The sequence below is a fragment of the Parahaliea mediterranea genome (genome assembly GCF_017255185.1).
GTDB lineage: Bacteria > Pseudomonadota > Gammaproteobacteria > Pseudomonadales > Halieaceae > JAFKCZ01.
This window is the reverse complement of record NZ_JAFKCZ010000002.1, coordinates 171,421-266,927: the sequence shown is the minus strand read 5'-3', so window position 1 is coordinate 266,927 and position 95,507 is coordinate 171,421. Positions and strand designations below refer to the sequence as shown.

General features: G+C 65.5%; 80 protein-coding genes and 2 rRNA genes (1 of these 82 running past the window's edge). 37 read left to right on the top strand and 45 right to left on the bottom strand.

Annotated elements, in window-relative coordinates; genetic code table 11:
* Nucleotides 1-375: 375 nt before the first annotated feature.
* From JYP50_RS03615 to JYP50_RS03605, 3 genes are all read left to right on the top strand, one after another.
* A 23S ribosomal RNA gene (locus tag JYP50_RS03615) occupies nt 376-3,278 on the top strand.
* Between the two features lie 241 nt (nt 3,279-3,519).
* Nucleotides 3,520-3,635: ribosomal RNA gene (gene rrf, locus JYP50_RS03610) — 5S ribosomal RNA — on the top strand.
* A 696-nt stretch (nt 3,636-4,331) separates the two neighbouring features.
* Nucleotides 4,332-4,484, top strand: a complete 153-nt coding sequence (locus JYP50_RS03605; RefSeq protein ID WP_206559099.1) for a hypothetical protein — start codon at nt 4,332-4,334, stop codon at nt 4,482-4,484.
* A gap of 95 nt (nt 4,485-4,579) precedes the next feature.
* Here JYP50_RS03605 and JYP50_RS03600 read toward each other — a convergent pair whose 3' ends face one another.
* Complete coding sequence (locus JYP50_RS03600) at nt 4,580-6,061, bottom strand: sulfatase (protein WP_206559098.1); 1,482 nt, start codon at nt 6,059-6,061, stop codon at nt 4,580-4,582.
* Nucleotides 6,062-6,543: 482 nt separating this feature from the next.
* Between JYP50_RS03600 and JYP50_RS03595 the strand changes: the two genes are divergently transcribed.
* The 5 genes from JYP50_RS03595 (at nt 6,544) to JYP50_RS03575 (ending at nt 14,519) form a co-directional block, all read left to right on the top strand.
* A complete protein-coding gene (locus tag JYP50_RS03595; RefSeq protein ID WP_206559097.1) occupies nt 6,544-8,733 on the top strand; it encodes an LTA synthase family protein in 2,190 nt (729 codons plus the stop codon).
* Nucleotides 8,734-8,908: 175 nt separating this feature from the next.
* On the top strand, nt 8,909-9,844 hold the full coding sequence (locus JYP50_RS03590; RefSeq protein ID WP_206559096.1) for a hypothetical protein: 936 nt from the start codon (nt 8,909-8,911) through the stop codon (nt 9,842-9,844).
* Nucleotides 9,845-10,052: 208 nt separating this feature from the next.
* Nucleotides 10,053-11,906, top strand: coding sequence for a hypothetical protein (locus tag JYP50_RS03585; RefSeq protein ID WP_206559095.1), 1,854 nt, complete (start codon nt 10,053-10,055; stop codon nt 11,904-11,906).
* Between the two features lie 118 nt (nt 11,907-12,024).
* Nucleotides 12,025-13,254, top strand: a complete 1,230-nt coding sequence (locus JYP50_RS03580; protein WP_206559094.1) for an HD-GYP domain-containing protein — start codon at nt 12,025-12,027, stop codon at nt 13,252-13,254.
* A complete protein-coding gene (locus tag JYP50_RS03575) occupies nt 13,254-14,519 on the top strand; it encodes an EAL domain-containing protein (RefSeq protein ID WP_206559093.1) in 1,266 nt (421 codons plus the stop codon). The genes JYP50_RS03580 and JYP50_RS03575 overlap by 1 nt, the downstream gene beginning before the upstream one ends.
* A 4-nt stretch (nt 14,520-14,523) precedes the next feature.
* Here JYP50_RS03575 and JYP50_RS03570 read toward each other — a convergent pair whose 3' ends face one another.
* The 15 genes from JYP50_RS03570 to JYP50_RS03500 form a co-directional block, all read right to left on the bottom strand.
* Nucleotides 14,524-16,845, bottom strand: a complete 2,322-nt coding sequence (locus JYP50_RS03570) for a Tex family protein (protein ID WP_206559092.1) — start codon at nt 16,843-16,845, stop codon at nt 14,524-14,526.
* Nucleotides 16,846-17,012: 167 nt separating this feature from the next.
* Complete coding sequence (locus JYP50_RS03565; protein WP_241262780.1) at nt 17,013-17,414, bottom strand: CBS domain-containing protein; 402 nt, start codon at nt 17,412-17,414, stop codon at nt 17,013-17,015.
* Nucleotides 17,415-17,470: 56 nt separating this feature from the next.
* Entirely contained in the window at nt 17,471-18,910 is a 1,440-nt protein-coding gene (locus JYP50_RS03560; protein ID WP_206559091.1) for an NADH-quinone oxidoreductase subunit NuoN, read from the bottom strand.
* Nucleotides 18,907-20,379: a complex I subunit 4 family protein gene (locus JYP50_RS03555; RefSeq protein WP_241262805.1), complete on the bottom strand. Its 1,473-nt coding sequence runs from the start codon at nt 20,377-20,379 to the stop codon at nt 18,907-18,909. The genes JYP50_RS03560 and JYP50_RS03555 overlap by 4 nt, the downstream gene beginning before the upstream one ends.
* Nucleotides 20,380-20,381: 2 nt before the next feature.
* Entirely contained in the window at nt 20,382-22,208 is a 1,827-nt protein-coding gene (nuoL, locus tag JYP50_RS03550; RefSeq protein WP_206559089.1) for an NADH-quinone oxidoreductase subunit L, read from the bottom strand.
* Nucleotides 22,209-22,216: 8 nt separating this feature from the next.
* Complete coding sequence (gene nuoK, locus JYP50_RS03545; RefSeq protein WP_206559088.1) at nt 22,217-22,531, bottom strand: NADH-quinone oxidoreductase subunit NuoK; 315 nt, start codon at nt 22,529-22,531, stop codon at nt 22,217-22,219.
* Nucleotides 22,531-23,052, bottom strand: a complete 522-nt coding sequence (gene nuoJ, locus JYP50_RS03540) for an NADH-quinone oxidoreductase subunit J (protein WP_206559087.1) — start codon at nt 23,050-23,052, stop codon at nt 22,531-22,533. Before nuoJ ends, nuoK begins: the two co-directional genes overlap by 1 nt.
* Nucleotides 23,049-23,576, bottom strand: coding sequence for an NADH-quinone oxidoreductase subunit NuoI (gene nuoI, locus JYP50_RS03535; protein WP_206559086.1), 528 nt, complete (start codon nt 23,574-23,576; stop codon nt 23,049-23,051). The genes nuoJ and nuoI overlap by 4 nt, the downstream gene beginning before the upstream one ends.
* 2 nt (nt 23,577-23,578) lie before the next feature.
* Nucleotides 23,579-24,547 carry an NADH-quinone oxidoreductase subunit NuoH gene (nuoH, locus tag JYP50_RS03530; RefSeq protein ID WP_206559085.1) on the bottom strand — a complete coding sequence of 323 codons (969 nt, stop codon included), beginning with the start codon at nt 24,545-24,547 and terminating at the stop codon, nt 23,579-23,581.
* Nucleotides 24,540-27,338 (bottom strand): NADH-quinone oxidoreductase subunit NuoG, encoded by a 2,799-nt coding sequence (nuoG, locus tag JYP50_RS03525; RefSeq protein ID WP_206559084.1) that lies wholly within the window; start codon nt 27,336-27,338, stop codon nt 24,540-24,542. Before nuoG ends, nuoH begins: the two co-directional genes overlap by 8 nt.
* Nucleotides 27,335-28,651, bottom strand: coding sequence for an NADH-quinone oxidoreductase subunit NuoF (gene nuoF / locus JYP50_RS03520; RefSeq protein ID WP_206559083.1), 1,317 nt, complete (start codon nt 28,649-28,651; stop codon nt 27,335-27,337). Before nuoF ends, nuoG begins: the two co-directional genes overlap by 4 nt.
* Nucleotides 28,648-29,142 carry an NADH-quinone oxidoreductase subunit NuoE gene (gene nuoE, locus JYP50_RS03515; protein ID WP_206559082.1) on the bottom strand — a complete coding sequence of 165 codons (495 nt, stop codon included), beginning with the start codon at nt 29,140-29,142 and terminating at the stop codon, nt 28,648-28,650. The genes nuoF and nuoE overlap by 4 nt, the downstream gene beginning before the upstream one ends.
* A complete protein-coding gene (gene nuoC / locus JYP50_RS03510; protein ID WP_206559081.1) occupies nt 29,139-30,887 on the bottom strand; it encodes an NADH-quinone oxidoreductase subunit C/D in 1,749 nt (582 codons plus the stop codon). The genes nuoE and nuoC overlap by 4 nt, the downstream gene beginning before the upstream one ends.
* Before the next feature lie 7 nt (nt 30,888-30,894).
* Complete coding sequence (locus tag JYP50_RS03505) at nt 30,895-31,536, bottom strand: NuoB/complex I 20 kDa subunit family protein (protein ID WP_206559080.1); 642 nt, start codon at nt 31,534-31,536, stop codon at nt 30,895-30,897.
* On the bottom strand, nt 31,536-31,967 hold the full coding sequence (locus JYP50_RS03500; RefSeq protein ID WP_241262779.1) for an NADH-quinone oxidoreductase subunit A: 432 nt from the start codon (nt 31,965-31,967) through the stop codon (nt 31,536-31,538). Before JYP50_RS03500 ends, JYP50_RS03505 begins: the two co-directional genes overlap by 1 nt.
* Before the next feature lie 400 nt (nt 31,968-32,367).
* Here JYP50_RS03500 and JYP50_RS03495 point away from each other — a divergent pair, with 400 nt between their 5' ends.
* Nucleotides 32,368-32,886 carry a SixA phosphatase family protein gene (locus tag JYP50_RS03495; protein WP_347136716.1) on the top strand — a complete coding sequence of 173 codons (519 nt, stop codon included), beginning with the start codon at nt 32,368-32,370 and terminating at the stop codon, nt 32,884-32,886.
* Here the strand turns inward: JYP50_RS03495 and JYP50_RS03490 are convergent.
* The 3 genes from JYP50_RS03490 to JYP50_RS03480 all read right to left on the bottom strand — a co-directional run bounded on the left by JYP50_RS03490 (nt 32,883) and on the right by JYP50_RS03480 (nt 35,361).
* Entirely contained in the window at nt 32,883-33,854 is a 972-nt protein-coding gene (locus tag JYP50_RS03490) for a glutathione S-transferase family protein (protein WP_206559079.1), read from the bottom strand. The two genes, JYP50_RS03495 and JYP50_RS03490, sit on opposite strands and share 4 nt — an antisense overlap.
* 2 nt (nt 33,855-33,856) lie before the next feature.
* Entirely contained in the window at nt 33,857-34,312 is a 456-nt protein-coding gene (locus tag JYP50_RS03485) for a DoxX family protein (protein ID WP_206559078.1), read from the bottom strand.
* 155 nt (nt 34,313-34,467) lie between these two features.
* Nucleotides 34,468-35,361 (bottom strand): LysR family transcriptional regulator, encoded by an 894-nt coding sequence (locus tag JYP50_RS03480; RefSeq protein ID WP_206559077.1) that lies wholly within the window; start codon nt 35,359-35,361, stop codon nt 34,468-34,470.
* A gap of 100 nt (nt 35,362-35,461) precedes the next feature.
* Here JYP50_RS03480 and JYP50_RS03475 point away from each other — a divergent pair, with 100 nt between their 5' ends.
* The 7 genes from JYP50_RS03475 to JYP50_RS03445 all read left to right on the top strand — a co-directional run bounded on the left by JYP50_RS03475 (nt 35,462) and on the right by JYP50_RS03445 (nt 42,711).
* On the top strand, nt 35,462-36,301 hold the full coding sequence (locus JYP50_RS03475; RefSeq protein ID WP_206559076.1) for a pirin family protein: 840 nt from the start codon (nt 35,462-35,464) through the stop codon (nt 36,299-36,301).
* 150 nt (nt 36,302-36,451) lie between these two features.
* Entirely contained in the window at nt 36,452-36,712 is a 261-nt protein-coding gene (locus JYP50_RS03470) for a hypothetical protein (protein WP_241262778.1), read from the top strand.
* Between the two features lie 54 nt (nt 36,713-36,766).
* A complete protein-coding gene (locus JYP50_RS03465) occupies nt 36,767-38,086 on the top strand; it encodes a dicarboxylate/amino acid:cation symporter (protein ID WP_206559075.1) in 1,320 nt (439 codons plus the stop codon).
* Between the two features lie 43 nt (nt 38,087-38,129).
* Nucleotides 38,130-38,780, top strand: coding sequence for an MBL fold metallo-hydrolase (locus JYP50_RS03460; RefSeq protein WP_241262777.1), 651 nt, complete (start codon nt 38,130-38,132; stop codon nt 38,778-38,780).
* Entirely contained in the window at nt 38,773-39,111 is a 339-nt protein-coding gene (locus JYP50_RS03455; RefSeq protein ID WP_206559074.1) for a DUF2288 domain-containing protein, read from the top strand. Before JYP50_RS03460 ends, JYP50_RS03455 begins: the two co-directional genes overlap by 8 nt.
* A gap of 221 nt (nt 39,112-39,332) precedes the next feature.
* A complete protein-coding gene (locus tag JYP50_RS03450; RefSeq protein ID WP_347136715.1) occupies nt 39,333-41,609 on the top strand; it encodes an ATPase, T2SS/T4P/T4SS family in 2,277 nt (758 codons plus the stop codon).
* A 1-nt stretch (nt 41,610) separates the two neighbouring features.
* Entirely contained in the window at nt 41,611-42,711 is a 1,101-nt protein-coding gene (locus JYP50_RS03445; RefSeq protein ID WP_206559073.1) for an AAA family ATPase, read from the top strand.
* Nucleotides 42,712-42,766: 55 nt separating this feature from the next.
* On the opposite strand, the gene JYP50_RS03440 is transcribed toward JYP50_RS03445, so the two are convergent.
* The 13 genes from JYP50_RS03440 to JYP50_RS03380 form a co-directional block, all read right to left on the bottom strand.
* Nucleotides 42,767-44,221, bottom strand: coding sequence for a M48 family metalloprotease (locus tag JYP50_RS03440; RefSeq protein ID WP_206559072.1), 1,455 nt, complete (start codon nt 44,219-44,221; stop codon nt 42,767-42,769).
* A 10-nt stretch (nt 44,222-44,231) separates the two neighbouring features.
* On the bottom strand, nt 44,232-44,894 hold the full coding sequence (locus tag JYP50_RS03435) for a hypothetical protein (RefSeq protein ID WP_431311286.1): 663 nt from the start codon (nt 44,892-44,894) through the stop codon (nt 44,232-44,234).
* Entirely contained in the window at nt 44,891-45,550 is a 660-nt protein-coding gene (locus tag JYP50_RS03430; protein WP_206559071.1) for a hypothetical protein, read from the bottom strand. Before JYP50_RS03430 ends, JYP50_RS03435 begins: the two co-directional genes overlap by 4 nt.
* The gene (locus tag JYP50_RS03425; RefSeq protein ID WP_206559070.1) at nt 45,534-46,532 is read right to left on the bottom strand and encodes a VWA domain-containing protein; all 999 of its coding nucleotides are present in this window, start codon (nt 46,530-46,532) and stop codon (nt 45,534-45,536) included. The genes JYP50_RS03430 and JYP50_RS03425 overlap by 17 nt, the downstream gene beginning before the upstream one ends.
* Before the next feature lie 15 nt (nt 46,533-46,547).
* Nucleotides 46,548-47,639: a vWA domain-containing protein gene (locus JYP50_RS03420; RefSeq protein ID WP_206559069.1), complete on the bottom strand. Its 1,092-nt coding sequence runs from the start codon at nt 47,637-47,639 to the stop codon at nt 46,548-46,550.
* Between the two features lie 271 nt (nt 47,640-47,910).
* The gene (locus tag JYP50_RS03415) at nt 47,911-49,206 is read right to left on the bottom strand and encodes a hypothetical protein (protein WP_206559068.1); all 1,296 of its coding nucleotides are present in this window, start codon (nt 49,204-49,206) and stop codon (nt 47,911-47,913) included.
* 1 nt (nt 49,207) lies between these two features.
* Nucleotides 49,208-50,005 carry a MotA/TolQ/ExbB proton channel family protein gene (locus tag JYP50_RS03410; protein WP_206559067.1) on the bottom strand — a complete coding sequence of 266 codons (798 nt, stop codon included), beginning with the start codon at nt 50,003-50,005 and terminating at the stop codon, nt 49,208-49,210.
* An 8-nt stretch (nt 50,006-50,013) separates the two neighbouring features.
* Nucleotides 50,014-50,232: a hypothetical protein gene (locus JYP50_RS03405; RefSeq protein WP_206559066.1), complete on the bottom strand. Its 219-nt coding sequence runs from the start codon at nt 50,230-50,232 to the stop codon at nt 50,014-50,016.
* A 4-nt stretch (nt 50,233-50,236) separates the two neighbouring features.
* Nucleotides 50,237-52,303, bottom strand: a complete 2,067-nt coding sequence (locus JYP50_RS03400) for a PEGA domain-containing protein (RefSeq protein ID WP_206559065.1) — start codon at nt 52,301-52,303, stop codon at nt 50,237-50,239.
* Complete coding sequence (locus tag JYP50_RS03395) at nt 52,303-53,820, bottom strand: hypothetical protein (protein ID WP_206559064.1); 1,518 nt, start codon at nt 53,818-53,820, stop codon at nt 52,303-52,305. The genes JYP50_RS03400 and JYP50_RS03395 overlap by 1 nt, the downstream gene beginning before the upstream one ends.
* A gap of 44 nt (nt 53,821-53,864) precedes the next feature.
* Entirely contained in the window at nt 53,865-55,082 is a 1,218-nt protein-coding gene (locus JYP50_RS03390) for a hypothetical protein (RefSeq protein WP_206559063.1), read from the bottom strand.
* Nucleotides 55,079-56,272, bottom strand: coding sequence for a hypothetical protein (locus JYP50_RS03385; RefSeq protein WP_206559062.1), 1,194 nt, complete (start codon nt 56,270-56,272; stop codon nt 55,079-55,081). The genes JYP50_RS03390 and JYP50_RS03385 overlap by 4 nt, the downstream gene beginning before the upstream one ends.
* Complete coding sequence (locus JYP50_RS03380) at nt 56,253-57,608, bottom strand: hypothetical protein (protein WP_206559061.1); 1,356 nt, start codon at nt 57,606-57,608, stop codon at nt 56,253-56,255. The genes JYP50_RS03385 and JYP50_RS03380 overlap by 20 nt, the downstream gene beginning before the upstream one ends.
* A 137-nt stretch (nt 57,609-57,745) precedes the next feature.
* On the opposite strand from JYP50_RS03380, the gene JYP50_RS03375 reads away from it, so the two are divergent.
* Complete coding sequence (locus JYP50_RS03375) at nt 57,746-58,531, top strand: thioesterase family protein (protein WP_206559060.1); 786 nt, start codon at nt 57,746-57,748, stop codon at nt 58,529-58,531.
* A 35-nt stretch (nt 58,532-58,566) separates the two neighbouring features.
* On the opposite strand, the gene ggt is transcribed toward JYP50_RS03375, so the two are convergent.
* Nucleotides 58,567-60,315: a gamma-glutamyltransferase gene (gene ggt / locus JYP50_RS03370; protein WP_347136714.1), complete on the bottom strand. Its 1,749-nt coding sequence runs from the start codon at nt 60,313-60,315 to the stop codon at nt 58,567-58,569.
* Between the two features lie 94 nt (nt 60,316-60,409).
* Between ggt and JYP50_RS03365 the strand changes: the two genes are divergently transcribed.
* Both JYP50_RS03365 and JYP50_RS03360 read left to right on the top strand, forming a co-directional pair.
* Nucleotides 60,410-60,709, top strand: coding sequence for a hypothetical protein (locus tag JYP50_RS03365; RefSeq protein ID WP_206559058.1), 300 nt, complete (start codon nt 60,410-60,412; stop codon nt 60,707-60,709).
* Nucleotides 60,710-60,744: 35 nt separating this feature from the next.
* A complete protein-coding gene (locus JYP50_RS03360; protein WP_206559057.1) occupies nt 60,745-61,296 on the top strand; it encodes a DUF4136 domain-containing protein in 552 nt (183 codons plus the stop codon).
* Here the strand turns inward: JYP50_RS03360 and JYP50_RS22070 are convergent.
* Nucleotides 61,293-61,937, bottom strand: coding sequence for a GNAT family N-acetyltransferase (locus JYP50_RS22070; protein ID WP_206559056.1), 645 nt, complete (start codon nt 61,935-61,937; stop codon nt 61,293-61,295). The two genes, JYP50_RS03360 and JYP50_RS22070, sit on opposite strands and share 4 nt — an antisense overlap.
* Nucleotides 61,938-61,985: 48 nt before the next feature.
* Here JYP50_RS22070 and pdxH point away from each other — a divergent pair, with 48 nt between their 5' ends.
* The gene (gene pdxH / locus JYP50_RS03350; RefSeq protein WP_206559055.1) at nt 61,986-62,624 is read left to right on the top strand and encodes a pyridoxamine 5'-phosphate oxidase; all 639 of its coding nucleotides are present in this window, start codon (nt 61,986-61,988) and stop codon (nt 62,622-62,624) included.
* Between the two features lie 37 nt (nt 62,625-62,661).
* The gene (locus JYP50_RS03345; protein ID WP_206559054.1) at nt 62,662-63,120 is read left to right on the top strand and encodes a lipocalin-like domain-containing protein; all 459 of its coding nucleotides are present in this window, start codon (nt 62,662-62,664) and stop codon (nt 63,118-63,120) included.
* A gap of 9 nt (nt 63,121-63,129) precedes the next feature.
* Here JYP50_RS03345 and JYP50_RS03340 read toward each other — a convergent pair whose 3' ends face one another.
* Nucleotides 63,130-64,422, bottom strand: a complete 1,293-nt coding sequence (locus JYP50_RS03340) for a CinA family nicotinamide mononucleotide deamidase-related protein (protein WP_206559053.1) — start codon at nt 64,420-64,422, stop codon at nt 63,130-63,132.
* A gap of 117 nt (nt 64,423-64,539) precedes the next feature.
* Between JYP50_RS03340 and JYP50_RS03335 the strand changes: the two genes are divergently transcribed.
* Complete coding sequence (locus tag JYP50_RS03335) at nt 64,540-65,130, top strand: NUDIX domain-containing protein (protein WP_241262797.1); 591 nt, start codon at nt 64,540-64,542, stop codon at nt 65,128-65,130.
* Here the strand turns inward: JYP50_RS03335 and JYP50_RS03330 are convergent.
* Nucleotides 65,107-65,655 carry a hypothetical protein gene (locus tag JYP50_RS03330; RefSeq protein ID WP_206559051.1) on the bottom strand — a complete coding sequence of 183 codons (549 nt, stop codon included), beginning with the start codon at nt 65,653-65,655 and terminating at the stop codon, nt 65,107-65,109. The genes JYP50_RS03335 and JYP50_RS03330 overlap by 24 nt on opposite strands.
* Nucleotides 65,655-66,245, bottom strand: coding sequence for a DUF924 family protein (locus JYP50_RS03325; RefSeq protein ID WP_206559050.1), 591 nt, complete (start codon nt 66,243-66,245; stop codon nt 65,655-65,657). The genes JYP50_RS03330 and JYP50_RS03325 overlap by 1 nt, the downstream gene beginning before the upstream one ends.
* A 153-nt stretch (nt 66,246-66,398) precedes the next feature.
* Here JYP50_RS03325 and JYP50_RS03320 point away from each other — a divergent pair, with 153 nt between their 5' ends.
* From JYP50_RS03320 to JYP50_RS03305, 4 genes are all read left to right on the top strand, one after another.
* Entirely contained in the window at nt 66,399-67,031 is a 633-nt protein-coding gene (locus tag JYP50_RS03320) for an FKBP-type peptidyl-prolyl cis-trans isomerase (protein ID WP_206559049.1), read from the top strand.
* Nucleotides 67,032-67,045: 14 nt separating this feature from the next.
* The gene (locus JYP50_RS03315) at nt 67,046-68,209 is read left to right on the top strand and encodes an iron-containing alcohol dehydrogenase (RefSeq protein WP_206559048.1); all 1,164 of its coding nucleotides are present in this window, start codon (nt 67,046-67,048) and stop codon (nt 68,207-68,209) included.
* A gap of 348 nt (nt 68,210-68,557) precedes the next feature.
* Entirely contained in the window at nt 68,558-69,355 is a 798-nt protein-coding gene (locus JYP50_RS03310) for a ParA family protein (RefSeq protein WP_206559047.1), read from the top strand.
* 425 nt (nt 69,356-69,780) lie between these two features.
* Complete coding sequence (locus JYP50_RS03305; protein WP_206559046.1) at nt 69,781-70,233, top strand: nuclear transport factor 2 family protein; 453 nt, start codon at nt 69,781-69,783, stop codon at nt 70,231-70,233.
* A 28-nt stretch (nt 70,234-70,261) separates the two neighbouring features.
* On the opposite strand, the gene JYP50_RS03300 is transcribed toward JYP50_RS03305, so the two are convergent.
* Nucleotides 70,262-70,729, bottom strand: coding sequence for an Lrp/AsnC family transcriptional regulator (locus JYP50_RS03300; protein WP_206559045.1), 468 nt, complete (start codon nt 70,727-70,729; stop codon nt 70,262-70,264).
* A gap of 100 nt (nt 70,730-70,829) precedes the next feature.
* Nucleotides 70,830-72,017 (bottom strand): amidohydrolase family protein, encoded by a 1,188-nt coding sequence (locus tag JYP50_RS03295; protein ID WP_206559044.1) that lies wholly within the window; start codon nt 72,015-72,017, stop codon nt 70,830-70,832.
* A gap of 162 nt (nt 72,018-72,179) precedes the next feature.
* Here JYP50_RS03295 and JYP50_RS03290 point away from each other — a divergent pair, with 162 nt between their 5' ends.
* From JYP50_RS03290 to JYP50_RS03270, 5 genes are all read left to right on the top strand, one after another.
* Complete coding sequence (locus JYP50_RS03290) at nt 72,180-74,177, top strand: TonB-dependent receptor (protein ID WP_206559043.1); 1,998 nt, start codon at nt 72,180-72,182, stop codon at nt 74,175-74,177.
* A gap of 87 nt (nt 74,178-74,264) precedes the next feature.
* Complete coding sequence (locus tag JYP50_RS03285) at nt 74,265-74,561, top strand: hypothetical protein (RefSeq protein ID WP_206559042.1); 297 nt, start codon at nt 74,265-74,267, stop codon at nt 74,559-74,561.
* A 28-nt stretch (nt 74,562-74,589) separates the two neighbouring features.
* Nucleotides 74,590-75,036: a nuclear transport factor 2 family protein gene (locus JYP50_RS03280; protein ID WP_206559041.1), complete on the top strand. Its 447-nt coding sequence runs from the start codon at nt 74,590-74,592 to the stop codon at nt 75,034-75,036.
* 92 nt (nt 75,037-75,128) lie between these two features.
* A complete protein-coding gene (locus JYP50_RS03275) occupies nt 75,129-76,673 on the top strand; it encodes a cryptochrome/photolyase family protein (RefSeq protein ID WP_206559040.1) in 1,545 nt (514 codons plus the stop codon).
* A 192-nt stretch (nt 76,674-76,865) separates the two neighbouring features.
* On the top strand, nt 76,866-79,127 hold the full coding sequence (locus JYP50_RS03270; RefSeq protein ID WP_241262776.1) for a TonB-dependent receptor domain-containing protein: 2,262 nt from the start codon (nt 76,866-76,868) through the stop codon (nt 79,125-79,127).
* Between the two features lie 99 nt (nt 79,128-79,226).
* Here the strand turns inward: JYP50_RS03270 and JYP50_RS03265 are convergent, their stop codons facing one another.
* The 5 genes from JYP50_RS03265 to JYP50_RS03245 form a co-directional block, all read right to left on the bottom strand.
* Nucleotides 79,227-80,354: an NAD(P)H-dependent flavin oxidoreductase gene (locus JYP50_RS03265; protein WP_206559038.1), complete on the bottom strand. Its 1,128-nt coding sequence runs from the start codon at nt 80,352-80,354 to the stop codon at nt 79,227-79,229.
* Nucleotides 80,355-80,508: 154 nt separating this feature from the next.
* Nucleotides 80,509-81,930, bottom strand: a complete 1,422-nt coding sequence (locus JYP50_RS03260) for an NAD(P)/FAD-dependent oxidoreductase (RefSeq protein WP_206559037.1) — start codon at nt 81,928-81,930, stop codon at nt 80,509-80,511.
* Nucleotides 81,917-82,231: a (2Fe-2S)-binding protein gene (locus tag JYP50_RS03255; RefSeq protein WP_206559036.1), complete on the bottom strand. Its 315-nt coding sequence runs from the start codon at nt 82,229-82,231 to the stop codon at nt 81,917-81,919. The genes JYP50_RS03260 and JYP50_RS03255 overlap by 14 nt, the downstream gene beginning before the upstream one ends.
* Before the next feature lie 3 nt (nt 82,232-82,234).
* A complete protein-coding gene (locus JYP50_RS03250) occupies nt 82,235-83,419 on the bottom strand; it encodes an NAD(P)/FAD-dependent oxidoreductase (protein ID WP_206559035.1) in 1,185 nt (394 codons plus the stop codon).
* Nucleotides 83,419-84,342, bottom strand: a complete 924-nt coding sequence (locus JYP50_RS03245) for a dihydrodipicolinate synthase family protein (protein ID WP_206559034.1) — start codon at nt 84,340-84,342, stop codon at nt 83,419-83,421. Before JYP50_RS03245 ends, JYP50_RS03250 begins: the two co-directional genes overlap by 1 nt.
* 324 nt (nt 84,343-84,666) lie before the next feature.
* On the opposite strand from JYP50_RS03245, the gene JYP50_RS03240 reads away from it, so the two are divergent.
* From JYP50_RS03240 to JYP50_RS03215, 6 genes are all read left to right on the top strand, one after another.
* Nucleotides 84,667-85,581: a LysR family transcriptional regulator gene (locus JYP50_RS03240; RefSeq protein WP_206559033.1), complete on the top strand. Its 915-nt coding sequence runs from the start codon at nt 84,667-84,669 to the stop codon at nt 85,579-85,581.
* A gap of 468 nt (nt 85,582-86,049) precedes the next feature.
* Complete coding sequence (locus JYP50_RS03235; protein WP_241262775.1) at nt 86,050-88,311, top strand: TonB-dependent receptor; 2,262 nt, start codon at nt 86,050-86,052, stop codon at nt 88,309-88,311.
* Between the two features lie 89 nt (nt 88,312-88,400).
* Nucleotides 88,401-90,167 (top strand): DUF885 family protein, encoded by a 1,767-nt coding sequence (locus JYP50_RS03230; protein WP_206559032.1) that lies wholly within the window; start codon nt 88,401-88,403, stop codon nt 90,165-90,167.
* A gap of 17 nt (nt 90,168-90,184) precedes the next feature.
* Nucleotides 90,185-91,996 (top strand): DUF885 family protein, encoded by a 1,812-nt coding sequence (locus JYP50_RS03225; RefSeq protein WP_206559031.1) that lies wholly within the window; start codon nt 90,185-90,187, stop codon nt 91,994-91,996.
* A gap of 20 nt (nt 91,997-92,016) precedes the next feature.
* A complete protein-coding gene (locus JYP50_RS03220; RefSeq protein ID WP_206559030.1) occupies nt 92,017-93,300 on the top strand; it encodes an amidohydrolase family protein in 1,284 nt (427 codons plus the stop codon).
* Between the two features lie 60 nt (nt 93,301-93,360).
* Nucleotides 93,361-94,071, top strand: a complete 711-nt coding sequence (locus JYP50_RS03215; protein WP_206559029.1) for a hypothetical protein — start codon at nt 93,361-93,363, stop codon at nt 94,069-94,071.
* A gap of 143 nt (nt 94,072-94,214) precedes the next feature.
* On the opposite strand, the gene JYP50_RS03210 is transcribed toward JYP50_RS03215, so the two are convergent.
* Nucleotides 94,215-95,507, bottom strand: partial view of a carboxylesterase/lipase family protein gene (locus JYP50_RS03210; protein ID WP_206559028.1) — the 3' portion only. 261 nt of this gene lie beyond the right edge of the window; 1,293 of the gene's 1,554 nt are visible here — the last part of the coding sequence; the start codon falls outside the window, past its right edge; the stop codon is at nt 94,215-94,217.

Here is a 95,507-nt window from a genome sequence, read left to right as displayed (position 1 = left end):
TCCCCGTCGCATCACTGGAATTCAGAAAGAAATGCATTGTCACAGTTGTCAGTGTGTTTGTTTCTGGTTTTCACAACCGGACAGTTCTTTAACAAGGTAAATCAAGCTGAGTCTCTGAATTGTAACCTGAGACTGTGATCGAAAGATGACGGTTGAGGGAGCAGTTCAAAGATATGAAGTTCCGATGGCGGGTTTCAATTCCCCGCTATCGAACGAGTTGTAATACAACACTGTGACTTAAGCGTCACAACATCCGGCGGGCAGATACTTTGATCGGTATCTGTCTCCAGTACCCGACCTATGCTTAAGGGGGTCGGGGAACAGTCTGCTTGATAGCTCTTGCGGTTTGAGAGCGTCAGATAACTTCGGTTATATGGTCAAGTGACTAAGCGCATACGGTGGATGCCTTGGCAGTCAGAGGCGATGAAGGACGTTGGAGCCTGCGAAAAGTCTCGGGGAGGTGGCAACCAACCTTTGATCCGGGAATGTCCGAATGGGGAAACCCACCCAATGTAAATTGGGTATCGCTAAGTGAATACATAGCTTAGCGAAGCGAACGCGGGGAACTGAAACATCTAAGTACCCGTAGGAAGAGAAATCAATTGAGATTCCCTCAGTAGCGGCGAGCGAACGGGGATTAGCCTGCAAGTGATAGCAGTGGAGTTAGTGGAACGGTCTGGAAAGTCCGGCGATAGAGGGTGATAGCCCCGTACACGAAAACTCCGTTGTGGTACTGAGCTTGCGACAAGTAGGTCGGGACACGTGATATCTTGACTGAAGATGGGGGGACCATCCTCCAAGGCTAAATACTACTGACTGACCGATAGTGAACCAGTACCGTGAGGGAAAGGCGAAAAGAACCCCGGAGAGGGGAGTGAAATAGATCCTGAAACCGTGTGCGTACAAGCAGTGGGAGCCCCTTCGTGGGGTGACTGCGTACCTTTTGTATAATGGGTCAGCGACTTATTGTCTGTAGCAAGCTTAACCGAGTAGGGGAGGCGTAGGGAAACCGAGTCTTAATAGGGCGTACAGTTGCAGGCAATAGACCCGAAACCGGGCGATCTATCCATGGCCAGGCTGAAGGTTGGGTAACACTAACTGGAGGGCCGAACCCACTAATGTTGAAAAATTAGGGGATGAGCTGTGGATCGGAGTGAAAGGCTAATCAAGCCCGGAGATAGCTGGTTCTCCTCGAAATCTATTTAGGTAGAGCGTCGTGTCTTACCCTGGGGGGTAGAGCACTGTTTGGGCTAGGGGGTCATCCCGACTTACCAACCCCATGCAAACTCCGAATACCCAGGAGTACAATCACGGCAGACAGACGGCGGGTGCTAACGTCCGTCGTCGAGAGGGCAACAACCCAGACCGCCAGCTAAGGTCCCCAAACACTATTAAGTGGGAAACGATGTGGGAAGGCTTAGACAGCTAGGAGGTTGGCTTAGAAGCAGCCATCCTTTAAAGAAAGCGTAATAGCTCACTAGTCGAGTCGGCCTGCGCGGAAGATGTAACGGGGCTAAATAGTGTACCGAAGCTGCGGATGCGTGCTTGCACGCATGGTAGAGGAGCGTTCTGTAAGCCGTTGAAGGTGAACCGGGAGGTTTGCTGGAGGTATCAGAAGTGCGAATGCTGACATGAGTAACGATAAGGGGGGTGAAAAACCTCCCCGCCGGAAGATCAAGGTTTCCTGCGCAACGCTAATCGGCGCAGGGTGAGTCGGCCCCTAAGGCGAGGGCGAAAGCCGTAGTCGATGGGAAACGGGTTAATATTCCCGTACTTCTTCATATTGCGATGGGGGGACGGAGTAGGCTAGGCCATCAGGGCGTTGGTTGTCCCTGTTTAAGGTTGTAGGCTGAGAACTTAGGCAAATCCGGGTTCTTAAGGCCGAGAGCTGATGACGAGTGTTATCGAAAGGTAACGCGAAGTGGTTGATGCCAGACTTCCAGGAAAAGCCTCTAAGCTTCAGATATGAAGGAACCGTACTGTAAACCGACACAGGTGATCAGGTAGAGAATACCAAGGCGCTTGAGAGAACTCGGGTGAAGGAACTAGGCAAAATGGTACCGTAACTTCGGGAGAAGGTACGCCGGTTTTGGTGATGGGACTTGCTCCCTGAGCTGAGGCTGGCCGAAGTGACCAGGTGGCTGCGACTGTTTATTAAAAACATAGCACTCTGCAAACACGAAAGTGGACGTATAGGGTGTGACGCCTGCCCGGTGCCGGAAGGTTAATTGATGGGGTTAGCTTATGCGAAGCTCTTGATCGAAGCCCCGGTAAACGGCGGCCGTAACTATAACGGTCCTAAGGTAGCGAAATTCCTTGTCGGGTAAGTTCCGACCTGCACGAATGGCGTAACGATGGCCACACTGTCTCCACCCGAGACTCAGTGAAATTGAAATCGCTGTTAAGATGCAGTGTACCCGCGGCTAGACGGAAAGACCCCGTGAACCTTTACTACAGCTTCACAGTGGACTTTGACTTTACTTGTGTAGGATAGCTGGGAGGCTTTGAAGCAGTGGCGCTAGCCATTGTGGAGCCGTCCTTGAAATACCAGCCTGGTAAAGTTGAGGTTCTAACTCAGGCCCATTATCTGGGTCGAGGACATTGTGTGGTGGGTAGTTTGACTGGGGCGGTCTCCTCCCAAAGAGTAACGGAGGAGCACGAAGGTGCGCTAATCATGGTCGGAAATCATGAGGTTAGTGTAAAGGCACAAGCGCGCTTGACTGCGAGACTGACAAGTCGAGCAGGTAGGAAACTAGGTCTTAGTGATCCGGTGGTTCTGTATGGAAGGGCCATCGCTCAACGGATAAAAGGTACTCCGGGGATAACAGGCTGATACCGCCCAAGAGTTCACATCGACGGCGGTGTTTGGCACCTCGATGTCGGCTCATCACATCCTGGGGCTGAAGCCGGTCCCAAGGGTATGGCTGTTCGCCATTTAAAGTGGTACGCGAGCTGGGTTTAGAACGTCGTGAGACAGTTCGGTCCCTATCTGCCGTGGGCGTTGGAGAATTGAGGGAAGCTGCTCCTAGTACGAGAGGACCGGAGTGGACGAACCTCTGGTGTTCGGGTTGTGTCGCCAGACGCATTGCCCGGTAGCTACGTTCGGACAGGATAACCGCTGAAAGCATCTAAGCGGGAAGCCCCTCCCAAGATAAGTTCTCCCTGACCCCTTGAGGGTCCTAAAGGGCCGTCCAAGACTAGGACGTTGATAGGCTGGGTGTGGAAGCGCTGTAAGGCGTTGAGCTAACCAGTACTAATTGCCCGTGAGGCTTGACCATATAATCCAAGTTGTTTGGTGTGCGCGTTAAGAGGCACACGTTGCAGACTGCGGATGTTGTGATTAAGTCCAGTGTTAATGTTAATGCAACAGTGCGACTCAACTTCACAAGCTTGATTTACCGCCTTATTTGCACTGAAATCGTTCCACCGGTACGCCGGTCGGACATTTCCAGCATTTCCTCCATCCATGGAGGTCAACGCTGCCGGTTGTAGAGATGAGACCGGAGGCAAGCCAGTTTGCCTGGCGACCATAGAGCATTGGAACCACCTGACTCCATTCCGAACTCAGTAGTGAAACGATGCATCGCCGATGGTAGTGTGGGGTCTCCCCATGTGAGAGTAGGTCATCGCCAGGCTCCTAATCAAAACGCCCCGATCAGTTATGGTCGGGGCGTTTTACTATGGCGTGTTCGATACTCTCACATGGGCAGACCCCGCTCTTTACATGGGGTCCCGGAGTGCCGGACCACCCCATGTGAGAGTAGGTCATCGCCAGGCTCCTAAAAAAGAAAACCCCCTGCAGCACAGCTGCAGGGGGTTTTGTTTTTTAAGGATGCGTTGATTCTCTGCCCCGTCCTGCCGCAGTCCCGCAGGGACTGCCATGTGACCGCGCCTGTTCAGCAAAGCTGAACGGCAAGGGGGCGCCGCAGGCGTCGCGCAGCGATGGCGAGCACCGCTCGCCACCCAAAGTAGGTCATGGCAGCCCAACGGGCTGCCTCTACCAGTCTACCCCCTCAGCGAGATTCGACCGAACACGCTGCAGGGGGTTTTGTTTTTTAGGATGCGCTGATCTTCTGCCCCGTCCTGCCCCGTCCTGCCCCGTCCTGCCCCGTCCTGCCCCGTCCTGCCCCGTCCCAAAAAGCCACCATGTGTACCCAAAGCATTCGCAACGCTCATGGGGCAGGCTCACCGGCCTGTTCAGTTAAGCTGAACGGCAAGGGGGCGCCGCAGGCTCTCGCGCAGCGATGGCGAGCACCGCTCGCCACCCAAAATAGGCCATGGCAGCCCAAGGGGCTGCCTCATGCGAGCCCCCGCTTTCTGTCCGTGATGGGTTGAGCGAGCGAATGCACTGCGCGGTGGCGATGAGCCAGCAGCTTCAAGGTCATGTCAATGAGATCGAGGGCATCGTCGGCGAAATCCAGAGCGGGGCCCTGGATGTCACTACCTCGATAGACCGTCTGATTGCCGAACAGCGGCAGCCCTGAGTTCCCGCCTGCGCCGCGTGCGATGCGGACCGCTAAGCCGGGTGCGGATTTGCCACCGGCAGCTAATAAGGCGGATTTGTTCTAAACGAAAGCGCCTACTTGCCTGGAAAAGCCTTGCTGGAAAATCCGCTTGTTCCCGGCACGAAATCCGCATATTCCCTGGGCACCTTTTCGCGAAAGTAATCCAGGGTCGATCGGATCGACTCGGTTTGTCTGGAGGGAATGGCCAGGTTCACGGATTCCGACGAATCGTTTGAATGGTCGTAGAGTTCTTCCGATCCATCGGCGTACTGTATGTAGCGCCAGCGTTGGTTCCGCAACGCAAAATTGCCGGGGCCGTGAACGGTTAGTACGGGCTCGCCATTGCCGGCAGTTGCGCTTGTGGATCCCAGAAGGTAGGGCATCAGGGACCTTCCCTCCAGTTGCGCGGGAAGTGGTAGGCTTGCGTACTCGACCAGAGTCGGAAAAATATCGATCAAGCCAACGGCGCTTGCAACTCTCGCGCTCTTTGTTTCGGGAATGGCGATCAAAAGCGGGACGCGGGTCGAGCCTTCCCAAAGCGTCCTTTTATACCAGAGGTTCTTCTCTCCGTTTTGCACGCCGTGGTCGCTGGCAAGAACAATCACAGTGTTGGTGTCCAAACCGCTGGAAGACAGGTATTCCATCAGCCGGCCAACTTGCCGGTCCACCAGGCTAATGGACGCTCTGTAGGCTTGAATGTTCTCCCGCTCCCTGCCGTTCTCTGAAAGGTAGGTGCGATACCGCTGGCGACGCTGGTAATTGACCAGCGTGAGCGCATATTCGGATACCTCATCCTCAATGCCCGTTGTAATCGGCGGTATGGAAACCCTGTCGATGGGGTGTAAATCGAAAAATTCCTGCGGCGCATACCTTGGGCTATGTGGGCGGAAAAAACCCAGGGTCAGGAAAAAGGGCGACTGTTTGTCCTTGGCCTTTTGAAGAAATTTCAAAGCCGCGGAGGCAACTTTGTAATCCGCGGTTTCCTTTTCCTGAAGATAGGGCCCCCAGTCAAAATACGGGTTGAAATTGAAATCGGGTTGCAGGGGTTCGGGGGGGAAGGGCCCGAAAGCGCCGAACCAGCCTTTTTTTACGTAATCGTAGGAAGCCTCGTGAGCGCGTTGGTGAAAAACCTTGCCGACAGTGCCGGTGTAGTAGCCTGCCTGGCGAAAATAGCCGGGCAGGGTATGCAGGCTGGCAAGAGCCGGTACTTCCCAAAAATCGGGCTTCAGTCCGTAGATTCCGGTGGTGTTCGGGTAAGTGCCCGTCAGGAAACTCGTTCGCGATGGGTTGCAAAGCGGAGCCTGGGCAAAGGCCTGCTCGAAGACCACCGAACGCGACGCCAGCGCATCTAGGCTGGGCGTGTGAGCTTCGCCGCTGCCCAGGAATCCGACATCATCACTCAGATCATCGATCAGTATGACAATAACGTTTTTTGCCGCCTTGCTTGCAGTCTGCCCGGGGGGATAGATGCCGGCGCGGAGAACATAAGCCGCGGACAGGCAGAGTATTGCGATGAAACCGAGGAGCGGAACACGTTTGAGATGGTTTTTATGCATTTGCAGCTGGCCCCGGTTCGGATAATATTTACTGCTTGTCAAGGTGAATGTTAGCGAGAACTAGGATAAAGTAAACCCGCACCGAGAGCCAGCTGCCGTAAGTGGTTCAGCGCTGCATCGCGGTGCCGTGGCTGTGACGGCGCGCTAGTAGCTTTTACGCGCCAGTATCTCATCGCTTTTTCACAAGCCCATTGATACCGAAACTTCCGCCGCCAGATGCAAGCCGATCGGGTATTTGGCGTGTTGACGACTGGACCTCGCCTGAAGTTCGGGTGCCAGCGCCCACCGCCAGGGCGTCCAGAGCAAGGCGGGAAGATGTGTACATTCCGTCGCGGTGTCTCGCTATTCATAACCGTAAACAGACTCCGCGGGCGGTGTTTGGGCAAACAGTGCATCGATGTCGTCTGTTGCGGAAATTTTGGGGCCGCGGCGCTGGTTGATTGACCGGAACCGCCGGGCTACCGCAAGTATAAGAGAGTTCCATGAACAATAAACTGAATCGCCCTAAAGCCATTCCCTTCACCGTCGTTGTCGTGGCTGTACTGCTAGGTGCCGGAACGCTCGCCGTCCCCGGTGTTCTCGCCGTGCAGGCGCTGGGGGAGGGCTCTGTGTGGCGCGTGACAGTCTCGGCGCTGGCCTGGTTATTGCTCGTCGCGGCCATCGCTGCCTTGCTTCCCGCAAAATGGCCGTGGAAGCTCCTGGTGTCGATGGTGTTGGTGCTTTTGGCCCTCGTGCGAATAGCCTACATGGGGGTCGCTCAATTTAGCGGCGCCGGCTTTACCCCGGAGTTTTTTCTACACCTTGAGTTCGATGCGCTGAAAGTGGCGATTGATGAATTCACGGCGTTGTTTCTGCTGTCGGGCGTGCTGTTGCCGGTACTGCTTGTACTCAGTTATCTGGCATTGTCGGTGATTCGTAATCGCCTCGCGATCCACGCAGCCACCGCGCTTTTGCTGGTCAGTAGCGGCGCGCTGGTTGCCATGCACTCCCAGCTTCCCGAATGGCGTTTGGTCGATGGTTGGCGCCAATGGCACGCGCCGGTTGCACCGCCGCTGGCGGCGAGCGAAATGGCGCTGTGGCGAAACGCGGATTTTGTTACCGCTGACCTGCCAGCCAAAAATCGACTGGACGCAAGCGCTCCTCCACGCCCCCGGAATTTGATTCTGGTCTATCTGGAATCGGTTGGCGCGTCGGTGGTTGATCATCCAGATTGGCCCGACCTGATGCCCCGGCTGCGAGACATGCAGGCAAAGCACGCTCTGGTACGGGATTTCCACACCAGCGGCTACATCACCATCGAGGGCATTGTGAATTCACAATGCGGTACGCTTTTTCCCTTCCAGCGCGGCAGTGATTCGCTTTCCGAGGCCGATGGTCTGGCCGAGCGCATGACCTGCCTCGGCGACGTGCTTGCAAAGGCCGGTTACCGCCAAAGTTATCTCGGTGGCGCCAACCTCGGCTTTGCCGGCAAGGGGCAGTTCCTCGGCAAGCACGGCTACAACACGCTGCTGGGGCTGAACGAATGGCGGCAGCGTGGCCTTAACCAGCGCCCCGGTACCTGGGGGCTGAGCGACGCGGATCTGTTTGGCCAGGCACTCGAGGAAATCGATGTGCTGCAACAGGACGGCAGGCCATTCAATCTGACCCTGCTCACCATAGGCACCCACCTGCCTGGTTATCGCTACGCGGAATGCGCGCCCTACAGGCATGACGAAGCGGATTTCCTCCAGGCCCTGCACTGCACGGACCAGTTGTTGGCGACCTGGCTCGAGACGCTTGAATCACGTGGCATTCTGGAAAACACCCTGGTGGTCGTAACCGCGGACCATTCGGTGTTTCGCAACGCGGAAATGCGCCGTTTGTTCGGCGATTCGGTGTTGGAGGATCGGCGTTTGCCCCTGCTTGTCATGGGGGCCGGGGCCCCTGGCGGGAGCATTGAAACCGGCGCCCAATATGATCTCGCGCCCACTGTGCTGGATCTGCTGGGCGTGGAGCACAATGCCGAGTTCGCTTTGGGGCGTTCACTTCTCGTCGAAGACGACCGGGATTTCTTTGTCAGTCGCTACGCGCAGGTCTACGATGGCGAACTGTTGCCACGTGCGCTCGCGGGTTGCCAGGCCGGCGTGCCGGTCCCACCGCTCGATCATTGTGAGCGCGCGCAATTGGATCGTATGCTGCGGGCCCAGGTCGATGGCTTATCAACGGGCGCGGATTATTTGCGCTGCGACAGCGCCATTCCAATCGAGGTGGGAATATCGACTGCCGCGGACGCGCCCACGGTTATTCAAGTTAACGGGCACGATCAGATCGCGCGTTTTAGCTGGCGCAGCCGCCCTGTCTCGGGCCGGGACCAGGGGCTTTTCCTGATGAGCGTTCACGCGGACGACGGCCGTGTCGTTCGACGCCAGTTTATTCCCGCGACCCAGCAAAGCGATCCGATAATGCAGGTGCGGCCGGAGGTCGAATCCGACCAGCGCCTTCTGGTGGTTTGGCGCGGGGGCGCTGAGTCCTCGCCGCCAGCGTGGTTTCCGGATAGCGCGATGGCGCACGCGGTGTACTCAATCACACCGGCCACCAGCGGTGCCCGGATGACCGAGCTGGCTTCCACTGATCCTGCCATCGCGCTCAATTGGCGGGCTGATGAAGCCCGTTGCCAGTATCTACTGAATTAACGGGCGAATCCGGCCAGGTTGGCTTCGGCCCCTGGCGGTGGCGATGCTCGCCCGCGGGCAGGTCCGGTGTTTCAGCCTCGACCGCCGCGCCGCGGTGGCAAGCGTGATAGAGCATCCGGCGCCGCGGTAGTGGCGGCGTTATACTGGATGTCCTCTTCCTTTCCCCAGGGGAAAAATGACCGCGACAGCAATCACCAGATGTCTTCGTTTTACCGCCGTGTCGGGGCTTCTGCTGCTGATCGCTCCCGTGCTATCCACTCAGGCCCAGCAGCCCGATTCGCGGTTTCAACGGGTCGTCACCGCCCTGCAGGAGGGCCCCGAAAGCGAGCGACGGCTTTTCGCCCGGGCGGCGCTGACACTGCTGGCCGAGCTGTACATGGCCGAGGCCGATCTCGCCCGCCACGAGGCGCGCAAGCCAGGCGGTCCAGGGGACGCCTCCCGCTGGGCGATGGCCGTGGACCAGTTCTCCGCCGAGGTGCTGCAGCTGAGCCAGGGGCTCGAGAGCGCGGGGGAGCTGGGCCTGACGCCGGGGCGGGGCGTAGCGCCCGTCGTTGTAACGGTGGGCGGGCAGCGGGTAATGCTGAGTCATCCCCGCGCCAGCGAACAGTCCGCCTATGAGCAGGCTGTGCTGGAATCGTTCTGCGCCGGAGGGCGTTGTGCCCGGCTGCTGCCTTCGGTTGGCCAGGCCGGGCCGATTCCGGTGACCCGCCAGACCGTCAAGGTCGACTGGGCATTCAGCGGCGAGGGCCTGGCCTGTGCCTTCGACGGCGTGAGCCTGCGGTTTTCCGCGGGGGGGCCGGTTTCGCAGGTGCGCGGTTTGTGCGAGCAGTTTCACCAGGAATTGGCCTCGCTACAGCTGGAAATGCGCTGGCAAACCGGGCAGCAAGTGCCCATCGATTGGCGGGAATTGCGTATAGAGCGTCGCGCGAACGACCCCGAGCACATCGTGCGACTGAACCGGCCGGGGGATATCCTGTTGCTGCGCCTGCCCTTGCTAGCCAGCAATGCCGGGCTCTTCAATGCCGTGGGGCCATGGTTGCGCCGGCGGGTGGAGGGTGAAAGCGACGTTGTCCTGGCAATCGATGCCGCGGACTACGGTCTGGGCAACTAGGGCATTGGCGTTGGCTATGTCCGCGCATACGCAGGTTCGCCGTGGAATAACCGAATGTTTTTAAAGGGGAAAATAGCCCCCTGTCTCGAAAGTGACAGGGCAAAATCATCGTATCTGAACAGGGCCTTGCGACCCCGGCCGCGTTTACAGTGCCCGCCACTATCCCTAGAATCACCGGTTTTCGCCGTCCAGACAGTGAGTGCCCGCCATGACTGATGAAACACGCATTTCCTACTCCTTCCAGGTCGGCGGGGACAATAAGACGGCAGAGGTGCCTGCGGCCGGCGGCGACGAGCCGCTGTTCGCCGTGGACGACCATGAAAGCCTGGCGACCGCTGGAGGCACGCTGTTGGTGGGCAAGACCACCGGCGCGCAGATGCTCGTACAGCAGGAAGTTGCCATGGTGTTGCAGCACTGTACGGTGTTTCGGACGCTGGCCGAACACGCGCGCCACCTGGTCGCGGTGTTCCCGCAACTCGGGGGCAATGTTGCCGATGCGGAGCGGGTCCTGGGCATGGTGCGGGATGCGGGCCTGCTGGTTAGCGCCGCCAGTATCTGCGAGCGGGTCAACAGCGGCGACGCCGCCGAGGCTCTGGATCGCGCCAAGGCCTTTGTGATCACCTGTGACCGGCCGGCCGCGGTGGAGCGCCTGCTGGAGTCCCTGCTGCGCAAGGTTCGCCTGGCGGGGCAGAAGCAACTGTATCTGGTCGATGATTCACGGGACCCCGGCAACGCCGCCCGCAACCGCGAAGCCGTAGCGCAGTTCAACCTGGTGAGCCCCACCACCATGCACTACGTGGGCGAGGAGGCGCAGTCGCGACTGATCGCCGAGCTGGAAACCGCCCTGCCCGACGACCGTGAAGCCATCCGTTTTCTGTTGCAGCGGGAACGCTGGCAACCGATGAAAACCTACGGCAGGGCGCGCACGCTCTGCCTGCTGCTATCCGTGGGCGACCGCTGCGTGATAATGGACGACGACGTCCTGTGCGAAGCGCGAATTCCCGCGCAGCGCTATTCCGGCGTGATGTTCAGCGACGGCATGCGCGAGGCCGCCTTTTTCGACGAGGCCGGGCAGTGGCAGCAGCAGTGGTTCAGCGCCGAGTTTGACCCGCTCTCGGGTCACGCGCGCTGCCTGGGCATGGGGCTCGGCGAGGCGCTGGGCGAACTCGGTGTGCCCGCGCTCCAGGCGCAGCAGCTGCGCGGTACCAGCGCCTCCCTGTTCCGCACCATGGGAGCGTCGTCGCCGGTGCTGGTCACCCAGGCCGGGACCCTGGGCGACCCGGGGACCGCCAACAACGGCTGGCTGCCCAACATGACCCCGGCCAGCGTGGAGGGCATGCTCTCGGTGCCGGGGGGGTTGATGCGCGCCCTCCGCTCGCGCCAGTGCTGGCTGGGCCACCCCGGGCCGACGGTATCCAAGCGCGCGGTAATGTCGCAGGTTACCGGGTTGGACAACCGCCGTCCGCTACCTCCCTATTTTCCGGCATTGCGCGGCGAGGATCAGTTGTTCGGCGCCATGATCGATTACCTGATGCCGGATTCGGCGGTGCTGGAATATGACTGGGCAGTGCCCCACATGCCACTCGAGGAACGCATGGGCAATGTGGCCGGGGACAGCGCCGTACCCCGTGGCGGCCTGCAACTCGTGGCCGCCTATCTGTCCCGCAGCAAGCCGGAGGACACCGTCACCAGCTTTGAGGCGCGCCTGGAGTCGCTGGCGACGACGCTGCAAGCGCTGGCCGGGATGCCCAACGGCGCCCTGCTGGCCCGGTACCGCGTGGGCATGGCCAGGGCCCAGGCCTTTACGCTGCAGACGATCAATGATCGGCTCGCCGATACGGGGTCGCTGGACGCCGACTGGAAGCAGTACCTTGAAATCAACGCGCGGCACTGTGTCGAGGCACTGCAGCGGCCGGCCAGGCTCGCCGATGTGGGCGATGTGCCCAGCGGCGGCGACGAGGAACAGGTAGCCGATGTTATCCGTCGGAGCGCCGGGGGATTCGCGGCGGCACTGCGCGCCTGGCCGCGCATGCGCGAAGCCGCGCGCAACTTCGCGTTCTAGCTCCCGAAGGCCGGCGGCTGCCAAACCCGTTGGCCGGCTCTGTGTCCAGCGGGGCGATTTTGCCCGTCACACGCGGTATGCTAGTGCCGATTCCCGGGGCGGGACCGCGGCATAATAGATGATTGAAGTCGAGAAAGTGTATACCGCCGACCTCAAGGTCGGAATGTATGTATCGGGGTTGGACCGCCCCTGGCTGGAATCGCCCTTCGCGATGCAGGGTTTTCGCATCTCGAGCGAGGATGAGCTGGCCAAGCTGCGGGAACTGTGCCAGTACGTCTACGTGGACCTGCAGAAGAGCCGCGCGACGCTGGAGCTGGCGCAGCGCAAGCTCAGTCAGCGCCCGCGGCGTCCCATCGAGTCGCTGTTCAGCCAGAGAACCCTGAAGTCCTACCGGGACCGGGCGGAGTGGGCGGATGAATTTCCCCGCGCCAGGGAGGCGGTTCAGGCCCTGTCGGAGGGGATCGAGGAAATTTTCTCCAACGTCTCCCGGGGCGGGTCGCTGGATGTGCTGCGGGTGCGCAAGTCGGTGGAGCCGATGATCGACAGCATCTCGCGCAACCCCGACGCCTGCATCTGGCTCGCCCGGCTCAAGCAGCAGGACCACTATACCTACCAGCATTCGCTCGGCGCTTCGGTGTGGGCCGTGGCCCTGGGGCGACAGCTGGGGCTGCCGCGCTCGGACCTGCGCTCCCTGGCCATCGGCGGCCTGCTGTTCGATATCGGCAAGCTGCGCCTGGACCAGGCGCTGCTGCGCGCGGACCGGCCGCTGACCGAGGAGGAACTCGTGCAGGTGCGGCGGCACGTGGCTCTCGGCGTCGACATGGTGCGTGAAACCGGCCTGATGAACCAGGACGTCCTCGATATGGTCGCCCACCATCACGAGCGCCATGACGGTTCGGGTTATCCCGCGGGCCTCGGTGGCGACCAGATACCGGTATTCGCCCGTATTGCCGCGATAGTCGACTGTTACGACGCCATCACCAGTCACCGTGCCTACGCCCGCGCCACATCGCCCTCCGCGGCGATCAAAATGCTTTACGAGTGGCGTGACGTGGACTTCCAGGCCGAGCTGGTGGAGGAGTTTATCCAGGCCGTGGGCATCTATCCCGCGGGCTCGCTGGTGGAACTGTCCTCGGGAGAGGTGGCGGTGGTGATCGCCGAGTACCGCACGCGCCGTTTGCGTCCGCGGGTCATGGTACTGCTGGACGCCGACAAGCAGCCGGTCGCCGACATGCACACACTGGACCTCAAGGAGCAGACCCAAACCGCCGCGGGTGAACCTCTGGATATTGTCGGCAGCCTGGAACCGGAGGCCTATGGCATCGACATGACGGGGATCCAGTTGTAGTGGCGCCGGTGCCAGCCATCCGCCGTGGGGAATTCCTGCTTAGCCTGGGTGAGGCGCTGGGCCACGCGGAGCGCGGCGGCGATAACCTCGGTCTACTGCTCATCGACCTCAGCAACCTGGGGGCGATCAATCGCCGCCTGGGTTTTGAGGCCGGTGACGGGCTGCTGCGCGAGGCCGCGGGCCAGCTGCTGTCGGTCAGCAAGCTGCCGGACACGGTGTATCGTATCGGCAGCCACGGCTTCGCCTTCATCCTGCCCCAGTTGCAAAATCCGGGCTTTATCGCCCTGGCGGTCAATCGCGTTCAGCGCTTGCTGGAGGACGGCCTGGATATCGACGACGTGGGGCTATCGGTCGAGGTCAATATCGGCCTGGCTTTTGGGCGCCCGGGAAACTACTCGCGGGGCGCGGTGCTGGCGCAGGCCGAGGCGAGCCTTGCACAGGTCAAGATGGGCGGCACTCTCGCCATCGAGGAGTTGTTGCGGGAGCAGCCGGGCCAGTCCCCGGATCTCGAGCTTGAGCAGCGCTTTGCCGAAGCGCTTTACGACAACGCCCTGGAACTCCACTACCAGCCCAAGATCAGTTTGCACTCCGGTCGCGTGGAGGGGGCCGAGGCCCTGTTGCGCTGGGAACTCCCCGGCCACGGCGCGATCTCCCCGGACCGCGTGGTGCGCATGGCCGAGGAGTCGGGCAGGGTTTACGATCTCAGTAAATGGGTGCTCAACCGCGCGCTGCGCCAGCTCCGGCAATGGCGCTGTGAACTGCCGCTCTCGGTCAATGTGCCCGCCAGCATGGTGAACCATCCCGATCTCGCGAACATGGTCCACGATGCGCTCAACATCTGGGGGGTAGCCCCGGCCCTGTTGACCCTGGAAATTACCGAGGACGCGGTGATCGAGGACAAGGAAGCGGGCTTCCATGTGTTGCGAGAGCTGTGCGAGCAGGGAGTGCGCCTGTCGATCGACGACTTTGGCACCGGCTATTCCTCCCTGTCCTACTTCCAGCACATCCCGGCGACGGAGCTGAAAATCGACAAGTCCTTCGTGCGGCGCATGATGGCGCAACGGCGGGAAGAGGAGTTGGTGCGCATCATTATCGAAATCGCCCACCTGTTTGATTTCAAGGTGGTGGCCGAAGGTGTCGAGGACGAGGCGACCCGGGACCGCCTGGCGGCCCTGGGCTGTGACTGCGTGCAGGGCTTTCTCTATGCCCCCGCCCTGAGCGAGGAGGCCTTCCTCGCCTGGGTGGGGGAACGGGAGGCAAGCTAGCGGATCAGCGCCCCTGGCGGGCGTTGGCGAAGGCCGCCGCCAGGGCGGTGTTGGCGGCGGGCTTGTCTTGCCCCGCTTTCTTACCGGCGCCTCCCCGGCGGTCCCTGCCGCCGCGGCGGGTCTCGCCGCGCGTCGAGGAGGCCTGGTCCGCGGCCTTGTCGCCCAGGCGCATGCTGAGGCCGATGCGTTTGCGCGCCTCGTCCACCTCCATCACCTTCACCTTCACAATATCGCCGGCCTTGACCACGTCGCGGGGGTCCTTCACGAAGCGGTCCGCCAGCGCGGAAATGTGCACCAGGCCGTCCTGGTGCACGCCGATATCGACGAAGGCGCCGAAGTTGGTGACGTTGGTCACCGTGCCTTCGAGGACCATGTCGGGACGCAGGTCGGAGATTTTTTCCACGCCTTCCTGGAAGGTCGCCATGCGGAATTCCGGGCGCGGGTCGCGGCCGGGTTTGTCCAGTTCGGCGATGATGTCGGTCACCGTGGGTAGCCCCACCGTATCGGAGGTATAGTCCTGGGGCTTCAGGGCGCGCAGGAAGCGGCTGTCGCCGACCAGGCTGGCCACCTCGCGCTGCTGGCGCCGCGCGATATCCTCGACCACGGCGTAGGATTCGGGGTGCACCGCCGAAGCGTCCAGGGGGTTGTCGCCGCCGTTGATACGCAGGAAGCCCGCGGCCAACTCGAAGGTCTTGTCGCCAAAGCGCGCGACCTTGAGCAGGGCCCGGCGGTTGGCGAAGCTACCGGTCTCGTCGCGCAGGGCGACGATATTGCCGGCCAGGGTCTGGTTCAGGCCCGAGACCCGCGACAGCAGCGGCACAGAAGCGGTATTCACATCCACCCCCACGGCGTTTACACAGTCCTCCACCACCGCGTCCAGTTGCCGCGCCAGTTGCACCTGGCTGACGTCGTGCTGGTACTGGCCCACGCCAATGGACTTAGGGTCGATCTTCACCAGCTCGGCGAGGGGGTCTTGCAGGCGGCGCGCGATGCTCACCGCGCCGCGAATGGTGACGTCCAGGTCGGGAAACTCCCGGGCCGCGAACTCCGAGGCGGAATAGATCGACGCCCCCGACTCGTTGACCATGACCTTGCTGGCCTTGAGATCGGGGTTGTCCCTGAGCATGTCGCCGACGAACTTGTCGGTTTCCCGGCTGGCGGTGCCGTTGCCGATGGCGATGAGTTCGACACCGTGCTTGCGGATCATTTGCACCAGGGTGGCGGCCGCCTCGCGCGTGCGGTTCTGCGGCGGGGTGGGGAAGATCGCGGTGTGATCCAGCAGCTTGCCGTTGGCGTCCACCACCGCCACCTTCACGCCGGTGCGCAGTCCCGGGTCGAGGCCGATGGTGGCCTTGGCGCCGGCGGGCGCCGCCAGCAGCAGGTCCTTCAGGTTATTGGCAAACACATCGATGGCCTCGGCCTCGGCGCGCTCGCGCAACTGGCCCAGCAGGTCGGTTTGCAGGTGGGTCAACAGCTTGACCCGCCAGGCCCAGCGCACGGTGTCCTGCAACCAGCGGTCGGCGGCCCGTCCGCGGTCGGCGATCTGCCAGTGCTCGGCGATCATCGCCTCGCAGGGGTGGGCGTCGGTGGGTTTTTCCTCCGCGTGCATCACCAGGCTGAGGTGCAAAAAGCCCTCGTTGCGGCCGCGGAACATCGCCAGCGCGCGGTGTGAGGGGACCCCCGCCAGCGCCTCGGTGTGTTCAAAGTAGTCGCGGAACTTGGCCGCCTCCTGCTCCTTGCCCTCCACCAGGCGCGAGGCCAGCTGCACGTTGTCGGCCAGGAAGTCGCGCACCCGGGCCAGCAGGTCGGCGTCCTCGGCGAAGCGCTCCATCAGGATTTGCCGCGCGCCGTCCAGGGCCGCCTTGGTATCGCCGATACCCGCGTCCTCATTGAGGTAGGCCTGTGCCGTGGCCTCGGGCTCCAGGCCCGGGTCGGCGAGCAGGGCGTCGGCCAGCGGCTCCAGGCCCGCCTCCCGGGCAATCTGTGCCTTGGTGCGGCGCTTGGGTTTGTAGGGCAGGTACAGGTCTTCCAGGCGGTTCTTGGTTTCCGCCGACAGGATGGACTGTTCGAGTTCCGGGGTCAGTTTGCCCTGCTCGTCGATGGACTTGAGGATGGTCTGGCGCCGCTCCTCCATGTCGCGCAGGTAGTGGAGGCGCTCCTCCAGCTGGCGCATTTGGGAGTCGTCCAGGCCGCCGGTCACTTCTTTCCGGTAGCGGGCGATAAAGGGCACGGTCGCGCCCTCGTCCAACAGGGAAACGGCGGCGTTGATCTGTGCCTCGCGCACGGCGAGTTCGTCGGCGAGGCGCTGGGAAATGGCTGTGGTCATGGGGATTCGAATGCTAGGTTATGGACGGACATCGCCCGGCATTATGCGCGAGTCAATCGCGGAAAACGATCTGGAATTTTCTCCCGGATTGTGCGTGCCCCCGGGCGTTCCCGTCGGCTGCCCGCCCCCGGGTGCCCCTGCCGGGGGCAGGGGGCGGACGCCTGGAATCAGCTCCGGAACTTCTTCACCGCCTTCAGTAACTGCCGGCAGGTGATCTGCCCCACCAGCTTGCCGTCCTCCACCACCGGGCGTCGGCGCTTGTTCTTGAGCAGCATGTCCTGGGCCACATCCACGATATCCTCGTTGGGATGGGCCACCACCAGGTTGTCGCTGGCCATGTACTCGCTGACCGCGCCGATGTTGCCCTCGTTGTAGACGGCGCTGAGAGCCGCTCGCAGGCAGTCGAGCTCCGACAGGATGCCCACCAGGTTGTTCTGGTCATCGACCACGCACACGCCCGAAATCCGGTTGTCGATGATGACTTGCATGGCCTCGAGGACATTGTCGGTGGCCTTGACCTTCACCGGATTGGTCAGCATGTAGTCGCGCAGGTTTACGGATTGCAGCATGGTGCCTCCCTAGCAGCTAGCGCTTGTGGTTCTTGTTGCCAATGCCTGCCACACATTCAGAGTATAGACGCTAAGTAGTGCAATAGCGGTTGCGGCAGCACGCCGAGCAGTAAAACCGCGGCCACCAGCAACCAGGCGGTGAGCCGGACCGGCCAAAACCGGGTCATCCCGGGGCGGGACTGGTATTCCCCGGGGCGTCGACTCATGTAGAACACCACGCGCAGGTAGTAGTAGATACCGATGGCGCTGCCTATCACCAGGCTGCCCAGCAGGACCCACTGCCCGCTGCCGCTGGCGGCGCCCACCAGGTAGAATTTGGCGAGAAAGCCGGCGGTCAGGGGGATGCCCGCCAGCGATAGCAGCGCCACCAACAGCAGGATGGCCGGGCCCGGATAGCGCCAGAACAGGCCGCTCACGTCTTGTAGCTGGCAGTGTTCGCGGCCACCCTCACCAGCCCCCAGCATGGTCAGCAGCGCGAAGGCCGCCAGGGTGGTGGCGGTGTAGGCGATCAGGTAGTAACTGGCCGCCTCCAGGGCGAAGTCGCGCTGCCCCGGCGCGGCCGCGGCCGCGAACACGATCATCAGGTAGCCCATGTGTGCGATGGAGGAATAGGCCAGCATGCGCTTGATGTTGTCCTGCAACAGGGCCAGCAGGTTGCCCACCAGCATGCTGAGCACGGCCAGGACCGCCGTGGTTTGCACCAGCGCGGGAAAGCGGAACAGGTTGGCGTCGGAGAACCAGCGCAACAGCACCACCAGCACCGCGGCCTTGGACACCGAGGCGAGGAAGCCGGTGATCGGCGACGGGGCGCCCTGGTAGACGTCGGGCGTCCACAGGTGGAAGGGTACCAGGGAGAGTTTGAAGGCCAGCCCCGCGACGACCATCACCGCCGCCACCGGCAGCAGGACGCCGGTTTCCGGGTTTGCGTCCAGCGCCTGGCCCAGTCCGGTGAATGACAGGCTGCCGGTGCCGGCGTAGAGCAGGGCAAAGCCGAACAGCGCGGTGGCGGACGCGGCCCCCGATAGCATCAGGTACTTGACCGCCGCTTCCAGCGGCAGGGGCGCCTTGTTGGGGTAGGCGATCAGGGCGTAGAGCGCCACCGACATCAACTCCAGCCCCAGTAGCAGGGAGGCGAGATGACTGGCGTAGGCCAGTACGCAGGCCCCCAGGCTACTGAGCAACAGCAGCAGGTAGTACTCCTCGGGTTCGTCGTCCCGCTGGCCCAGGTAGTCGGTGGACAGCAGGGTCGAGATCGCGCCCGCGAGGCAGAACAGCACCGTGAACAGGCGCGCGAAGCTATCGGCCTGCAGCAGCGGCGTTACCGGCATGTCGGCGCCGCCCTCGAGCGCGGCGGCTGCGGTCGCCAGCAGGGTGAGCAGCGACAGGCTTATGGAGGTGGCCAGGTGGCGCCGGAAGGCGATTTGCAGCATGACCAGAATGATGCCGCCGGCGAGGATGCCCAGGGGGAGAATGGCCTGCAGTTCCGCCCCGCTCACAGGGCCTCCCGCACGCTGAAGTCGAATTGCAGCAGGTGATCCACCACCGGGCGGGCGATGTCGAGCACCGGTTGCGGGTAGAGCCCCAGCCACAGCAGGGCGAACATCATCGCCGCCATGGCGAGCATTTCGCGGGCGCCGAAATCTGTCGGCGACAGTTCCTCTCGGGCCGGGCCCTGGAAGGTGCGCTGTATCATCCACAGGGCGTAGATCGCCGCGGTGATCAGGCCCAGGGCCGCCAGCAAGGTCATCCAGGGACGCACCGCGAACAGCCCCGCGAGCACCAGGAATTCGGCCACGAAATTCCCCAGGCCCGGCAGGCCGAGGGAGGCCACCGCGAAAAACAGCGCGCAGGCCCCCATGCGCGGCGCCTGGGCCCAGAGGCCGCCCATGCGCGCCATGTCGCGGGTGTGCAGGCGGTGCTGCAAGGCGCCCGCCATCATGAACAGGGCCGCGGTGCTGACCCCGTGGGCCACCATCTGCATGATCGACCCCTGCACCGCCAGTGCGTTGAAGGCGTAGAGCCCCAGCAGGACAAACCCCATGTGGCTGACGCTGCTGTAGGCCACCAGGCGCTTGAAGTCACGTTGGGCGAAAGCCAGTACCGCGCCGTAGATGACGCCGGCGGCGCCCAGCGCCACGGCCACCGGCGCGAACTCCGCGGAGGCTTGCGGAAACAGGGGCAGGCAGAAACGCAGCAGGCCGTAGGCGCCGGTTTTGAGCAGAATGCCCGCCAGCAGCACGCTGCCCGCGGTGGGCGCCTGGGTGTGGGCGTCGGGCAGCCAGGTGTGGAAGGGGAAGGCCGGCAGCTTGACCGCGAAGGCCAGGAAAAAGCCCAGCATCAGCAGGTAGGCCGTGCGCGGCTCCAGTGCGCCGCCCAGCAGGTCGAAGTAGCTGAAACTGAGCTGGCCGCCGGCGCCAACGGTCACGGCGAGGGTGACGATGGCCACCAGCATCAGCAGGCCGGAGGCCTGGGTAAAGATAAAGAATTTCATCGCCGCGCGGGCCCGGTCCTCGTGGCCCCAGATGGCGATCAGCAGGTACATGGGGACCAGCATCACTTCCCAGAACAGGAAGAACAGCACTAGGTCGAGGGCCAGGAACACGCCGCACACACCGGTCAGGGTCCACAGCAGGTTGGCCTGGAACAGGCCGGGGCGGAAATCGATTTCGTCCCAGGAGGATGCCACCGCGATCAGGCCGAGCAGCAGGCTCAGTGCCACAAGCAGCCAGCTGAGGCCGTCGAGGCCGAGCTCGAAGCTGATGCCGAGCCGGGGCAGCCAGTCCACCCGCAGGTGCTGGAGCCAGGTTCCGGGCGCCACCCCGCTGGCGCCGGCGGTCGGCAGCAGGCACAACAGCGCCAGCGCGCACACCGCCAGAGACATCCAGCGCGGCAACCCCGGGTGCAGGCGCTCGCTGTACAGCGCGGCCAGGCCGCCCAGACCCAGTATCAACAGCAGCGCCACCATGTTCACATCGCACCCCGCAATACGATGGCGATAACCACCACCAGGGCGAAGGTCAGGGTGGTGGCGTACCAGCGCAGGGCCCCGGTCTGTAGTGCGGCCAGGCCGCGATGACCCTGGCGACACAGGGCCGCCAGCAGGTTGTAGAGCGCGTCCACCGGCTCGCCGCGCAACAGGTGGGCGAGGGCCCTGTAGGGCGTAACCCACAACACCTGGTAGAGGGTGTCGAAGCCCCAGCCGCGCTGCCAGAACCGTCGCAGACGGGCGCCGACTCCCCGACCGGCCAGCGCATCGACCGGCAGTTGCCTGCCCAGGAAAAACAGGTAGGCAATGCCGAGGCCGAGCAGGGGGACGGCGATACCGATGTATTCGACGGTGTGGTTGACGGCGTGCCCCGTCGAGACCGGGAACGCAGGGGCGAGGGGCAGGCTGATGGCGCCGCCCGTCAGTGACAGCAGGGCGAGCAGGGACAGGGGCAAGGCCATTTTCCAGCCCGGGCGGCGGTCCGGTTCGTGTGTCGCCTCGCCGAAGAACACCACGAAGATCAGCCGGAAGCTGTAGATGCCGGTGAGCAGGGCCCCCAGCAGGCCGCCCGTCCAGAGCCAGGGGTCGGCCTCCCAGGCCGAGAGCAGGATGGCGTCCTTGCTGTAAAAACCGGCGGTGAAGGGCAGGGCCGCCAGCGCCGCGGCGCCGATCAGGAACACCCAGAACACCAGTGGCAGGCGGGTGCGCAGCCCGCCCATGCGGAAGATGTCGTGCTCGTGGTGCAGGCAGTGAATGATCGCCCCGGCGGCCAGGAACAGCAGGGCCTTGAAAAAGGCGTGGGTCACCAGGTGAAACACTCCCGGGGCGAAAGCGCCGACCCCGAGGGCCAGGAACATGTAGCCGATCTGGCTGATGGTCGAGTAGGCCAGGATACGCTTGATATCCCGCTGCGCCAGGGCGGCGCAGGCCGCCAACAGCAGGGTGAGCACGCCGATCCAGGCCACGGCGCCCAGGGCCGCCGGCGACAGCAGGAACAGGGTATGGGTGCGGGCGATCAGGTAGACCCCGGCGGTGACCATGGTCGCGGCGTGGATCAGCGCGCTGACCGGGGTGGGGCCGGCCATGGCGTCCGGCAGCCAGGTGTGCAGCGGAAGCTGGGCGGATTTGCCCACCGCGCCCCCCAGCAGCAACAGGGCGGCCAGGGTGGGTAGCCAGCCGCCCCCGGCCCACTCATCGGCGGCCGCCGCCATCAGCGGCTGTATCTGCAGGGTGTGCAGCTGGGTGAACAACAGGAACAGGCCGAGGATCATGGCGGTGTCCCCCACCCGCGTCACCACGAAGGCCTTGCGGGCGGCGGCGCCGTTGGCCGGGTCCCGATACCAGAAACCCACCAGCAGGTAGGAGCACAGGCCCACTCCCTCCCAGCCCAGATAGAGTAGGAGCAGGTTGTCCGCCATGACCAGAATCAGCATGGCGCCCACGAACAGGTTCATGTAGGCGAAGTAGCGGGAGAAGGAGGCGTCCTCGCCCATGAATTCGATGGAGTACAGGTGGATCAGGAAACCCACGCCGGTGATCACCGACATCATCACCAGCGCCAGGCCGTCCACGTAGAACGCGATTCCGGGTTCCAGTCCGCCCACCGCGAACCAGGTCCACAGGTGCACGGTGTAGGGCCCGCCCGCGTCGCCGTAAGCGGCGGCGACCAAGGCCGTGCACAGTGCCGCCAGGCCCACGGAGCCGGCGCCCAGCCAGGCCACCAAGCGGCGCGGCAGGCGGCCCGTGGTCACCATCAGCGCGGTGGCACTGAGCAGGGGCAGGGCGGGAACGAGGGCGATCAGGTTCACGGTGGGCCCTATCCCCGCAGGCGCCGCGCGGCGTCCATGTCCAGTGACTTGAACTGGCGCTGGACCTGCAGCACCAGGCCCAGTCCCACGGCCACTTCCGCCGCGGCCACCGACAGGATCAACAGGAAGATCACCTGGCCGTCGGGCTGACCCCAGCGCGCCCCCGCCGCGACGAAGGCCAGGGCCGCGGCATTGAGCATGACTTCCAGCGACATCAGCATGAAGATCAGGTTGCGCCGCAGCATCAGGCCCAGTAATCCCATGCCGAACAGCAGCGCGGCGAGCACCTGCACGTGCTCCAGCGGCACCACCAGGCCCGCCATCAGTGCCGCCCTCCGCGCACCAGGAAGCGCCGGCCGAGGTGATAGGCTCCCACCAATCCCGCCAGCAGCAGCATGGACGCAATTTCCACCGCCAGCACATAGGGCCCGAACAGGGCCAGGCCCACGGCCTTGGGCGCCACCGCCTGGCCGCTGGTGAGGGCTGCGCCGAAGGCCGCGCCGTCGCGCAGGGCCAACAGCAATTCCACTAGCAGCAGGGTCGACATGATGCCGGGCACGATCCAAAAGCGCGGACGCAGCCAGTCGCGCTCGCGCTCCACACCCTCCTCGCCGATATTCAGCATCATGATCACAAACACGAACAGCACCATGATGGCGCCGGCGTAGATCACGATTTCCAGCGCCGCCGCGAAGGGCGCCCCCATCAGGAAGAACAGCACCGCCACCGCCAGCAGCGAGACGATCAGGTAGATCAGCGCGTGGGCCGCGTTGGCCCGGGTCAGCGCCAGGCCGGTGGCGGACAGCGCGATCACACAGGCCAGGTAGAACAGCGCGGTATTCACGGCAGCAGGCTCCTCACATCGACCGGCTCCGCCTCGTTGCGGGCCGCCCCCTTGTCCTTGCCGGCGATGGCCAGGCCCGCGACCCGGTAGAAATTGTAGTCGTGGTATTTGCCGGTGCCGTCGATCTGCAGGTGCTCTTTTTCGTACACCATGTTCTGGCGGTCGTACTCGCACATTTCGAAGTCCGGCGTGAGCTGGATGGCGTTGGTGGGGCAGGCCTCCTCGCACATGCCGCAGAGGATGCAGCGCGAGAAATTGATGCGGAAAAACTCGGGGTACCAGCGGCCGTCCTCCTTCACTCCCTGCTGCAGGGCGATACAGTCCACCGGGCAGGCCACCGCGCAAAGATTGCAGGCCACGCAGCGCTCCTCGCCGTCCGGATCGTTGGTGAGTACGATGCGGCCGCGATAGCGGGGCGCCAGGTAGGGTTTTTGTTCCGGGTACTGAACCGTTTCGCTGCGCGTGAAGCTGTGTTGCAGGATGGTCCAGATCGTTTGCAACTGCGACAGTGCGGATTTCAGCATGACTAGGCCCTCCACCACAGGGCCAGCGCGCCGGTGGCCATCAGGTTGAGCAGGGTCAGGGGCAGCATCACCTTCCAGCCCAGGGTCATCAACTGGTCGTAGCGGGGCCGGGGAATGGCGGCGCGCAGCAAAATAAAGAAACAGATCAGGGCGAAGACCTTGAGGCCAAACCACACGACCGGCGGCAGCCAGGGGCCCAGCCAGCCGCCAAAGAACAGGGTGACGATCATCGCCGAGATGAGGATCAGTCCCAGGTACTCACCCAGCATGAACATGGCGAACTTCATGCCGCCGTACTCGGTGTGGAAGCCCGCGGTCAGCTCGTGCTCGGCTTCCGGCAGGTCGAAGGGCAGGCGGTGGCTCTCGGCGATGCCGGCGACGGTAAAGGTCAGCAGACCCAGGAACTGCGGGATGCAGAACCACAGTTCGCGCTGGGCCTCGACGATGTCGCGCAGGCTGAAACTGCCGGCCAGCATCACCACGCCCATCAGCGACAGGCCCATGAATACCTCGTAGCTGACCATCTGCGCCGCGCTGCGCAGGCCTCCCAGCAGGGCGTACTTGTTGTTGGAGGCCAGCCCGCCGAGCAACACGCTGTAGACCGCCAGCGAGGTCATGCCGAGGAAAAACAGCAGGCCGATGTTCAAATCCAGCACGTAGAGATCGGGGCCGAAGGGCACCACGGCGAAGCCCAGCAACATCGCCACGACAATCGCGGTGGGCGCGAACACGAACACCGCGCGGTCGGCGAAGGGCGGCACCCAGTCGTGCTTGGTGAGCAACTTGAGCATGTCCGCCACCACCTGCAGCACGCCGAAGGGACCCAGGCGATTGGGGCCGTGGCGGTCCTGCCAGATTCCCAGCAGGCGGCGTTCGAACCAGGTCAGCACCGCCGCTCCGCCCACCGCCGCGGCGATAATGGCGATGCCGAAGGCGATGGTGCCGAGGGTTCCCAGGCCGGGCTCAGCCATGCCGCCCTCCGCGATCGCTGCCAATCACGGTCGGCCCGGGGGGGCTGAAATGCGCAACGCGGCGCAGGCGCTGGCGCGTGTTTGGCGCCAGGCCGGCGGTTTCCCGGTAGCCCGCGGTATAGCCGGCACAGCCCGGCGCCATGGCGTCGTCAATGCGCAGCGGCAGCGCAGCGGCGTTGTCGCCCACCTGTACCCCGTCGCCATCGGCCAGCCCGAGGCGCTCGGCGTCGGCGGCGCACAGCTCGATGCAGGCCGGCCGCACCAGTTCACGGATGCCCGGGCTGATGGCGCTCAGTGCCTCGCTGCCGAAGATGCGATAGCGCGGCACCAGTAGCACCTCGTCGGCCTCGACCGCAAACGCCGCCGTGGCATGGCGCGGCAATGGAGTGGCCCCGCCGTTTGCGCGCAACAGGCGAATACCCGCGGGGCCGCCCTTGAGGGGCCCGCCGACGTCGGCCTGGAAGCGGTGCAGTCCCTGGTTGGAATTCCAGCCCGGCGCCCAGACGTAGGACAGCAGTGCCGCGGGTTGGTCCCGGTTCAGACCCTCCATGCTGAAGGCGAGGGGCGACTCCTCGTCCTCGGGCTGCTTGGGTTCGTGCACCGACACATTGGCGCGCATGGCGGTGCGGCCGCTGTAGCGCGGCGGCTGGCGCGGCACGCGCACGCCGTGGTTGCGGAACCGGTGGTCCGGCGCCGCCGCGGCGATACCCGCCAGGGCCGGTATCGCCGCGGCGCAGCCCCGGGTCACGTCGTCGAAGTGGTGCCAGTCGGATACCGCCTCCCGGCCCAGTTCCTTGAGGGTCGCCAGCAGCCACACCCAGGCGGGATGCCGCTCGGCGTGGGGGGGAAACACCGGAAAGCAGCGCTGCGCGCGGCCCTCCAGGCTGACCAATGTGCCCTCGCTCTCAATCACGCTCGCCGCGGGTACCGCGAGGTGGCTGGCGGAAGTGGTCGGATTGTCCAGTTGGTCGAGGGCGATCACGCGCTGGCAGTTGGCCAGCAGCCGGTCCACCTGGTCGGTCGCCGCCCGCCGGTAGAGGTCGTTTTCCAGCACCAGCAGGGTGTCGATCTCGCCGGCTTCCGCGCTGGCCGCGAGCGCATCCAGGTCGGGGCTCCCGTTCCCCTCGCACAACAGGGCCTGGCCGAGGCTGTTGGCTTCCGGCACCACCAGGCTCAGCATGGCCTCGCGACCGGTGTCCCGAAACGCTTCGGCCACCCGGGCCGCGGCCTGCATCACGGCGATATCGCCGCTGCCGGTGCCGGAAACCACCAGCAGGCGTTTGGCATCGCGGAGCCCATCGGCGATGGCCGCGGCCTCGCGGTGCACGCTATGGTCGTCCGGATTATCGTGTGAATTGTCGTGCGAATAGTCGTTTGAATTGTCGCCGGCCAGGGCGTCGGCGACACGCAACCCCAGGCGCGCGATTTCCGGTGTCGCCAGGCGCAGCGACCGCGCCGCCACCGGGTCCAGCCGGGTGGCCGCCGTGGCGGCGATGAACAGCGGACAGCGCTGGTCCTGGGCCAGGTTGCGGATGGCGGCGTCCTGCCAGTCCTGCAACTTGAGTCCGGCGGCCATCGCATAGGCGCGGTTGCGCACGCCCTGGCGCAGTGCCAGCGCAATGCGCGGCGCGGTGTTGCTCACATCCTCCCCGAGCACCAGGATGGCGTCGGCCGTTTCCATGGTGGCGATATCCGGCACGGTGGCGCGGGAGGCGCGCAGCAGCGCCAGGGCCTCGCCCACCAGGGGCTGCTCCACGGCACTAAAGCCTGGACAGAACCGCGCCGGGCCCGCCAGTAGTCGCAGCAGGAAGTTGGCTTCCACGGAAGCGCGGGGCGAGCCCACGGCCGCAACCGCGCCCCGTTCCACGCTGCTCACGATGCGCTGCAGCGCGCCGTGGTGGTCAATGGCGTTGTAGCGTCCGTCCTCGCCGCGCAGGCCGGGGTAGTCCAGGCGCCGCTCGTCGTTCACCCAGGTGGCACCAAAGCGGCCGCGGTCACAGAGGAAGTAGCCGTTGATCTCGGCATTGAAGCGGTTGTGTACCCGCTTGAGGCGCCCGTAGCGCTCGCCGGGCAGGGTGTTGCAGCCCACCGCGCAGCCGGCGCAGACCGACGGCGCGGATTGCAGGTCCCACTTGCGGGTGTAGTCGTGCACCAGGTGTTTGTCGGTGAACACCCCGGTGGGGCAGACCTCCACCAGATTGCCGGCGAACTCGCTCTCCAGCACGCCGTCCTCGTGGCGGCCGAAAAAGATGTGGTCGTGGCAGCCCTGGGCGGCGAGGTCGGTGCCGCCGGCGTAATCCCGGTAGAAGCGGGTGCAGCGGTAGCAGGTAATGCAGCGGTTCATCTCGTGGTGCACCAGCGGCCCCAGGTACTGGTTGCGGAAGGTCCTTTTCCTGCCCCGGTAGCGCCGGTCCCGGTGGCCCACCATGACCGTCATGTCCTGCAGGTGGCATTCGCCACCCTCGGCGCAGACCGGGCAGTCGTGGGGGTGGTTGATCATCAGCGACTCGATGATGCCCTGGCGAAAACGGCGGGCCTGCGCCGTCTCGAGGGAAAAGCGGGCGCCGTCGCTCACCGGGGTCATGCAGGCCATCACCAGCTTGCCGCGGCCCGCCTGTTCGGCCTCCTCGTCGGGGTACTGGAGAACGGCGCACTGGCGGCAGGCGCCCACTGACCCCATGGCCGGGTGCCAGCAGAAGTAGGGCAGGTTGAGCCCCAGGCCCAGGCAGGTCTCGAGCAGGTTGCGGTCCTTTGTGGCGGGGTACTCGACGCCGTCGATGCGAATATTCATGCCGCCGCCTCCCGCTCGCAGTAGGGGCAGGCGCGGCCGTCGATATGGCGCTGGAAGTCCTCGCGGAAATACTTGAGGCCGCTGGCCAGGGGTTCCATGGCGCCCGGCGCCAGGGCACAGTGGGTGTTGCCCGGCGTGCCGATAAAGTCCACGTGCATGGCCAGGGTGTCCAAATCGCCGGCCTGGCCCCTGCCGGCTTCCAGTTCGGCCAGCAACTGGGCCGACCAGGGCAGGCCCTCCCTGCAGGGGGTGCAAAAACCGCAGGATTCGCGGGCGAAGAAGGCCACCAGGTTCTGCACGAAGGCCACCGGGCAGGTGCGGTCGTCCAGCACGATCATGGTGCCGGTGCCCATGCGGCTGCCGGCCTTGCCGATGGTGCCGTAGTCCATGGCCAGGTCCAGGTGCTCGGCCACCAGAAAGTCGGTGGAACCGCCCCCCGGCAACAGGCCGCGAAAGGCGTAGCCGTCCTCCATGCCGCCCGCGCAGCCCTCCAGGATCTCGCGGATGGGGGTGCCGATGGGCAGCTCCCAGCAACCGGGGTTTTTCACCCGTCCGCTCACCCCGTACATCTTGGTGCCGGCGTCCTCGGTAAGGCCGAGGTCGTTGAACCACTGTGCGCCGCGCTCGATGATATGGGGCACGTTGCACAGGGTTTCCACGTTGTTGACGATGGTGGGCCGCCCCCACAGGCCGCTGACCTGGGGGAAGGGCGGCTTGGCCCGGGGGTTGGCGCGCTTGCCCTCCAGGGAGCTGATCAGGGCGGTTTCCTCGCCGCAGATGTAGCGCCCCGCGCTGGAGTGCACGTGCATGTCGAGGTTGTAGCCGGAACCGAGAATGTTCCGCCCCAGGTAACCCTTGCCGTAGCAGTCGCGGATGGCCTCCCGCAGCAGGCGCTCGGCCAGCAGGTACTCGGCGCGGATAAAGACGTAGGCCACGTCGGCGCCGATGGTGTAGGCGGCGAGGATCATGCCCTCGATCAGCTGGTGCGGATCGCACTCCAGCAGCAGGCGGTCCTTGAAGGTGCCGGGCTCCATCTCGTCGGCGTTGCAGATCAGGTACTTGTGCCCCGGGCCGCCATCCTCCATGGGCACGAAGCTCCACTTGAGCCCGGTGGGGAAGCCGGCGCCGCCGCGCCCGCGCAGGTTGGAATCCTTGACGATCTGCAGGCACTCGGCGGGTGTCAGTTTGCCGATGGCGGTGTGCAGGCCGCCGTAGCCGCCGCCCGCCTCGTAGGCGGCGAGGTCGAAGGGCCGCCGCTCGGGGGTGACGTTGCGGGTGAGGGGGTGGGTGAGGGCGCGGTCGAGGGCGTTCATGTGCCTTCCTCCCCGCTGGCGCCCAGGGTTGCCATCAGGCCGGCGGGATTCACATTCTCCAGCAGCACGTCACCGAGCATCAATACCGGCGCCTTGTCGCAGGCGCCCAGGCAGGTGACCGGCAGCAGGGTGTAGCGCTTGTCGGCGGTGGTCTGGCCGTAGTCGATGCCCAGGCCCTCGCGGCAGCGCGCGCGCAATGTCTCGCAGCCCTTGATCCAGCAGCTCACGCTGTTGCACAGCAGAATGACCTTCTCCCCCACCGGGTGGCGGTAGATCAGGTTGTAGAAGGTCGCCACGCCCTCCAACTCGTCGGCGGACATCGTCAGGTGGCGGGCGATGGCCTTCAGGCTCTCATCGGAAACCCAGCCGCGGTGGCGCTGTACGATCTTCAGTGCATCCACCGCCACGGCGTCGCGGTAGGGGGCGTGGGCGATCTCGGCGTCGATCGCCGCCAGCTCGTCCGCGCTCAGGGCCGGGATCAGCTCGCTCATCGGTCCACGTCCGCCATCACGAAGTCGATGCTGGCGATGATCGCGATCAGGTCGGGAATCATCAGCCCGCGGCTGATCAGGGGAATCTGCTGCAGCGCCGGGAAGGAGGGGGTGCGGATGCGGGTGCGGTAGCTGTTGCAGCCGCCGTCCGACACCAGGTGGTAGTTGTTGATGCCCTTGGTGGCCTCCACCGCGAAGGAGGCCTCGCCCGCGGGGATCACCGGCCCCCAGCTCACATTGAGGAAGTGGTGGATCAGGGTCTCGATGTCCAGCAAGGTGCGCTCCTTCGGCGGCGGCGTGGCCAGCCGGTGATCGCTCTTGTAGGGTCCCGCGGGCATGTTGTCCAGGCACTGGCGAATGATGCGCAGGCTCTGGCGCATCTCCTCCACCCGCACCGCCGCGCGGTCGTAGCAGTCGCCCCGGTGGCCCAGGGGGACCTCGAAGTCGAACTGATCGTAGCCGCCGTAGGGCCGGTCGCGGCGCAGGTCGAAGTCCACGCCGGTGGCCCGCAGCGCGGGGCCGGTGATGCCCCAGTCCACCGCCTCCTGCTGGCTGTAGGCGCCGATGCCGACGGTGCGCCGCTTGAGGATGCCGTTGTTCATCGCCATCTTCTGGTAGTGGTCCAGGCGCGCCGGCATGCCGTCGATGAATTCCCGCACCAGGCGCTCCCAGCCCGTGGGCAGGTCCTGGGCGACGCCGCCGATGCGGAACCAGGCCGGGTGCATGCGCCCTCCGGTGATGGCTTCCACGATGCCGAACAGGCGCTCGCGGTCGGCGAACATATAGAACACCGGCGACATCTGCCCCACGTCCTGGGCGAAGGTGCCGTAGAAGACCAGGTGGCTGGAGATCCGGAACAGTTCCGCCAGCATGATGCGGATGACCTGGGCGCGGGCCGGGACCTCGATGCCCGCCAGTGTTTCCACCGCCATCACATAGGGCAGGTTGTTCATCACCCCGCCCAGGTAGTCGATGCGGTCGGTGTAGGGAATGAAGCTGTGCCAGCTCTGGCGCTCGCCCATTTTCTCGGCGCCGCGGTGGTGGTAGCCGATGTCGGGCACGGCGTCCACGATCACCTCGCCGTCCAACTGCAGTGCGATACGGAACACGCCGTGCACGGAGGGGTGATTGGGGCCGAGGTTGAGGAACATGTATTCGGTGTCCTCGGTGGCCCGCTGCATGCCCCACTCCTCGGGGCGAAAGCGCAGGGCTTCCTGCTCGCGGGCCTGTTTGTGCTCGTCGAGCGAGAAGGGCTCCATTTCGGTGGCGCGCGCGGGGTGGTCCTTGCGCAGCGGGTGGCCCTCCCAGGTGGGAGGCATCAGGATGCGGCGCAGGTTGGGGTGGCCGCTGAACTCGAGGCCGTACATGTCCCAGGCCTCGCGTTCGTACCAGTCGGCGTTGGGCCAGATGTCGCGGACGCTGGGCACCGCGTCCGGCGGGTTCACCGCCACCTTGATCCGGCATTCCTCGCAGCGCTCCAGGCCCAGCAGGTGATAGACCACGGTAAAGTCGGCGGCCGCCTCGGGTTTGTGCTCGCGCAGGCGCTCGTCGATGCCGAACAGGTCCAGCAGCATGGGGAAGCGGTCGCGTAGCTGTCGCAGCACCTGTGGCAGCCGCTGTCGCTCCACCCACAGCGTCGGTACACCGTCGGCGCAGCGCTGGTGGTGGAGCACCGCGTCACCCAGGTCGGCGATCAGCGCCGGCGTGCCAGTGAGCGCTTCCCGTTGCTGTGCGGCACCCAGCATGCTCGGCCTATACCCCGTCGGGCGCGCGCAGCTGGGTCGCCCGGTTGCGTTCCTGTTGCAGGCGGTCGCGGTTGGACACCGGCGCCTGCCGGTACACGCCCTGGTCGCCCACCACCCAGCTCAGGGGGCGGCGCTCCTGCTCGATGGCGTCCTGCAGCATCATCAGGCCCTGCATCAGCGCCTCCGGACGCGGCGGGCAGCCCGGCACGTACACGTCCACCGGAATGAATTTGTCCACGCCCTGGACCACGCTGTAGATGTCGTACATGCCGCCGGAATTGGCGCAGGAGCCCATGGAAATGATCCAGCGTGGTTCCAGCAACTGGTCGTAGAGGTGCTGCACCACCGGCGCCATTTTGCGGAACACGGTACCGGAGATCACCATCAGGTCCGCCTGTCGCGGTGTGGCGCGGATCACCTCCGAGCCGAAGCGGGCGATGTCGTGGCGGCTGGTGAAGGACGTCGCCATCTCCACGTAGCAGCAGGACAGGCCGAAGTTGAAGGGCCACAGGGAGTGGGCCCGGCCCCAGGCGACGAGGTCTTCCAGGGTGGCGAAGAACACGTTGCGCCTGACCTGCGCCTCCACGCCCTGGTTCCCTCCCGGCTGGCTGGCGATCAGGTCCTCCGGTCGTGTCAGGTTCCACTCCATCAGCCGGCGCTCTCCCCCGGGGCCGCTCGCACTGCCACCGCCGCCGTGGGCAGTGGCTTGCGCGCCTTCACGCCCCAGTCCAGGGCGCCGGTGCCGAGCTCGTAGACCAGGGCCACCGCCAGGACGGCGATGAACACGCCCACCGCGATGTAGCCCTCCCAGCCGAGTTCGAAGAAGGCGACCGCCCAGGCGAAGATGAATACGGTCTCGAGATCGAAGATCACGAAAAATATCGCGATCAGGTAGAACTCCGCCGACATCTGGATCTGCGAACTGCCCACCGGCAGGATGCCTGACTCGAAGGGCATATTGGTGGCGCGGCTGGCGCGTTGCTGGCCGAGCAGCCAGGACAGCACCAGCATGGTCGCCACCAATAGCAGCACCGCGATGAAGTACACCAGGAAGGGCAGCAGGGAATGGCCGTCACTCAAACCGGTGGCCTCCCCGTGGTGATGGGAGCGGGTGGAAAAAGCGAGGCGTGCCGGTCGGGATAAGAAATGCCGTGCGGCGGGTTGCGATCGACACGAGGGGCCCGGGCAGGTCGCGGCTGGCGATCTGTCTGCGATTGGGGCGCCACTGTTTCGTGTCTCGACATCGGAACTCCACTACGCCTGCAAGGCCTCGATGGAGATCACTCGCCCCCGCTAAACGCCGCCGGGGAAAGTCATCGACCGGGTACAGCAACCACTGACAACGTGTTTGACTCTAGCCAGTAAGTGGGGCAAACGCAAGACGCCGCCGGACAGGCGCCCTTGAACCGCGCTGTTCACACAGGTGTCGCGGCCATTCCCACGGGGTGGTCATCGGGCATACACTGGCGTGGATTCCACCGTGGCCGATACCGCAATGAAAACCCTGCACCTGCTGCGCCACGCCAAGTCTTCCTGGGACAAACCGGGGCAGCCCGACCGGGAGCGCGGCCTCAACAAGCGCGGCCAGCGCGACGCGCCGCGCATGGGCGAGGCGCTGTCGCACATCCTGCCGCCGATGAGTGTCGCGCTCAGCCCCGCCAGGCGGGCGCAGTTGACCCTGGAGGGCCTGTGCCGGGGCTGGCCGGCGCTCGCGGACTGCCGTCACTACACCGAGGAAGACCTCTACACCTTCGACGGCGACGACCTGCTCGACTGGGTGCGGCGCCAGGACGACCGGCACCTGGCGCTGTTCATCATCGGCCACAACCCGGCGCTCACCGACCTGGTCAATACCCTGGTGGCGGGGGATGGCCTGGCCAACCTGCCCACCGCGGGCTACGTGCGCATCGAGTGCCCGGGGGCGAGTTGGGCCCACCTGGGGGAGCGGCCCGCCAGGCTGGCGCGGCGACTGTTCCCCAAGGAGCTGCCCGGGGACTAGCCCCGGCCATGGGGACGGAGGTAGTCGATGTCCGGCCCCGCGGGCACGATACCGGTCGGGTTGATGGTGCCGTGGGAGCCGTAGTAGTGGGTCTTGATATGGTGGAAGTCCACCGTGCCCGCCACGCCCGGCAGCTGGTAGATATCGCGCACATAGCCCGGCAGGTGGGTGTAGTCTTCCAGGCGTTGGCGGTTGCACTTGAAGTGCCCGTGATACACCGCGTCGAAGCGGATCAGGGTGGTGAACAGGCGGATATCCGCCTCGGTCAGCCGGTCGCCGGCGAGGTAGCGGTGCCGGCCCAGGTGAGCGTCGATGTGGTCCAGCTCGGCAAACAGCGCCCGGTAGGCCTCCTCGTAGGCCGCCTGTTCGGTGGCGAAACCGGCGCGGTAGACCCCGTTGTTGATGGCCCCGTAGATGCGCGCGTTCCAGGCGTCGATGTCGCCGCGCAGGTCCGCCGGGTAGTAGTCTTGCGTGTTGCCGGTCAGGTCGTCGAAGGCGCTGTTGAACATGCGCAGGATCTCCGCCGACTCGTTGTTGACGATAGTCGCGCGTTCCCTGTCCCACAGCACCGGCACGGTGACGCGGCCGGTGTAGTCGGGTCGGGCGCTGGTATAGACCTGGTGGTGGTAGTCGTGGCCGGCCACCCGGTCGCCGGTGCTGCCCTCGGCCCGGTCGAAGCTCCAGCCCTGTTCCAGCATGTAGGGGCTGACCACCGACACGTCGATCAGCCCGGCGAGGTCCTTGAGCTCGCGCATGATCAGTGTGCGGTGGGCCCAGGGACAGGCCAGCGACACGTAGAGATGGTAGCGGCCCGCTTCGGCGGCGAAGCCTCCCTCACCTTCCGGCCCCGGGCCGCCATCCGCGGTCACCCAGTGCCGGAAGCGGGCGTCCTCGCGCACGAATTGTCCGCCGCTTGAGCGGGTGTCGTACCACACGTCCCGCCACTGGCCATCAACAAGCATTCCCATGGTTATTCTCCTTGCGCCGGGGCGCCTCGGGCGCCCAGTTTACGGTCGAGTGTCCAGCTGCCCAGTGGCTTGCCCGCCACCAACAGCAGGCCGCCGGCCATGGCCACGTTCTTGAAGAACATGATGAACTGGATCTGGTCACCCAGCTGGGCGTGGAACAACAGCGCCGAGGCCAGGCTGAACAGGGCCAGGCCCAGGGCCACCAGACGGGTCTGGAAGCCCGCCACCAGGGCGAGGCCACCGACCAGCTCCAGGACGATGGTGGGCGGCAGCAGGAAGCCCGGCAGGCCGACGCTGGCCATGTAGGCCAGGTTGCCCTCGTAGCCGCCGATCTTGCCGTAGCCGGCGAGGATGAACAGCAGGGCCAGCATGCTGCGGCCGGCGAAATCGATTGCCCCCGCGGGGAGGTAGGGCAGTAGCCAGTCGGCGCGATTGGTGTTGTGATCGGTGTTGGTCATCAGTCTGTCTCCATGTGTTCTTGCGCGGATATCGCGCCAGGTGGGAGTAGACTAATTTCGAAATAGAAGAATTAAAATCGGATAAAAACGGAGTAATATTTCGATAAAAGCGAATATTTGGTGGCGAGGACATCGGCGCCCATGGGTTTGGTCGCTCAATTCCCGCCCGTGTCCGCCACGGCCTCGCGCAGCAGGGCCGCCAGCCGCGTGCCGGCGGGGCCGGCTTTCTCCGGGTCGGCGTGGGTCAGGTACAGTTCGGCGTAGCGCTCCGCGCCCTGGCGCAGGGGCAGCGCCGCCAGCGCGCCCTCGGCGAGCAGGCTGTCGACCCGCGAGCGGGGCAGCCAGGCGAAGCCCATGCCGCGGCGGATCATGTCCACCGAGGTGGCGATATGGGTGACGGTCCAGCGCTGTTCGGCGCCCAGCCAGCCGGAGTCCACATTGCGCGCCAGGGCCGAGTCGCGCACCACAATCTGGCGGTGGGTGGCCAGGTCCTGCAGGCTCAGCGCACGCTGTAATTGCAGCAGCGGGTGCCCGGGGTGAGTGACCGCGACAAAGGCCGCCCGCATCAGCGGCTCGCCGAGGAAGCCCTGGGGCACGCTGCCGGCGATCAGCAGGTCCACACGGCCCCCGACCAGCATTTCCGGACCCCCGGACAGCACGGTCTCGAACAGCTGCACGCGGGTGTTGGGAAACTCCCGGGACAGTTCGTGCAGCGCGCAGGCCAGCTGCTCGTAGGGAAAAATCTCATCGACCGCGATGCGGATCTCCGCCTCGGTGCCCACCGCCAGGCTGTCGGCGAGTTCCTCGAGCTGGCCGGCCTGGTCCAGCAACTGCTGCGCCCGGCGCAGCATCAGCGCCCCGGCCTCGGTGAGTTGCGCCTTGCGGCCCACGACCTCCAGCAGGGGCAGGCCCAGCTGGCCCTGCAACTTGTGCACCGCGTGGTTGATGGTGGACTGGCTTTTATGGATGGCGGCCGCGGCCTGGGCGAAGCCACCGTGTTCCACCACGGCTTGCAGCATGCGCCACTGCTCGAGTGTCGTGCGGTTCATTCTCACACCATTCGATTTAGTCGAACCAGATTGGCGAAATTATGCGCTTTTTGTTCTATAAAAACGAGCCTACCCTGTGGTCATCACAGGAGGACTGACCATGACACAGCGCACCATACGTGAAATCCGCCCCGCCCACGCCGGCCGCGACGGCGACGGGGTCGCCATCCAGCGCGTCGCCGGCATGCGGCACGCGGGCATGGACCCGATCCTGATGCTCGACGAGCTGCGCTCGGAGTTTCGCGAGGATTTTGCCGGTGGCTTTCCACCGCATCCGCATCGGGGTATGCAAACACTCACTTACATGAAGCGGGGCGGCATCGTCCACGAGGACAGCCGGGGCAACCGCGGGGAGATCCGCGGCGGTGGCGCCCAGTGGATGTCCGCCGGGCGGGGCATTATTCACTCGGAAATGCCCACCCAGGACACCCAGGGCCTGCACGGTTTCCAGCTGTGGGTAAACCTGCCGGCGGCGGAGAAAATGTCGGCGCCGCGCTATCGGGATATTCCCGCCGCGGAGCTGGCCACCTGGTCGGGGGAGGGCTTCACCGCCACCGCCGTGGCGGGGGCCTGGACCGTATCCGGCACTGATGCCACCGGGCCGTTGCGGGAACTGGCGCCCCGGGCGGGCGTGCTGGACCTCGAGCTGCAAGCCGGCGCGAGCGCCGCGCTGGAAACCGGGGCCGGGCACTCGGTCATGGCCTATATCTACGGCGGCGGCATCGCCCACGGGGGCGAGGTTGTGCCCGCGCGCCACATGCTGATCACCGGCGCCGGGGAGCAATGGATGCTGCAGGCCGGCCCCCAGGGTGCCCGCCTGCTGGTGCTGCGCGGCACGCCGCTGCGCGAGCCGGTGGCCCACTACGGCCCCTTCGTGATGAACACGCCCGAGGAGATCGAGCAGGCCATCCGCGATTACCAGGAGGGCCGCTTCGCCTGAGTTTTGCCGCCGCCCCGGTGGCGGCCGCCCGATCCCAGGCGTCGAAAACGCCTTGCCGACGGCCCTCCGCGGGCAATCGCGGCTGCGCTCGGGCGACGACAGTGTTAGGCTTGCAGCTTTGGAATTCGAGCCGCCTTGGAGGCTTTTTCTATGCCGCGAGCCCTGTTGCTCACGATGCTGGCCCTCGTGGGCGCCTGTAGCGCCAGCAGCCCGCCGGCGCCGGTGCAGTCCCTGACCACCCAGTGCGGCCAAACGCGCCCCCAGGTCTGTACCATGGAGTACGACCCGGTATGCGGCGAGCTGGCGGACGGCGGGCGCGAGGACTATTCATCGCCTTGCAACGCCTGTGCCCACGACGCCGTCGCCGCCTACCGGCGCGGGGGTTGCGAGTCCGGCGGTACCGGGGAGTAGGGACCTTCTCCCCGGCACCAGTCCTCCCAAAATCATAACATTGAAGACGCAGACATGAGTTTGACCAATCGCATCCTGATCGCCATGGTGGCCGGCATTCTGTTCGGCTCCCTGTTGGACCTCATACTCGACAGTACGGGTATCTCCGAGGGGTTTCATACAGTGATCCGGGACTACGTCGTGGGCGGGGTACTGGACCTGGTAGGCCGGGTGTTCATCGCCTCGCTCAAGCTGCTGGTGGTGCCGCTGGTGCTGGTGTCGTTGATCTGCGGCTCCAGTTCGCTGGGCGACAGCGCCCGCATGGGGCCGATTGCCGCCAAGACCCTGGTGCTGTACCTCGGCACCACGGCCATCGCCATTTCCACGGCGCTGGTGGCCGCGGTGCTGGTGGGGCCGGGTACCCATGTTTCCCTGCCGGGCACCGCGGAGTTCGAGGCCACCCAGCCGCCGCCGTTGGTGGATGTGCTGGCCAACATCGTGCCCTCCAACCCGGTGGCGGCCATGGCCGAGGGCAAGATGCTGCAGATCATCGTGTTTGCGCTGCTGTTCGGCTACGCCATTTCCCACGCCGGTGACGCCGGTCGCCGCATCGCCGATTTCTTCCGCGATCTCGAGGAAGTCATCATGCGCATGGTGGGTATCCTCATGGGGCTGGCGCCCTACGGTGTGTTCGCGCTGCTGGCGACCCTGTTCTCGGACATGGGCTTTAGCGCCATCGTCGATCTCGGGGCCTACTTCCTGACGGTGCTGGGGGTGCTGTTGATCCACGCCACCGTGGCCTACAGCGTTATCCTCAAGACCCTGGCCGGGGTGTCACCGAAGATCATGATGCAGAAGATGCGCTCGGTGTGGGCTTTCGCCTTCAGTACCGCCTCTTCCGGCGCCACCCTGCCCATCACCCTGCGCACCGTCGAGCGGCGCCTGGGGGTGCACAACTCGGTGGCCGGTTTTACCGTGCCCCTGGGGGCGACCATCAACATGGACGGCACCGCGATCATGCAGGGGGTGGCGACCGTGTTCATCGCCCAGGTCTACGGCGTCGATCTGCCGCTCAGCGCCTACATCACCGTGATTCTGACCGCCACCCTGGCCTCCATCGGCACCGCCGCGGTGCCGGGGGTGGGTCTGATCACCCTGGCCATGGTGCTGGACCAGGCGGGCCTGCCGGTGGAGGGTATCGCCATGATCATCGGCGTCGACCGCCTGCTGGACATGGTGCGCACCGCGGTCAATGTCACCGGGGACGCCACCGTCGCCGTGGTGGTGGGCAAGAGCGAAAACCACTTCGACGAGCGGGTGTTCCTCAATCCCAGGGCGGACCTCGAGCCCGACCGCGACGAAGTGGCGGCTCCGGAAGCCGCCTCCAAATCCTGACGGCGGGCGCAGCGCGCACCGCCGAACAGCCAGAGAAGTATGCATGTCGATTAAAGTCAGTATCGTGCCGGTGACGGCCTACCAGCAGAATTGCTCCATCCTCAAGTGCGAAACCACCGGCAAGGCGGCCATCGTCGATCCCGGTGGGGATGTGGAGCGCATCCTCGAGGCGGTAAAGTCGATGGACGCCAGCGTGGAGAAAATCCTGTTGACCCACGGCCACATGGATCACTGCGCCGCGTCGGACATCCTCCGCCAACAGTTGTCGGTGCCCATTGAGGGCCCCGAGAAAGAGGATGACTTCTGGATCGCCAAACTGCCCGAGTGGTGCCAGATGGCGGGCTTTCCCCACGCCGACGCCTTCGTGCCCGACCGCTGGCTGGAGGATGGCGACACGGTGAGCGTCGGCGAACAGGAGCTGGAGGTTTACCACTGCCCCGGTCACACCCCGGGCCATGTGGTGTTCCTGCACCGGGGCCAGCGCCTGGCCTGGGTGGGGGATGTATTGTTCCAGGGCTCCATCGGCCGTACCGATTTTCCCCGGGGCAATCACGATGAGCTGATCGCCAGTATCCGCGACAAGCTGTTCCCCCTGGGCGACGATATCACCTTCATCCCCGGCCACGGGCCCACGTCGACCTTCGGCCAGGAGCGACAGACCAATCCCTTTGTCGCGGACTCCCGTTATGGCTGAGGACACGCCGCTCGGGGACTCCCCGGATCGCGAGGCGCTGCTGCGCCGCGAATTTCACGGCCAGACCGCGCGCATTCCCTGGCGGGACCTGCAGACCTACTACGCCCATGGCAGTGTGGTGCGCGTCGATGCCGCGCTGGACCTGGTGGAGGTGGCGGTGCAACTGGGCCTGGACAACCGGGCGCAGTTTGAAACCTGGACCGGCGCCGGGTTGGTGGCGCCGGTCAGCGACGCCGAGGCCCTGGCCTGGTTCGAGGGCGATGCCACCCTGTGGGCGGTGGTGGCGGCGCCCTGGGTGCTGGTGCAGAACAGGGAATTCGCTGCCGGCTGAGTCCCTAGACGGCGTCGGCGTGGCGGCTCCCTGGGACATTCTGTTTAGGGGGCTGGCGCATTGTGCCCGCTGTGCTTCAGCCGGTGGCGAAGTGGGCACTTCCACCTCCGCTGGAACATATCGGTTCGGTAGCGGCCCGGTGCCTTTTTCGCGAAATTCCGGATCTTGCGCGTGCGGCTGGGGCCTGGTGCTTGCTAGAATTCGTGTTCCGCGAAGTTGCTGTGAATCACTTTTACACGATGTTTTCCAATACTTTTTCCTCGGACGAGCGCCTGCTCAAGGCACTCGAGGCCTTGCCGCGCCAGCTTTTTCTCGCGCAACAGGAATCCTTTGTTTCGGGGCACAGTATTCCGCCGCTCAATGTGGTGGCCCAGATTCTGGGCGAGGCCGACCTACAGCCAGGCCACCGTGTGCTACAGGTGGGTACCGGCACGGGGTACTTCACGGCAGTGGCCAGCCGCCTTGTAGACTCGGTGGTCACGGTGGAAAAAAACGACGCGCTCGCTCGCGTGGCCGGCCGGCATTTCGATGAGCTGGGGTTGATCAATATTACATTGCGTGTGGGTGAGGGCAGCGACGGCGCGCCGGACATGGGCCCCTATGACCGTATTCTGGTGTCCAGCCCTCGCATTCGGGACCACTCCCGGCTGCTGGAACAATTGACCGCCGGGGGCTACCTGTTGGCGCTTGAGCGCGGGGAGGGGGCTGCCACGTTGATGGTGCGCTACCAGCTTACCGAGCTCGGCGCCCTGGTGCGCCAGGATATCGTCCCGGTGGACTTTTCCCACGATTCGGGCATGACTCTGTTGGACATGGGCGTGGTCGACCGGGCGATGCTGGCGGAGGCGCGCCGCGTGGCGCGGGCGAGGAAGGTGCCGGTGATCCGGGTTCTGCGGGAGCAAATCGACCTTGAGGATAGCACCCTGTATCGCCGCTTGGCGACGGAGAACAACCTGCGTTTCGCGGTGGTGGACGATCTACTTTCGGAGGTGCAGCTCCATTTGATGGAGCTATTCTCGCGCGGTTTTCTGGACTCCAAGCATTTGCTGCCATTGTGGATGAAAGACCACACGCTGGCGTTGGCCACGGACGACCCGGATGCCGCGTTGGACGATATCCGTCATATGTATCCGGAGGAGCGGCTGGAGAAAATCCTGGTCACGCCCAACGATTTCAAGCGGCTGTGGACCACCATCGAACTGTCACTGAGGACACGCGAGCGCGCCGCGAACGCGCCAGAGGCCGCCGAGCACGCCCCGCGCCCGTCGGAGCTGTTGAGCAGCGAGCACCTGCAGATCGGGGCGCATCTGGTCACACTGTTCGACGCCCTGTTGCTGGATGCCGTGAGCGACGGTGCGAGTGATATTCACATCGAGCCCTACCCCGGGCGCACCCGAATCCGTTTGCGCGTGGATGGGGACCTGCACGATCTTGCGCACTATGACTTGACGCACCGGGACTCGCTCGGGCTGATCAACGTGATCAAGATTCGCGGCGACATGGATATCGCCGAAAAGCGCCTCCCCCAGAGCGGGCGCTCGCAGCTCCGTGTCGGCGACGAGGTCTGGGACTTGCGCATCCAGGTGCAGCCCGCGCTGCACGGGGAGGCGGTGGTGATCCGCCTGCTGGCGCAGTCCGGCAACCTGGTGGGCATTGATCGGCTCGGTATGTCAAAAAACATTATCAGCCACTACCGCCGATTGCTCGCCAACCCGGCGGGGCTGGTGCTGGTCGTGGGGCCGACCGGGTCCGGCAAAACCACCACGCTCTACGCGGGCCTGTCGGAGCTTGCCGCCGAGGGGCGTCGCAAGGTCATAACGATAGAGGACCCGGTGGAGTATTCCATCGACAATATCCAGCAGGTCCACACGCACCCGGAGATCGGCTTCACCTTTGACAGCGGCATGCGCTCTTTCGTCCGGCAAGACCCCGACGTGATTCTGGTGGGCGAAATTCGCGATCACGAAACAGCCCGGGAGGCTCTCCGCGCTTCCCAGACCGGACATGTGGTGCTGTCCACCCTGCACTGCAATGACGCCGTGGACGCCATCCAGCGCTTGTTTGACCTGGATGTGCTGGCCAACTCCATCGCCAGCGAACTCACGGCGGTCAAAGCGCAGAAGCTTGCGCGGCGGATTTGCAGCCACTGCCGGGAAGCGGCCGAGCCGGAAGCACATATCCTCGAAGAACTTTTTCCCGATGGGGTGCCTGATAATTTTGGTTGCTTCGTGGGGCGAGGCTGCGAACAGTGCGGGGGCCGCGGGACCCGGGGAAGGGTGGCGGTGGTTGAGTTCATGCTGGTCGACGCGGAGATCCGCGACGCCATTTCCCTGAAGTATCCCACCGCGCGTCTGCGCGCGATTGCACTCGACTCGGGCCTGGTAACCATGCGTGACAGCGCGCTCAACCACGTGATCGAGGGTACTGTCCCACTGGGAGAGTTGCCCAGAATCCTGCCGGCGGAACGCATGGCCCCGGAAAAGCGGGGGGACTGGTAAGGTGACGTCAATCCAAAAAAAACGGCAACGGCTTCCCGCGGAGGTTATCTACGCCGCGGAACTCGAGCATCTGGAAGTCGCGGATTCGCGGCCCAGACCTCCAGGCTGGCGCCTGTCGCCACTGGCGGTTGAAGCTTTCGTGCTGGGTGATACGGCGATGGGCACAGCGCCCAAGTTTGTCGCGCCCCGCGGCGTGGTTACGCGCGTTATCGTGGCCCTGGCCACCCTGCGTGGCGCCATGCTCGTGGGTCTGCCGGGGACCGCCAAATCCTGGTTCTCGGAATTGCTGTCGGCGGCGATTTCCGGTGATTCGACCCTGGTGGTGCAAGGTGGCGCGATTCAGGGCGTGGACCAGATGTTGTACACCTGGAACCAGGCCCTGCTCGAGCGCGACGGTCCGACCCCCGAAGCGTTGGTGCCTGGCCCGCTGCTCCGCGGGATGCAGGCGGGGTCGATGGTACGCTTCGAGGAACTCGCGCGTTGCGCTCCCGCGGTGCAGGATGCTCTGTTATCGGTCCTGTCGGAGCGCATGGTTACCGTCCCCGAGCTTCCGGGGGAGGCGGGCAGGATCTATGCCCGAGAGGGCTTCAACCTGATCGGCACGTCCAACACCCAGGACAAAGGCGTGGATAGCATGAGTTCGGCACTCAAGCGTCGCCTCAATTTCGAAACTGTGCTGCCGATCGCCTCGATCGACGATGAACTCGCCGTGGTGGTCCGGGAAACCGCCAAGCTGCTGCGGGGCTCGGGTGTTGAAGCCGAGGTTGACGAGGACATCCTGCGCGCCCTTGTCACGATTTTCCACGAGCTGCGAAATGGTCAGTCGATCGACGGCCGCAGCACTGACCGCTTGGCCTCGGCGGTGCTGTCCACCGCCGAGGCGGTGACCGTGGCGCATGCCATGGGCATTTACGCCTACTACTACCGCGAGGGTCGCATGCTGGCCGAGGACTTTACCCGACTACTGGTCGGGGCGGCGGTGAAAGATAACCGTACTGACCTGAAGCGCATGAACCACTACTTTGAAACGGAAGTGTCGCTCAAGGACGGCCCGGTTTGGCGGGATATCTACCAGAGCTGGAAACTGCAGGTTAAGTGTTAGGGCATTGGCGGGTCGCCAGGCTCCCGTATCGCCCCTTGCAACACGGGAGAAGCGACTAGCGCGGCGCCGGTTGAATGACTTTGATCCAGTCCCCGGTGCGCGGCTCGCCGCGGGGGTATTGGCCGTTCAGCAGCCGCAGTTGGGTCTCGGCGTCGGGGATGCGGATGCTGCTGGCCAGGCTGGCGTAGGTGGCCCCCCGGGGCGCCTGGATATAGCGCACGTACATCGGCGTGCCGCTCTGGCGCTCCCGGTCCAGCAGCGGCCGGAAACTCTCGATGATCTCCAGCAGGGTCTTGTCGCTGGCCGCGAAGTCGCTGGCGGCCCCCTCGAACAGGTAGTTCAGGCCGTTGTAGTCGATTACCGCCAGGCGCTTGGACACGCCGCCCTCGGACGCCACCGCTGAATAGCCGGTAAGGCCGGCCTGCTCCAGTTCCCGGCCGTCGCCGAGATCGCCCCTGGCCCGCTCGCGCAGCTCCTGCTCCGCGTTTTTTGTCGGGTCCCGGCGGGCGATGGTCAGGGTCAGGCTGGCGTCGCCGTCGGGGGCGTTGGCGACGATGGCCGAGGAGCCGGTGTTGACCGTCCAGCCCGGCGGGTGGGCGAAGGTGAAGGCCAGCTTGTTGTGGTAGTACCGGTCGTCGTCCTTCTGGCCCTGGATCGAGGGGCCGAATACCAGCCCGTCCATGCGTTGCTTGAACTCCCCGGGCATGACCGGGTCCGGGGCGCGGTCGTCGTAGCCCAGCTCGTTGGCCTTGCGCACCACAGTTTGCAGGCGCTGGTCGTTGCGCGGGTGGGTGGCGTAGAGGCCGTGGTAGGTGCCGCTGGGTTTACCGCTGGAACGCGCGCGCACCCGCTGGTACTGCTCCTGGTCCTTGAGCACGCCGATCACGTCCAGCAGTTCCTCGGCGTCGTAGCCGGCCTTGTGCATGTACTCGGCGCCCAGGCCGTCGGCCTCCAGCTCGTGCTCCCGGCCGAAGCCGCTGAGCAGCTCCTGGCCGTACATGGAGGAGGCGTCCGCCAGGTCGCCGCTGCCAGTGAGAATGTAGGCGGTGGTGGCGAGGACCTGGTTGGTAATGCGGCCGGACTTTTGCCGGCCGTGGTGATTGGCGGTGACGTGGGCGATCTCGTGTGACAGCACCCCGGCCAGTTCCGCCTCGCTGTCGAGGTAGGCCAGCAGGCCCCGGTTGACGTAGATATAGCCCCCGGGGGTGGCGAAGGCGTTGATGTCGGGGCTGTCGATCACGGTGAAGATAAAGGTGTCGTCGGGCGCGTCGCTGTGGGCTACCAGAAGCTGGCCGATGCGCTCCACGTAGGCCTGCAGCTCGGGGTCGTCGTAGGCGGCCCCCTGTTCCATCATCTTGGCGTACAGCTCGTCGCTTTCGTCGTCGATGACGATCTCGCGGCCGCCGGCGGTCACCACCGGGCCGGACCCGCCGGAGGACGAGCTGCTGGCGCAGCCGGCCAGGGCCAGGGAGGCGGCGAGCAGCAGGGCGGCGGATGGGAACCGGGACATGGGCGTTTTCCTAGTACTCACTGGAGAGAAATTGCAGCAACTGGTCGCCCACGCTGTCGCAGGCGGTGCCCTGTACCGGGGCGATGATGGGGATGGGTACCACCACCGCGGGCATGTAGGACTGGCCGCTGGCGGACGTGCTGATACGCCCCACTTCCGCGCGATTGGTGAAGTCCCAAATCGTGGCCTCGTAGTTGGAATCGTTGCCCCAGGTGCCGAAGCCGAAGCAGCCCGCGCCGCCGGGGCCGATGCCGCAGGTCATTGAGCCGGCGGAGTCGGTGCGCACGGTGCTGCCGTCGATCCAGATCATGTACTGGGTACGCAGGGTGGCGAGCTTTGCCGCCACTGGAGGCTGCTGCAGCAGTTTTTCCAGGTCCTGGGGATAGAGGGGCGCGGTGCGCGGCTCGAACCAGGGGTAGAGGGCGTTGAGGAACTCCAGCTCGCCGATGACTTCGATACCCTGGTCGCGGTTGGCGATGTGCTTGCCCACGCAGTCGATAAAGTCCGGTTCGGTCTCGTAGTCGCTGGCGTGGCGCCGGCCTAGAATGACCACGCTGGCGTCGCCGATGCCCTCGGTGGGCTCATTGAACACCATTTCGTCCACGGTGGCAGTGACGCAGCCGGTGAGTGCCGCGCAGGCCGCCAGGGCGAGCAACAGGGCGGGGGCCTTCACGAGCGGTTCTCCGCCACCTGGTCGCGGCGCCGGGCGAGCCAGTCCTTGACCTGGGGCACGCGGGTGAAGTTGGTGGCAAAGTTGGCCCCTGCGTCGCGCAGGGCCACCACCGCGGCGAGGTTGACCGCGGCCTCGTCGCTCTGCAGGAAGGCGGTGGGGGTCTTGCCGTAGGCGGTCATGGTCCACTCCGCCAGGGGCTTGCCGCTGGCGCTGACCAGCTCGAAGCGGTAGCGCATCCAGATCTCGTAGACCTTGACGTTGGTGTGGGCCGGAATGGCGTACTGCAGCTCCTCGATGTGGGGAATCAGTACCGCGTCCACCGCCTGGTTCATCTGCCCCGGCTGGGGCTTGGCCCGCATGGAGACCACGTTCTGAAACATACCCGGTAGCAGGGTATTCCACATGTGTAGCTGGGCGTCGCCGGTGCGCACGATCCAGCCCGATTCGGCGCGGCCCTTGGCCTCGTCGAAAAACTCGTGGCCGCTGAACTCCTCGTCGTACCACACCCCCAGGGTCAGCGGCAGTTTCTGCATCAGCGGCGCCGGAAACTGGCCCTTGACCGCCACCTCGCTGGGCCCGCAGCCGGCCAACAGCAAGGCCGCCGCCAGCAGGGCCAGCAGGGCGGGGGTGGCCAGCGCCCTAGGGCCTGAAGTCATTGAGCCCGACAAAGGTGCCTCCGTTGCGGTAGGTCAGTTCTCGCATAAGTGTAGCAAAGCGGATGCCGGTGGTTTGCAAGTGTGGCGGCCGGATGAACTGCACCGGGAAGCCCACCGCGTGAATGCGCACCCGGCGGTTGCCCTCGGCGTCCTCGCGGTTGATGCGATCCACCGTGTCAACCACCTGGGCGATGGACTGGCCGGTGAACTCGTCGCCGAACACGTAGATGCTGATCTTCTTCGAGGGGTCGTAGAAGGTGCGAATGGCCTGGGTAATGCCCTCCACGGGACTGGAGTTGCTGAACACGTTCCAGTTGCGCAAGTTTTGCATGATCACCCGCCGGCGCCCGGGGGTGTCCGGAATCCACTGGCCGCGGTAGCGGCTGAACATGTAGTTGCCCATGTCGTTGAGGATCTGGATGCCCTTCACTTCCGGGTAGATGCTCAGCGTCGCCTCCAGCTCCCGCAGCATGCGCTCCCAGCTGTAGGAAAACATGGAGCCGGAGGTGTCGATGATGAAGATGATGTACTCGCTGTCCACCGGAATGCCGCCGATCAGGTTGTTCTTGCTCTGGTGCTGGCGGCCCAGCAGGCGCTCCATTTCGGCGGTGAGGGACTGGCGCGCGTCCGCCAGCTGGCCGGCGACCACGTCGTTGGTGTTGTCCTGCACCTGGATGCTGTCGTAGCGCGCCTTCGCGCTGGCCAGCTGGCCGCGGAGAATGGCGATCCTGTCCTCGTACGCCGACAGCTGCTCGTGCTTGGCGTTGAGGTCGCGGTTGAGGATCTTGGTTTCGCCGCGGATCTCGAACAGCTGCTCCTGCAGGTCGGCGAGCACGCCCTCGAGGTTGACCGTGGAGGCCTCGATAATTTGCGGTTGCACGGTCTTGGTGATCATCAACAGCAGGATCACCGCGCCGAAACCGCAGCAGATCACGTCCAGGAAGGACAGGGAGAACTCTTCCGGTGCGCGCCGTTTGGCCATCTCAGCTACCCCCGCTCACGGCCAGTCGCTCGACGGGCTGAGGAAGGAGCCGCCGGTGGCCTGGGCCAGCTGCCAGAAGGCGGAGGCGGCCATCGGGTCCCCCTCCATGGGCGCCAGGATGATGTTTACCGGCACGTTGCGCGGCAGCTGCTTGATCGCCCGGGCGTAGAGTTCCTGGCGCTCGCGGCCGGACACCTTGCTGCCCCGGGGCGGCTTGGCGCCCTGGGTGGGCAGGCCGTCGGTGATCAGGAAGATATTATCGGGGGCGGGCGACAGCGCCTTCAAGGCCTCGAAGGCGTTCTCCAGGCTGGTGCCGCCGGCGGGGGTGATGCCGCGCAGGGACTCGGAGACCTGCTCGAGTTGCGGCTGGTTGGCGACTTCGAGCCACTTGCCGCCGGTATCGGGCAGCGCGGTGCGGGCCTCGGTGTTGAAGGTGATCACCTGGTAGCGGCTGTCCACCGGCAGTTGCGCGGTGAGCCAGTCCACGGTGTTGAGGGTGCGGCTCCACTTGTCCGCGCGGCGCTGGACGTCGGGGGCCATGTTGCGCAGGCGAATGACGTTGACCAGGCGGTCGGCCAGCATGCTGGCGGAGACATCCACCAGCAGCGCGATGTGCTTGCCGCCCAGGTTGAGGCCGGTCAGGTACTGGCGGTTGCCCTCGCCGAGGAAACTGCGGGCGCTGCGGCCGCTGTTGTCGCGAGAGGATTCGCGCAGCTTTTTGACCTCGTCTTCCAGGGCCTGGATTTCGGCCTTGAGCTGCTCGATATCCGCGCGCTCGGTAAAGCCCTCCGCGCGCAGGCCGGCGATCAGCGCCTCGTACTCCTCGATGTCCTCGGAGATCCGGCTGGCGCGGCCCTGGGCCTCCACCATTTGCAGGTCGATCTGGGACAGGGTATTGCGCAGGCGCACCAGACCCTCCTCGCCCTCGGCGACATCTTCCTCCATTAGATTGACCTCGGAGAGCAGGTCCTGGTTCAGTTCTTTCGACTGCACCTCGATGGAGTGGTCGATGATCAAAAACACCAGCACCACCGCGCCGAAGCCGCAGGACATGATATCCAGGAAGCTCAGGCTGAAGGTCGTGAATCCGCGCTTCTTCCTGGCCATCGCGCTTGTGCTCCTTCAAGGTGATATTGTCGTATTCAGCGCTAAGCAGGCCGTTCTCTGCAAGGCGCAGTGGCGCCGGCATGGTGGTGCCATGTCAAGCCGCTGCAACGCGGCAGAGGGCGGCCTGCTTAGCGCCCTCTGGGTCAGCCCCACGGCAGCCCATTGCTTCGTTGTTTCCTCTCGACATAGACCCGCTATGCCTTCGAGAAAACGCCTCACACTGGACTGCCGTGGGGCTGACTGAACATGACAATATCACCTTGAAGGAGCACTAGTCGCCGACCTCGATCACCACCCCGGCCAGTGCCCCGGCCACGGCCAGGGTGTCGCCGCAGTGGATATGGCGGCCCTCGGTGTAGGGTTGGCCGTTGACCGTGGCCGGTTGCGAATCCGGGCCGCGCAGCAGCCAGGCCCCGTCGGCGCGGTACAGCTCCCAGCCGGCGCCGAGATCGGTGCCCGTCGCCCGCAGGGTGCGCGCCCGGAAGCCCTGCAACAGGTGTGTGGGTACGGGCCCGGCGGGTGCCACCGGGGGCTCGGTGGAGACTGCGGAGCGGGCTGGTGGTTTTTCCGGCTCCACTGCCGGCGGCGCGGCTTCGCTGTGGTCCCCGCTCAGCGGCAGGGCATTGACGAGTACCAGCGGCGCGTCGCGGCGTATTACCTGTGCCTCAAAGGCGGGGAGGGTGTGGCGCAGGTGCTCGCCTTCAAGAATGTGCAATCCGCTAAGTGACGTTTCGGCACCCGGGAGCAACGCGGTCAGCGGATCCGCCAGCAGGTGAACCGGCTCATGGCCCACGGCGTCGGCGACTGACTTGAACAGGCGCTCGCCGGCTTCCGCCAGCGCCGCGGCCGCGAGCCGCGCGCTGTAGCCGGCGACCTCCAGCCGCGCCTCCCCCTCACGCCGCAACTCGGCCAAAGCCGCGGGCAGGGCGTCGTACAGGCTCTGCTCGCTGGCGGCCTGGCGGCGGGGGTCGAAGCGGGTCTGGCGGATGAAGGCGGCGGCGATGATCTCCACCAGGCGCTCTTGCAGTTGCAGCAGGCCGCAGCCCGCCAGGGGTTGCACCCGGCCCAGGCGGCGCTCGCCGGCGGTGTCCTCCAGGCGGGTCAACAGCGCCTGGTGCAGCTGGAATTCCAGGTGGTACAGCGGTCGGCCCCTGGCCGCGGGCTGGGCCAGCGCCACACTGCGGTTGGCCAGCCCCACGGCGCGGAAGGGGCACTGCTCGATGATACCCAGCAGCAGCGCCAACTGCTCCCGTTCCATGCTGCCCGGCACCGCCAACACGACTTCCTCCGGTTCACCCGCTTCCCGGTGCAGGGCCAGCAGGTGGGCGTGCACCAGGTCGGCGCTGTGGCGGGCGGGGCCCAGGGCCGGCTGCAGGGGTCGGGTGCCCAGCTGTGCCCAATAGCGGGTGGCCACGTCCCGGGGGCGCAGCCGCGCCGCGGCCCGGGCTGCCGTGCCGAAGCGGTACTCGCCGTCCTCCCACAGGGCGTAGCCCGGGCTTTGCACGTGGTGCTCCCCGTGCCACAGCTGCAGGTTGCAATCGTTGATGTCGAGCAGGGCGATGGCCATATCAGTGCGCCACCAGGTGCCGCAGCAGCTGTCGGTCGGCGTAGCGCTGGGTGTCCAATACCAGGCGTTCCTGCGACAGCTGCAACTGGTGCAGGCAGAACATGATCACGATGGACAGCACCAGCGCCACGAAGGTGCTGTTGAAGGCCACCCCCAGGCTGACGGTGACGCCGGAGATATCCCCCTCCACCGCCTTGTAGGCCTGGCCGAGGGCGTCGCCGATACCGCGCACGGTGCCGATAAAGCCGATGGAGGGAATGGCCCAGGCGATGTAGCGCACCATGGACAACTCCGAGTCGAGGCGGTCCGACTCCACCTCGCACTGTTCCTTGATGGTGTCCGACACTGCCTGGATGCTACCGGTGGTGGCGAAGCGTTGCAGCGCGGTCAGCAGGGTGCGCGGCAGCAGGAAGTCCTGCTCCCGGTCGGGCAGCGCCTCCAGCGCCCGGCTGTACTCCCGGGCATCCTCGGGCAGCAGGCTGGTGCCCTCCGGCACGTCCAGCAGGGCGCGGTCGAGTAGGCGCTGCTCCCGCAGGGTTTGCCGGCCCTTGTAGGTCATGATCGCCAGCGCCCAGAACAGCAGGATGAAACAGGCTTCCTGTTCAAAGTCGCGGATCACCACCGCGAAGCTGCGTTCGGGCACGAAATCCTCGCCGGCCTGCTGCAGGGCCATTTCCTGGCGCAACTGGGCATCGGCGGCGGGGCGGATGGCGCCCACGTAGACCGCGTGCACCACGATGATGGCGATCAGCAGCGCGAACAGCTGGAAAATGAACTCGGATGACATCCTGGTTTTCATGCACAGTCCTATATATCGACCGGGAAGGATACGGACAAGTCCTCGGAAATCTGCTCCGAGGCCTCGTAGTCGAAGGGAGAGTCCTCCCGGGTGCGCCGGGGCTCGTCGGTTTCGGCTTCCTCCGCGGCCTGTTCCGCGGCCTGGTTGGGTTCCGCCGGCTCCTGGGCGCGGGCGCCCGCCAGCGCCGCCAGCAGCGACAAAAACAGCAGTGTCCGGCGAATGGTCATGGCCTCACTCCGCGTAGCGCGCAATCCTGAATCCTACGTCATCCCGCGCGGCTTGCCCATAATCGCGGTAGGACAGGCGCAGTTCCGACAGCTTGCTGAGGGACCAGCTGGCGCCGCGCACCACGTAGTTGTCGCCCTGCTGCGCGCCCAGCGGGTCGGTTTCCCGGGCGCCGTTGGCCGCGGGGATGGTGTATACGTCGTTCACCCACTCCGCCACGTTGCCGCCGAGGTCGTGCAGGCCCTTTGTATTGGCCGCGAAGGAGGCCACCGGCGCGCTGACCACGTAACCATCGGTGTAACCGCTGAGAATGCGCCCGGTGACGTAGGCGGAGGTGTTGTCGGCGTAGTTCTCCACCGGCTTGGTCGGCGGGAAGGTATCGCCCCAGGGAAATTTCAGCAGGGTTTCGCCGTCGGCGCGGGCGGCCCAGGCCCACTCCGCCTCGGTGGGCAGGCGGTAGCCGGTGGCGGCCGGGTTGAAGCCGGTGACGATGCCCTCGCGCTGGGTGTAAAAGGGCTCCAGCCCTTCCTTGCGGCTCAGCCAGTTGCAGAACTGCGCCGCCTGCTGCCAACTGACCGCGGCCACCGGCTGGTGTTCGCGATTGAGGCTGTTGCCTTCCAGCTGGCCGGAGTTGTGATTGGGCTGGAACTGACGAAACTGTGCGTTGGTCACCTCGGTGGTTTGCAGGTAGAACATGCGCTTGAGCGCCACCGGCCGCAACACCTCGTTGGCCCGGCGCCCGGACTCGCGGCGCGAGGCGCCCATGGTGAACTCGGCGAGGGGAGACTCAGCGGGAATAAACAGCTTCAGGGTCTGGCCCACGGCGGTGGTGAGTTCCGGACTCAGGCTGGCGAGCTTGGCTTCCTTTTGGGTTTGCAGCGCGATCGCCAGGCGCTGTTCGATACCGCTGCGCGGCGTCACGCGGCGTCGCACTGGCGCGTAACCCTCCAGGCTGACCTCGATACTGTGTTCGAAGGCCGGCAGCGACAGGACCTGGTCGCCCCTGCCCACCACCCGGCCGTTGACCGCCACCTGGGCTTCTTGCGGTGACACACTGAGCCGCAGTTCGCCCAGTTGCGCCTCGAGGCGGATATCGCGCTCGGCGCGCTCGCCGGCGGCGAGGGTCAGCTGTTCGTTGTAGCGCCGGTAGCCGGGACGGGAGATATTGATGCGCTGGGCGCGGTCCGGCGCCAGCTCCAGCACCAGGGGCGTCTGGCCCTGGTAGTCGCCGTCCAGGGTGACGTTGGCGCCGGTCGGCTCGGAGCGCAACGACAGGATGCCGGAGGCGGGTTCGAGGGCGATGGTGCCGAGGTCCTGGGGTTCCCCGGCGGCGACGTCCAGCGTCCGTGACCAGGGGGCGAAGCCGGCCAGCTCCAGGCCCAGTTGCTGTTCGCCGCGCATCACCTCGACCACGGCCGGCGTAGTGGCGACGGCCTCGCCGCCCACGGTGATGGTGGCGCCGGCCGGTTCGCTGGCCAGGCCGATCTCGGCCCAGCCGGGTTGCAAAGTCGCGTCCACCGTCTGGCGCTGCTCGCGACCGGTCACCTCCAGGGGGCGCTCCCAGGGCAGGTGACGCTCCGCCAGCACTTGCAGCTGGTGTGGGCCGGCGGCCAATTCGATATTCTCGAGCGGCGTGAGGCCGAGCTCCTCGCCGTCCACCACCACCCGCGCGCCGGGGGGGGTGCTGGTAAACACCAGCCGGCCCGGCAGCGGTTCCAGCTTCAGCAGCAGCTCCTGGCTGTCCTCGGAGGAGACCGGCAGCGTGGTTTCCAGGGGATAATAGCCCTCGGCGGTCACCGTCAGTGCGTACTGGCCCGGGCGGATCAGGATGCGCTCGCCGAAGGGCAGGTAGGGCCCGCCGATCTCCAGCGAGGCGGGGGACTGCGCTTCCACCGAGATCAATACCGAGCGAGCGGTCAGCAGGAAGGCCATGAGCAGCGCGAACAGCGCGGCGCAGGCCAGCAACACCCAGCGCAGGGGGTGGCGCTCCCTGCCCGGTGGCCGGGCTCCCGGCGTCAGGGGTTCGAACGCGGCGGGGGTGATGGCCGCGTCGGTCGTCTCGGGTGAATTCATCAGATGGGTTCCGTGCAGGCGATGACCACCGGTTCCGGCGTTTGCTCGGGGCTGACCGTGAAGCTGCGGCGCACGTCGCGATAGCCATTGCGCGTGCCGACGGCGGTGTAGGTGCCCGGGCGCAGGTCCAGCTCGCGTTCGGCGAACTGGCCCAGCCGCGCCACTTTGTATACGGTGACCGATGTCTGCTGGTCGGAGCGCAGGGTCACCGTAATCGGCTTGTTGGCCTGTGTCAGCAAGCGGTCGATACGCTCGATCTGTTCGCGCAATACCGGCCCCGCCGGGCTCGCCTCCCTGGCTTGCGCCAGCAACTTGCCGGTGGCGCTGGCGACCGTGGGGTCCGCCAGGCGTTCGGGTTTGTCGATGACGGCTTCCAGCTGCTCCTGTAGCTTCGCTCGGGGGCGGGCCCGCGCCAGCCCCTCCTGGGCAAACACCACGCTGGCGTCGATTTCCAGCGCGCTTTCGTAGCGCGCCGCCGCCGCTTGCCAGTCCTCCTCCGCTTCCAGTGCGGCGCCCCTGCGCTTCAGCGTCGCCAGCCGGTGGGCGGTTTCGGTGGCCTGCAGTTCCCGCAACGCGCTGTCCGCCTCGCCGGCGCCGGGGCGCAGCTCGCGGGCCTGTTGAAAGGCGCGACGCGCGTCATTGAAGCGCGCCTCGTCCAGCGCCGCGTAGCCCTCGCTCATGGCGCGATTGAAACGTTCCTCGGTATGCAGCGCGCCCACCCGCGCCAGTTCCGCCGCCGCGCCCTGGTGTTGTGGGGCGAGCCCGGTGGCCTGCTCCAGTGCCGCCACCGCCGCGGCGAGGTCGCCGCCCGCCTCGGCGGCGGCCGCGGTTTTCATGGCGTTCATCACTGCCGGCAGTTTGTCGAGCCGCTCGCGCAGGGCCGCCACCTCCGGGCTGTCCGGCGCCAGTAGCGCGGCGACATTCAGGTTGGTGTTCGCCAGTTCGGGATCGGCGGCTTCTATGGCCTCGCGGACCCGCTCGAGTCGGGCCGCCAGCCGCTCGGGGACGCTGTCCTCAATGGCCCGCAACTGCGCCAGTCCCGCCTGGTAGCGCTCCCGCGCGGGCACATAGTCGCGCTGCTTGTACAGCTCATCGCCCGCGGTGGCGGCGGCGGTGGCATTGGCGAAATCCTGGGGGGCCCACTGTTCGACACCGCGCTCCTGGAGCTGTCGCTGGAGTTCCAGTAGTTCCCCCAGTACATCCTGGGCCTCCTTGCGCAGTTGCGCCTGCTGGGCGTCGGCCCAGGGGGTGGCGTCCGGCCCCGCGGGCCCCTCCCGTGGGCGTCCGGTGGGCGCATCCGGGCCGGTCGCGTCCTGTGCGATTGGCGGGGCCGTCGGGTCCGGATCGGGCTGGGGCAGTAAAAACAGCACCGCTGCCGCCAGTAACAGCAGGCCCAGCAGGGCCGGCAGCACCCAACTTGGGCGTTCACCGCCGCCAGTTGTGGGGGCGGGGCGCGCCTGTTGCGCTTGTGCCGGTTCGAAGGGGGTGGGGGTAAGGTGGTCGTTCTCTCGGGACATGCAGTCGCGGTGGCCTTGGGGTCTGGATCTCTACAATGCCGGGTTCAGTCTTCGCTGTCGATGGCGGATGTCGCGACCGGGCCGGGCAGGCTGCTGAGTTCGCCGATCTCGGCGCGGTAGATATCCGCCAGGATCTCGCGCCACTGGGCGTACTGGTCCTCCACATTGCCGCTGAGCATCACCGTGCGGTCCTCCAGCTCGATGACGTGGGGCGTGATTTCGGCCTCCAGCGACATTCCCAGCTCCTCGAGGGCCTCGACGTGGATTTGCGCCTCGTTGCGTTTTTCCAGCCCGCTCTTGAGCAGGTAGCCGCCGCCGATAATGGCGACGTTGCCCGCCGCCCGGGTGGAGCCGTCGCTGCCGCCCGCCGCGGCAATGCCGGCCAGTACCGCGACGCCACCGGCGATCAGGCGGCGCATGCTTTCGTCCTTCAGCTCCTGCATGGCGATGGCTTCCTCGTAGCTCAGCTTGCGCCACTCCTGGTAGGGTGCCTGCATCTGGCCGGAAAAGCCGCCGTAGTACTCCTGCATGGTGTCGACGAACATATGGTCGCGCTCGCGAATGCTGCGAATGCGCTCCAGCATGGGGTCGTTGTGCGCCGGCAGGCGTTCCACCTGGTAGCGGCCCTTGGTGGTCTCGCTGAGGTAGTCGCCAAAGGCGTCGGGGGAAAATTCGCGGGCAAAACGCAGTTCGGTGATAACGCGGATGTGCTCGCGCTCGATGTTCTCGAGATCCTGCAGCTGGTCCATCAGGTCGTTGGCGATCTGGTGGTACACGGCCTGGAAGGGGTCGTAGTCGAGGCGCGTGCCGCTGTCGTAGGCGTAGCGGCTGGCGTGCCCGGTATACTCCCTGTCCAGCCAGAGGTTGTTGCGGGAATCTTGCGCGGTGATGTGCAGCTGCAGCTCCTCGCCGTCGGAGTGCAGTATCTTGCCCTCCACCCGCAGGTCGGTGATCTGGGCGGCGCTGGGCACCACGCGCACCGCGCCCCAGGCGCCACTGTTCTGCATCGCCTCGGACAACAGGCGCGGCATGAAGCGGGCCTCCGCCTTGCGCACTTCCGGGTAGACCTGCTCGTCCTCCTCGTAGGCCTCCAGCCCGGGGTCGAATATGGCGATGCCCACGTCCAGCAGCAGGGCTTCGGGCACTGGTTCGGCCGGGGTTGCCAAGGGCGGCACCGAGGTGCTCTTGACGGTCTGGCTGACGCAGCCCGACAGCGCCGCCGCCAGTAGGGCGAGGCCGAGGCAGCGCAGCGCGACACTCATGGGCTGATCCCCTTGTATTTGCGGTATTCGTCCCACAGCTTCTCGCGAATCTCGGGGTCGGGCTCGCGCATGGCCGCCTCCCGCAGCTGCCGCGCCACCACATCGTCGTCGTCGCCACTGGGTATATCGGCGGGCGGCGGGTATTTCGCGGTGTTCTGCGGCACGCCGCCGCCCCGCGAGGCGCCGCCCATGCCGCCGCCGGTGCTGTAGCCTCCGGCGTCCGCAACGCCGCCGTCGTAGGGGCTGCCGCCGCCACCGCCGGCGCTCTGTTCGGGCTGGCTCGGCACCGGTGCCGGGTTGTCCCGCCGGGCCTGGCGCTGGGCGGCCTGCTCTTCGAGGATCATGGCGTCGAACTCTCCCGTGCCCCGCTCGAGACGGCCGTCGAGGATGGCCACCTGTTCGGCCGGGGTCAGCGGGCCCTGGGCGCCGCCATTGCCACCGGGTACGCCGGGTGCCGTGCCGCCGCTGCCGGCCGGACTACCGCCATCGCCAGCGGGGCTGCCGGGCTGGCCTCCGGGGGTACCGCCTCCGGGGATACCGCCTCCGGGGGTACCTGCCCCGGATTGGCCGGCTTCGGCCATCACCTGGCCCTGCCCGGGCTGGCCGCCCTCGCGGGTCGGTTCGTCGCGCAGGTCCGGCAGTGCCTGGCCGCCGCTGGTTCCGGTGCCGAAGCCCGGTTCCGCCGCGCCCTCGCCGTTTTCGCCCGGGCCCTCGCCGCTGCCGCTGCTCGCGGTGGACTCCTCACCTGCCCCCCCGGGCTCGCCGGGCATGCCGTTGGGGAACTCGGTGCCGCCCGCCGTGCTGCCCTGCTGCCCCGACGGCGAGCCGGAACTGGACGGGGAGCGTGCTCCCCGCGATCCGTCGCGGCTGGCGGTGCTCCCGGCCGGTGAACTACTGCCGCCTGGAGAGGATGCCCCGGACGGGGGCATGCCGCTGGATGATTGGGAGCCGCTCGAACTCGACGACGACGATGAGCTGGACGAGCTCGACGATGAACTGGGCGAGCTCGAGGGCGAGCCGCTGGAGGAGCTGGGGCTGGAGGAGCCGGGGCTCGGCATGGACGGCGGTTGCGGCATGCTCGGGTTGCTGGCGCTGGGGCAGCCGCTCAGCACCAGACAGGCACAACTCACCGCCACCGCCGCGCCGGCGACACGGAGTACATTTCGCTTGCTACCAAGTATTGCTGTCATAAGCCCAAATTACATTGTCGGTATCCACGGGCTGGCCACTTTCGAAACGGGGCCTGAACTGGGTCTTGCGCAGCTGCCGCATCAACCGGTTAACCTTGGCGTCATTGTCCCCGTTATCGTCCACGCGATCCAGGTCGACCAGGCGTCCGCTGGCGGTAATATCAAATTCCAGCACCGCGTTGGCCCGTTCGCGCGGCACCACGGGGGGCAGCCGCTCCACGCCTTGCAGCGCGGGCAGGGCCACCGGGGCGCCCAACAGCCGCCGCTCCACTACTTGGGCATCTTCGAGGGCCGCAAGTTCCTCGATCGCCAGGTGGTAATTGGCGAGGGCCTCGTCGTCCTCGCCGTGCCACAGCATCCAGTCGCCCATGCGGATATGGCTGCGGGCCACCGCCGCTGGCTCGGGGGCGGTGGCCGCCAGCTCGATGTCGTGAATGGCGCGGATGACCGCCAGGCCTTTTTTGTAGCTTTGCGCGCGATAGGCGTTGAAGCGGCTCTGGCCCTGGCGCTCGGCGAAGTCGTATTCGGAACCGAAGCCGGAACTGGATTCGCTCTGGTAATCGGAGATCAGGTACTGGGCCCGCAACATGCCGTACAGGGGGGGCAGCAGTTTGGGCGAGGTCTCTCCCTCGCGCTCGATAATGTCGTTCAGCGCCAGCCGGTACAGGTCCCACATGTTCATCAGGCGGTTGAAGCCGTGTTCGCCGAGCCGCAGCTCGTAGGCCTGTTGCTGCCAGCTGGCTTGCTGGATCAGGGCGTTGGCTCGCCGCGGGCCGCTCGACAGGGTGCGCAGTTGCACCCGGTACAGGTAGACCTGGCGCTCGTCGGCGGCGGCGAAATTGCCGAGGGCGATGTGGCTGCGAATCTCGGACTGCAACAGGGGAACCTGCTCGCCGCCATAGAGGCCGCCGTTGATGCGTGACAGGTGCACGCCGCGCTTGAATACGTCGATGGCCTCCACGTGCCGGCCCGCCTGTTGCAGGGCGCCGCCGAGGCTGAGCAAGTGCTCGGCGATGCGGGGGCTGTAGGCGCCCTCGTTGTGCTCCAGCTCGAGTATTACATCCCGGTAGGACTGGATATCCAGGCGGTCCTGTTCGCGGGTCAGTTGCTGCAGGGACGAGGGACCGGAGTCGCTGTCGGCGCGGGGAGCGGCGGGCAATTCGATCGGCGGGCCCGCCATGGGTTGAATAGGCCGCAGGCTTTCGCCGGGCGCGGCGGGCGGTGGCGCTTCCTCCGCCGGTGCGGGAATGCAGTGGGCCAGTAGCGCCGCCAGCAACAGGCGAGGCAGTCTGGCTCCGGTTGGGCCGGAGCAAATGCAGTTCGGGCAGCAATTCACAGGCGCGCTCCCATCGTCGAGCCTTACCCAAGTATATACACTCTGTCGGAACTCACACAAAGTACGCGGTGAAAGGCGACTTGGACCTGCGGTATCATGCGCGACTTTTGTCAATTGAAGCACTGGGGGATGGTGCGATGGGGCAGTTTGAGCGCGAAACAGCGGTGGAAAAGGTCGGCGCCAATCGCTGGCGTGGTGAGTTGTGCCGGGGTTGGCGCATTGGGGCAGTGCCCAACGGCGGCTACGTGCTGGCGGTGGTCGGGCGCGCCCTGGCCGAGGCCCTGCCGCATCCGGATCCGCTGACCGTGAACGCGTTCTACCTGGCGCCCACCGCGCTGGGACCGGTCGATTGCGACGTGGAGTTGTTGCGCGAGGGCGGCAATACCAGCCAGGCCAGCGCCCGCCTGTATCAGGAGGGCGAACTCAAGGTGCTGGTCACCGCGGCCTACACCGATTTGGACCGCCTCGAAGGGCCCAGCTGGAGCGCGCAGCCGCGGCCGGAATACCCCGCCTGGGAAGACTGCCACGGCGGCAACAGCAAGCTGGAGTTCGCCCAGAGGGTGGCGGTGCGCCTGTGCCATGGCGCCGGAGTCTTTGCCGGCGGGCAACCCAGTGGCGGCGGCGAGTTCCGCGGCTGGGTGGCCCACGGCGACGGCGCCGACCCCGATCCGCTCAGTCTGCTGATGTTCGCCGATGCCTTCCCGCCCCCGGCGTTCGATGTGGTCGGCCTGGTGGGCTGGGTTCCCACCGTGGAACTGACCGTGCAGGTGCGCGCCAAACCGGCGCCGGGACCGCTGCAGGCGCGGCTGTTTTCCCGCCACCTCAGCCGCGGGGTGGTGGAAGAGGACGGTGAGTACTGGGACAGCCAGGGCACCCTGGTGGCGATTTCCCGCCAGACCGCCAAGGTGCGCCTGCCGCGCTAGCCTCACGGGCCGGCGCGCGCCAGAGTGCCGGTCTCTCAGTATCCCGCCACATGCCCGCCGGGACGACGGGTGTCGGTGGCCCCGTACAGGTGACCGTTTTCCAGCATGATGGACTGGGTCCGGCCCAGGGTGCGGTCGCCGATTTCCACGCTGTGTCCCATGCCCCGCAGCAGGCGAATGGTGTCGGGGCTGACGCCCTGTTCCACCCGCAGCACGTCGGGTAGCCACTGGTGGTGCACCCGCGCGCCGGCGGCCGCCGCGGCGATGTTCATATCGAACACCATGGCGTTGAGCAGGGTCTGCAGCACGGTGGTGATGATCACGCTGCCGCCGGGGCTGCCGGTGGCGAGCCAGGGCTTGCCCTCGCGCAGCACCATGGTCGGGCTCATCGAGGACAGGGGGCGCTTGCCGCCCTCGATGCGATTGCGTTCGCCCTCCACCAGGCCGTAGGCGTTGGCGGTGCCCGGCGCGGCGGCGAAATCCGCCATTTCGTTGTTCAGCAGCATGCCGGTGCCGGGCACCGCGATGTGCGAGCCGAAGCTGAAATTCAGGGTGTAGGTGTTGCTGACCACATTGCCGGCGTCGTCCACCACCGTGAAGTGGGTGGTGTCACGGCTCTCCGGGGCGAGCTGTGTCCCCGGCGCGATGTCCGCCGAGGGCGTGGCCCGGTCGGCGGCGATGCCCTCGCGCTGGCGCGCCGCGTAGGCCTTGCTGGTCAGCTGGGTTAGCGGCACATCCACGAAGTCGGTGTCGCCGAGGTAGCGGCTGCGGTCGGCGTAGGCCCGCTTCATGGCTTCCGCGAGGTAGTGCAGGTAGGTCGCGCTGTTGTGGCCCGCCTCGCGCAGCGGCAGGCCCTCCAGGATATTCAGCATCTGGATAATGTGGACACCGCCGGAAGAAGGCGGCGGAGTGGACACCACCTCGAAGTCGTGAAAGCTGCCGCGCACCGGTTCGCGCTCCACGGCGCGGTAGCCGGCGAGGTCGGCCAGGGTGATCAGGCCGTTGCCCGCCTCCATTTCGGCGACGATGCGCCGCGCCACTTCCCCCCGGTAGAAGCCGTCGAGGCCGTTCTCGGCGATTTGTTTCAGGGTCCAGGCGAGGTCCGGTTGCCGCCAGTGTTCGCCGATGGCGTAGGCGCTGCCGTCGGGCTTGAAAAACAGGCGCCGGGCCTCGGCGTTGAGACGCAGCCGCTCCGCGCGCGCGTCGATTTCGAAATTGAGGGCGAAGGACACTTCCAGGCCCTGTTCGGCCAGCGCGATGGCCGGCGCCAGTACCTCCTCCAGGCTCATGGTGCCGTACTTTTCCAGCGCCATGATCAGGCCCGCCACGGTGCCGGGCACGCCGGCGGACTGGTGGCTGAAATACATGCGCATGCGGTCCACCTCGCCGTCGCCGTCGAGGTAGAGTTCGCGACCGGCGGCGGCCGGGGCGGTCTCGCGGTAGTCGATCAGGGTCTGGCGTTGCTGGTCGGCCAGGTGGATCAGCATAAAGCCGCCGCCGCCGAGGTTGCCCGCCCGCGGGTAGCTCACCGCCAGGGCGAAGCCCGTGGCCACCGCGGCGTCCACCGCGTTGCCGCCGCGCTGGAGGACGGTCTTGCCGATCTCCGCCGCGAGTTTCTCGGGCCCGGCGACCATGCCGTGTTCGGCGACCACGGGCAGGAAGCGGCTGCGGTAGTCGATGATCGGCAGCTGCGCATCGGCGGCCGGTTGCGCCCATGCGGTGCCCGCGAACAGCGCGGTCCAGCAGGTGGTGACTATCAGTATCGCGTGCAGCAGGCGGGTCACGGCATTCTCCCTGTAAAAATTCAGCGCCGACTTTAACTGTTTTGCCCGCCAGAGCATACTGGCGACTGTTCACCGAGGCCGCGGAGGGAGCAGCGTGGTAGTGTTGATTGCGGAACTGGAGCGGCGCTGGCGGCGAATGTTCCGGCAACTGGCGGAGGGCCTGGACGTGCCGCCTTCCCAGCGCCTGCGCGCCGAGGGCCTGATGGAGGCGGTGGCCGCACTCGATCCGGGCAGCGAGGCGCGCCTGCAGGAGGCCATGGATGTGGCCTATCGCGCGGTGAACGGCCGCGACATTGCCGCGGACTTTGGCGACGACTGGCGGCAGTTCTACCCTTTCCCGCAGATCCCCGCGATGGCGCGGCGGGCGCCGGTGTATCCGAGCACCGCCGAGTGATTATAATGCCGCCTGGCATAAATGAGGGACAGTTCATGTGGAGCTACCTGCGCCGCGGCGCGCTGCTGCTGGTCACGTTGCTGGCCGGCTGCGCCGCCGGCCCCATCGAGCCGCGGGTCGACTACAACCAGGCATTCGATTTTACCCGGGTGCAAAAAGTGGCCCTGTTGCCCTTCGAGCAAACCCGCCCCGCCGACATCGCGCTCACCGACGACCAGGCCAAACTGGTGACGCTGTCCCTGGCCAAGGAGCTGGTGAACCGGGGCTACCAGGTAGTGCAGTCGCGCGGCGCCGCGGATGTCTGGCTCACCTGGCACCTGGTCACCCGCGACAACGCCGATCTCAAGGGCTACAACGAGGTCAGTCTCTACAGCTGTTGGCGCTGCGGGCCCGGGGTCAATTCCATGGGCATGCCCACCTTCACCGAGGGCACCTTTATCGTCGATTTCGTGGACCCGGTGAGCAACCAGTCGGTGTGGCGCGCGGCGGTCGACACCCACTTGAAACCGCGCGAGAAGACGGCGCTTGACCAGGACCGCCGGGAAGCGGCGGCGCGCCAGGTACTGGCCCGGTTTCCCCCCCGCTAGACGCTTTCCGGCCTCGCCTCGCGCCACATAAACCATACCCGCGGGCCGCCATCCGGCAGGCGACCCTCGCCGCGGGTGTTGAAGCCGTGGCGCTGGTACAGGGGCAGGTTGCGCGGATTGGAGCACTCCAGGTAGGCGGGCAGGCCCTGGGCGTCGCAGGCGCGGAGGCCGGTTTTCAGTAGTTGCGCGCCCACGCCCCGGCCCTGGTCGCCCAGCCGGCAGCCGATGAACTGCAGGTGGAAGTGCGGCGCCGCCGGGCGGTGGCCGGAGAACAGCGCTGCCTGCCGGCGCAGGCGCAGCAGGGTCGCCGGGCCCATGCGCCACAGGCTGTGCGCGAACAGCGACAGCATGGGCCAGCCCAGGGGAAGTTCGAAGGGGGTGTCCGGCGGCAGCCACAGCGCCGCCCCGCGACCGCTGGTTTCAAAGTGCACCATGCCGTGGGGCAGGCTGCTGCCGTCGAGGATCAGGCGAAACAGCGCGGGGTAAACGCGGGTGTCCGGGAAGATCCAGTTCATCACCGGGTCGTAGCGAAAGGCGCTGCTCAGGGTGGCGACCAGGGTATCCAGGTCGCCGGCGGCGGCCGGGGCGATGGTCGGGGCGTGGAATTCGCTGTCGTGATGCACCACCGCTTTACCATTCACCGGGTCGGCCCTACCATTATTGTTGCTTCAAGGTTAACAGGAGAACCCGTGCGATACGAGGATTTCAGGCGCGAGTACCTCGCCGATGGTCTCACCCGGGACATGCTCGACGACTGCCCGATACGCCAGTTCGAGTGCTGGCTGCAGCAGGCGGTGAAGAGTGAACTCGAGGACCCCACCGCAATGGTGCTGGCCACCGTGGACGCCGAGGGCCGGCCCTGGCAGCGCATTGTGCTGATGAAAGGGGTGTCCACCGAGGGCTTTGTGTTCTATACCAATTTCGGCAGTAACAAGGCCCGGGAGATTGCGGGAGAGTCTCGCGTGTCACTGCTCTTTCCCTGGAACGAGCTGAACCGGCAGGTGATCGTGGGCGGCAGCGCCCGGCAGATGGGCAGGGCGGAGTCCGCGCGCTATTTCCTGACCCGCCCCCGCGAGAGCCAGCTGGCGGCCTGGGCCTCGCAGCAGAGCCGCCCGGTGTCGAAGCGGGCGATACTGGAGGCCCAGGTACAGTCGATGCGCGAGAAGTTCGGCCGCGGCGAGATTCCGGTGCCGGATTTCTGGGGCGGTTACCGGGTGCGTCCCGAACGGGTCGAGTTCTGGCAGGGAGGCGCCCACCGCCTGCACGATCGTTTCCGTTACACGCGCCAGCGCGACGACAGCTGGCAGATCGAACAGTTACAACCCTAGTCTTCCTTGAAGGAACACTAAATTCAGGAACACAGTTATGATCAAATCGAGCGACCTGACCGGCGCCTGGCAATTGGAGTCATGGAGCATCGGCTATTCGGACCGCGACGAGCTCAGTACCCCTTTTGGCGAGGATCCCCAGGGTCTGCTGCTGTACACCGCCGACGGCTGGATGAGTGCCTCGATCTGTCGCGCCGACAGGGACCGGTTTCCGGCCGGGCAGAGTCCGCGCACCATCGACGACGGCCAGAAAGCAGCCGCCTACAGCAGCTATTTCCACTACGCGGGCCGCTATCGGGTGGTGGACGGGGACGTGATTCACTATGTGAGCCAGAGCCTCAACCCCAACTTTCCCGGCAGCGAGCAGTTGCGGCACGCGGAGCTGGACGGCCACACCCTGGTGCTCAGCGGCAAGGACGAGATGGCCGGTGTGACCCGCTACCACTCCCTGGTGTGGCACCGGGTGTCCAACGGTGAGGCCGGCGACGGCGCCTAGCGCGCGACGCTATTTCGCGTTCGCGCGGCGCTGTGCAAAGTAGCGCGGCTGGCTGTCGATGCCCAGCAGGCGGCGGCGGATCATGTCCAGTCCGGCGGCGGCCAGCATGGTCTGGAACAGGTTGCGCTCCACCGGCCAGCACAGTTCCAGGGCTTGCAGGTTTTCCCGGGAACCCCAGGCCAGCCACACGGTGCCCACGGGCTTGTCGGCGCTGCCGCCATCGGGGCCGGCGATGCCGCTGACGGCGATGGCGTAGTCGGCGGAGGCCCGCTCCAGGGCGCCGAGGGCCATCTGCCGCACCACCGGCTCGCTGACCGCGCCGTGGCTGGTCAGGTCCGCCTCGCTGACCCCGAGCACCGAGGCCTTGATGTCGTTGGCGTAGGTGACGAAGCCGGCGTGGAAGCCGTCGGAGGAGCCGGGGACGCGGGTGAGCAGGCTGGCGATCAGGCCGCCGGTGCAGGACTCCGCGGTGGTCAGGGTCTCCCCGCGCCGCCGCAGCAGTTCCAGCACTGTCCCCGCCAGGGTGGCGTCGCCCTCGCCGATGATGTGGTCGCCAAACAGGTCTTCGAGTTGCGCGCGACAGGCGTCCCGGGCCGCCAGGTCCCGCGCGCGATTGACGGTGAGCTTGATCTCCAGCTGTGGCGCCCCGGCGCGAAAGCCCAACTCAACCCCCGCCGGCCAGTCGGGGCAGTGGTCGGCGATCAGTTGTTGCGCCGTGGATTCGCCGATGCCAAAGGTCTGCAGGCGCAGCACGCTGCGCTCACTGGGGCGGCCCAGGCGCGCAGCCAGGTCGTCGACGATGGTGTCCAGCATCCTGGCGAGCTCGCCCGGCACCCCCGGGGTGCACAGGATGCGACAGCGCCCCACGGTCATCTCGAAGCCCACCGCGCTGCCGATGGGGTTGTCCAGCAGCGTTGCGCCGGCCGGCAGCAGGGCCTGCTTGCGATTGGCGGCGTTGAGTTGCAGCTTGCGGCGGCCGCACCACTGTTCCAGGTGGGCGATGGCGCCCGCGTGTTCCTCGATGGCCACCCCGGCCACCGCCGCCAGGACCTCGGCGGTGAGGTCGTCCACCGTTGGCCCCAGGCCGCCGTTGACGATCACCAGGTCGGCGCACTCGGCCATCGCCGCCAGTTCACTGATCAGCGCTTTGCGCTCGTCACCCAAAGCGACCTTGCGCTCGACGGCGATACCGAGTTCCCCGAGCCGGCGCGCGATCAGCGCCGAATTGGAATCCACGGTGTCGCCGCTCATGATTTCGTTGCCGGTGAGCAGCAGCTGCACCGCGAGTGACTGGTCTGCCATGACAGTCTCTACCGATTGTTTGGGGGGCGGACAGGATAACCCACAATGCGGCGCCGGGGGCAAAGTGATACTGTCATCGGCACTGCAACAGGCCCTTGCCGGGAGCGACCCGTGACCATGAACTTCTGCCCGCAGTGCGGTCGGGCCCTCGAGCGCCACGTGGTGGGCGGCGAGCCGCGCCAGCACTGGTATTGCCGCGCCTGCAACGCGCCGCGTCACGATTTCCCGATGGTCGTGGTCACCTGTTTCGTGGCCAGTGGCCAGCGCCTGCTGTGGATGCGCCGGGCGCTGCCGCCAAAGGCCGGCTACTGGGCCATTCCGGGGGGCTTTCTGGAAAGCGGCGAGACCCTGGCGGAGGGCGCCGCGCGCGAGTTGCGCGAGGAGACCGGCGTGGTGCTGCCCGCCGAGCGCATGCAGTTGTACATGACCGGCACGATCACCTTTATCAACCAGGTCTACGTCGCCTTTCGCGCCACGGTGGACAGCGAGGTCACCCTGGCGGGAAGCGAGACCCTGGAGTGCGCCTTCTTCTCCCGCGAGGAGTGTCCCTGGGGGCAGGTCGCCTACCCGGAGGTGAACGACTCCATCGAGCAGGCCTATCGCGACCTGGCCACCGGGGAGTTTGCCATCTGGCACTCGGAGATGACCGAGCGCGGCTACCAGCGGCGCGCGGTCGCGCAGGAATCAGGGAGCGTTCGCGGCGCTTGAGTCGCGCGCGTTGGCGGCCGTGCCGGCGGGGCTGTAAAAGCCGTCGAACCAGGTCCGCCACTCCCCCCCGGCATCGCGCTGTTCGAAGAACTGGCGCACCCGGCCGTCGCCCAGCGGGCTCCAGCGCCCGCGGAAGGCTTTCGGCTCGCTTTCGCCGGGGTAGCGGATGGTGCCGATCAACAGCATGTCCTCGCCCTTCAGGGCGCCCCGCAGGTCGATGATGTGGCCGCCACTGTCTACCCAGAGCTGTCGCCACAGGCCCGTCTGCGGGCTGAAATAATTGAGGCTCTGGCCGGAGTTGCCGCCGACGCTGCGCCACTCCTCGCGCAGCGCGCAGCCGCCCTCGACCGAGGTGATCCGGTTGTGCCCGCGCAGTTTGCCGTCGCTGTCGTGCACCGCCCACTCGCCGAGCCAGAAGTCGAAGGCCCGGTAGGCCGGTTCGCCGGCGCAGTCGTGCCCCTGGGCCGCGGCCAGGCCCGGCAGGGCGCACAGCAAGAGCATCGTAGCCAGTCGTTTGACGCGCATCAGAATCCTCCGTGCTCGCGCAGGTGAGTCCGCTCGGCCTCGGTGGTGGCGCGGCCGAGGGTTTCGTTGCGGTGCGGGAAGCGGCCGAAGCGCTCGATCACGTCGCGGTGGGCCTCGGCGTAGCGGCGAAAGCCGGCCATGGCCTCGAGGCCGGTGACCGCTTCCAGTTCGCGGAACAGGTCCACGCACTCTTCCTGGGCATCCAGGCTCTCGCTGTGCTCCAGCGGCAGCAGCAGGAACACCTGGTGGATGGCGGGCAGGCGCTGGTGGCGGCCGCTGGCGATGGTGTCCTGGGCCAGTTGCAAGGCGCGTGCGTCGCCGCGAAAAGCCCGTTCGCTGCCCCGGAAGAGGTTGCGGGGAAACTGGTCCAGCAGGATGATCAGGGCGATCAGGCCGCGATCCAGTTCGGCCCAGGCGTCGAGCTCGCCGGCGAGCGCCTGCTCCACCCGCGCGCCGAAACGCTCGCCGATGAGCGCGTCGGTGGCCGCGTTCTTGCGAAACCACAGCGCGTGGCGGTCCTCTTGTGGCATGCCGGTGTCGTCCAGTTCGCCGAACCAGAAGTCCAGCACGGCCGCGATATCCTCGGTCATCCTCGGCTCTCCCTCGATGGGCCCTCGCTCGCCGGGCCCTCGATAGGCCCTCGCTGTCCGCCCCGGCCGCGCACCCGCTGGTCGCGATGTGATATGGTGCGGCCTCTTCCCCGGCATTTCGCCCAATACACCCCAGCATAGCGGAAATTTTCCATGGCACTACAACCCGAGGTGGATCTCAGCACCGACGAGCAGAAAGTCAGTTACGGCTTCGGCCTGCAGTTTGGCGACCAGCTGCGCCGCAATCACTTCGAGGGCATGGACCTGGAAGCGGTGGTGGCCGGCATGACCCACTGGTTTGAGCAGCAACAGGCCCTGCTCAGCGACGAGGAACTCAACCCCAGCTACCGCGCCATTCAGGACAGGCAGCAGGCCCAGGCCGCGGAACTGGCCGACAAGCGCGCGGCCCTGGCGGGGCAGTTCCTGGAGGCCAATGCCGCCCGCGAGGAGGTCACCACGACCGACAGCGGCCTGCAGTGGGAGGTGCTGGAATCCGGTGACGGCGCGCGCCCCGGTCCGCGCTCGAGGGTGGAGGTGCACTACCACGGCACCTTCGTTGACGGCACGGTGTTCGACAGCTCGGTGGAGCGCGGCGAGGCGGCGCAGTTCGGCGTGCACGAGGTGATTCCCGGCTGGACCGAGGCGCTGCAGCTGATGTCGGTCGGCGACAAATGGCGCATCGCCTGCCCGCCGGCGCTGGCCTATGGCGAGCAGGGCGCGGGCGGTACCATTCCACCGAACACCGCGCTGGTGTTCGAAGTGCACCTTATCGCCATCAAGGACTGACACCGGAGGCCGCGATGCCCGCCAATATCACCCTGCCGCGTATTCTGCGCATCGGCGCCGGCGCCAGCGCCGAACTGGTGGCCACCCTGCGGGAGCTGGGTTACGCGCGGCCCTTCGTGGTCACCGACCCCTTTATGGTGGCGTGCGGCTTCTGCGAACGCATCACCGCGCCGCTGGCGGCGGCGGGTATCGACTGGGGCATATTCGACGGCTGCGTGCCGGACCCGACCACCGACAGCGTGGCCGCCGCCCTGGCCCGGTTGCGCGCCGGCGATCACGACTGCCTGGTGGCGCTGGGGGGCGGCAGCTCCCTGGATACCGCCAAGGCGGTGGCGGTGCTGGCGCGCCACGGCGGCGAGATGCGCGACTACAAAGTGCCGGCCCCGGTGCACAGCGGCCTGCCGGTCATCGCCATCCCCACCACCGCGGGCACCGGCTCCGAGGTGACCCGGGCGGCGGTGATCACCGACACCGGCAGCGACGAGAAGATGCTGTGCATGGGCCTCGGGCTGGTGCCCGAGGCGGCCCTGGTGGATTTCGAGCTCACCCTCAGCATGCCCCGGCGGCTCACCGCCGATACCGGCCTGGACAGCCTGTGCCACGCCATTGAGGCCTATGTCAGTCGCCGCGCCAACCCCTTTACCGACGCCGTGGCGCTGACCGCCATGGGCGCCATCAGCCGCCACATCCGCACCGCCTGCGACGAGCCCGACAACCGCGCCGCCCGCGAGGCGATGATGCTCGCCGCCACCCAGGGCGGCATGGCCTTCGCCAATGCCTCGGTGACCCTGATTCACGGCATGAGTCGGCCGGTCGGCGCCCATTTCCACGTGCCCCACGGGCTGTCCAACGCCATGTTGCTGCCGGAGGTGACCGCCTGGTCGGTGTCCGGGGCGCCGGCGCGCTACGCCGACTGCGCGCGGGCCATGGGCCTGGCCGGCGACAGCGACCCCGAGCAACTCGCGCTGGATAAACTGGTGGCGGGGCTGCGCCAGTTGACCGCGGATCTCGAGGTCCCCGGCCCCCGGGAGTACGGTATCGACCCCGAGCGCTGGACCGCCTCCCTCGGGGTGATGGCCGAGCAGGCCCTGGCCTCGGGGTCCCCGGCCAACAACCCGCGGGTGCCCGGAGCGGCGGACATCGTGGCGCTCTACGAACGGGTGTGGGCGGGCGCATGATCCGGGGCCATTGGGTCGAATGAATTCGACCCTACACCGGAGACGGCAACACCCCCTGTAGGGCCGAATTCATTCGGCCAACACACACCGGCGCCCCCTTTTCGGGCCATTCATCCAACCAGCACCCACGCCCCCCCTGTAGGGCCGAATTCATTCGGCCAACACCCGCAGGCAATGCCCCCTTATCGGGCCGGCAGCGGGCCCCGCTTTTCGAGCCATTCGTTCGGCCACTGCGCCGCACTCCGGCGGCGCTGCGTGTTTTTTTGCGGTTTGCCGGTGACAGCGCCGCGGGCCTTTGATTAAATCGTGGGTCCCTTCCGCACAACAAATTCGTGGGTTACCGCACACATGAGACGCGTTGTATTCAACCAGAAGGGCGGTGTTGGCAAGACCAGCATCACCTGCAACCTCGCCGCCATCAGCGCCAGCCAGGGCTATCGCACCCTGGTGCTGGACCTGGACGTCCAGGGCAACACCACCCACTACCTGGTGGGTGAAATCGACGCCGAGGCCTTCCCCGCCGAGGCCCAGGGCGTGGCGGGCCTGTTCAAGCAGACCGTGGGCCCGCGCCGCATGCGCAACAACCCGGATTCCTTCGTCTGGGAGACGCCCTACGAGAACCTCTTCCTGATGCCCTCCAGCCCGGTGCTGACTACCCTGGAAAAGGAGCTGGAGTCCCGCTACAAAATCTACAAACTGCGCGACGCCCTGGAGAAGCTAGACGAGGAGTACGACCGTATCTACATCGATACGCCGCCTAACTTCAATTTCTTCTCCAAGTCCGCGCTGATCGCCGCCGATTCGGTGCTGGTGCCCTTCGACTGCGACAGCTTCGCCCGCCAGAGCCTCTACGCGCTGATGGAGAACATCGCCGAGTTGCAGGAAGACCACAACCCGGGCCTGGAAGTCGAGGGCATCGTCATCAACCAGTTCAACAGCCAGGCACGCCTGCCGGGAGAACTGGTGGCGGAACTGGAGGAGGAGGGCTACCCGGTGCTGGCCACCTACCTCAATACCTCGGTGAAGATGAAGGAGTCGCACCGCGAGCACCGGCCGCTGATCGATTTGGCCCCCAGCCACAAGCTCACCACCCAATACCTCGACCTGCACGCGGAACTCGAAGACGCCCTGTCGCGGGCGGCCTGAACTAAGTCCGCAGGGCCCCCACTGGCGCACGGAAACGGGTGCCGGTGGTGGAGCCGTTTGTTCCACACTGTGCGGTGTAGGCCGGCGCGCGGCTGTGCACGGTTGCAACCGTTTCCAGTAGGTCCTTTCCCGAGTTTTCCCGCCCCCTTTCAGCCCGGTCAGGAAGCTGTGCATCGTTTACTGCGGACACCACCGGGCACGAGCGGAGCTGATCGAGATCGGGCAAGGATGTGGGGTGTAATTTAATCGTTACGAAAATAAATATGGTTATTTGGTGGTCTTATAGGTTATATTTTTTATAGAAAATAATCGAAACGGTCATTTAATCGAAGTGCTTCTTCCGCCCGGCAAAATGTCCGATGTGCACGCGGTTCGCGCACCTGCCGACATGTGATGGAGCCTCCAGCCCGAGGACATTGCGAGAAATGCCAAGCCGTCACTACGATCCATCCGCTATTGAAGACATCAAAATTCTCAAGGCCCGCTATTTCAGGTACCTGGATACCAAGCAGTGGGACAAGTTTGCCGATTTGTTTACCGCCGATGCCGTCGGTGTCTGGGATGGCTTTGAGGAGGGGGGCTCGAGATTTGAAGGTGGCGCGCTGATTGCCGATACCATTCGCCGCAAATGCGCCGACGCGCTGACCGTGCACCACGGCCATATGCCTGAAATCCAACTGACGGGAGCCACCTCGGCCCGGGGGGTGTGGGCCATGTACGATTATGTGAAAATGCCGGAGGTGACCTTTGAAGGGCACGGTCACTACCACGAGGATTATGTGCTCACCAACGACGGCTGGAAAATCCATCGCCTGCGGCTGACCCGCCTGTCGCAGACCATCATCGAAGGTTCGGGAGCCTCGATGTTGGAAAAGTAAGCATTTGCCGCCCGGCCGGCCGGGACGCTCAGCTTGAGAGGAGCTTGGTGAACGCCTTTTCCACCTCCAGGATCATCATGGTATCGATGTCGGTGATGGCATCGTAGCTGCCCAGGTCCCGCTTGAGAAATTCCCCCAGGTGCTGCTGGTCCCGGAAAAACGCCCACACCATCATGTCGAAGCGGCCGGTGGTGACGATCACTGACTGCACGAAACTCCGCGCTTTCAACTCACTGGCAATGTCGTCAATGTACTTGTGCTGGACCGAGAGGCCCATGATCACATTGAGGTTATAGCCCAGCGCGAAGGGGTTGGACCAGCCGACGATCGAGATCAACTCATTGTCGATCAGCGCCGCCAGGCGCTTGCGGGCCGTTGTGCGGGTGATGCCGGCCTTCCTGGCAAGGTCGGCAATGGGCAGGCGCCCGTCTTTTTCGAGTTCGCTCATCAGCAGGGTGTCGATGTCATCGACCTGCGCGGGTGTGTCACGGCCCATAAATGCCTTCTGGTGCTAGGGGATTGTGATTGGAAATCATAGGGTTATGCGCCGCGCCTGTATATAGCCGCGGCGGCCTGGCGACGGGCTTTGCCGGCGATCAGTTGAACAGGGCCAACGCGTTGTCGCGCAGGATTCTGTGCTGTTCCGCGGCGGTGAGCCCCTGCAGTTCACTTTGGAACCGCGCTGGTTGTGCCAGGCCTTCCGGGTGGGGAAAGTCCGAGCCAAAGAGTATCTGCTCGCAGCCGATCAATTCGCGCAACTGCGCGATGTCGTCCTCCTGGTAGGGGGCCACCCAGATATGCCGGCGAAAAGTCTCGGTGGGTGGCTCGGCGAAGCTCCCCGGCATTTGTCCGAAGGCTTTGTTCAGCCGTTGCAGGCACAGTGGTACCCAGTCGGCGCCGTTCTCGATCGAGAGAACCTTGAGCCCGGGATATCGCGCGAACAGGCCTTCGCAAATCATCGAGGCCAGCGTGTCGCTGATCGCGCCGTCCGCAGCCCGGTCGTGCATATAGCCGCGCATGGGGCTGGAACCGAAGGCCAGGCCGCCGGCGCTGTGTGAGGAAATCCACATGTCGGCCTGTTCCTGGTAAAGCGTGTAGCTTTGGTGGAAGGCCACCCGCAGTCCCAGGTCCTCGACGGCTGCCCAGAACGGATAGAATGGGGCGGCCGCCGGTGAGCACCAGCCCGAGGCGGTGAGCACAGGTCCCGGACTCAGGTAGATCACGCGGGCGCCGTGTCGCGCCGCCCAATTGGCTTCCTGTACGGCCCAGTCAACGTCGGTGAGGGTGATGGCCGGCGCGGTGTGGATGCGCTCGTCATAGTTAAAGCGCCACTCTTCCAGCAGCCATCGATTGAAGGCCCCAAAGGTGGCGGTTAGCGCTTCCGGGTCCTCCTTGAGCGCGAACTCCATGCCGCAGCCCATGGAGGGAAACAGCAGGGTTTTGCCGATGTGCTGTTCGTCCATCAGTCGCAGTCGGGCGTCGGGTTCGCGGTAGGCGGCCCGGCATTCCTCCATATCGTTGTAGTAGTCGAGCATGGCTTTGCCTTCGGGGTTGATGCCGCGAAACCAATTGTCGAGAACGCCCGGTCGGGCGACGACATCGAAGGTGTCGTTGGGCACGAAGTTCAGCAGCTTGCCCGCCACCAGCATCCGCCGTTGGCCGTCGATCGTGGCCCACTGGACCGCACGCTCCGAGTAGGCCTTGGGGAGGTGGCGGGTGAAAGATGCTTCGTCTTCATAGTAGTGGTTGTCCGCGTCGAATAGCTCGAAGTTGATGTCGGTCATGGTTATTCCCTCCGCCGGGTACGCCGTGCGAGCGCTTGTTGAAATAGCGATTCGAATATAACGATATTGTCCAGTTAGGGCAATTGACAGTCAAAAATAACCCGTTATGATTATTTATGTAAATAGATTTGCTCGAATTGATAATTATAAGGAGGGCTGGTCATGCGGTATTCCGATTCCCCTGAGTGTCCGCGGCGGGCTTCGGCCGCGCGCGGGTCGGCCGGTTCCGCGCCGCCGGTGCGCGGTTTCGATGCAGTTCGCTGGCAGTATGGTGGCGCGGATCGGTGGCGGGCCTGCCTGCTTGCCCCCCTGCTGGCCACGGCAGTGCCGGCGTTGGGGGAGACGGGGGAGGCGCCGGCCGTGCAAATCGAGGAAGTGATCGTTACCGCGCGGAAAAAGTCCGAACCCCTACAGGATGCCCCCATTGCGATTACGGCGTTCTCCGCCGGCGACCTGGAGGCAAAGGGTATTTCGACGGTAACCGGGATCAATGGTTTTGTGCCAAACCTCCAGGCCATTCCGAGCCCCTCGAGCAGCGCCAATGTCGGTATGAGCATACGCGGCCTGTCGTCCGGGGACCCGTCTTTTGCCAGTGATCCCAAGGTGGGGCTGTACCTGGACGGCGTCTACATTGCCAAGAATTCCGGGGCGATCTTCGATGTGATTGATATCGAGGCGATTGAGGTACTGCGCGGCCCCCAGGGCACCTTGTGGGGCAAGAACACCACAGGTGGCGCCATCAACATTGCCACCCGAAAGCCCGGTGGAGAGCTGTATCTTCGCCAGGAATTGTCGGTGGGTAATTTCGGCTACTGGAAAACGCGAACCTCCCTCGACCTGCCGCAGAGCCATGGCGTAAGCGCCAGCCTCAACTTCCTGCGCAGCCGGGACGACGGTTTTTTCGATAACGTCAGTCGCGCGCCAGGGGTGGCGGAAAACCTGGGTACGCGGGATATCACCGCCTGGAGCGCACGCGTTCTCTGGCAGCCCGCCGACGAGCTTGTCATTGACTACGCCTTCGATAGCCAACACCAGGACGGCGTGCCAAAACCGATGCAGTTGCTGACCGTCAATCCGGACGCAGCGGTAGTGCCGTCGCTGGTGCCGGGTGTCGGTAACCCCTATGGCGAGGCCGTCGAGGTGGCCGATGGTCGCCACCGGCGCAGCACCTTCGATCTCGACTTCCAGCGCGAGGAGGACGTCGATATCAGCGGCCACCGGCTGAGTGTCGATGTGCCCACCGCAGTGGGCGTGCTACGCGCCATCACCGCGTACCGCGAGTACAGCGCCGAGCACCGGGGCCACGACGGGGACGGTGGCGGCTATTCGGTGCCGATTTATCACTCCGTGTTCGACAAGGCACATAAACAGCTTTCCCAGGAATTGCAGCTGCTTGGCGACGGCGGCGATGGCCGCTTCGATTACACCCTGGGCCTGTTTTACTTTGACGACGAGGCCAGCGAGTCCAACCCGCAGTTCATTGCCATCACCTCCGACATCGATGGCGATGGCCGTGTGGACGGTGTGTTGCCGCTGTCCGCGCTGGGCGTGGTCGTGCCCCTGGACTACGCCATTGATTCGACCTCGAAAGCCATTTACGGACAGCTCTACTACACCCCGCCGGTTGTCGAGGACAGGTTGACGATCTCCGTTGGGGTGCGCTACACCGAAGATGAAAAATCGGCAACGCTGGGCAATTCCACCATCAACCCGCCGGTTTCCAGCACGCGGGACTGGTCAAAGTTGACCAGCAGTCTCAGCCTGGTTTTCCAGGCTTCGGAGCAGGTCAGTCTTTACGGCAAATACGCCCACGGTTACAACGCGGGGGTATTCAATATCCGGGCGTCCACCGCCGAGGCCTTTGCGCAGCCCGCGGACGAGGAAAATATCCACTCCTTCGAGCTGGGAGCCAAGACGGAGTGGTTCGGCCGCCGTCTGCGGCTCAATGGCGCGTTGTTCTGGAACAGCTATGAGGATCTGCAGGTGTCCCAGTTTCGCGCCGGGGCCACGGGGGCATCCAGTATTATCGTCAACGCCGGAGAGGCGGATGCGAAAGGCGTCGAGGTGGAGCTGTTGGTCCTGCCAGTGCACTGGCTCAGGGTAAACCTCACCTACGGCTACATCGACATGGAGTACGCCGAGTATCGGGATGGCCAGTGAAATGATATAGCGCACATCGCCAAACCCCCTTATACCCCGGAGCACACCGCTTCGATTGGTGTTCAGGCCGACTTTTCGCTATTGGGTATGGACATGACCGCCCACGGGAACCTGTCGTATTCGGATGCCTACACCTTCAACCCCGTTCGCGATATTTATGCCAATGCGGATGCGTACCTGTTGACGGATGCGAGACTGGATATCGGCGGCTTCCGCGTGGCCGGCGGGGAGGCAAAAATTTCCTGCTGGGTCAGGAATGCCTTCGATGAGGAGTACCGGGAGTGGGGCGTTGATTTTGGTGTGGATGGCGGTGCCATTCCGATGGCGGCGGCTACCTTCGGCAATCCGAGGAGTTGGGGGGTGGATTTTGTCTACAGTTACTGAATGGGCCTTGTCTGGGGGAGGGGATACCGTGGAGCGTGGCAGTGAGAGATACGAAATCGAGCAGTTGCTGTACCAGTATGCGTGGATGGTCGATGAGCGGGAATGGTCCTTGATGGATACGATATTCGAGCCCGGGGCGAGCCTCGATTACACCAGTTGCGGCGGGCAGCACGGGCCCTACCGTTCCACCCTGGAGTGGTTGGCGCGCGCGCTGTCGGCCTGGCCGATCAACCTTCATTTTGTGTCCAACATCCGGATTGACCTGGAGAGCCCCGACCGCGCGAGTTCGCGTTGCTATTTCATGGCGCCGATGGGGCGACACCTGGAGGACGGCACCCAGGAATGTATCACTAATGCGGGCTACTACCTTGATACGTTGGTCAGGCTGCCTGAGGGATGGCGCATCCGGGAACGTGTATGCAGGCAAACCGTGATGATTGGCAACCTGCCACAGGAATACAAAATACCGCAGTGACAAGCATTGTGTGGTTGGTGCTCGCTTGTGGCGGGTAGTCTCGCCGTCGCGTCCTGGTTGGTCCGGTTTTAGTCCCGCCGCGTACCGAGGGCATGACCGACCGCCGTTTGATCCTGGTGCTGGGCGACCAGCTCAGCCGCGACAACCCCGCGCTGCGCGACGCGGTTCCCGGCCGCGACGAGGTGCTCCTCGCCGAGGTCCGGGAAGAGGCGGCCTACGTGCCCCACAACCGCCACAAGATCGCCCTGGTCTTCGCCGCCATGCGGCACTTCGCCGACACCCTGGCACAGGAGGGCTTCCAGGTGCATTACCGGCCCCTGGAAGCGGGCCTGGACTCGCTCGAGGCGGCGGTGGCCGCCACCTGCCGGCGGCGCCGCTATGCGGGCCTGTGGCTGTGTGAACCCGGCGAGTACCGCCTGCGCACGGCGATGGCGGGCTGGCGGCACCGCCTGGGCCTGCCGGTGGCGATCCTGGAGGACAGCCGCTTCCTGTGCAGTCACGCGCGATTCCGGGACTGGGCCCGGGGGCGTAAGCAGTTGCGCATGGAGCATTTCTACCGCGAGATGCGCCGTGACTACGGCGTGCTGCTGGAACCGGACGGCAGTCCCGCCGGCGGGCAATGGAACTACGACCGCGACAATCGCGAGGGCTGGCGCGATAAGGTGGCGATTCCCCCGCGCAGGGCGGTGCGCAATGACGCCCGGACCCGCGCGGTACTCGAGGCCGTGGCCGCCGCCTTCCCCAATAACCCGGGCGACCTGTCGCGCTTCGCGTTTGCCGTGACAGCGGGTCAGGCCCTGGCGGAGTTCGATTGGTTCTGCGAGCACGCCCTGCCCGATTTCGGGCGCTTCCAGGACGCCCTGGCGGACGGCGAGCCCTGGCTGTTCCACGCCCGTATCTCGATGTATCTCAATATCGGCCTGCTGGAGCCGCTGGCCCTGTGCCGCCAGGTCGAGGAAGCCTGGCGCCGGGGGCGCTGCTCCCTGGCCGCGGCCGAGGGCTTTATCCGCCAGGTGCTGGGCTGGCGAGAGTATGTGCGCGGCATCTACTGGCATTACATGCCGGGGTATGGTGAACGCAACGCGCTGGGCGCGAAGGCGCCGCTGCCGGATTTCTTCTGGGATGCCGACACCGACCTGCGCTGCCTGTCCCAAGCCCTGCGGCAAACACTGGACCTGGGCTATGCCCACCACATCCAGCGGCTGATGGTGATCGGCAATTTTGCCCTGTTGGCGGAGCTGGATGTCGGGGCGGTTTGCGACTGGTACCTGGCGGTCTACGTGGACGCCTTTGAATGGGTGGAGTTGCCCAATACCCTGGGCATGGCCCTGCACGCCGACGGCGGCCTGATGGCCAGCAAGCCCTACGCCGCCAGCGGCAAGTACATCCAGCGCCAGGGGAACCACTGCGCGCAGTGCCGTTTCAGTCCGGCGCGAACAACCGGGGAGGGCGCCTGCCCCTATAACGCGCTGTACTGGCGATTCATCCATCGGCATCAGCGGGCCTTCGAGGATAACCCGCGCATGGCTTTGGTCCTGGCCAATTGGCGCAAGCGCGGTACGTCCGCCCAGAACGCCATTCTCGATTGGGCCGATAGGCTCATGCGGGAACTGGTGCCCGGCGTCGACCCCCGATAGCAAAAAAACGATAGGAGTTTACCCCCGGGCTTCTTTGCATCATAATTGATAATCATTATCGTTTGTATTATCAGTTCATAAAGGGGGACCACAATGACATTGCAGGGATTTCAACGGGCCGCGCTGGCTGTAGCCGTTTCACACACTATTGCCCAGGCCGCCGTGGCCGAGGGCGCAGCCAGGTCGCGCGCCATGGAAGAAATGGTGGTGACGGCTTCGGGCTACGAGCAAAAACTGACCGACGCGCCGGCCAGCATCTCGGTGATTTCCCAGGAAGACATCCTCACCCGCCCCCACGCCAACCTGCTGGACATGCTCAAGTACCAGGAGGGGATCGATATCGGCACCAGCCGCGACAAGACCGGGCAGGGCACGGTCAGCATGCGCGGCCTGACCGGCGAGTACACGCTCTACCTGATCGACGGCAAACGCCAGAACAACCACGGCGATATCTACCCCAACAACTTTGGCGGCAATGCCTTCGGTCACATGCCCCCCGCCGAGGCGATCGAGCGCATCGAGGTGATCCGCGGGCCCGCATCGACTCTCTACGGCGCCGACGCCCTTGGCGGGGTGATCAATATCATCACCAAGAAAGTCAGCGACGAGTGGTTCGGTTCCACCAGCATCAGTGGCACCCTGCAGGAAAACGACGATTTCGGCAATGACACCCAGGTGGACTTCACCGCCACCGGGCCGCTGGTCGAGGGCAAGCTGGGCCTCGGGCTGCGCGGCAGTTACTACGAAACCGAGGCCTCCTCGCCCACCCTCGACCCGGTGTTCGACCCCAACGGCGAACGCCATGTGCGCAGTGTCGGTTTTGGCGGCGGCGGCCGCACCGTGGAGAGCGAAACCCAGGAGTACGGTCTCACCCTGACCTTTACGCCGGATGACCGCAATACCCTCCGTTTTGACTACGACAGTTCGAGCCAGGAGTACGACAATACGCCCATTGTCGACCCGGAAACCGGGGATTTGAGCTACCCCCTGGGCACCAAGGACAACATCGAGGCCCTGTGGCAGGAGCGGCGCGGTCAACTCAATCCGCGGGCCGGCTACGCCGCGGACCAGGAGTTTACCCGCGACTGGTGGTCATTGAGTCACGAGGGGCAGTGGCGCTTTGGTACCAGCTATCTGGCGTTGTCCCACGTGGACACCAAAAACGAAGGGCGTACCCTGCCGCTCACCGTGGACGAGCGCCTGCTGCTGGCGCAAATGTACTACGGTACCGGCGACTACGCCGGCATGCCCGAAGCCGAGCGCAAGGCCCTGGCGGAGGCGACCTTCCTGCCGCGGCCGGCGCGCCCCCTCGACAGCAGCCAGTACACCCTGGACGCGCGCCTGGACATTCCTCTTGAAGCCTACGGTAGCCACATGCTGGTGCTGGGCGGCCAGGTCATCGACGGCGAACTGGAAGACGGTGTGTTTGGCATGGAAAGCAACCGCCCCGGCGCCGTCCAGGAACAGAAGATGTACTCCCTGTTCGTCGAGGACAGCTGGACCCCGTGGTCGCCGCTGACCGTGACCGCCGGGGTGCGTTACGACGAGCACGATGTGTTCGGCAGCCAGGTGTCCCCGCGCCTCTACGGTGTGTATAGCCTGAACGGCACCTGGACCCTCAAGGGCGGCGTGGCCACCGGCTACAAGACGCCCCAGACCACCGACCTCTACGACGGCATCACCGGTTTCGGTGGCCAGGGCACCTCGCCCTTCGCCGGCAACCCCGAACTGGAGCCGGAAACCAGCGTCAACAGCGAGGTGGCGCTGTATTGGGACGGCGAGCAGGGGCACAAATTCAACGTCACCTACTTCAACACCCGCTTCGAGGACAAGATCGCCCGGGGCGACACCGTGATGAGCTGCGAGGTGACCGGTGGCGTTCGCCCCTGCGTCAACCTGGGCGCCTACGACCAGCTGGGTTACACCACCTACAGCCAGAAGATCAATATCGACGATGTCGACCTGCAAGGGGTGGAGGTGGCCGGGCGCTACCTGATCAGCGAGCGCTGGAGCCTGAACGCCAACTACACCTGGACCGACAGCGAACAGAAGAGCGGCCCCGAGGAGGGGCAACCCCTGACCAACACCGCCGAGCACATGGCCAACCTGACCCTGGACTGGCGGGTCCTCGACAGCCTGACCCTGTCGCTGCAGGGCGAGCTCCGCTCCGATCGCTACCGCGGCTGGAACAACGTGCTGGACAAGGCCCAGTACTACGAGGACTACGATCTGTGGAACCTGGGTATTCGCTACGCCGTCACCGAGCACATTACCCTGACCGGGCGGGTCAACAACCTGCTGGACGAGGATTTCACCACCTATAGCACGGAGTTCGTGGACCTCGATGGCGACGGCGTTTACGAGGCGGACTCGGACGAGGTGCAATTCAGCGACCACTACAACGTGATGGCGGCGGGGCGCAACTACTGGTTGAGCCTGCAATTCGCCTTCTGACGCGACACCGGAGCCGGCCGGCCGCGAGCGGCCACCGGCACCTGAACAAAAAACGGCACCCAACGGGGTGCCGTTTTTGTTGGCCGCGGTGGCGCCGGCTCAGCCTTCGGGCAGCATGCCCCCGGCCATGCCCACCGCGTCGACGTACTCCTCCAGCAGCCGCTGCATCACCTGGCGGCAGGATTCCACCTGGTTGATCTGGCCGATGACCTGGCCGCAGGGGTTAAAGGCCACTTTTTGGCACTCGCCCTTGTCGGCGTAGACCGCGGTGCGGCGAATGCCGTCGGAGGTGACCAGGCCCTGCAGGGGCATGCCCAGGGGCTCGGGAGTATCGGGGCGCTCCCAGGCCTCGGTCCAGTCGTTCTTCAGCATGCGGCAGGACTTGCCGGTCCAGGAGCGGGAGCGCACCGTGTCTTCGCTGGTGGCGTTGAGCAGGGACTGCTTCTGCGCCGGTTGGGTGTGGGCCTCCTCCACCGTGAGCCACAGTGACCCGGTCCATACCCCGGCGGCGCCCAGGGACAGGGCCGCGGCGATCTGGCGGCCGTTGCCGATCCCGCCGGCCGCCAGCATCGGCAGATCGCCGATGGCGTCGACGATCTGCGGCCACAGCACCACCGAGCCCACGTCGCCGGTGTGGCCGCCGCCCTCGCCGCCCTGGGCGACCACGAAATCCAGCCCCGCCTCCTTGTGCGCCACGGCTTGTTTCACCTTGCCGCAGAGGGCGCCGATCAGGCGGCCGGAGTCCTGTACCTGCTTGATCTTGTCCGCCGGGGGAGTGCCCAGGGCGTTGGCGATCAGCCGGCATTTGGGCCGGGTGAGGGCCTCTTCCAGTAGCGGCGTGGCGGTGGCCTCGGTCCAGCCCATCAAGCCCATGCTCGTGCTGCCGTCGGGCCACTCGGGCACCCCGTGGTCCGCCAGCAGCTTCTGGGCGAAGTCGATGTGCGCCTGGGGCACCATCTCCCACAGTTTTTTCTCCAGTTCCCCGGCGCTCATGTCGCCCATGCCCTCGTACTTCTGGGGGATCACGATGTCCACGCCGTAGGGCTTGTCGCCGATGTGTTCGTCGATCCAGTCGAGCTCTTCCTGCAACTGCTCGGGCGAGAAGCCCACGGCGCCCAGCACGCCGATGCCGCCGGCCTTGCTCACCGCCACCACCACGTCGCGGCAGTGGGTGAAGGCGAAGATGGGGTAATCGATACCGAGTTTTGCACACAGGGGGTTGGTCATGGCCTGTCTCCGCGAACCATTGTCTGGAGTGGCAGTATTGGTCGCGGGACGCCGGGCGGCAATGTCGGCACAGTGCCAGTGAAAATGGCGCAATCCTTCACCGCCGCGGGACCGCGCCAGACGGCCGACACAAACCGAAATAGGTATCCGTCCCCTATTGTTCTTCTGGTGTCGGGGTTGTCGCCAGTGCTCCTATCGACACGGGTTTGACGGGGAAGCGGGCCTGAAAGCCGTCGTCGCCGGTCGCCAGGTCGGGCCGCTGGCTATGCAGCAGGGTGCGCAGCTGGTATTGGCAGTAGCGACCCTGGCACATGCCCATGCCACAGCGGGACTGCAGTTTCAGGGCGTTGAGGTCCGCGGTGAAGGGGTTTTCGTCGAGCAGTGCGCGCACCGTGCCCACGGTCACTTCCTCGCACTTGCACAGGGTGCTCTCGCGGGTCATCAGCGCCCGCAGCAGTGCCGCGCCGGGGTGGGACATGGCACTGAGCACGTCGGCAAAACGGTACAGCGGGCGCAGCGCCCGTCGCGCGGGGCGGGCCCGCTCGGCCGCGACCCCCGGCGCCAGCACGCCCGCATCCATCGCCGCGGCGAGGCCGGCGATTTCCCCCTCCCGCTGGGACACGTCGGCGCCGCCGATACCGGTCAGCTCGCCCGCCACGTAAACGCCCGGTAGCGAGCCGCGCATCCACTCGTCGGTTCGCGCCAGCCAGCCGCCTGCGCTGTCGGACCAGTGGCACTCGAGGCCGGCCTGGCTGGCCAGTTGGCTGTTGCTGAGGAAGCCGAAGCCGATGCCCAGACGGTCACAGGCGATAGTGTCGCGAGCCTCCAGCGTGCCGCTGTCGGCGATTTCGACCCGCTGCAAGCGGCCTTCGCCGTGGGCGCTGCTGGCCACCCGGCCGAACTGGATAGCTACGCCGCGTCGCATCAGGCGGGCACAGGCCCGGGTGAAATACAGCAGCTTTGCCGGGTAGCGCAGCAGGACGGGGCTTTGGCGCAGCAGCCGCCAGAACAGCGACCGGGGTTGCGAGAACAGCACCGCCGCGACTTCGCCCCCGGCCTGCAGGATCTGGTCGGCAACGATCAATTGCAGGGGGTGGCTGCCGCTGAATACAAAGCGCTCGCCGGGCACGATCTGCTGGCTTTTGACAAAGGCCTGTATGCCGCCGGTCGCCATCACTCCCGGCAAGGTGCTGCCGGGAAAAGTGACGGGCATGTCGTGACAGCCGGTGGCGAGCAGCAGGCGCTCCGCCCGCAATTCGTCGACGCCGCCCGGGGTGTTCAGGCTCAGCGTGATGCCGTCCCCCGTCAACTCGCTACCCAACACCGTGGTGGCGTGTTGCCAGCGAACTCCGTCGAGCCCCGCGCACTGTTGCAACAGGGATTGCTGGGGGCGGTAAATACGATCCGCCAGCCAGCGATCGACCCGGAAGCTCGCGGGGGGCTGGCGCAGAATCTGGCCACCGGCGCGGGGTTGCTCGTCGATCACGGTGACCGCGAGTCCGTGTGCGGTGGCGACGCGCGCCGCCGCCATTCCGGCCGGCCCGGCGCCGACGATCGCCAGGTCAGTGCGCGCCATCGCCCACCTCGATACGCGGCAGCGTTTCCCCGGTGGTGACCTCCATGCCGTCCTCCGCGGGGCTCATGCAGGCCAGCACCCAGCCGCGCCCGGCGACGTGAACCCGGCACTCGAAGCAGGTGCCCATATTGCAAAAGGGCGCCCGGGGAGCACCCCCGCGGGTGCGATAAAACGCGCTGCGGTCCCGCAGCAACAATAGTGTCGCCAGGGATTCTCCCGCCCAGGCGGCCACGCGTTCACCGTCGACCGTCAAGGTGATTTGCGGTCCCCGCTGGACGCCCTGTTCGATTCTGCTGGCCATGGTTCAACCCATAAACATGTTCATGTGCGCGAAACGGTCGGGGGAGTAGGGGGCCAGCGAGTGGGAGGGCTCGCCCCGGGTGATCAGCTCCGACAGCAGTCGCGCGTAGGTGGGGCCGTAGGTAAAGCCGGAACCGCCGGCGGCGACGAAATAGCCCGGGGCCCGGGATACCGCGCCGATCAATGGTAGCTGGTCCGGGGTGATGCCGGTAATGCCGGTCCAGCTGCGCAGTATTTTCAAGGGCTCGATGCCGGGAGCTACCGCCAGGGCGGTGCGCAAGTTGTTGCGCAGGGCGGTCATGTCGATCGCCGCGCGCCCCGCGCCCCACTGGCCGAGCTGCTGCGGCAGCCGGGCGGACCAGCCGCCGCCGATCAGCACGTTGCCGTCATCGACCTGCTTCATGGACAGCCGGCGACCCACGTGCTGGATCAGGTGGTGGATAAAGGGGGCGGCCCGCTCGGTGGCGTTCATCAGCAGGCCGATCGGGAAAACCGGCAGGTGCAGGTTGGCCATGCGGCCGATATCCATGGTCCAGGCGCCGGCCGCATTGACCAGCACGCTGGCCCGCCATTCGCGGCGGGTTCCGCGGCTGTCCTCGCCGCGCACCTGCCACTGCCCGCCCTGGCGGCGCGTTTCGCCAACGGTGCAGTGGGTCACAATCTCGGCGCCCAGCCGGGCGGCCTTGCGCGCGTAGGCGGGGGTGAGCAGGCGGGGGTTGCAGTGACCCTCGTGCGGGCAGTACAGGGCGCCGCGAACCTGCGGGCTGAGGTAGGGCGCGCGGGCGCGGGTCTCGTCCGCGTCCAGCAGCTCCACTTCCAGGCCCTGTCCGCGTTCGATGCCGGCCTTGCGTTCGAGCAGGGCGATTTCATCGTCGGTCTCGGCGAGCATCAGCCCGCCGTGCATCGCCAGTTCGAGTTCGCTCCCCAGCTCGCTTTCGATATTGCGCCAGTGGTCGATGGCGACACGGGTCAGCGCCACGTAGTGCTGCAGCTCCTCGCCCAGCGCATCGGCGTGGTGGATCAGGCGGTGTTCGAGCTGGAAGTGGAGCGAGCCGGCGTTCTGCCCGGAGGCGCCGCGGTTGATCTCGCCGCGCTCCAGCAATACCACCGACAGACCCGCCTCGGCCAGGTAGCAGGCCGTGGCGCAGCCCGCCAGGCCGCCACCGATAACCAGGGCGTCGCAATGCATCAACCGCGGCGCAGCCCCAGTTTGTCCAGGGTGGCGCCGACCTTGGCCACGCCGGCCTCGTCGAGCGGCTGGATGGGGCGCCGGGGATGGCCGCCGGGCAGTCCCTGCTGGTTCAGCGCCTCCTTGAAAATTGCCTGCGCGGAACCGAAGCGACCGGTGAGGTCGGCGGTAAACCAGTCGCGCATGATCGTGGAATCCCTGCGCCCCAGCTCCCGGGCGCGCTCGATGTCGCCGGCCCAGATCGCGTTGAAGAAGTCCGGCTGGTCGCGGCCGAGCACGGCGCCCGCGCCCATGGTGCCATCGGCGTCGTGATGCTGTGCCAGGGTGATACCCAGGTCGTTCATCGGAATGCCGAAGATGCGGACTTTGTCCTTCAAGGTGAAGAACACCTCCATGAAGTGCCGCAGGTTGGGTGTTGAATTCTTGATGGCAACCACTTTATCCAGGTCCGCGAGCCGGGTCAGCAGGGGCAGCGACAGGTCGATATGCGTGCCCGGCGGCCAGTTGTAGACACAAATGGGCAGGGCGCTGTGGTCGCTGACTTCCTTGTAGAAGTGATAGATCTCCGCTTCCGTGGGCATTATATAGGGCGGCGCGGTGAGCAGCACCCCGTCCATCCCGCTGTCCCGCGCGACCTCGATATGCTGCAGCACTTCGCTGGCGGTATAGGCGTTGCAGCCGGCGATCAGGGTCAGTTTGCCCGACAGCTGCTCGCCGGCGAGCCGCATCAGGGTGTATTTCTCCTCGGTGCTCATGCTGAACCACTCGCCCTGGGTGCCCATGATGATGAAGCCCTGGGCGCCATTGTCATAGACCCAGCGGTGCAGTTGCCGGGTGCCCTCGGTGTCGAAGTCACCGTCGGCGGTAAAGGGAGTGGTGAGCGCGGGGATATAGCCGCGCCAGTCAACCGAGTTTCGATCCATAGGGGTCTCCAGCCCAGGGGATTGCTGAATTGCGCCGGGCCGCTCGCGGCCGACCGGGTGTTGGCGGCCGGGCATGCCGGGGGCCCGTAAACAGGGGCGCAGTGTCATCGACAGCCGTGGCGGATGATTGCGGCTGTCTGTTATCGGGCACATTAATCGATAGTAGATTTCATTCAATAACAATAGACTGTGCTTTTTGTTGCGTGTGAGGCAAACTACTGGCGATAGTGGTGGGTGCAATGCTTTGCGGTCGCGGGCGTGTCACGGTTTGTGACGGCGATCGGCAATGCACCCGCTGGCACCTGACTTTGGAGACCTTCGCCCATGCCCAGTGACGTGCGACTGCGTTACCTGTTCGAATCCGCCCAGCTCGGCACCATGCGCGCGGCCAGCGAAAAACTCGACGTGGCGACCTCCTCCGTCAGCCGGCAGATTTCGGAACTGGAGCAGGAGCTGGGGCTGGCGCTGATCGAGAAGGGGCGCCGCCGCATCCGCCTCACCGAGGCCGGCGAGGCGGCCTGCCAGTACTACCGCGAAAAGATGGCGCAGGAAGAGGTGTTCCTGTCGCGGATCAAGGAGATGAAAAGCATTCGCACCGGCAGGATTTCGCTGGCGGTCGGCGAGGCCTTTGTCACCCAGCCGTTCAGTGATCTGCTGGACGCGTTCATGCAGCGCTACCCGGGCATGGAGGTGCAGGTGCAGGTGGCCAACACCACCCGCGTGGTGGAGCGGGTGCGCGAGGACGAGGCCCACATGGGGTTGATATTCGATATCCCGCGCGAGCCCAAGGTGCGCGCGCGCCTGGTCATCCCGCAGCCGCTGAAGGTGATCGTCAACAGCAGCCACGCTCTCAGCGAGCGCCGGTTGATCAATCTGCGCGATATCGAATCCGAAAGCTTGGGGCTGGCGGACGAAGGTTATCGCATCCGCCAGCTGATCCACGCGGCGGAGCAGGAGGACGGGGTATTCCTCGAGGCCTCGTTGCAGACCAACTCCCTGACCCTGCTGATGGATTACGTCAAATCGGGCCGCGGTATCTCGGTGCTGCCCGAGCTGGTGGTGCGGGAGGAGTTGCGTGCCGGTACGCTGCGCGCGCTGGACACTGACAACGCGACGCTGAACTCCACCAAAACCAGCCTGGTGACACGGGTGGGGCGGCAGCTGCCGGTCGGCGCCTACCGCCTGCTGGTCAGTCTCGAGAGCTTTCTCAAGTCCACCGACGGGGTGATTGAGGTGTAGGCCGGCCGATTCGTTTAACCCCCAGCCGGCCATCGCTGTCGGCGCGCAAACCCCGCCGCGCGTTGTGCCCGGCGGTCCGCCCCCAATACTTCCCGTTTTCGATCGCTCGCGTCGCCGGCGCGCCGGGCGGCTATCGGTGCGCCAGTAGTGAGAAATCATGTGTTTGCGTTGAAAGCAATAAACAGTAGCTTTTGCTGTTATTGAAACAATGGTTGCAATCTAGTCGAATGAGCCTGTCACCCCTGCAGTCCGGCGATTGGCGAGTCGGGCCACTGCGGAAAAGCCTGAATCACGCGGGAGTGTTTCAGTATGAGGATTTTCCTGTCCAGGGCTGTACCGGCGCCGCCTGCGCCCGGTGGCGCGCGGACTGGTCGGGAACCCCGGAGAGAATAATCGCCAAACGGTGCAGGCGCTTGCGCCGCCCGGCACGCATTCCACATACAACATAGATTAAACGGGAGTAGCATCTTGGACATCAATCATAAGCCGGTCGCACTGCGCCGGAGCGTTGCCGCAATTCGCACGATACTCGCCGCCAACGTCGCCCTGGCGGCGGGTGTTACGGCCCCTTCGGCCATGGCGCAGATCGAAGAGGTCGTGGTTACCGCCCAGCAGCGCGAGCAGAACCTGCAGGACGTGCCGATCTCGATCTCGGCCTTCACCAGCGATGCCGTCGACAAGAACATGTTCCGGGACGTCACCGACTATGTGATGAAGACGCCTAACGCCAGCTTCACCTCGGCGGGCGCGCGCTCGCGCCGCGACATCAGCATTCGCGGGGTGACCAACTTTGTCGGCCAGAACAACGCCATCCGCACTTCGACGTTCGGCTTCTACGTCGATGGCTTCAGTGTTTCCAGCGCCAGCATCAACCCGCCGATGATGGACATCGAGCGCATTGAGGTACTGCGCGGTCCGCAGGCGACCTACTTCGGGCGCAACGCGCTGGGCGGTGGTATCAGCGTGACCTCGAAAAAGCCGACCAACGAGTTCGAAGGTTCGATCATGGCGGACTATTCGCGCTTTGATACCGTGGACCTCGAGGGCGTGCTGAATATCCCCATTATCGAGAACGTACTGGCGGCGCGGGTGAACCTCAAGCACGCCGAGTCCGACGGCAACATCGAGAACATCAACCCGCGCGGCGGCGGCAATGACTCGAAATACAAGTACGCCAAGGCCTCGGTACTGTATACACCCAACGACGCCCTGACCGTCAACGTGTTCGGCAGCTACGCCGACGAGAATGTCGGCATGCGCGAAGGCGTGCCCTCCGGCGTGTTCTCCACCTTTGCCGGCGGTACGCTGTTTGCCGATTTTCCGGATCTTGATGGCGACGGTCTCGCTGATCCCGATCCCGATGGCGTGGGTTTCTACCCGGACAACCAGAGCAAGGTCAACTTCAACGCGCCCCAGGATGTGGGCACCGAGTTCAAGTACCTGGTGGGCCGGCTCGACTACGCCTTCGACACCATGACCTTCACCAGCATCACCGGCTGGATGGAGTCCGATTTCTTCCTGATGGGGGATATCGATGGCGGCAGCGTGGACTACCTGCGCGAGTACCGCACCGTGCCCCGCGAGAGCATCAGCCAGGAATTCCGCCTGCAGAGCGATGACAGCTCCGACCTCTCCTGGAACGTGGGCCTGCTCTACGCCAAGGACGAGGGCACCATGGACAACAAAACCTATGTCGGCGACGCCGGCCTGCCGAACTTCGGCCTGCCCGGCGGTTTCCTCATCGACAGCGAGGACTCGGAGCACGAGTCCGAGAACTGGGCGGCCTTCGGCCAGCTGGACTACATGGTCACCGATCGCCTGACACTGTCCGCCGGCGGTCGCTATAGCGAAGAAACCAAAACCTCGACGATTCTTGGTTTCTCCGGCGCGCTGGTCACCGAGGTCAGCTACGAAGACACTTTCCGCGACTTTTCCCCGAAGGTGGCGGCGAACTATGTCATGAGCGACGAGATCTCCCTCTACGCCACGATCTCCAAGGGCTTTAAGTCCGGCGGCGTGCAGGACGCGCCCTTCGAGTCTGCGCAGTCCTTTGACCCGGAGGTCCTGTGGAACTATGAAGTGGGCATGAAGGCGGAGCTGCTCGACCGCCGCCTGCGCCTGAACACCGCCCTGTTCTATATGGACTGGGAAGACATGCAGGCCTCCTTCCAGCAGGCCGGCACCGACGACGAGGGCAACTTCATTCTCTTCGGCGGCATCGACAACGCCGAGAAGGCCACCTCCCAGGGCGCGGAGATCAGCGGTACGGCCATGCTTGGCGAGGACTTCGTGGTCAACTTCGGCGTCGGTTACCTGGACGCCAAGTTCGACACCTTCACCGCCTATATCGACGGCCAGAACCGGGTGCTGGATGATCGCACCATTCCCAACGCGCCCAAGTGGACCGCGTCGGCGGACGCCGAGTACGGCTTCCAGGTGGGCGCCGACCTGCGCGGCTTTGTGCGCGCGGAGTGGAACTACCGCGACGAGGTGCGCCCGTCCACCACCGCGCTGATCAACTCCGGCTTCCCCTGGGAAGTGCCGAGCTACGATGTGGTGAACCTCCGCGCGGGTGTGGAAAACGACACCTACTCGGTGGTCGCCTACATCGAGAATGCGCTGGATGAGGAGTACTACACCAACGCGTACCAGAAGGCGTTTATGAGCGGCCTGTTTATCGAGCCCTCGTACCAGACCTACGGTGTGCGTGTGAAGTACAACTTCAACTAATCAGGGTCCACGCTTTCGCGGGGGTGTGCGTTCGGCGGCGCCCCCGCGCTTTCTTTTTTCCAGGCCCGACCATACAGGTGGTTCCCCGGATGATGATGTTCGCACGCAACCTGCCGTGTTTTCGCCCGCTGCTGTCGGGCATCCTCGCCGCTGGGCTGTATCTGCCGGCCGCGAACGCAGCCTCCGTGGATGAGCTGACCGGGCGCTATCTTACCCAGTGGAGCGCTTTTTATCCCACCCGCGCCTTCGCCGAGGGCAGCCGGGACGCGGCCGCGCGGTTCGAGAACTACTCCGTCGAGCATCTCGCACAGTGGCGTGAGCTAAACCGCGGGATACGGGATGAGCTCGAGGCCCTGCCAGTGCCGCGGAATGCCGATGCGCGCGTGGATTTGCAGGTGCTCGCCCGCCAGGTCGAGCGCGAACTGGCGCTGTGGCGGGACGACCGTCCGCTGCAAAACCGGCCCGCCTGGTATGCCGACCAGGTTACCCAGGCCCTGACCTACCTGCTGGTGAGCGAGGGTCTCAGCGATGCGCAAAAGCGCGAAGCGGTGCTGGCCCGGCTGGACGGTATTCGCCGGCTCTGCGAGCAGGGGCGCCGGGAACTGGTCTCCGGCAACCGCCTGCGCGGTGAATCCGCGATCCGTTCGCTGGATGCCTCCGCCGTGTTTTTCCGCGAAGCACTGCCGGCGTTGTTGCCCCCGGGGGATGACGCGACCAGCCGGCAAGCGCTGTCCGACGCCGCGCGAGACACCGCCGAGGCGGTGCTGGCCCTGCGGCGCCATATTGAACACAAGGTATTGCCCGAGGCGGTGGACTCGCCCGCGATGGGCGAAGCCCGCTATACGCAGCTGCTGCACCGGCGTAGCGATGGCCGCCTTTCCCCGCGCACCCTGGCGGACAACGCACTGGCCGAGATCGAGCTGGTGCGCGGATTGATGGTCGCCACCGCGCGGGATTGGTGGCGCCAGGATCGCGGCGCATCCGCGCCCGTGCCGGCCGACGAGGCGCTGCTGGCCCGGGCCCTGTCGGCCATGGAGGACGACCGCAGCGACAATCCCGATGCCTTCCTGCGGCAGTTCAGTGAACTGACCGCGGCGGCGGAGCGGTTCGTACGCCGGCGGCAACTGGCCACCGTGCCGGAGCCCACCACGCTGTATATCGCCAGCTCGCCGGACCACTTTGCGGGCGCCGCGGTGGGCGGGGTGTACCCGGCAGGCCCGTTTGCACCGCAGTCCAATACCCTGTTTTACCTGCCATCCATTCCCGGCGATGCCAGTCCCGGGGTCGCGGAGGGTTTCTACCGCTCCTTCAACGAGCACTTCAATACCATGATCATCTCCCACGAGATGTTCCCCGGCCACTACATGCAGTACAAGGTGGCCGTGACCCATGCGCCGGCCATTCGCTCGATTTTTGCCGATGGCGCCTATGTCGAGGGCTGGGGCAGTTTCAGCGAGGAGCTGATGCTGGAGGCCGGATGGGGCGACAACGCGCCGCTAACCTGGCTGGCGCACTATCGCAAGCGCCTGGAAAACGCCACGCGCAGCTACCTCAGCGTGATGGTCCATACCCGGGGCTGGGACGCGGAGCGGGTATCGAGCTTTGCCGTCGAGCGCGGGCTGCTGGCCCCGCAGTTTGCCGTCAACCTCTGGCAACGGGTGGTGAATTCACCGATGCAGCTGACCGATTACTTTGTCGGCTATCACCAGTTCAAACAACTCTGGCGCGAGCAGCGGGCGCTGCGGGGCGAGGATTTCGACCAGCGGCGCCTGGTGGATGCCATCCTGCGCGCGGGCCCGGTGCCGGTGCCCGACCTGCCGCCGCTGCTCGGCGCCAATTTGATCGACCAACAATGAACAAGGAGTCCTCCGGCGTGGCATTCAACTGTGCACTGGTTTCCCGTATTGGCCTGAGCTGCCTGCTGCTGGCGCCGTCGCTGCCGGCGCTTGCCGGCGAGGCGGAAGAACTCGACGCCATGCTCGACGCGGTCTATGAGCGCCGCGTTGAACACGACCCGACACTGGCGACCAAGTTGGGGCGGCGCGGCGGCCTCGACGCCTGGCCCGATATATCGGCCCGGGCGCGCGCCGAGGAACTGGAGCGGGTGCGCGCCGACCTGGATCGCTTGCGCGAGGAGATCGACTTTGCCCGCCTCGACGCCGATGCGCAGTTGAACTACAAGGCTTTCGAGGCCGACCTCCAGCTGCGCATCGACCGCGGCCGCTGGCGCTACCACCTCAACCCGATCAACCAGATTGTCGGCCTGCACCTGGAGATTACCGGTGTGCTGATCAACTACCACCGCATCGACGATGTGGCCGCCGCCGAGGCCTATATTGCTCGTCTCGAAAGTGTGGGCGAGCCAATTGACCAGCTGATTGCCACCCTGAAAACCCGCGAAGACAAGGGTTTTCACCTGCCGGCGGCCCTGTTTCCGCGACTGATCCAGGCCGCGCAATCCATTGCCGCGGACACCGGCGACGACAATGTCATCCTCAGCGACTTTCGCCGCAAGGTCGCTGGGCTTGAGCTCCCTGCCGCGCGGGAACAGGCGCTGTTCAGCCGCGCCCGCGCCGCCTTCGAGGCGCACTTCGCGCCGGCCTACGCGCGCCTGGTGGCGGAGCTGCAGGCGGAGCAAGAGCGGGCGCCGGGCAGCTCCGGTGTCTGGAGCATGCCCGAGGGCGATGCGTTCTACCAGTTCCTGCTCAGCCAGTACACCACGACCGATATCACCGCCGACGAGGTGCATGCACTGGGGCTGGCCGAGGTGGCCAGGCTGCACGCGGAGATGGACGCCATTCGCGAACAGGTGGGATTCGAGGGCGACCTGAAGGCTTTTTTCCAACACCTGAAAACCGACCCGCAGTTCTATTTTGACAATAGCGATGAGGGGCGCGCGGCCTACCTGGCGCTGGCGCAGAGCATTGTCGATGGTGCCGTGGCGCGCGTTGACCAGGTGCTGCCCGGCGGTCTTCCGGCGCCCCTGCAGGTCAGGCGCATCGAGGCCTACCGGGAAAAGTCGGCGCCGGTTGGCTTCTATGAGTCGGGCAGCCCCGAGACCGGCAAGCCGGGCACGGTTTACCTGGGCATGTACGATATGGCCGGCGCCGCCCGTTACGACCTGCCGGCGCTGCTCTACCACGAAGGCGTGCCGGGCCACCACCTGCAGTCGGCGATCATGCAGACCGAGCCGTCCATTCCCGCTATTCGCCAGTACTATACATGGTGGCAAAATACCGCCTATACCGAGGGCTGGGCCCTGTACGCCGAGACCCTGGCCGACGAACTGGGCCTGTACACCGACCCCTACGCCCAGTTTGGACGCCTGGCGGGCGAGCTCTGGCGCGCCTGCCGCCTGGTGGTGGACAGCGGCCTGCACGCCAAGCGCTGGTCCCGCGAAGAGGCTATCGCCTATCTCAACGAGAATACCGCGAGCTCGGTGGAGAACAACGAGCGGGCGGTAGACCGCTATCTGGCCGTGCCGGGGCAGGCAACCGCGTTCAAAATCGGCATGGGCAAATTGATCGAGCTGCGCGAGCATGCCGCCGCCGAGCTCGGCGAGCGCTTCGACAGCCGGCAGTTCCACGAGCTGGTGTTGCGCAGCGGCCCGCTGCCCCTGTACCTGCTCGAGGAGCGCGTGGACCATTGGATAGCCTCCCGCGCCCCCGGTAAACACGAATCCTGATCGATCCAGTGAGGAAGAACATGTCAAAACACCTACCCAAAGCCTGGTTGCTGGTGCTGGCGCAGCTCTTTGCGAGCGCGCTGGCCCTGGCCGAGACCCGCGCCATCGTCGGCGCCAATGTGGTGGATATCGACGGCGGCAAGCCGCTGAGCGACGCCGTGGTGCTGATTGACGACGAGCGCATCAGCGCCATCGGCAAACGCGGAGAGGTCGATATTCCGGCGGATGCCGAGATCGTCAACGCCGAGGGGCTGTGGCTGATCCCGGGCATGATGAATATGCATGTGCACCTCGGGCTTATCCTGCCCGGCAAGATGCAGGCGGCGCTGGCCAACGAGTCGCCGGAGGCGCTGTCCCTGAGGATGATGGTCAATGCGCGCGGCGCGCTGGACGCCGGGGTGACGACCATCCGCCTGCCGGGCGAGCACGCCCACGGCGACATGGCGGTCAAGGCCGCGATCGAGCGCGGTGACTATGTCGGCCCGCGCATTTTCAGCGCCGGGGAATACCTGGCGATTACCGGCGGCCACGGATCCGAAGCGGGCAAAACCTTTGCCGACGGTCCCTACGAACTGATCAAGAAGGCGCGGCAGGAAATCAGCCGGGGCGCTTCCTGGGTGAAAATCCTGATTTCCGGCGGTATTGCCACTGACGGTGGCGGCATCGCCCAGCCGCTGATGACTCCCGAGGAGATCAACGCGGTCGTCGACGCCGCCCACCGCTTTGGCGCCAGGGTGGCGGCCCACTCGGGCTCTACGCTGGCGACCGACGTCGCGGTGGACGCCGGCGTGGACAGCATCGAACACGGCTACTTCCTCGATCGCAAGATCCTGCGCAAGATGAAAAAGCAGGGCACCTGGCTGGTGCCGACTATCGTGGTCAGCCAGCCGGCCACCGAACCCTTCTTCACGCGTATTGGATCTCCCCACTGGTACCTGGAGCGCCGCAACTCCACTGGCAAGGAGCACTGGAAGATGCTGCAGACGGCGATCGAGGAAGGCGTGAATATCGCCCTGGGCACGGACCAGCTGCCCCAGGAGCCCAACGACGGCACCAACGCTACCGCCCGCGAGGCCCAGTACTACGTCGAGGCGGGCATGACACCCTTGCAGGCCCTGCGCGCGGCGACCATTGAACCGGCGCGGATGCTCGGCGCCGAGGCGGATATCGGCTCCCTGGAAGTGGGCAAATACGCGGATATCGTCGCGGTGTCCAGCGACCCGACGCGCGATATCAAGGCCCTGCGGGATATTCGCCTGGTGATGAAAGGCGGCGACGTCTTCCTCAACAATGCGAGCAAATAGCGGATTTCCACTCATCAACGAGGATTTTTCCCACCCATGAACAAGACGATGAACAAAGCGATGAAACTAACCAGGAAGGCCCTGTTGAGCGGCGTTGCGGCCATTGGCCTGGCGTTCCTGCCGGCAGCGTCACAGGCGGACAAGGCCGTCGGGCCGGTTGAAGGCCTGTGGAATTACACCGGCCTGACCAGCTCCAGCGGCGTGGACATGCCGCTGACCGGTATTTTTCTCCTGGCGGACGGCAAGTTCCTGCAGCAAGCGGTATTCCACGATGGCGGCCCGGCCCCGAAGCAGGCCATGGCGCACACGGGCACTTATACGGCGACCGACAAGGGTATTGAGCTGCAAGCGGGGCAAACCCTGAGTCTGGCGCCGGCTGGCGGGCAGGCGCTGGCGGACGCCGGCGCGACCACGCACGCTCTCGATGTTACCCGCGAGGGTGACGCGATGACGCTGGTATTTGGCAGCGGTACCGTGCAGACCCTGGAAAAAATCGGGGACGCCGACGAGGCGGACATCTATCCGCTGGAAAACGGCATGCTCGCCTTCACCGGCGGGTACTTCATCCTGGTCGACGGCAATGCCGAGCGCGCCGTGACGGGCTACGGTACCTATCGGCAGGAAGGTGGCCAGCTGCTCCTCGAGGTTATCCGCTGGGCGGAAAGCGCCGAGGGCCTGGCGCAAAATCTGCGCGATGTCACACTCACGGCGCGCTTTGACGGGCAGCGCCTGGTGCTGGCCGACGGCCGCATTTTCGAGGTACAGCGCTAGCCGTACCTTTTTGTGGCCTGGCGTGTGCGCGCAACCTTGGCGGGGAGCCGTGCGCCAGGCGGCAACGTTTCGGGTCGGTCACCCCTGTGGCCGGCCCGTTTTTTTTGCCAACCAAAGAAGAAGAGATAGCCTCGCTGTGGTTGTTATAGTGGAAAATCGAACGCTGTTGCGGACCAGAGGCGGCGCTGGTCTGCATCGGGGTCGTTGACGATCCGGGCATCCGCATCATAGATCATCGTCGCGCGCTCGGTGCCATAGGTGGGCCAATCGTCACGTAGCGTCCCCGTTTTGATAAACCGGACCCAATCGGCATGCATGAGATCGGACAGTCGCTGTGCCGCCGCCCCCTCGGGCCCCAATTCCGCTGAGCGGGGATCATCCAGTTTCGACCAAAGCAGTGGCAGTTCGGACCCGTGAACCGCATATCCTGCATTGGGTGCCTCGGTCCGCGGCATATCCAGGCGATAGACATGCACTTTGTGCTGGGCCGCTGTCAGCATATCGGCGGCGCGGATCGTTGGCACCCAGTACTCTTCGGCGGTCAGGGCGGCATATCGGCGGTCGGTTGGTGTGGCATTGGGCAGGGTCGTGTCGTATTTGGTGTAGATCGCATTGAAGCGCTCGATCGCCATGTTGGCGATGTCGCCCTGTGCCACCGTACCACTGCCATCGGTGTTGGGGCCAAAGAAGGCGTTTTCGTCCCGCGTCGTACCCATCAGCACCGGTACGTCAGCGCTTTTCCCGTCGCGCATGGTGTAAAGCGGAACATCGGTCAGATGTACGCCATCAATAATCGCCCGGAACGGGTATTTCCGGTCCCAGCGCGCACTAAAGCGGTTCTGTGCCTCCAGTAACGCTTCGGGGGACGCGGTCAAAAGGTTCAGCCCGTCAGCGGCAGCTTCAAAATCATCGGCCATCTTGCAGGCGCGCTCGGTGTTCATGGCGGTTTCGGCGCCGCCGCTTTCACAGATCGCGGCTCGGAACAGCCCTTTGGCAGCGGGGAGTGCCAGAAGAGAACAAACGTTCTTTCCACCCGCGCTTTGGCCGCCGATGGTCAGCGCTTGCGGATCGCCGCCAAATTCCGTGATGTTCGCGCGCACCCATTGCAGCGCCTGCACGATGTCCAGAAGGCCGTTGTTGCCGCTGCCGGCGTATTCGTTACCAAGGATGGAGCTGACATCAAGAAAGCCGAATACGCCTACCCGATAACTGATACTGACACAAACGATGCCGTGGCGGGCGAGACGGTTGCCGTCGAACACCGGCATTCGGCTGGCACCCGCGACATTGCCGCCGCCGTGAATCCAGACATAGACGGGATGCGGCCCCGCCTCTTTGGGCGCCCAGATATTCAGGTGCAGGCAATCCTCGGACAGCGGCATCGGGCCGTCCATGTAAAGTCCGGGCCTGGGTTGCTTCTGAATCGGCGCCGGCGC

Coding starts and splice junctions, on each gene's coding strand:
- JYP50_RS03315 (WP_206559048.1), top strand. CDS start 67,046: ATGCCCGCCAATATCACCCTGCCGCGTATTCTGCGCATCGGCGCCGGC.
- JYP50_RS03570 (WP_206559092.1), bottom strand. CDS start 16,845: ATGACCACAGCCATTTCCCAGCGCCTCGCCGACGAACTCGCCGTGCGC.
- JYP50_RS03420 (WP_206559069.1), bottom strand. CDS start 47,639: ATGGCCAGGAAGAAGCGCGGATTCACGACCTTCAGCCTGAGCTTCCTG.
- JYP50_RS03250 (WP_206559035.1), bottom strand. CDS start 83,419: ATGCATTGCGACGCCCTGGTTATCGGTGGCGGCCTGGCGGGCTGCGCC.
- JYP50_RS03565 (WP_241262780.1), bottom strand. CDS start 17,414: ATGCTGCAATCCGTAAACCTGCGCGACTACATGCTGACCAATCCGGTG.
- JYP50_RS03295 (WP_206559044.1), bottom strand. CDS start 72,017: ATGACCGACATCAACTTCGAGCTATTCGACGCGGACAACCACTACTAT.
- JYP50_RS03490 (WP_206559079.1), bottom strand. CDS start 33,854: ATGGGAATGCTTGTTGATGGCCAGTGGCGGGACGTGTGGTACGACACC.
- JYP50_RS03400 (WP_206559065.1), bottom strand. CDS start 52,303: ATGAATTCACCCGAGACGACCGACGCGGCCATCACCCCCGCCGCGTTC.
- JYP50_RS03285 (WP_206559042.1), top strand. CDS start 74,265: ATGGACATGACCGCCCACGGGAACCTGTCGTATTCGGATGCCTACACC.
- JYP50_RS03410 (WP_206559067.1), bottom strand. CDS start 50,005: ATGAAAACCAGGATGTCATCCGAGTTCATTTTCCAGCTGTTCGCGCTG.
- JYP50_RS03375 (WP_206559060.1), top strand. CDS start 57,746: ATGGGGCAGTTTGAGCGCGAAACAGCGGTGGAAAAGGTCGGCGCCAAT.
- JYP50_RS03395 (WP_206559064.1), bottom strand. CDS start 53,820: ATGTCCCGAGAGAACGACCACCTTACCCCCACCCCCTTCGAACCGGCA.
- JYP50_RS03595 (WP_206559097.1), top strand. CDS start 6,544: ATGAACAATAAACTGAATCGCCCTAAAGCCATTCCCTTCACCGTCGTT.
- JYP50_RS03455 (WP_206559074.1), top strand. CDS start 38,773: ATGGCTGAGGACACGCCGCTCGGGGACTCCCCGGATCGCGAGGCGCTG.
- JYP50_RS03290 (WP_206559043.1), top strand. CDS start 72,180: ATGCGGTATTCCGATTCCCCTGAGTGTCCGCGGCGGGCTTCGGCCGCG.
- JYP50_RS03505 (WP_206559080.1), bottom strand. CDS start 31,536: ATGGAGTGGAACCTGACACGACCGGAGGACCTGATCGCCAGCCAGCCG.
- nuoE (WP_206559082.1), bottom strand. CDS start 29,142: ATGAGCGAGCTGATCCCGGCCCTGAGCGCGGACGAGCTGGCGGCGATC.
- JYP50_RS03255 (WP_206559036.1), bottom strand. CDS start 82,231: ATGGCCAGCAGAATCGAACAGGGCGTCCAGCGGGGACCGCAAATCACC.
- JYP50_RS03345 (WP_206559054.1), top strand. CDS start 62,662: ATGATCAAATCGAGCGACCTGACCGGCGCCTGGCAATTGGAGTCATGG.
- JYP50_RS03485 (WP_206559078.1), bottom strand. CDS start 34,312: ATGACCAACACCGATCACAACACCAATCGCGCCGACTGGCTACTGCCC.
- nuoK (WP_206559088.1), bottom strand. CDS start 22,531: ATGGCGGGCCTGGTGGTGCCGCTGGAGCACGTGCAGGTGCTCGCCGCG.
- JYP50_RS03590 (WP_206559096.1), top strand. CDS start 8,909: ATGACCGCGACAGCAATCACCAGATGTCTTCGTTTTACCGCCGTGTCG.
- JYP50_RS03460 (WP_241262777.1), top strand. CDS start 38,130: ATGTCGATTAAAGTCAGTATCGTGCCGGTGACGGCCTACCAGCAGAAT.
- JYP50_RS03300 (WP_206559045.1), bottom strand. CDS start 70,729: ATGGGCCGTGACACACCCGCGCAGGTCGATGACATCGACACCCTGCTG.
- JYP50_RS03265 (WP_206559038.1), bottom strand. CDS start 80,354: ATGACCAACCCCCTGTGTGCAAAACTCGGTATCGATTACCCCATCTTC.
- JYP50_RS03415 (WP_206559068.1), bottom strand. CDS start 49,206: ATGGCCATCGCCCTGCTCGACATCAACGATTGCAACCTGCAGCTGTGG.
- JYP50_RS03600 (WP_206559098.1), bottom strand. CDS start 6,061: ATGCATAAAAACCATCTCAAACGTGTTCCGCTCCTCGGTTTCATCGCA.
- JYP50_RS03465 (WP_206559075.1), top strand. CDS start 36,767: ATGAGTTTGACCAATCGCATCCTGATCGCCATGGTGGCCGGCATTCTG.
- JYP50_RS03580 (WP_206559094.1), top strand. CDS start 12,025: ATGATTGAAGTCGAGAAAGTGTATACCGCCGACCTCAAGGTCGGAATG.
- JYP50_RS03360 (WP_206559057.1), top strand. CDS start 60,745: ATGTGGAGCTACCTGCGCCGCGGCGCGCTGCTGCTGGTCACGTTGCTG.
- JYP50_RS03385 (WP_206559062.1), bottom strand. CDS start 56,272: ATGACAGCAATACTTGGTAGCAAGCGAAATGTACTCCGTGTCGCCGGC.
- JYP50_RS03585 (WP_206559095.1), top strand. CDS start 10,053: ATGACTGATGAAACACGCATTTCCTACTCCTTCCAGGTCGGCGGGGAC.
- JYP50_RS03430 (WP_206559071.1), bottom strand. CDS start 45,550: ATGACTTCAGGCCCTAGGGCGCTGGCCACCCCCGCCCTGCTGGCCCTG.
- JYP50_RS03555 (WP_241262805.1), bottom strand. CDS start 20,379: ATGGTGGCGCTGCTGTTGATACTGGGTCTGGGCGGCCTGGCCGCGCTG.
- JYP50_RS03230 (WP_206559032.1), top strand. CDS start 88,401: ATGATGATGTTCGCACGCAACCTGCCGTGTTTTCGCCCGCTGCTGTCG.
- JYP50_RS03470 (WP_241262778.1), top strand. CDS start 36,452: ATGCCGCGAGCCCTGTTGCTCACGATGCTGGCCCTCGTGGGCGCCTGT.
- JYP50_RS03405 (WP_206559066.1), bottom strand. CDS start 50,232: ATGACCATTCGCCGGACACTGCTGTTTTTGTCGCTGCTGGCGGCGCTG.
- JYP50_RS03475 (WP_206559076.1), top strand. CDS start 35,462: ATGACACAGCGCACCATACGTGAAATCCGCCCCGCCCACGCCGGCCGC.
- JYP50_RS03335 (WP_241262797.1), top strand. CDS start 64,540: ATGAACTTCTGCCCGCAGTGCGGTCGGGCCCTCGAGCGCCACGTGGTG.
- JYP50_RS03330 (WP_206559051.1), bottom strand. CDS start 65,655: ATGCGCGTCAAACGACTGGCTACGATGCTCTTGCTGTGCGCCCTGCCG.
- JYP50_RS03245 (WP_206559034.1), bottom strand. CDS start 84,342: ATGGATCGAAACTCGGTTGACTGGCGCGGCTATATCCCCGCGCTCACC.
- nuoH (WP_206559085.1), bottom strand. CDS start 24,547: ATGGCTGAGCCCGGCCTGGGAACCCTCGGCACCATCGCCTTCGGCATC.
- JYP50_RS03390 (WP_206559063.1), bottom strand. CDS start 55,082: ATGAGTGTCGCGCTGCGCTGCCTCGGCCTCGCCCTACTGGCGGCGGCG.
- JYP50_RS03340 (WP_206559053.1), bottom strand. CDS start 64,422: ATGGCAGACCAGTCACTCGCGGTGCAGCTGCTGCTCACCGGCAACGAA.
- JYP50_RS03215 (WP_206559029.1), top strand. CDS start 93,361: ATGAAACTAACCAGGAAGGCCCTGTTGAGCGGCGTTGCGGCCATTGGC.
- JYP50_RS03425 (WP_206559070.1), bottom strand. CDS start 46,532: ATGGCCAAACGGCGCGCACCGGAAGAGTTCTCCCTGTCCTTCCTGGAC.
- JYP50_RS03310 (WP_206559047.1), top strand. CDS start 68,558: ATGAGACGCGTTGTATTCAACCAGAAGGGCGGTGTTGGCAAGACCAGC.
- JYP50_RS03480 (WP_206559077.1), bottom strand. CDS start 35,361: ATGAACCGCACGACACTCGAGCAGTGGCGCATGCTGCAAGCCGTGGTG.
- JYP50_RS03440 (WP_206559072.1), bottom strand. CDS start 44,221: ATGTCCCGGTTCCCATCCGCCGCCCTGCTGCTCGCCGCCTCCCTGGCC.
- JYP50_RS03220 (WP_206559030.1), top strand. CDS start 92,017: ATGTCAAAACACCTACCCAAAGCCTGGTTGCTGGTGCTGGCGCAGCTC.
- nuoF (WP_206559083.1), bottom strand. CDS start 28,651: ATGAACGCCCTCGACCGCGCCCTCACCCACCCCCTCACCCGCAACGTC.
- JYP50_RS03270 (WP_241262776.1), top strand. CDS start 76,866: ATGGAAGAAATGGTGGTGACGGCTTCGGGCTACGAGCAAAAACTGACC.
- nuoI (WP_206559086.1), bottom strand. CDS start 23,576: ATGCTGAAATCCGCACTGTCGCAGTTGCAAACGATCTGGACCATCCTG.
- JYP50_RS03305 (WP_206559046.1), top strand. CDS start 69,781: ATGCCAAGCCGTCACTACGATCCATCCGCTATTGAAGACATCAAAATT.
- JYP50_RS03325 (WP_206559050.1), bottom strand. CDS start 66,245: ATGACCGAGGATATCGCGGCCGTGCTGGACTTCTGGTTCGGCGAACTG.
- nuoG (WP_206559084.1), bottom strand. CDS start 27,338: ATGAATATTCGCATCGACGGCGTCGAGTACCCCGCCACAAAGGACCGC.
- JYP50_RS03240 (WP_206559033.1), top strand. CDS start 84,667: ATGCCCAGTGACGTGCGACTGCGTTACCTGTTCGAATCCGCCCAGCTC.
- nuoC (WP_206559081.1), bottom strand. CDS start 30,887: ATGCTGGGTGCCGCACAGCAACGGGAAGCGCTCACTGGCACGCCGGCG.
- JYP50_RS03320 (WP_206559049.1), top strand. CDS start 66,399: ATGGCACTACAACCCGAGGTGGATCTCAGCACCGACGAGCAGAAAGTC.
- JYP50_RS03275 (WP_206559040.1), top strand. CDS start 75,129: ATGACCGACCGCCGTTTGATCCTGGTGCTGGGCGACCAGCTCAGCCGC.
- JYP50_RS03260 (WP_206559037.1), bottom strand. CDS start 81,930: ATGGCGCGCACTGACCTGGCGATCGTCGGCGCCGGGCCGGCCGGAATG.